This window comes from Paenibacillus xylaniclasticus (assembly GCF_004001065.1).
In the GTDB taxonomy this organism is placed as follows: domain Bacteria; phylum Bacillota; class Bacilli; order Paenibacillales; family Paenibacillaceae; genus Paenibacillus_T; species Paenibacillus_T xylaniclasticus.
This window is the reverse complement of record NZ_BIML01000002.1, coordinates 115344-230264: the sequence shown is the minus strand read 5'-3', so window position 1 is coordinate 230264 and position 114921 is coordinate 115344. Positions and strand designations below refer to the sequence as shown.

General features: G+C 50.1%; 127 protein-coding genes, 1 pseudogene and 1 riboswitch (2 of these 129 running past the window's edge). Of the genes and pseudogenes, 120 read left to right on the top strand and 8 right to left on the bottom strand.

Annotated features, from left to right (window positions below):
- The 8 genes from PXY01_RS02915 to spo0A all read left to right on the top strand — a co-directional run.
- On the top strand, window positions 1–233 hold the final stretch of the coding sequence (locus PXY01_RS02915; protein ID WP_373864273.1) for a polyprenyl synthetase family protein. The gene continues 688 nt to the left of window position 1, outside the view; 233 of the gene's 921 nt are visible here — the last part of the coding sequence; its start codon lies beyond the left edge, outside the window; its stop codon occupies window positions 231–233.
- Between the two features lie 77 nt (window positions 234–310).
- Window positions 311–2203: a 1-deoxy-D-xylulose-5-phosphate synthase gene (gene dxs, locus PXY01_RS02910; RefSeq protein WP_127567103.1), complete on the top strand. Its 1893-nt coding sequence runs from the start codon at window positions 311–313 to the stop codon at window positions 2201–2203.
- A 17-nt stretch (window positions 2204–2220) separates the two neighbouring features.
- The gene (locus PXY01_RS02905; RefSeq protein ID WP_127567101.1) at window positions 2221–3054 is read left to right on the top strand and encodes a TlyA family RNA methyltransferase; all 834 of its coding nucleotides are present in this window, start codon (window positions 2221–2223) and stop codon (window positions 3052–3054) included.
- A 258-nt stretch (window positions 3055–3312) separates the two neighbouring features.
- Window positions 3313–3777: a hypothetical protein gene (locus tag PXY01_RS02900; RefSeq protein WP_127567099.1), complete on the top strand. Its 465-nt coding sequence runs from the start codon at window positions 3313–3315 to the stop codon at window positions 3775–3777.
- 26 nt (window positions 3778–3803) lie between these two features.
- Window positions 3804–4265, top strand: a complete 462-nt coding sequence (ahrC, locus tag PXY01_RS02895; protein WP_127567097.1) for a transcriptional regulator AhrC/ArgR — start codon at window positions 3804–3806, stop codon at window positions 4263–4265.
- Window positions 4266–4333: 68 nt separating this feature from the next.
- Window positions 4334–6040, top strand: coding sequence for a DNA repair protein RecN (recN, locus tag PXY01_RS02890; protein WP_127567095.1), 1707 nt, complete (start codon window positions 4334–4336; stop codon window positions 6038–6040).
- Window positions 6041–6165: 125 nt separating this feature from the next.
- On the top strand, window positions 6166–7497 hold the full coding sequence (gene spoIVB, locus PXY01_RS02885) for a SpoIVB peptidase (RefSeq protein WP_127567093.1): 1332 nt from the start codon (window positions 6166–6168) through the stop codon (window positions 7495–7497).
- Between the two features lie 256 nt (window positions 7498–7753).
- Entirely contained in the window at window positions 7754–8569 is an 816-nt protein-coding gene (gene spo0A / locus PXY01_RS02880) for a sporulation transcription factor Spo0A (RefSeq protein ID WP_127567091.1), read from the top strand.
- Window positions 8570–8820: 251 nt separating this feature from the next.
- On the opposite strand, the gene PXY01_RS02875 is transcribed toward spo0A, so the two are convergent.
- Window positions 8821–9138: a DUF2627 domain-containing protein gene (locus PXY01_RS02875; protein WP_127567089.1), complete on the bottom strand. Its 318-nt coding sequence runs from the start codon at window positions 9136–9138 to the stop codon at window positions 8821–8823.
- A 243-nt stretch (window positions 9139–9381) separates the two neighbouring features.
- Between PXY01_RS02875 and lpdA the strand changes: the two genes are divergently transcribed.
- From lpdA to lipB, 5 genes are all read left to right on the top strand, one after another.
- The gene (gene lpdA / locus PXY01_RS02870) at window positions 9382–10812 is read left to right on the top strand and encodes a dihydrolipoyl dehydrogenase (protein ID WP_127567374.1); all 1431 of its coding nucleotides are present in this window, start codon (window positions 9382–9384) and stop codon (window positions 10810–10812) included.
- A gap of 221 nt (window positions 10813–11033) precedes the next feature.
- On the top strand, window positions 11034–12062 hold the full coding sequence (locus PXY01_RS02865) for a thiamine pyrophosphate-dependent dehydrogenase E1 component subunit alpha (RefSeq protein WP_127567087.1): 1029 nt from the start codon (window positions 11034–11036) through the stop codon (window positions 12060–12062).
- Window positions 12063–12064: 2 nt separating this feature from the next.
- On the top strand, window positions 12065–13051 hold the full coding sequence (locus PXY01_RS02860) for an alpha-ketoacid dehydrogenase subunit beta (protein ID WP_127567085.1): 987 nt from the start codon (window positions 12065–12067) through the stop codon (window positions 13049–13051).
- A gap of 43 nt (window positions 13052–13094) precedes the next feature.
- Window positions 13095–14441, top strand: a complete 1347-nt coding sequence (locus PXY01_RS02855) for a dihydrolipoamide acetyltransferase family protein (protein WP_127567083.1) — start codon at window positions 13095–13097, stop codon at window positions 14439–14441.
- A 35-nt stretch (window positions 14442–14476) separates the two neighbouring features.
- Complete coding sequence (gene lipB, locus PXY01_RS02850; RefSeq protein ID WP_127567081.1) at window positions 14477–15211, top strand: lipoyl(octanoyl) transferase LipB; 735 nt, start codon at window positions 14477–14479, stop codon at window positions 15209–15211.
- Here the strand turns inward: lipB and prli42 are convergent.
- Window positions 15176–15271 (bottom strand): stressosome-associated protein Prli42, encoded by a 96-nt coding sequence (gene prli42 / locus PXY01_RS02845; RefSeq protein WP_127567079.1) that lies wholly within the window; start codon window positions 15269–15271, stop codon window positions 15176–15178. The genes lipB and prli42 overlap by 36 nt on opposite strands.
- Window positions 15272–15429: 158 nt before the next feature.
- On the opposite strand from prli42, the gene PXY01_RS02840 reads away from it, so the two are divergent.
- A complete protein-coding gene (locus tag PXY01_RS02840; RefSeq protein WP_127567077.1) occupies window positions 15430–16560 on the top strand; it encodes a M20/M25/M40 family metallo-hydrolase in 1131 nt (376 codons plus the stop codon).
- A gap of 124 nt (window positions 16561–16684) precedes the next feature.
- Here the strand turns inward: PXY01_RS02840 and mciZ are convergent, their stop codons facing one another.
- Window positions 16685–16828 carry a Z-ring formation inhibitor MciZ gene (mciZ, locus tag PXY01_RS02835; RefSeq protein WP_164744284.1) on the bottom strand — a complete coding sequence of 48 codons (144 nt, stop codon included), beginning with the start codon at window positions 16826–16828 and terminating at the stop codon, window positions 16685–16687.
- A gap of 102 nt (window positions 16829–16930) precedes the next feature.
- Here mciZ and PXY01_RS02830 point away from each other — a divergent pair, with 102 nt between their 5' ends.
- The 3 genes from PXY01_RS02830 (at window position 16931) to fur (ending at window position 18891) form a co-directional block, all read left to right on the top strand.
- On the top strand, window positions 16931–17488 hold the full coding sequence (locus tag PXY01_RS02830) for an NUDIX domain-containing protein (protein ID WP_127567073.1): 558 nt from the start codon (window positions 16931–16933) through the stop codon (window positions 17486–17488).
- A 107-nt stretch (window positions 17489–17595) separates the two neighbouring features.
- Window positions 17596–18228 (top strand): stage II sporulation protein M, encoded by a 633-nt coding sequence (gene spoIIM / locus PXY01_RS02825; protein WP_246027771.1) that lies wholly within the window; start codon window positions 17596–17598, stop codon window positions 18226–18228.
- Between the two features lie 174 nt (window positions 18229–18402).
- The gene (fur, locus tag PXY01_RS02820; RefSeq protein ID WP_127567071.1) at window positions 18403–18891 is read left to right on the top strand and encodes a ferric iron uptake transcriptional regulator; all 489 of its coding nucleotides are present in this window, start codon (window positions 18403–18405) and stop codon (window positions 18889–18891) included.
- A 118-nt stretch (window positions 18892–19009) separates the two neighbouring features.
- Here the strand turns inward: fur and PXY01_RS02815 are convergent, their stop codons facing one another.
- The gene (locus PXY01_RS02815) at window positions 19010–20239 is read right to left on the bottom strand and encodes a S8 family peptidase (protein ID WP_246027782.1); all 1230 of its coding nucleotides are present in this window, start codon (window positions 20237–20239) and stop codon (window positions 19010–19012) included.
- 291 nt (window positions 20240–20530) lie between these two features.
- On the opposite strand from PXY01_RS02815, the gene ald reads away from it, so the two are divergent.
- From ald to PXY01_RS02640, 35 genes and pseudogenes are all read left to right on the top strand, one after another.
- The gene (ald, locus tag PXY01_RS02810; RefSeq protein WP_127567067.1) at window positions 20531–21631 is read left to right on the top strand and encodes an alanine dehydrogenase; all 1101 of its coding nucleotides are present in this window, start codon (window positions 20531–20533) and stop codon (window positions 21629–21631) included.
- A 160-nt stretch (window positions 21632–21791) separates the two neighbouring features.
- Window positions 21792–22025: a DUF4227 family protein gene (locus PXY01_RS02805; RefSeq protein WP_127567065.1), complete on the top strand. Its 234-nt coding sequence runs from the start codon at window positions 21792–21794 to the stop codon at window positions 22023–22025.
- 154 nt (window positions 22026–22179) lie between these two features.
- A complete protein-coding gene (xerD, locus tag PXY01_RS02800) occupies window positions 22180–23070 on the top strand; it encodes a site-specific tyrosine recombinase XerD (RefSeq protein ID WP_127567063.1) in 891 nt (296 codons plus the stop codon).
- 51 nt (window positions 23071–23121) lie between these two features.
- Entirely contained in the window at window positions 23122–24300 is a 1179-nt protein-coding gene (deoB, locus tag PXY01_RS02795) for a phosphopentomutase (protein ID WP_127567061.1), read from the top strand.
- A gap of 40 nt (window positions 24301–24340) precedes the next feature.
- Window positions 24341–25180 carry a purine-nucleoside phosphorylase gene (locus tag PXY01_RS02790; protein ID WP_127567059.1) on the top strand — a complete coding sequence of 280 codons (840 nt, stop codon included), beginning with the start codon at window positions 24341–24343 and terminating at the stop codon, window positions 25178–25180.
- A 110-nt stretch (window positions 25181–25290) separates the two neighbouring features.
- Window positions 25291–25485, top strand: a complete 195-nt coding sequence (locus PXY01_RS02785) for an aspartyl-phosphate phosphatase Spo0E family protein (protein WP_127567057.1) — start codon at window positions 25291–25293, stop codon at window positions 25483–25485.
- Window positions 25486–25491: 6 nt separating this feature from the next.
- Entirely contained in the window at window positions 25492–26823 is a 1332-nt protein-coding gene (locus tag PXY01_RS02780) for a pyrimidine-nucleoside phosphorylase (protein ID WP_127567055.1), read from the top strand.
- Between the two features lie 211 nt (window positions 26824–27034).
- Window positions 27035–28231, top strand: a complete 1197-nt coding sequence (locus PXY01_RS02775; protein WP_373864269.1) for a D-alanyl-D-alanine carboxypeptidase family protein — start codon at window positions 27035–27037, stop codon at window positions 28229–28231.
- Window positions 28232–28425: 194 nt separating this feature from the next.
- Window positions 28426–28779, top strand: coding sequence for an anti-sigma F factor antagonist (spoIIAA, locus tag PXY01_RS02770; protein WP_127567053.1), 354 nt, complete (start codon window positions 28426–28428; stop codon window positions 28777–28779).
- Window positions 28776–29231 (top strand): anti-sigma F factor, encoded by a 456-nt coding sequence (gene spoIIAB, locus PXY01_RS02765; RefSeq protein ID WP_127567051.1) that lies wholly within the window; start codon window positions 28776–28778, stop codon window positions 29229–29231. The genes spoIIAA and spoIIAB overlap by 4 nt, the downstream gene beginning before the upstream one ends.
- 20 nt (window positions 29232–29251) lie before the next feature.
- Window positions 29252–30007 (top strand): RNA polymerase sporulation sigma factor SigF, encoded by a 756-nt coding sequence (sigF, locus tag PXY01_RS02760; RefSeq protein WP_127567049.1) that lies wholly within the window; start codon window positions 29252–29254, stop codon window positions 30005–30007.
- Window positions 30008–30105: 98 nt separating this feature from the next.
- Window positions 30106–30753, top strand: a complete 648-nt coding sequence (locus PXY01_RS02755) for a stage V sporulation protein AA (RefSeq protein ID WP_127567368.1) — start codon at window positions 30106–30108, stop codon at window positions 30751–30753.
- Complete coding sequence (locus tag PXY01_RS02750; protein WP_127567366.1) at window positions 30746–31177, top strand: stage V sporulation protein AB; 432 nt, start codon at window positions 30746–30748, stop codon at window positions 31175–31177. Before PXY01_RS02755 ends, PXY01_RS02750 begins: the two co-directional genes overlap by 8 nt.
- A gap of 50 nt (window positions 31178–31227) precedes the next feature.
- A complete protein-coding gene (locus tag PXY01_RS02745; protein ID WP_127567047.1) occupies window positions 31228–33189 on the top strand; it encodes a spore germination protein in 1962 nt (653 codons plus the stop codon).
- A 208-nt stretch (window positions 33190–33397) separates the two neighbouring features.
- Entirely contained in the window at window positions 33398–34723 is a 1326-nt protein-coding gene (gene lysA / locus PXY01_RS02740; RefSeq protein ID WP_127567045.1) for a diaminopimelate decarboxylase, read from the top strand.
- 51 nt (window positions 34724–34774) lie between these two features.
- A complete protein-coding gene (locus tag PXY01_RS02735; protein WP_127567043.1) occupies window positions 34775–35206 on the top strand; it encodes a peptidylprolyl isomerase in 432 nt (143 codons plus the stop codon).
- Between the two features lie 164 nt (window positions 35207–35370).
- Window positions 35371–35576, top strand: a riboswitch (FMN riboswitch).
- Window positions 35577–35776: 200 nt separating this feature from the next.
- On the top strand, window positions 35777–36883 hold the full coding sequence (gene ribD, locus PXY01_RS02730) for a bifunctional diaminohydroxyphosphoribosylaminopyrimidine deaminase/5-amino-6-(5-phosphoribosylamino)uracil reductase RibD (RefSeq protein WP_127567364.1): 1107 nt from the start codon (window positions 35777–35779) through the stop codon (window positions 36881–36883).
- An 18-nt stretch (window positions 36884–36901) separates the two neighbouring features.
- Window positions 36902–37579 carry a riboflavin synthase gene (ribE, locus tag PXY01_RS02725; RefSeq protein WP_127567041.1) on the top strand — a complete coding sequence of 226 codons (678 nt, stop codon included), beginning with the start codon at window positions 36902–36904 and terminating at the stop codon, window positions 37577–37579.
- Between the two features lie 37 nt (window positions 37580–37616).
- Window positions 37617–38798, top strand: coding sequence for a bifunctional 3,4-dihydroxy-2-butanone-4-phosphate synthase/GTP cyclohydrolase II (locus PXY01_RS02720; protein WP_281277867.1), 1182 nt, complete (start codon window positions 37617–37619; stop codon window positions 38796–38798).
- 70 nt (window positions 38799–38868) lie between these two features.
- A complete protein-coding gene (gene ribH, locus PXY01_RS02715; RefSeq protein WP_127567039.1) occupies window positions 38869–39336 on the top strand; it encodes a 6,7-dimethyl-8-ribityllumazine synthase in 468 nt (155 codons plus the stop codon).
- 73 nt (window positions 39337–39409) lie between these two features.
- On the top strand, window positions 39410–40192 hold the full coding sequence (locus PXY01_RS02710; RefSeq protein WP_127567037.1) for a segregation and condensation protein A: 783 nt from the start codon (window positions 39410–39412) through the stop codon (window positions 40190–40192).
- Window positions 40161–40820 (top strand): SMC-Scp complex subunit ScpB, encoded by a 660-nt coding sequence (gene scpB / locus PXY01_RS02705; protein ID WP_127567035.1) that lies wholly within the window; start codon window positions 40161–40163, stop codon window positions 40818–40820. Before PXY01_RS02710 ends, scpB begins: the two co-directional genes overlap by 32 nt.
- A gap of 98 nt (window positions 40821–40918) precedes the next feature.
- Window positions 40919–41611 carry a DUF2953 domain-containing protein gene (locus PXY01_RS02700; protein WP_127567033.1) on the top strand — a complete coding sequence of 231 codons (693 nt, stop codon included), beginning with the start codon at window positions 40919–40921 and terminating at the stop codon, window positions 41609–41611.
- A 197-nt stretch (window positions 41612–41808) separates the two neighbouring features.
- Window positions 41809–42771: a DNA cytosine methyltransferase gene (locus PXY01_RS02695; RefSeq protein ID WP_218028203.1), complete on the top strand. Its 963-nt coding sequence runs from the start codon at window positions 41809–41811 to the stop codon at window positions 42769–42771.
- Complete coding sequence (locus tag PXY01_RS02690) at window positions 42768–43628, top strand: NgoMIV family type II restriction endonuclease (protein ID WP_127567031.1); 861 nt, start codon at window positions 42768–42770, stop codon at window positions 43626–43628. The genes PXY01_RS02695 and PXY01_RS02690 overlap by 4 nt, the downstream gene beginning before the upstream one ends.
- Before the next feature lie 155 nt (window positions 43629–43783).
- A complete protein-coding gene (gene ytfJ, locus PXY01_RS02685; protein WP_127567029.1) occupies window positions 43784–44233 on the top strand; it encodes a GerW family sporulation protein in 450 nt (149 codons plus the stop codon).
- Between the two features lie 240 nt (window positions 44234–44473).
- Entirely contained in the window at window positions 44474–45685 is a 1212-nt protein-coding gene (locus PXY01_RS02680) for a D-alanyl-D-alanine carboxypeptidase family protein (RefSeq protein WP_127567027.1), read from the top strand.
- 7 nt (window positions 45686–45692) lie between these two features.
- The gene (locus tag PXY01_RS02675; protein ID WP_127567025.1) at window positions 45693–46334 is read left to right on the top strand and encodes a nucleoside recognition domain-containing protein; all 642 of its coding nucleotides are present in this window, start codon (window positions 45693–45695) and stop codon (window positions 46332–46334) included.
- 25 nt (window positions 46335–46359) lie between these two features.
- Window positions 46360–46860 carry a spore maturation protein gene (locus tag PXY01_RS02670; protein ID WP_373864272.1) on the top strand — a complete coding sequence of 167 codons (501 nt, stop codon included), beginning with the start codon at window positions 46360–46362 and terminating at the stop codon, window positions 46858–46860.
- Between the two features lie 98 nt (window positions 46861–46958).
- Window positions 46959–47660 (top strand): annotated as a pseudogene (locus PXY01_RS22695) (pseudouridine synthase); the annotation flags it as partial.
- 617 nt (window positions 47661–48277) lie between these two features.
- Window positions 48278–48808, top strand: coding sequence for a redoxin domain-containing protein (locus PXY01_RS02660; protein WP_127567019.1), 531 nt, complete (start codon window positions 48278–48280; stop codon window positions 48806–48808).
- A 28-nt stretch (window positions 48809–48836) separates the two neighbouring features.
- Window positions 48837–50471, top strand: coding sequence for a cytochrome c biogenesis protein ResB (locus PXY01_RS02655; protein ID WP_127567017.1), 1635 nt, complete (start codon window positions 48837–48839; stop codon window positions 50469–50471).
- Entirely contained in the window at window positions 50468–51727 is a 1260-nt protein-coding gene (gene ccsA / locus PXY01_RS02650; protein ID WP_127567015.1) for a cytochrome c biogenesis protein CcsA, read from the top strand. The genes PXY01_RS02655 and ccsA overlap by 4 nt, the downstream gene beginning before the upstream one ends.
- Before the next feature lie 35 nt (window positions 51728–51762).
- The gene (locus PXY01_RS02645; RefSeq protein WP_127567013.1) at window positions 51763–52479 is read left to right on the top strand and encodes a response regulator transcription factor; all 717 of its coding nucleotides are present in this window, start codon (window positions 51763–51765) and stop codon (window positions 52477–52479) included.
- 3 nt (window positions 52480–52482) lie between these two features.
- Complete coding sequence (locus tag PXY01_RS02640; RefSeq protein WP_127567011.1) at window positions 52483–53949, top strand: ATP-binding protein; 1467 nt, start codon at window positions 52483–52485, stop codon at window positions 53947–53949.
- Between the two features lie 208 nt (window positions 53950–54157).
- Here PXY01_RS02640 and serA read toward each other — a convergent pair whose 3' ends face one another.
- Window positions 54158–55750 carry a phosphoglycerate dehydrogenase gene (gene serA, locus PXY01_RS02635; protein ID WP_127567009.1) on the bottom strand — a complete coding sequence of 531 codons (1593 nt, stop codon included), beginning with the start codon at window positions 55748–55750 and terminating at the stop codon, window positions 54158–54160.
- 297 nt (window positions 55751–56047) lie between these two features.
- On the opposite strand from serA, the gene PXY01_RS02630 reads away from it, so the two are divergent.
- A complete protein-coding gene (locus PXY01_RS02630) occupies window positions 56048–56374 on the top strand; it encodes a rhodanese-like domain-containing protein (RefSeq protein ID WP_127567007.1) in 327 nt (108 codons plus the stop codon).
- 14 nt (window positions 56375–56388) lie between these two features.
- Here the strand turns inward: PXY01_RS02630 and PXY01_RS02625 are convergent, their stop codons facing one another.
- Window positions 56389–57303 carry a hypothetical protein gene (locus PXY01_RS02625; protein WP_127567005.1) on the bottom strand — a complete coding sequence of 305 codons (915 nt, stop codon included), beginning with the start codon at window positions 57301–57303 and terminating at the stop codon, window positions 56389–56391.
- 174 nt (window positions 57304–57477) lie between these two features.
- Between PXY01_RS02625 and PXY01_RS02620 the strand changes: the two genes are divergently transcribed.
- Window positions 57478–58074 (top strand): CPBP family intramembrane glutamic endopeptidase, encoded by a 597-nt coding sequence (locus PXY01_RS02620; RefSeq protein ID WP_127567003.1) that lies wholly within the window; start codon window positions 57478–57480, stop codon window positions 58072–58074.
- A 246-nt stretch (window positions 58075–58320) separates the two neighbouring features.
- On the opposite strand, the gene PXY01_RS02615 is transcribed toward PXY01_RS02620, so the two are convergent.
- Window positions 58321–59256, bottom strand: coding sequence for a polysaccharide deacetylase family protein (locus tag PXY01_RS02615; RefSeq protein ID WP_127567001.1), 936 nt, complete (start codon window positions 59254–59256; stop codon window positions 58321–58323).
- Between the two features lie 235 nt (window positions 59257–59491).
- On the opposite strand from PXY01_RS02615, the gene PXY01_RS02610 reads away from it, so the two are divergent.
- The 60 genes from PXY01_RS02610 to PXY01_RS02325 all read left to right on the top strand — a co-directional run bounded on the left by PXY01_RS02610 (window position 59492) and on the right by PXY01_RS02325 (window position 109913).
- Window positions 59492–59854 (top strand): hypothetical protein, encoded by a 363-nt coding sequence (locus PXY01_RS02610; RefSeq protein WP_127566999.1) that lies wholly within the window; start codon window positions 59492–59494, stop codon window positions 59852–59854.
- A gap of 181 nt (window positions 59855–60035) precedes the next feature.
- Entirely contained in the window at window positions 60036–60650 is a 615-nt protein-coding gene (locus tag PXY01_RS02605; protein ID WP_127566997.1) for a genetic competence negative regulator, read from the top strand.
- Between the two features lie 387 nt (window positions 60651–61037).
- Window positions 61038–61730 (top strand): glutamic-type intramembrane protease PrsW, encoded by a 693-nt coding sequence (prsW, locus tag PXY01_RS02600; protein WP_127566995.1) that lies wholly within the window; start codon window positions 61038–61040, stop codon window positions 61728–61730.
- A 51-nt stretch (window positions 61731–61781) separates the two neighbouring features.
- Window positions 61782–61940 (top strand): hypothetical protein, encoded by a 159-nt coding sequence (locus PXY01_RS22245; RefSeq protein WP_164744283.1) that lies wholly within the window; start codon window positions 61782–61784, stop codon window positions 61938–61940.
- 108 nt (window positions 61941–62048) lie between these two features.
- Window positions 62049–63407 (top strand): germination protein YpeB, encoded by a 1359-nt coding sequence (ypeB, locus tag PXY01_RS02595; RefSeq protein ID WP_127566993.1) that lies wholly within the window; start codon window positions 62049–62051, stop codon window positions 63405–63407.
- A gap of 108 nt (window positions 63408–63515) precedes the next feature.
- Window positions 63516–64175, top strand: coding sequence for a flagellar brake protein (locus tag PXY01_RS02590; RefSeq protein ID WP_127566991.1), 660 nt, complete (start codon window positions 63516–63518; stop codon window positions 64173–64175).
- Window positions 64176–64292: 117 nt separating this feature from the next.
- Complete coding sequence (locus tag PXY01_RS02585) at window positions 64293–64556, top strand: hypothetical protein (RefSeq protein ID WP_127566989.1); 264 nt, start codon at window positions 64293–64295, stop codon at window positions 64554–64556.
- Between the two features lie 117 nt (window positions 64557–64673).
- Window positions 64674–65375, top strand: coding sequence for a (d)CMP kinase (cmk, locus tag PXY01_RS02580; RefSeq protein ID WP_127566987.1), 702 nt, complete (start codon window positions 64674–64676; stop codon window positions 65373–65375).
- Between the two features lie 3 nt (window positions 65376–65378).
- On the top strand, window positions 65379–65948 hold the full coding sequence (locus PXY01_RS02575; RefSeq protein WP_127566985.1) for a lysophospholipid acyltransferase family protein: 570 nt from the start codon (window positions 65379–65381) through the stop codon (window positions 65946–65948).
- 87 nt (window positions 65949–66035) lie between these two features.
- Window positions 66036–67250, top strand: a complete 1215-nt coding sequence (rpsA, locus tag PXY01_RS02570) for a 30S ribosomal protein S1 (RefSeq protein ID WP_127566983.1) — start codon at window positions 66036–66038, stop codon at window positions 67248–67250.
- 154 nt (window positions 67251–67404) lie between these two features.
- Complete coding sequence (locus tag PXY01_RS02565) at window positions 67405–68079, top strand: hypothetical protein (RefSeq protein ID WP_127566981.1); 675 nt, start codon at window positions 67405–67407, stop codon at window positions 68077–68079.
- Window positions 68080–68099: 20 nt separating this feature from the next.
- Window positions 68100–68996, top strand: coding sequence for a YIEGIA family protein (locus tag PXY01_RS02560; protein WP_127567358.1), 897 nt, complete (start codon window positions 68100–68102; stop codon window positions 68994–68996).
- Entirely contained in the window at window positions 68997–69182 is a 186-nt protein-coding gene (locus tag PXY01_RS02555; RefSeq protein ID WP_127566979.1) for a capping complex subunit for YIEGIA, read from the top strand.
- Window positions 69183–69259: 77 nt separating this feature from the next.
- Window positions 69260–70582, top strand: a complete 1323-nt coding sequence (gene der, locus PXY01_RS02550; protein WP_127566977.1) for a ribosome biogenesis GTPase Der — start codon at window positions 69260–69262, stop codon at window positions 70580–70582.
- Between the two features lie 70 nt (window positions 70583–70652).
- Complete coding sequence (plsY, locus tag PXY01_RS02545) at window positions 70653–71255, top strand: glycerol-3-phosphate 1-O-acyltransferase PlsY (protein WP_127566975.1); 603 nt, start codon at window positions 70653–70655, stop codon at window positions 71253–71255.
- A gap of 9 nt (window positions 71256–71264) precedes the next feature.
- Window positions 71265–72323 carry an NAD(P)H-dependent glycerol-3-phosphate dehydrogenase gene (locus PXY01_RS02540; protein ID WP_127567356.1) on the top strand — a complete coding sequence of 353 codons (1059 nt, stop codon included), beginning with the start codon at window positions 71265–71267 and terminating at the stop codon, window positions 72321–72323.
- Window positions 72324–72414: 91 nt separating this feature from the next.
- Window positions 72415–72696, top strand: a complete 282-nt coding sequence (locus PXY01_RS02535; protein WP_127566973.1) for a stage VI sporulation protein F — start codon at window positions 72415–72417, stop codon at window positions 72694–72696.
- 219 nt (window positions 72697–72915) lie between these two features.
- Entirely contained in the window at window positions 72916–73098 is a 183-nt protein-coding gene (locus tag PXY01_RS02530) for a DUF2768 domain-containing protein (protein WP_127566971.1), read from the top strand.
- Between the two features lie 53 nt (window positions 73099–73151).
- A complete protein-coding gene (locus PXY01_RS02525) occupies window positions 73152–73448 on the top strand; it encodes a 2Fe-2S iron-sulfur cluster-binding protein (RefSeq protein ID WP_127566969.1) in 297 nt (98 codons plus the stop codon).
- Between the two features lie 29 nt (window positions 73449–73477).
- Entirely contained in the window at window positions 73478–73837 is a 360-nt protein-coding gene (locus tag PXY01_RS02520; protein ID WP_127566967.1) for a 2Fe-2S iron-sulfur cluster-binding protein, read from the top strand.
- 18 nt (window positions 73838–73855) lie between these two features.
- Window positions 73856–74617 carry a YphF family lipoprotein gene (locus tag PXY01_RS02515; RefSeq protein ID WP_127566965.1) on the top strand — a complete coding sequence of 254 codons (762 nt, stop codon included), beginning with the start codon at window positions 73856–73858 and terminating at the stop codon, window positions 74615–74617.
- A gap of 271 nt (window positions 74618–74888) precedes the next feature.
- Window positions 74889–76367, top strand: a complete 1479-nt coding sequence (spoIVA, locus tag PXY01_RS02510) for a stage IV sporulation protein A (RefSeq protein WP_127566963.1) — start codon at window positions 74889–74891, stop codon at window positions 76365–76367.
- A 228-nt stretch (window positions 76368–76595) separates the two neighbouring features.
- Entirely contained in the window at window positions 76596–77714 is a 1119-nt protein-coding gene (locus PXY01_RS02505) for a sugar ABC transporter substrate-binding protein (RefSeq protein WP_127566961.1), read from the top strand.
- A gap of 73 nt (window positions 77715–77787) precedes the next feature.
- Complete coding sequence (locus PXY01_RS02500; protein ID WP_127566959.1) at window positions 77788–79293, top strand: sugar ABC transporter ATP-binding protein; 1506 nt, start codon at window positions 77788–77790, stop codon at window positions 79291–79293.
- Window positions 79293–80276: an ABC transporter permease gene (locus tag PXY01_RS02495; protein ID WP_127566957.1), complete on the top strand. Its 984-nt coding sequence runs from the start codon at window positions 79293–79295 to the stop codon at window positions 80274–80276. The genes PXY01_RS02500 and PXY01_RS02495 overlap by 1 nt, the downstream gene beginning before the upstream one ends.
- Window positions 80277–80448: 172 nt before the next feature.
- Window positions 80449–80724 (top strand): non-specific DNA-binding protein Hbs, encoded by a 276-nt coding sequence (gene hbs / locus PXY01_RS02490; RefSeq protein ID WP_127566955.1) that lies wholly within the window; start codon window positions 80449–80451, stop codon window positions 80722–80724.
- A 163-nt stretch (window positions 80725–80887) separates the two neighbouring features.
- The gene (gene mtrB, locus PXY01_RS02485) at window positions 80888–81109 is read left to right on the top strand and encodes a trp RNA-binding attenuation protein MtrB (protein WP_127566953.1); all 222 of its coding nucleotides are present in this window, start codon (window positions 80888–80890) and stop codon (window positions 81107–81109) included.
- 149 nt (window positions 81110–81258) lie between these two features.
- The gene (locus PXY01_RS02480) at window positions 81259–81840 is read left to right on the top strand and encodes a hypothetical protein (protein ID WP_127566951.1); all 582 of its coding nucleotides are present in this window, start codon (window positions 81259–81261) and stop codon (window positions 81838–81840) included.
- 187 nt (window positions 81841–82027) lie between these two features.
- The gene (locus PXY01_RS02475) at window positions 82028–82903 is read left to right on the top strand and encodes a heptaprenyl diphosphate synthase component 1 (RefSeq protein ID WP_127566949.1); all 876 of its coding nucleotides are present in this window, start codon (window positions 82028–82030) and stop codon (window positions 82901–82903) included.
- A gap of 5 nt (window positions 82904–82908) precedes the next feature.
- Window positions 82909–83631: a demethylmenaquinone methyltransferase gene (locus tag PXY01_RS02470; RefSeq protein WP_373864268.1), complete on the top strand. Its 723-nt coding sequence runs from the start codon at window positions 82909–82911 to the stop codon at window positions 83629–83631.
- Window positions 83631–84506, top strand: coding sequence for a UbiA-like polyprenyltransferase (locus PXY01_RS02465; protein WP_127566947.1), 876 nt, complete (start codon window positions 83631–83633; stop codon window positions 84504–84506). Before PXY01_RS02470 ends, PXY01_RS02465 begins: the two co-directional genes overlap by 1 nt.
- Entirely contained in the window at window positions 84500–85129 is a 630-nt protein-coding gene (locus tag PXY01_RS02460) for a UbiX family flavin prenyltransferase (protein ID WP_127566945.1), read from the top strand. The genes PXY01_RS02465 and PXY01_RS02460 overlap by 7 nt, the downstream gene beginning before the upstream one ends.
- Entirely contained in the window at window positions 85119–85958 is an 840-nt protein-coding gene (locus PXY01_RS02455; RefSeq protein WP_127566943.1) for a menaquinone biosynthesis protein, read from the top strand. Before PXY01_RS02460 ends, PXY01_RS02455 begins: the two co-directional genes overlap by 11 nt.
- Before the next feature lie 60 nt (window positions 85959–86018).
- Window positions 86019–86993, top strand: coding sequence for a heptaprenyl diphosphate synthase component II (hepT, locus tag PXY01_RS02450; protein WP_127566941.1), 975 nt, complete (start codon window positions 86019–86021; stop codon window positions 86991–86993).
- 38 nt (window positions 86994–87031) lie between these two features.
- Window positions 87032–87475, top strand: a complete 444-nt coding sequence (gene ndk / locus PXY01_RS02445; protein WP_127566939.1) for a nucleoside-diphosphate kinase — start codon at window positions 87032–87034, stop codon at window positions 87473–87475.
- A gap of 44 nt (window positions 87476–87519) precedes the next feature.
- On the top strand, window positions 87520–88302 hold the full coding sequence (locus tag PXY01_RS02440) for a CheR family methyltransferase (protein ID WP_127566937.1): 783 nt from the start codon (window positions 87520–87522) through the stop codon (window positions 88300–88302).
- Between the two features lie 99 nt (window positions 88303–88401).
- Complete coding sequence (locus PXY01_RS22240; RefSeq protein ID WP_164744282.1) at window positions 88402–88569, top strand: hypothetical protein; 168 nt, start codon at window positions 88402–88404, stop codon at window positions 88567–88569.
- A 360-nt stretch (window positions 88570–88929) separates the two neighbouring features.
- The gene (aroC, locus tag PXY01_RS02435; RefSeq protein ID WP_127567352.1) at window positions 88930–90099 is read left to right on the top strand and encodes a chorismate synthase; all 1170 of its coding nucleotides are present in this window, start codon (window positions 88930–88932) and stop codon (window positions 90097–90099) included.
- A 2-nt stretch (window positions 90100–90101) separates the two neighbouring features.
- The gene (gene aroB / locus PXY01_RS02430; protein WP_127566935.1) at window positions 90102–91205 is read left to right on the top strand and encodes a 3-dehydroquinate synthase; all 1104 of its coding nucleotides are present in this window, start codon (window positions 90102–90104) and stop codon (window positions 91203–91205) included.
- On the top strand, window positions 91202–91570 hold the full coding sequence (gene aroH, locus PXY01_RS02425) for a chorismate mutase (RefSeq protein ID WP_127566933.1): 369 nt from the start codon (window positions 91202–91204) through the stop codon (window positions 91568–91570). Before aroB ends, aroH begins: the two co-directional genes overlap by 4 nt.
- A 352-nt stretch (window positions 91571–91922) precedes the next feature.
- Complete coding sequence (trpE, locus tag PXY01_RS02420; protein WP_127566931.1) at window positions 91923–93497, top strand: anthranilate synthase component I; 1575 nt, start codon at window positions 91923–91925, stop codon at window positions 93495–93497.
- A 5-nt stretch (window positions 93498–93502) separates the two neighbouring features.
- Window positions 93503–94558 (top strand): anthranilate phosphoribosyltransferase, encoded by a 1056-nt coding sequence (gene trpD / locus PXY01_RS02415; protein WP_373864271.1) that lies wholly within the window; start codon window positions 93503–93505, stop codon window positions 94556–94558.
- Window positions 94548–95354: an indole-3-glycerol phosphate synthase TrpC gene (trpC, locus tag PXY01_RS02410; protein ID WP_127566927.1), complete on the top strand. Its 807-nt coding sequence runs from the start codon at window positions 94548–94550 to the stop codon at window positions 95352–95354. The genes trpD and trpC overlap by 11 nt, the downstream gene beginning before the upstream one ends.
- Window positions 95351–96082 carry a phosphoribosylanthranilate isomerase gene (locus PXY01_RS02405; protein ID WP_127566925.1) on the top strand — a complete coding sequence of 244 codons (732 nt, stop codon included), beginning with the start codon at window positions 95351–95353 and terminating at the stop codon, window positions 96080–96082. Before trpC ends, PXY01_RS02405 begins: the two co-directional genes overlap by 4 nt.
- Window positions 96079–97284 carry a tryptophan synthase subunit beta gene (trpB, locus tag PXY01_RS02400; RefSeq protein ID WP_127566923.1) on the top strand — a complete coding sequence of 402 codons (1206 nt, stop codon included), beginning with the start codon at window positions 96079–96081 and terminating at the stop codon, window positions 97282–97284. The genes PXY01_RS02405 and trpB overlap by 4 nt, the downstream gene beginning before the upstream one ends.
- Window positions 97271–98083, top strand: coding sequence for a tryptophan synthase subunit alpha (gene trpA, locus PXY01_RS02395; RefSeq protein ID WP_127566921.1), 813 nt, complete (start codon window positions 97271–97273; stop codon window positions 98081–98083). Before trpB ends, trpA begins: the two co-directional genes overlap by 14 nt.
- A 163-nt stretch (window positions 98084–98246) precedes the next feature.
- Window positions 98247–99347, top strand: coding sequence for a histidinol-phosphate transaminase (hisC, locus tag PXY01_RS02390; RefSeq protein ID WP_127566919.1), 1101 nt, complete (start codon window positions 98247–98249; stop codon window positions 99345–99347).
- A gap of 3 nt (window positions 99348–99350) precedes the next feature.
- On the top strand, window positions 99351–100442 hold the full coding sequence (locus PXY01_RS02385) for a prephenate dehydrogenase (protein ID WP_127566917.1): 1092 nt from the start codon (window positions 99351–99353) through the stop codon (window positions 100440–100442).
- Window positions 100443–101229: 787 nt separating this feature from the next.
- A complete protein-coding gene (locus PXY01_RS02380; protein WP_127566915.1) occupies window positions 101230–101829 on the top strand; it encodes an RNA polymerase sigma factor in 600 nt (199 codons plus the stop codon).
- Window positions 101826–102434, top strand: coding sequence for an anti-sigma factor family protein (locus tag PXY01_RS02375; protein WP_127566913.1), 609 nt, complete (start codon window positions 101826–101828; stop codon window positions 102432–102434). Before PXY01_RS02380 ends, PXY01_RS02375 begins: the two co-directional genes overlap by 4 nt.
- Window positions 102435–102474: 40 nt before the next feature.
- Window positions 102475–103050 carry a histidine phosphatase family protein gene (locus tag PXY01_RS02370; RefSeq protein ID WP_246027781.1) on the top strand — a complete coding sequence of 192 codons (576 nt, stop codon included), beginning with the start codon at window positions 102475–102477 and terminating at the stop codon, window positions 103048–103050.
- 141 nt (window positions 103051–103191) lie between these two features.
- Window positions 103192–104406, top strand: coding sequence for a hypothetical protein (locus PXY01_RS02365; RefSeq protein ID WP_127566909.1), 1215 nt, complete (start codon window positions 103192–103194; stop codon window positions 104404–104406).
- A gap of 60 nt (window positions 104407–104466) precedes the next feature.
- A complete protein-coding gene (locus PXY01_RS02360; RefSeq protein ID WP_127566907.1) occupies window positions 104467–104973 on the top strand; it encodes a gamma carbonic anhydrase family protein in 507 nt (168 codons plus the stop codon).
- Window positions 104974–104994: 21 nt separating this feature from the next.
- Window positions 104995–105183 (top strand): IDEAL domain-containing protein, encoded by a 189-nt coding sequence (locus tag PXY01_RS02355; protein WP_127566905.1) that lies wholly within the window; start codon window positions 104995–104997, stop codon window positions 105181–105183.
- Window positions 105184–105326: 143 nt separating this feature from the next.
- Complete coding sequence (locus PXY01_RS02350) at window positions 105327–105743, top strand: DUF2487 family protein (protein WP_127566902.1); 417 nt, start codon at window positions 105327–105329, stop codon at window positions 105741–105743.
- A gap of 258 nt (window positions 105744–106001) precedes the next feature.
- Entirely contained in the window at window positions 106002–106517 is a 516-nt protein-coding gene (locus tag PXY01_RS02345) for a Rieske (2Fe-2S) protein (RefSeq protein WP_127566898.1), read from the top strand.
- 17 nt (window positions 106518–106534) lie between these two features.
- Window positions 106535–107206 (top strand): menaquinol-cytochrome c reductase cytochrome b subunit, encoded by a 672-nt coding sequence (qcrB, locus tag PXY01_RS02340; protein ID WP_127566896.1) that lies wholly within the window; start codon window positions 106535–106537, stop codon window positions 107204–107206.
- 19 nt (window positions 107207–107225) lie between these two features.
- The gene (locus PXY01_RS02335) at window positions 107226–108101 is read left to right on the top strand and encodes a menaquinol-cytochrome c reductase cytochrome b/c subunit (protein WP_127566894.1); all 876 of its coding nucleotides are present in this window, start codon (window positions 107226–107228) and stop codon (window positions 108099–108101) included.
- Between the two features lie 111 nt (window positions 108102–108212).
- Complete coding sequence (locus tag PXY01_RS02330; protein ID WP_127566892.1) at window positions 108213–108863, top strand: DUF1405 domain-containing protein; 651 nt, start codon at window positions 108213–108215, stop codon at window positions 108861–108863.
- Window positions 108864–108983: 120 nt separating this feature from the next.
- The gene (locus PXY01_RS02325) at window positions 108984–109913 is read left to right on the top strand and encodes a sporulation protein YpjB (RefSeq protein ID WP_127566890.1); all 930 of its coding nucleotides are present in this window, start codon (window positions 108984–108986) and stop codon (window positions 109911–109913) included.
- A 44-nt stretch (window positions 109914–109957) separates the two neighbouring features.
- Here the strand turns inward: PXY01_RS02325 and PXY01_RS02320 are convergent, their stop codons facing one another.
- A complete protein-coding gene (locus PXY01_RS02320) occupies window positions 109958–110827 on the bottom strand; it encodes a YitT family protein (RefSeq protein ID WP_127566888.1) in 870 nt (289 codons plus the stop codon).
- Window positions 110828–110970: 143 nt separating this feature from the next.
- On the opposite strand from PXY01_RS02320, the gene PXY01_RS02315 reads away from it, so the two are divergent.
- The 6 genes from PXY01_RS02315 to bshA all read left to right on the top strand — a co-directional run.
- The gene (locus PXY01_RS02315) at window positions 110971–111306 is read left to right on the top strand and encodes a nucleotide pyrophosphohydrolase (RefSeq protein ID WP_127566886.1); all 336 of its coding nucleotides are present in this window, start codon (window positions 110971–110973) and stop codon (window positions 111304–111306) included.
- Between the two features lie 58 nt (window positions 111307–111364).
- Window positions 111365–111907: a tetratricopeptide repeat protein gene (locus PXY01_RS02310; protein WP_127566884.1), complete on the top strand. Its 543-nt coding sequence runs from the start codon at window positions 111365–111367 to the stop codon at window positions 111905–111907.
- Between the two features lie 8 nt (window positions 111908–111915).
- Complete coding sequence (gene dapB, locus PXY01_RS02305) at window positions 111916–112719, top strand: 4-hydroxy-tetrahydrodipicolinate reductase (RefSeq protein WP_127566881.1); 804 nt, start codon at window positions 111916–111918, stop codon at window positions 112717–112719.
- Window positions 112720–112776: 57 nt separating this feature from the next.
- A complete protein-coding gene (mgsA, locus tag PXY01_RS02300; protein ID WP_127566879.1) occupies window positions 112777–113199 on the top strand; it encodes a methylglyoxal synthase in 423 nt (140 codons plus the stop codon).
- Complete coding sequence (gene bshB1, locus PXY01_RS02295) at window positions 113199–113909, top strand: bacillithiol biosynthesis deacetylase BshB1 (protein ID WP_127566877.1); 711 nt, start codon at window positions 113199–113201, stop codon at window positions 113907–113909. The genes mgsA and bshB1 overlap by 1 nt, the downstream gene beginning before the upstream one ends.
- Window positions 113910–114002: 93 nt before the next feature.
- On the top strand, window positions 114003–114921 hold the 5' portion of the coding sequence (gene bshA, locus PXY01_RS02290; protein WP_127566875.1) for an N-acetyl-alpha-D-glucosaminyl L-malate synthase BshA. Its footprint extends 245 nt past the window's final position; the window shows 919 of its 1164 coding nt (coding positions 1–919); the start codon lies at window positions 114003–114005; its stop codon lies beyond the right edge, outside the window.

The following is a 114921-nucleotide window of genomic DNA, read 5'->3' as shown; positions in this document are numbered from 1 at the left end:
TTCAGGATGATATTCTTGACCTAGTCGGTGATGAGACGAAGCTAGGCAAAAAAACGAACAGTGACGTGGAACAGCAAAAGGTAACGTATCCGTATCTGATCGGACTTGATGAGAGCCGCGCGGAAGTGGAAAGGTTAACCGAAGAGGCGAAAAAAGCGCTCGACCAGGCCGGACTTGAGGGGCCTTCCCGATTGTTCGGAATTGCCGATTATTTGATGAAGCGGGACCATTGAATTATAATGATGGAAACGTTGGATGACAATGATTCGACAAAACTATTGGTTGCAGCGAAAGCGAGGAAGTTGCCGTGATGCTCGAAAACATTAACGGTCCGGAAGACTTAAAGCGGTTGTCTATAACGGAGCTTGAAGCGTTGGCGGGCGAAATCCGTCAATTTTTGATCGAGAAGCTGTCGTCTACGGGCGGGCACTTGGCACCAAACCTTGGTGTTGTAGAGCTTACCTTAGTACTGCATTATTTGTTTGACAGCCCGAAAGACAAATTTATTTTTGACGTTGGTCATCAATCCTATGTTCACAAAATATTGACAGGCAGACGCGACCGGTTCGATACGCTGCGTAAATATAAAGGCTTGTGCGGATTTATTAAGCGAGCTGAGAGTGAACATGACGTCTGGGAAGCCGGGCACAGCAGCACGTCTCTGTCTGCAGCCATGGGGATGGCGTTAGCACGTGATCTGAAGGGTGAAGACAATAAAGTCATTGCTATTATTGGTGATGGCGCTTTAACAGGCGGCATGGCGCTAGAAGCGCTTAACCATATCGGCCATGAGAAGAAAAATTTGATGGTCATTCTGAACGATAATGAGATGTCTATCGCTCCGAATGTCGGTGCTCTTCATCATTACTTGGGCAAAATTCGGACGGACCGGCATTACCAGAAGGCCAAGGATGAGGTTCAGAACTTCCTGAACAAAATTCCGGCTATCGGCGGCAAGCTGGCCAAGACGGCTGAGCGGTTCAAAGATAGCTTGAAATATTTGCTCGTCAGCGGTATTTTGTTTGAGCAGTTCGGTTTGACGTATTTTGGTCCGGTAGACGGACATGATATTGAAGCTCTTGCAGAGGTCATTAAACAAGCGTCGCAAGCGGAGGGACCGGTTCTCGTCCACATTGTGACGGTTAAAGGTAAGGGCTACCTGCCGGCTGAGAAGGATTCGCACAAGTGGCATGGGATTACGCCGTATAAGATTGAATCTGGTCAAGTCGTGAAAGCGGTCGGACCGCCGATGTATACGGAAGTGTTCGGGCAAGCGCTGATAGAGCTCGCGGAGAAGGATGAACGGATCGTAGCGATTACACCGGCAATGCCTGGTGGTTCAGGGCTTATGAAGTTTGCGGAGCGGTTCCCGAATCGAATGATTGATGTCGGTATCGCTGAGCAGCATGCTGCTACACTTTCGGCTGCACTTGCGATGGAAGGCATGAAGCCTGTATACGCGGTTTATTCGACTTTCTTGCAACGTGCGTACGATCAGGTTGTCCACGACATTTGCCGTCAAAATCTAAACGTCGTATTCGCAATCGACCGTGCTGGCTTCGTCGGTGCCGATGGTGAAACGCATCATGGCGTTTATGATATTGCATATCTGCGGCACGTACCGAACCTCGTCCTCATGATGCCGAAAGACGAGAATGAGCTTCGCAGAATGATGAAGACTGCGATTGAATATAACGATGGCCCGATCGCGGTGCGTTACCCGCGCACGAACGGCTTAGGTGTGGCAATCGATTCGGAGCTGCTTCCGATTCCGATCGGAACTTGGGAAGTGCTGCGCGGCGGCGATCAAGTCGCAATCGTAGCAATCGGTCCAATGATTGGCGTCGCGGAGGAAGCTGCGGAACAGCTTAAGCGTGAAGGCATTAATCCTCGTATTATTAATGCGCGCTTTATTAAGCCGCTTGACGAAGCTATGCTTCGCTCGCTTGCGGAAGAAGGCATGCAGCTGATCGTACTAGAGGAAGGCTCGGAGCTTGGTGGTCTCGGTAGCGCAGTAATGGAGTTCTATTCATTGAACCAAATTTACGGTGTGAACGTTCGTATTATAGGTGTGCCGGATCGTTTCATTGAGCATGGCTCGGTGAAGGAGCAGCGGGTGGAAACCGGACTGACGGCAGAGCGGGTCGTCACAGAAGTAAAAGCGATGATGCCGCGACGTACTCGCATGGCAACGGGGCAATAGCGGCTTGAAGGAGAAACATGACGAACTTGAAGGAACGTATTGATGTTCTGTTAGTAGAGCAAGGATTTTATGAGAGCCGCGAGAAGGCGAAAGCGGCCGTAATGGCCGGCCTCGTGCTGGTCGACGGTGAACGGATGGAGAAAAGCGGTATGAAAGTGTTGCGAACAGCCTCCATTACAGTAAAGGGAGCGCCTCATCCGTATGTAAGCCGCGGCGGCTTGAAGCTGGAGAAAGCAATAAAGCATTTCGGCATTCAGCTGCAGGATCGGATTATGCTGGACATTGGCGCTTCAACAGGCGGCTTTACCGACTGCGCGCTGCAGAATGGCGCATCGCTTGTCTACGCGATTGATGTCGGCTATAATCAGCTCGATTATTCACTTCGGTCGGATGAACGGGTGCGGGTAATGGAGCGGACGAACTTTCGGCATATGCAGCCAGGTGATTTAGATGGTCCGCAGCCGACTTTTGCTTCCATTGACGTATCCTTTATTTCGTTGAAGCTCATATTGCCTGCACTTTCTGGATTGCTCGCTAACGGCGGAGAAGTGGTTGCGTTAATTAAACCACAGTTCGAAGCGGGCAGAGAAAAAGTTGGCAAATCCGGCGTTGTCCGCGAGCCGTCTGTTCATGAGGAAGTACTCAGTACCGTGCTGCAATTTGCAGGTTCAGAAGGCTATCAATTTAAAGGATTAACGTTCTCTCCGATTACAGGCGGGGAAGGGAATATCGAATTTCTTGCTTATTGGCTGTATACGGGAGAGGCTTCAAGCGAGTCTGTACCAAGCGATGAATGGATATCGACAATCGTAGCTGAGGCGGGCCATACATTTCGGTCTGGTAAAGGTTGATAACGGTTTTTATGAGAATATAAAAAGGCATTTTTCGATACGGCATGCTGCTGCTTCGAAAAATGCCTTTTTTGTGTCTGTTCGTCTTTACAGGGGCATACTTCATTTGATAAACTGAAATCACCAAACAAGCGTTCGTGTTTTTGGCGGAAGGATTCAACGCGGCTCTTCTCGAATGTGTAACGTGCTGTATACAGCCATTACGGCGTAGGCGGTATAGCTGCACATCCAATACGAGAGTAAAGCGGGGAATGACCGTTGGGACAATATGTGGATTGGTTTGTCATGCTCCTTACTGGATCGTTGTTGCTCGTCTGGATTTATCGCGCCTTATATCAATGGCTGCACTCACCGCCTGGAATGAAGCGGCTTCGGCTTGGCAAGGGCGGAGAATGGTCGGCTGACGAGCCTAGTGTTCAGGTGCTTGAGATGAATGGTTATATCGTAACGTCCGGTAAACACCGTGTACCGATCACTGTCGGCTGGAACGGTAATCGGCTTAAGACCCGTCTATATATCGATTATATCGCTGAGCGAGACGGGAAGCTGTACATTGTGAAGTGTGCCAGAGACCGTCAGCCTATGGAATGGACAGGCAGCGGAATTCGTGACCGATTGATTGCTTTCGCTTTAATGCTGCCGGAGAGCAGTGGTGTGCTGTATGTCGATGCATCAGAAGGTACTGTTCATGAAATTACGTTCGAGATCGGCGTGTACGAATGATAACGACAGTTGGAGGATTGAATAGAATGAAAGGTTTGCGTCACTTTAGAATAAGGGAAATCGTTACGAATCAAATTGTGGAGACGCAGGATGAGCTCGTCGAAGCTTTGCGAGAGGCAGGGCTGCAAGTAACGCAAGCAACCGTCTCGCGTGACATGAAGGAGTTACAACTTATTAAGGTGCCGACTGGAGATGGTCGGTACAAGTATTCCCTTCCAGGGGATACTCGCCAGAGCAATCCGATTCATAAGCTAAAGCGGTCTCTGATTGACCATTTCACTCATATTGATTATACAGACAACCTCGTTGTCATGAAGTGCTCTCCTGGTACGGCGAATACGCTAGGAGCGCTTATTGATAACATGGAGTGGACGGAAGTAATGGGAACGATCTGCGGTGATGATACGATATTAATTATTTGTCGTACTCGTGAGCAGAGCGGTGAAGTAACCGAGCGGCTTCTCAGTTTACTCGAGGCTACTTCATAAATGGGGAGCAATGAGATAATAATCTGCAATAGACGATAGGTTGTAGAGAACTTAAGGAGGTCATGGTCGTGCTTCGCGAATTGTCGATCCGAAATTTGGCGGTAATTGAAGACGTAACGGTATCATTCCATGATGGGTTTCATGTGCTTACAGGAGAAACGGGAGCTGGCAAGTCGATTCTGATCGATGCGCTCAGCCTCGTTGTTGGCGGCCGCGGCCATGCGGAGCTTGTCCGTCATGGCTGTGAACGCAGTGAGATTGAAGCCGTGTTTGATATGCCTGTCCATCATCCGGTATGGGATGTGCTGAGCAGAAACGGTTTGTCCGCATCTCCTGAAGAATTTCTTGTCATACGCAGGGAAATGAATGCCCAAGGCAAGAGCGTCAGCCGTATTAACGGTCAAACTGTCAATTTATCGATTCTTCGTGAGGCGGGAGAATGCCTTGTTAACATTCACGGCCAACACGAGCATCAATCGCTGCTTCGTACTGACAAACATCTTGAATGGTTGGATGCTTATGCGGGTGAGCCGCTTGGCGATCGGAAGCGGACATATGCTTCGCTGTACAAGCAGTACGAATCGGCAAGATCAGCGCTGAAGGAGCTGGAGGAGACGTCCCGCAAGCAGATGCAGATGCTCGATCTTTACCGTTTCCAACTCGAAGAGATTTCATCCGCACAGCTCCAAGTAGGAGAAGACGAATCGTTAGCGGAAGAGAAACGCAAGCTAACGTATGCGGAACGATTGCGCAACAATGCTGCTGAAGCTTATGAATTGTTGTACGGTCAACAAGGTTTGGATGCAATCGGTAAAGCTGTATCCAAGCTCGAAGATATATGCTCGTTCGACAAGGGAGCAATCGGACCGCTTCTTGAACAACTGCAGTCTGCTTATTATCAGGCTGAGGACGCTGTTTATTCGCTGCGCGATTATCGCGATAACATTGAATCCGATCCGGAAAGACTCGCTTGGATTGATGATCGTCTTAATCTGATTCACCATCTGAAACGTAAGTATGGTGAGACGACAGCGGACATTATCGCTTATTACGATAAGATAAAGGCAGAGTGTGAATGGCTGGAGAACCGGGACGAGCGGCTGCAGCAGTTAAGAGAAGAAGAGCTTCGTCTTTATAATGACTGTCTTATAATTGCGCAGGAACTGACTGCGCTTCGTAAGCATGCAGCTAGCCGTCTGTCTGAAGCGGTGGAGGGCGAGCTGCAGCAGCTGCAGATGAGCGGTACGACATTCCGCGTCGCATTAGAGCAAGTGACATCGGAGGATGGCAGCTCGCCTAAGCTTGGCATCCACGGTATGGATGAAGCCGTGTTCCTGCTGGCGCCGAATCCAGGGGAGCCGCTCAAGCCGCTTGTGAAAATTGCATCAGGGGGCGAGATGTCCCGCATTATGCTTGCACTCAAGAGCATCTTCGCGGCCATCGATCAGATCCCTGTGCTTATATTCGATGAGGTTGATACAGGGGTTAGTGGACGTGCAGCCCAGTCCATTGCTGAGAAGATGTCATCGCTTTCGAAAGGATGCCAAGTGTTCTCCATTACTCATCTGCCGCAAGTCGCATGTATGGCGGATCATCATTACGAGATTCGCAAAGCCGTTATCGACAGTCGGACTCGCACGACGGTTCAGGAGCTGTCGTTGAACGGGCGGATTGAAGAGCTTGCACGGATGCTGGGCGGGGTTGAAGTGACGGAGAAGACAAGGCACCACGCGCAAGAAATGCTGGACTTGGCGCTTCAGCGCAAGGGCGCGTAAACAACCCAGTCAGGGAAGGATTTGCGGGACATAAAAGAAACGGGGCAAGGTTACCTTATAGGTACGCCAATGGCGAACAAGCCTTCATCACGACAAGCGATGGAACAGCAGGGAGCGTGAATTCATTGAACTCCATCCAGCGGAAGAAATGGTTCGGTCTTGTCCTCGTTTTCTTCGTTTGCATGATCGGGTTATCCACCCCTTTTCAGCATTTGGCCGCCTTCCCTAACGAATTGAGATTGTTTTCTGGCCAGCTTAAACGTCTGGAATACGGTGTGCCTGTCCATGCAAAAATTACGGTCGATCCAACGATACTTCAGGTAAACGGATCGCAGGCTCGATCAACCTCCGTTGATTTGAACAAGCCTTTGTCACTGCAATCCACCAGGGCAGGCACGACGGAGATGTCATTGAAATTATTCGGTAAGATTCCCTTTAAGACTGTGAGAGTGAACGTTGTACCGGATTTACACGTTATACCTGGCGGTCAGACGATAGGGGTAAAAGTCAAGTCGGCAGGGATAATGGTCGTCGGACATCATCAAGTGAAGGGAGATAACGGCCGCAGAACGTCTCCAGGAGAGAACGCTGACATTCACTTAGGTGATCTTATTATGAAGGTTAACGGCGTCCCTATGAATGATGTTCATAAACTTGCAGATGTAGTGGAACAGGCTGGGATGAAGAAGCAAATGCTTCAATTAATGATTAAGCGGTCAGGCAAAATGATTGAACGTCAGCTTGCTCCGGCTTACGATATTGAAGACAAGTCTTGGCGTTTAGGACTATACATTCGCGATTCAGCCGCAGGTGTCGGTACTTTAACCTTCTATGCTCCTGATCAAGGTGTTTATGGCGCATTAGGTCATGTTATTACAGACATGGACACGCAGCTGCCGATTGAAGTGGGTGAAGGTCAAATATTACAATCGCATGTTACATCCATTAATAAGAGTCAGAATGGCGAGCCAGGTGAGAAGCGAGCTCAATTCGTTAAGCAGAGCAAAGTTTTAGGCAATATTAAACGAAATACGCCATTTGGAATATTCGGGGGTATGACGAGCCAGCCTGATCACGGATATGATAATCGGCGTGTACCCGTTGCTTTTGCCGAAGAGGTCAAGGAAGGACCTGCTGAAATTTGGACTGTAATCGATGGTCAAAGAGTCGAGAAGTTCGATATTCAAATTGTTCATGTGGCGAAGCAATCAGTTCCCGCCACCAAAGGTATGGTTATTCGAATTACGGACAAGAAGCTGCTTGAGAAAACAGGCGGAATTGTGCAAGGAATGTCCGGCAGTCCAATTCTCCAGGATGGGAAGCTTGTTGGAGCTGTAACTCATGTATTCGTGAATGACCCATCTAACGGATATGGATGCTTTATTGAATGGATGCTTCAGGATGCAGGGATTTTGTTAAAGCCTGCTCCTACACAAAGAAATCTCGAGGCAGCTTAATGGCCCTCGAGATTTTGTTGTTTTTGACGAAGTATATGCACAATATTTTGAGTATCGTGATGGTTTTTGTCGAAAATTTAGATAGCATGTAGCAAAATATTTATTATAAATGATTGCGATTAAAAAATCTAGAAAAATAATTTTCGACAGAAGGAATTTAAATGAGCTTGTCGAAAACTATAGTATACGAGAAGGGCAGGCGATCTTAGAAAACAAAATACAGGCCATATTTGAAGGATAAAGGGAGGATCACACCTTGACGAAGATTGAAGTATTATTGGCAGACGATAACCGAGAATTTACGAATTTACTTTCGGAATACATTTCGGAACAACCCGATATGATAGTATCCGGTGTCGCTTATAATGGTGAGGAAGTTATTCAATTGTTAGAAGAATCGAGAAAAGCTCCGGATGTGCTGATCCTTGATATTATTATGCCTCATTTGGACGGTCTGGGCGTTCTTGAGCGTCTAAGAGAAATGAATTTAAACCCTGCACCGAAGATTATTATGCTTACAGCGTTCGGTCAAGAGAATATTACGCAAAAAGCGGTACAGCTTGGGGCGTCTTATTATATTTTGAAGCCGTTCGATATGGAAATTTTGGCAAATCGAATTCGTCAACTTGTTGGCAACAATCATGTCGTTATGCCAGGATCGTATACTGGTAATGCTTCAGTAACGGCGAAATCCAACGTCGTTCCGATTGCGAAAGGCAAAAACCTTGACGCTAATATTACGAGTATCATTCACGAGATAGGAGTGCCTGCTCATATTAAGGGGTATCAATATTTGCGTGAAGCAATTACGATGGTGTACAACAATATTGAGATTCTTGGGGCCATTACAAAAACGCTTTATCCAGCTATTGCCGAGAAGTTTAAAACTACGCCTTCCCGCGTGGAACGCGCCATTCGCCATGCGATCGAAGTCGCTTGGACGCGCGGCAACATTGACAGCATCAGCCACCTGTTCGGCTATACGATCAATATAAGCAAGTCGAAGCCGACCAACAGTGAGTTCATCGCGATGGTTGCGGATAAGCTGCGCATTGAGCATAAGGTGAGCTGAAACGGGGAGAACTGAAAGCAAATCAATGACTTCCGGGTTATGGTATTTGATACAGGAAGCATAGTCTCGGCGATCAACTTCTGAATAACGGACGAACTGTTACCACTCATTCACTGGACTGAAAAACCAATGAATGAGTGGTGTTTTCATGACGGACTATCATGTATAAATATTGATCATATTAAAGGGGTTGTCTGTAAGGTTATAATGACCTGCAAGCAACCCTTCTTCCATAACGGATGTGATCTTACCTACTGTTCTGTACGTGCTGTTGGCTTAGGCGGACGAGGCCGCTTCTTACGAAACCGAGGTGCCACATAATTATGCTTGCGGTCACGGAAGAAAATCCACCCGCCAATAAAGGCAACGCCAAGCCCGAATAAGATGAAACCGCCTATAAAGGTGAGCCATGCGAAGGAAGGTGTAGCTTCATCGATGCCAAATGAAATAAAGTATTCAAACAATGCATCTTTCATTAGAAGAAAGCCATAGGTAGCTGCAAGTCCGGGAATGACAAGAATGAGAATGGCAATGAATCGGGCGGTGACGACACCGGGTTGAGCTTTCATGCGGTTCGATTCCCCTCACTATGTAGATGATACGTATGCGACCTTTATGAAAGACATAGCGTACAAACATGAATAGGTCGGATATGTACTATCATACCGTATCCATTTTTGGCTGTCTATTTTATAGGAAGCATGTTTTCTGTGAAAAAAAAAGGTACAATAGATGAAGAAGCTGTTGATCGTTCTGCATCCAGCATGCAGGAACTCCAGCATATCGGGAGACTAGGAGAGGGTGTACAAATAATGGCTATTGAAGTGGATGTCGCCGTTCTAGGTGGCGGGCCGGGCGGATATACGGCAGCAATTCGTGCGGCACAGCTCGGAAAACGCACGGCAATTATCGAAATGGACAAGCTCGGAGGAACTTGTTTACATAAAGGCTGTATACCTAGCAAATCGCTGCTGCGCAGCGCAGAGGTGTACGCTACGTTGTTGAATGCATCTTCATATGGAATTGATGTAGCGAATGATGCGGTTACCGTAAATTTTGATCGAGTCCAGCAGCGCAAAGAGCTTACAGTTGATCATTTATATAAAGGACTTCAATCACTCATGCTGAAGCATGGCATTACGATTATACAAGGGAAAGGACGAATTATCGGACCTTCGATCTTCTCCCCGAGAAGTGGAACGGTGGCGGTAGAGCTCCCGAACGGCGAGATGGAATCGGTCGTATCGAAGCATCTGATTATTGCAACAGGCTCGCGTCCGCGGCAAATTCCGGGCTTGGAGGCAGACGGCAAGCTTATTCTTACTAGTGACGATGCGCTGCAGCTGGAGAAGCTTCCAGCATCAATCCTAATCGTTGGCGGCGGAGTGATCGGCGTAGAATGGGCTTCGCTCCTGAATGATTTCGGCGTGAAGGTTACGATTGTAGAAGCTGCTGACAGACTGCTGCCGACAGAGGATGAGGACATATCTAAAGAGATGACGAGGCTGCTCCGCAAGCGGGGCGTAACGATACATACGAATGCAACGGTGCGACCGGAATCTTACACAGGTGGAAGTGAAGGGGTTGCGATCACAGCAGCGGTGGAGACTGGTGAGCTGCAGTTGAAGGCAGAATGCATGATGGTGAGCGTTGGGCGTGTCGCTAACAGCGAAGGACTCGGGCTTGAGAATACTGATATTCGTACCGAACCGAACGGCTGTATCTCCGTCAATGGCAGCTATCAGACGAATGAGCGCCATATCTATGCGATCGGTGATGTTATCGGCGGCGTTCAGCTTGCTCATGCGGCTGCCCATGAAGGGCTGTCTGCAGTCGAACATTTATCTGGAGGGAAGCCGGAGCCGATCGAGGCGCACCGTATACCAAGATGCGTCTATTCTCGTCCTGAGATTGCATCCGTAGGCTGGACTGAACGTCAAGCGAAGGAACGCGGCATGAATGTTCGAACAGCTAAGCTTCCGTTCCAAGCGATTGGTAAAGCGATTGTCGCAGGGGAAACTGACGGATTCGTGAAGGTTATTGCCGATAAAGAGACGAATGATATTGTCGGTGTTCATATTATCGGTCTTCATGCGACGGATTTGATTGCTGAAGCGTCGCTCGCTCAGTTACTTGATGCGACGCCTTGGGAAATCGGCCAATCGATTCACCCTCATCCAACATTGTCTGAGGCGTTAGGCGAGGCGATGCTTGCACTCGACAACAGGTCTGTTACATTCTAGTTTCGCGCTCGCCTCATTCGGTTAACATGAGAATAAAGCGTCGGGAAGGCGGCGATTTATTAGAGTTATTGTTTTAAATTGCCGCCGTTTCCCTTTTTTCAGCGAAACGGTTATAATATATATGATCAAGTATTAGTACCTGGTTTTAATAACTAATCCTAATGAATATGTGTAATCCAATCATATGTTTGACGCCACGATTGTAAAGGAGGGTTAGCAGCATGAATGAGATGGAATCAAAACCGATTACGGCGCGCCATCATGAGGTCGGTCTGACTGACGAACAGGCGATTAATATGTATCGTACGATGCTGCTCGCTCGTATGTTCGATGAACGGGTTCTGCTGCTGCAGCGGGCTGGCAAAATTAATTTCCACGTTTCTGGAATCGGGCAAGAGCCTGCGCAGGTCGCAGCTGCGTTCGCGCTGGATCGCCAGAACGATTATTTTTTACCTTACTATCGCGATTACGGCTTCGTGCTCAGCGTCGGAATGACGGTTCGCGAGCTGATGCTGTCTGTCTTCGCGAAAGCAGAAGATCCGAACAGCGGCGGCCGGCAAATGCCGGGTCACTTCGGCAGCAAGCGGTTGCGCATTGTGACGGGCTCAAGTCCCGTTACGACACAGGTACCGCATGCCGTTGGGATTGCGCTAGCAGCGAAGATGAAGAAGCTGCCATTCGTCAGCTTCGTCACGTTTGGGGAAGGCTCAAGTAATCAAGGGGATTTTCATGAGGGCTGCAATTTCGCAGGTGTTCATAAGCTGCCGGTTATTATCATGTGCGAGAACAATCAATATGCTATTTCCGTCCCGACGCATAAGCAGCTCGGCGGCCGGATCGTCGATCGGGCTGCAGGCTATGGCTTTCCAGGCTTTCGGGTCGATGGCAACGATCCGCTTGAGGTATACCGCGTTGTGAAAGAAGCACGCGAGCGGGCAATCGCTGGAGAAGGTCCAACGCTTATTGAAGCGATGATGTATAGACTGTCGCCGCATTCTACCTCGGACAACGACTTAGCTTACCGGACGAAGGAAGAGGTTGATGAGAACCGTGCCAAGGATGGCCTGCCTAAATTTAAGCAATATTTGATTGAAGCAGGTATTTGGTCTGACGAGAAAGATGAGAAGCTTCGAGCAGAAATTCGTGCAGCGATTGACGAAGCGACGACTTACGCAGATAAAGCGCCTTTCCCGACGCCGGAGAGCACGCTGCTGCACGTATACGACGGCGATGCGGAAGGGGGCCGATAAGAATGCCAGTTATGGAATATATCGATGCACTCCGTCTTGCGATGAAGGAAGAGATGGAGCGGGATGAGAACGTATTCGTGTTAGGTGAGGACGTCGGGCTTAAGGGCGGCGTCTTCACGACGACGAAGGGACTGCAGCAGCAGTTCGGCGAGTATCGTGTTCTCGATACGCCGCTGTCGGAGTCTGCAATTGCAGGAGTCGCAATCGGTGCTGCCATGTACGGAATGAAGCCGATTGCCGAAATGCAGTATTCGGATTTTATGTTCCCGGCTGCCAATCAAATTATTAGCGAAGCGGCTAAGATCCGTTATCGTTCCAATAATGACTGGAGTTGTCCAGTTGTTATTCGAGCACCGATCGGCGGCGGAGTCTTCGGTGGACTATACCATTCTCAATGTCCGGAATCCGTGTTCTTCGGTACACCGGGGTTGAAAATAGTTGCACCATTTACACCATACGACGCGAAAGGGCTGCTAAAGGCAGCGGTTCGTGATCCTGATCCGGTGCTTTTCTTTGAGAATAAGAAGTGCTACACGCTGATTACGGGCGAAGTGCCGGATACAGACTACGTCGTTGAGATCGGTAAAGCGAACGTTCTTCGTGAAGGCAGCGATATTACAGTAATCTCGTATTCTCTGCCCTTGCACTTTGCGATGGAGGCGGCAGCAGAGCTGCAAGAGGAAGAAGGCATCAGCGCCCATATTCTCGACCTCCGGACGCTTCAGCCTTTGGACAAAGAAGGGATATTGGAGGCGGTTCGCCGTACAGGTAAAGTTATGATCGTTCATGAAGATAACAAGACTGGTGGTATTGGTGCCGAGGTGGCAGCTATTATAAGTGAAGAGCTGCTGTACGAGCTGGATGCGCCGATTATGCGTGTATGCGGACCGGACGTACCTGCCATGCCGATCAACCCTCCTGGCGAAAAGTTTTTTATGCTAAATAAACAAAAAGTGAAAGAAGCCATGCGGCAGTTAGCCTTGTACTAATTATGGCGTACTAGAGCGGCGGGCAGTTGGGAGATGAGAAGCCATGAAATCGTTGACGGAAGTCATTATGCCGAAGCTAGCAGAATCGCTTGTGTCAGCAACGATCGACAGGTGGCTGAAACAGCCGGGCGATTCGATCGGCATGTACGAACCGATCTGTGAAGTAAATACGAACAAAGTAAATGCAGAGATCCCATCAACCGTTAGCGGCAAGCTGGTTCAAATTCTTGTCGGCAACGGAGAGGAAGTACCAGTCGGCACGCCGATCTGTATTATCGAGACAGAAGACGAAGTGGATCAACCGGCAGAGGCGGCCTCGGCTGCTGCCGAGCCAGCCGGAGCAGCTGTGCCGATATACGGTTCCCAGCAGCCGGCTGAAGCTGTAACAGCATCGGCAGAGGGGGCGTCGCAAGAAGGTGATATGCGCCATCGGTACTCGCCGGCAGTTCAGCGAATTGCAGCGGAGCAGGGTGTTGATCTGAATGCTGTCCGTGGCACTGGTCTTGGTGGACGCATTACGCGTAAAGATGTGCTTGCGTATGCAGCCAGCAGACAATCGCAGACGAATTTGACGCCGTCTGTACCCGTGACCACGGTACAACCGGAGCAGCTTCCTGTGCGCACGACGGGACTGCATCTGTCGGAGACGCCTCGCATTCCACAGATCGAGGTGGAGTCGGAAATACCGGGACGCGGTGAATATTTTATTGATATAACACCTATCCGCAATGCAATTGCACGCAATGTGAAGCAAAGCGTGACGGAAATTCCACATGCTTGGATGATGATTGAGGTTGACGTTACGAATCTTGTTCAGCTTCGTAATAAGCTGAAGGATGAGTTTAAGAAGCGTGAAGGCGTCAATCTGACTTATCTTGCATTCGTGCTGAAGGCTGTCGTAAATGCAGTTAAGGATTATCCGATTATTAACTCGACATGGGCGACGGACAAAATTATTGTGAAGCGCGATATTAACATCTCGCTTGCAGTAGGCACGGAAGACTCGGTTGCAACGCCAGTCATTCGAAACGCCGATCAGAAAAATATTGCCGGGCTTGCCCGTGAGATCGACGATTTGGCGCGCCGCGGCCGCGAAGGCAAGCTGACGTTGAACGATATGTCCGGCGGTACGCTTACAGTGAACAATACAGGGTCGTTCGGATCGATCCTGTCCTATCCGACGATCGTATATCCGCAAGCAGTGAACCTGACATTCGAATCGATCGTGAAACGTCCGGTCGTAATTAATGACATGATCGGCGTCCGTTCTATAGCGAATATGTGCTTATCGCTTGATCACCGTATTCTTGATGGTGTCATCTGCGGACGGTTCTTGCAGCGAGTGAAAGAAAACTTAGAAAGCTTCTCAGTTGAGACGAAGCTGTATTAATCCGCTAGGCGGATAACGAAACGAGGCAATGGACGATGGCGAAGACTACACAGACGAATCGGGTGCTTGACGCCCGGTACATCCCGCTAATCGGCTATGCGGAAGCTTGGGAGCTGCAAAAGGAATACGTGAAACAGATCGATAAGGAGGAGCGTTGTGAAACGCTGCTCCTTCTTCAGCATTCCCCCACGTATACGCTGGGCACAGACCGGCATCCGGAGCATTTGCTGTTAGATGAGGAGCAATTAAAAGAACGCGGTATTTCGGTGTTTGAAATCGATCGGGGCGGGGACATTACGTATCATGGGCCTGGCCAGTTAGTCGGTTACCCGCTGCTGTATCTGGAAGCGGCTAACTTGGATTTGCACGGGTACTTACGCGATCTAGAGCAGGTTATTATCGACTGGTTAGCGAAATACGGAATTGTAGGCGGGCGGAAGGAAGAATATACGGGCGTATGGGTCGGGGACCAGAAGATCGCGGCAATCGGCGTTAAATTTAACCGAGCACGCAGCCGCAGAGGCTTCGTCACGAGTCACGGCTTTGCGCTTAACTTGAAGGCAGGTATCGGCTCGGAAGGCTTTCAGGGAATTATTCCATGCGGCATCACGCAATACGGGGTAACGTCGTTCGAGGATTTGACCGGGAGAGAGATGAAGCCGGAACAAGCGGCCGAAGAGCTGCTGCCATATTTCAGCCGCCAGTTCGGGTTCGATCAGATGAGCTATCGATCGCTAGAACATCCAGCTGATGCCGGAGACGATAACTGACAGGAGCATCGCGGCGAGCATAAGCCAGACGACGATTTTGACAATGCGATTGCTGTACATCCGGTAACACTCCTTTACGAATAATGACTGCGGTTGAGCCGCTCTTTCTTTTATCCTATCATAGATTGAAGATGAAGAGCATCTATAGAAATGACTGAAGATGAGAAACTAACGTAACGAAGTACTAGAAGCATGACATCGAAACGGAGGAATTGCATATGGTAGAGCGCAATCGGCTCATTCAAGAATTTATGGAGCTTGTTCAGGTAGACAGTGAGACCGGGAATGAAGCGCGAATTAGTGAAGTGTTGAAGCAAAAGTTTACAGCGCTCGGCCTTACGATCGAAGAAGATGATGCTGCTGTCAAGACGGGGCATGGGGCGAACAACCTGTTCGCTATGCTTGCGGCAACCGACGGCTCGAATGCGCCCGCTCTATTGTTTACCTCCCATATGGATACGGTAAAGCCCGGCAATGGCATTAAGCCGCAGCTTGATGACGATGGTTATATTCGCTCGGACGGGACGACAATTCTAGGTGCGGACGACAAGGCGGGACTTGCGGCCATGTTCGAAGCGATTCGCGTGCTGCAGGAGCAGCAAATTGCGCATGGTCCGATTCAATTCGTTATTACGGTCGGAGAGGAATCTGGGCTCCTCGGCTCGCGTGCGATGGATCGTACTAAGCTGAAAGCAGCGCTTGGTTATGCACTCGACTCCAACGGGGTGATCGGTGATATAGCGGTCGCAGCCCCTACCCAAGCTCGCATCACGATTAAGCTGTACGGAAAATCGGCGCATGCAGGCGTAAATCCTGAGGACGGCATCAGCGCGATTCAAGTTGCATCCAAAGCGGTTGCCAGAATGCCGCTTGGACGAATCGATGAAGAGACGACGGCTAATATTGGCCGTTTCGAAGGCGGAGGCGCGACGAACATTGTATGTGACTTCGTCAAGCTGGAAGCAGAGGCGCGAAGCATCGTTCAGCATAAGCTGGATAAGCAAGTGAATGATATGCGTCAGGCGGTTGAATCGGCCGCGGCCGAGTTCGGCGCGAAGGCGGAGTTCGAAAGTGAAATCATATATCCCGCGTTTAGTTACGGGGATGGCGATGAAGTGGTCGAGCTTGCGAAGTCGGCAATCGAGGCTCTTGGCTTGACGCCGCGCACATTCCACTCGGGCGGCGGCAGTGATGCGAACGTCTTCAACGGTATGGGTGTGCCGACGGTCAATCTGGCTGTCGGGTATGAGCATATCCATACGACGAAGGAACAGATTAAAGCGGACGATTTGGTGAAGACCGCCGAACTCGTCGTTGAAATTATTAAGCAAGCGGCGAATCTACAATAGACAGGTCTACAATGCAAAGCCTGCTGAAAGGAAACCGCGCTGATGGCGCGAGCTCCTCCGGCAGGCTTTTGTTGAACTTCTATGAGCGAGGTTGTTGGTAAGGATAGGGGAGATTCTGTTCGCTTTATCTTTTCGGAGTACGGCGCTTCAAATATTCGGACAGCATGGAACTTCCGGCGTTGCGGCATGTTAACTCTTTCAGCATTCTGCGTACTTCCCAACCTTTGCCGACCATTCTAAGGCTTTCGTGCGAATAATAAGATTTCATCCCGAGCGCTCCTTCCGCGTGAGCCGATTTGGTATAATGATACATATGCGGACAAGGTATGCCTTATGACTCGCCCGCCGAACCGAAGGGAGATCGAAAGAGATGAGTAATCAGTTGGATCAATGGAGGGAGCCTACTCTTCGTACGGAACCAATTTTTCAAGGAAAAATTATAACGCTGCAGGTAGATACGATCGAACTGCCTGACGGTAAGACAGCAACCCGGGAGATTGTTAGACATCCAGGTGCAGCTGCAGTTCTAGCTATAATCGATGACCGTATGCTCGTTGTAGAGCAGTATCGAAAGCCGATGGACAAGTTCCAGATCGAAATTCCGGCAGGAAAGCTGGATGCAGGGGAGGATCCTATCGTCTGCGCGGCACGTGAGCTGGAAGAGGAAACGGGCTATAAAGCGGCCTCGCTCAAGCCGATCAGCGCCTTCTATACGTCACCGGGATTCGCCGATGAGAAGCTGTATTTGTATTTGGCGGAAGGGCTGACCGCAGGTCAAGTCAATCCTGATGAGGATGAATATTTGCAGGTTGATACGATTACGCTGGAGCAAGCACTTGCCTATATTAAGGAAGAACGGATCAGCGATGCGAAGACGATATTGGCTGTGTATGCATGGCGTCATTATAAACTGACAGGAGAGCTGTAGCGGCTCAAAGCGACGCTTTCGTTCTTAGCTTTCGTCCGTTTACGCATATGACGTCTTGTCCGATCATAAAGTAGCTATGAAACGGTACAGGACAAGAGGTGACACTCGTGAACGCGACATTATTGAAACGGCAGACGGCAGATTCTATGATGCTGTACGTGTTCGTTGGCGTGCTGTTTGCTGTCGGGGTCGTATTCGGCGCACTTGCCGTACATGCGCTGACGCTTGAGCAGCAGCAGGATTTGTCTGGCGATTTGAATCGATTTATCCGTTCGATGGAGGCGGGGATATACCCGGACGAGGCAGCAACGTTCTGGGCTCGGTTTTTCTTCTATGCCAAATGGATATTGCTGATCGGCGTGCTTGGGATGACGGTAGTCGGACTGCCATTCGTATTGGCACTCGATTTCTTGAAAGGGGCACTCGTCGGCTTTGCTATCGGCACTGTCGTTAGCGAGCATGGCTGGAAGGGTATCGTGTTCTCGCTCGCATCCGTCGTTCCGCCAAACCTAATCGTCGTTCCTGCTTTTATGATTGCAAGCGTAGCTGCTGTTACATTTGCTCTGTATGTGATACGTTATCGGCTGCTGCAGAACAAGGGGAGATTAATGCCAGCTTTTGTGTCCTTATGTATGATGCTGACGCTTATGCTCTTGGCCGTCACTGCTGCATCGCTTCTGGAAGCCTATATATCGCCGGTTCTCATGCGTTGGGCGGCACCGATGATTAGTGGCTCATAGCTAAAAATTTGCTCTTTCGGGAACAGGAGGTCCACACTTCTCGATAGGAGCATTTTTTATAGTCGGTTGACTATGCAAACGGTGCAAACCGTTTGACTTTATTTGTGTTTAACCCCTATAATGAAGTCAAATGTTCCGGCAATGGACGCAATAAGGTGTGCGAGGGGGGAAACCATGGAAGCCCGGATCGAGAAGATTAAACAGCAGCTGCAATCGCAGGGCTACAAGTTAACCCCGCAGCGCGAGGCGACCGTACGGGTGCTGCTGGAGAACGAGGAAGACCATCTTAGTGCAGAAGATGTATTTATGTTGGTTAAAGAGAAGGCTCCAGAGATTGGCTTGGCCACCGTATATCGGACGCTGGAGCTGCTAAGCGAGATGCACGTTGTTGAGAAGATGAATTTCGGAGACGGTGTTGCCCGCTATGATCTGCGAACGGACAGCAACAAACATCATCATCACCATTTGATCTGCGTACAATGCGGTACGATGGATGAGATTATGGATGATTGGCTGGGTCCGCTCGAGGAGCGTCTCGAACAGGAGTTCGGTTTTATAGTCGTCGATCATCGACTTGACTTTCAAGGCGTCTGCCGCCGCTGTCAGGAGAAGAATGAGGCAGCAGGCATCGAAACGGCTCAATCCGGCAAATCGTCATCATAATAAATTAAACAAAAGCAAGGCTGTCCTCATGCCGATCGGCGTGGACAGCCTTTTTTTATTTGCTCTGGTTGGAATGATTGAGAGCTGCATGAAGCGTTCGAATTATGCGTGCATCGGGTTATGCTTTCGCTTTCCGTTTCTTAACCGTCCGGCGCGGCCGGCGCTTCATAGAGCCTGGACGGTTGACGACAGCGGCAGCATTGTCTGCCCCGATCTCGGAAAGCTGCAGCAGTCCTGCTCCTTGCTCTAGCTCGCTGTAACCGGGCAAGCTTGTTGACCATGCTTTCAGCTTCTCCGCTACTTCAGCCGGCGTAAGATTCCCTTCGGCAGCGAGAAGAAGCGCTGCTCCGGCTGCGACATGAGGGCATGCCATACTTGTGCCGGACATATACTGATATCCATTATGCAGAACGGTAGATCGGATGAGTGAGCCTGGTGCGGTGATGTCGACACCTTTACCTCTGCTGCTGAAAGATGCGATTTCATCGTTGCGGGTCGACGCAGCGACCGCTATCGCTTCGGGGAAGCTGGCTGGCTCATCGATTCTACTGTTGTTAGGACCGCTGTTGCCGGCAGACGCTACGATGACAATGCCTTTCTTATACGCCTTCTGAATCGCTTCCTGCAGCGCAGCACTTTGCTCGCCCGGCATTAATCCGAAGCTCATATTGATGACCTGGATATTATTGTCGATACACCAGTTAATGCCTTGAATGATATCAGAGATGTAGCCGAGTCCCTCTTTGTCCAGCGCCTTGACGGAGTATAGGCTTACTTTGGGAGCAACGCCGATTTGCATACCGTTAGCTCCAGAGGCAGCAATTATGCCGGCTACATGGGTGCCATGTCCGTTATCGTCGTAATAAGAGCCACCGGTTGCCGTGTTGATGCCGCCCGAGATCGCCAGGTTGTTATGCTTCGCAATTCCGGTATCAATTACAGCGACCCGTACTCCACTGCCGTCCGTACGTTGCCATGCGGCAGGCGCAAGTATTCGGCAGACGTTCCAAGGTGCATTATCCGGACAATCGGCAGTGCTCCGAACCCGTCCCATTCGATTTTTGCCAGATGTCAAAGCATGTGCACGTACACGCGCGTCCTTCTCAATGAATTTAACGCCAGCGACGGCTGCTGCTGTACGAACCTTGCTTTTCAGCCGTTTCGCATCGACATAACAGCAAATGACGCGGCTCGAACGCAGCGTTTTGACCGGCTTGATGCCTTTGCGCTGCAATAATCGGATAAGACGTGTATATGATTTTTGACCACGAAAACCGATGAGGTGCCTGGTAGTATGTTTGGCGGCGGAAGTGCGGACGCAATGTCCGAACAGCTTTTCCAAGCGCATTTTGGCCAAGTTGACGTCTCTCCTTCGGTCGTTGCATAGAGTAAACGATAAGCTTGCGATTACATCTATAGTATGGTAGGCGATCGGATACGTATGGACGGCTGCCGCTTAGAGTACATATTTTTACAAACCGGAGAGAAACGTACCATCGAGGACTGACGAGGGCGTTTGCAGCGACATACAATATGTGTATAGGTTTTGGTGAAATGCCTCGCATCCGATTATTAGTAACCACTTGCTCGAGGACGGCTGGGGGCGAATGCTCGAAGTCTATATCAAAGGAGTGGGAGCATGCGTATAGGAGTACCTAAGGAGATTAAGAACAGTGAGCTGCGCGTTGCATTGACCCCTGCCGGAGCCAGCCTGCTGAAGTCCGGGGGCCATCATGTTATTGTGGAGCGGGGAGCGGGGCAAGGCAGCGGCTTTCTCGATGAGGAGTATGAATCCGCTGGTGCGGAATTGGCAGGCAAGGCACGAGATGTATGGAACAATTCGGACATGATTATAAAGGTTAAAGAGCCGCTTCCGGTCGAATATGATTATTTTCGACCGGGGCTGCTGTTGTTTACTTACTTGCATTTAGCGGCAGCTCCGCTGCTGACGAAGGCGTTAGTAGCTGCCAATGTTACCGCCATCGCTTATGAAACGATCCAGCTTGCAGGGGGCGGTCTGCCGCTTCTGACTCCGATGAGTGAGGTTGCAGGGCGGATGTCCGTTCAGCTTGGGGCGCAGTATTTGGAATCGTTCTACGGAGGCAGAGGGGTGCTGCTCGGAGGTGTGCCTGGCGTGCCGCCTGCTGATGTCGTTATTATCGGGGGCGGGATTGTCGGTACGAATGCGGCCAAAATTGCATTAGGCATGGGGGCAAGCGTTGTTGTGTTGGAAAAAAGCGCAGAGAGGATGCGTTATCTGGACGATGTGTTCGGGGGAAGGGTTCGTACGCTTGCTTCTAATCCGCAAAATATTGCAGCCGCTGTCCGCAAGGCTGATCTGCTTATCGGAGCAGTGCTCATACCTGGTGCGAGAGCCCCGCAGCTGGTGACGGAGGAGATGGTGAGGTCGATGAAGAAAGGGACCGTCATTATTGATGTCGCTGTCGACCAAGGCGGCTCGATTGCGACGGTTGATCGACCGACTACGCATGAAAATCCGGTCTACGTGAAGCATGGCGTCATTCATTACGCGGTAGCTAATATTCCCGGCGCCGTTCCACGCACCTCAACGCTTGCGCTGACGAATGTGACGCTGCCATATGCTCGGATGCTGGCGGACCAAGGCTTGGCTGCAGCAATGAAGGATTCGTCGCTGCGCAAAGGCGTGAACACGCATAACGGCTCGGTTACGAACGAAGCGGTCGCCGAGGCTGTCGGATTGCCGTTTACTGCTTTCTAACTGCTCTGTTGTCTTTATGAACTTGAATGAACACTCTCTACGCTGCATATGGTGAACCAATAGGATGATTGCTAATGGTTAATGAAGCATTAACTTGCCGTTAATCTATAGCGGCGATTAGCAGATCTATCGCATTTTGGTTAGAGAGCGAGGGTGAACTATGGTATTGTCGTTGCGTATATGGCTTGGAAGACTGTTATTCATCGTTCTATTCGTCATGCTTACGCTCGCAGCTTCCGGAGGTTATCGTTGGTTGATGAGCGTCGTTGCCCCGCTCGATCCTTACCGCGAACCGCAGGGGAGTGCAGTGAAAGTGAACGGTCCGATTTATTCACCGCCGGAGGGCGGTTCGATGGGAGACCGTCTTCGCTGGTTCTATTGGTACGGAGAATAGGATCAAGGGGGACTGTAGACATCGTTAACGGCGTTGATCATTCGTGCAAATCCGCAGCTGTATGACGAGAAGCGCCAATGAGAGGCAGGAAATCGCACGTAGATTGTGGAATAAGTAAGAGCACGTCATTCGACTGCAGAAAGGAAAGCTGGTCATGGAAACGGAATTACAATCGTTTCTGCAGGAAATGTCAGTGGAGCGGTCGCTATCCGACAACACGCTTGCTTCTTACGAACGGGATTTGCGGCATTTTATCCGGTTTGCGGCAGAGCTTGGGTTAGATCGGCCGAATCAGGTCATGAAGCATCATATGGCGCGCTACTGGCTGGTCCTTAGGCAGGATGGCCGTAAGAATGCGTCCTTGTCCCGCTACCGGGTGTCGCTTCGCGCCTTTTTCCGTTACTTGCTGGACAAGCATGTAGTAGATCATGATCCAACAACAGACATGGATGCTCCTAAGTCGATAAGCCCGCCTCCGAGTATTCTGTCGACTGAGCAAGTCGAACGGCTGCTTGCCGCTCCGAATAAGACGGAAGCTGCCGGCACTCGCGATGCAGCGATTCTAGAGACGATGTATGCATGCGGCATTCGGGTATCGGAAGTGATCGCGCTGAATGTAGAGGATGTCCATGCGGGGCTCGGCTTCATCCGGCTGCAAGCCGGCAGCAAAGAGCGGATCGTACCGTTCGGCCGTTCGGCAGCTGAAGCCATTGCGGCTTATTTGTCGTCAGGACGGAAGACGATGCTGCGAGGCAAGCAGGAGGAGCAGGCTTTGTTCGTGAATCGCAGAGGAGAGCGAATGACGCGGCAGGGCGTGTGGAAAATCGTCAAAAAATATGCGTCTTCTGCCGGCTTCGACGGCGAATTGACGCCGCATTCGCTTAGGCACTCGTTCGCCGCTCATCTGCTGGAGAATGGCGCTGATGTCCGATCCGTACAGGAAATGATGGGACATGCCGGTCTGGCAGCTACACAAAAATACGTTCAATTAACGAAATCTCGCATAAAAGAAGTGTATGAGCGGACACATCCAAGAGCGAGGTAATACGCTCAGCTCCTGCCGATTACCGGTCAGGGAAGAAGGAGGGAATGCCGCATGCGGTTTCAACGCATTGCGCTTATTGTGCTAGATAGTGTCGGTATAGGAGAGCTTCCGGACGCCGCATCGTTCGGTGATACTGGTTCCCACACGCTGGGTCATATTATTCGGGAAGTGCCCGATATGAAGCTGTCGCAGCTGAGACGGTGGGGGCTCGATCGAATCGCCGAGCTGCCAGGATGGCAGCCAAGTAAAGATCAACCGGCAGCCTATTACGGCAAAATGTCAGAAGCATCCGTCGGCAAAGATACGATGACGGGGCATTGGGAAATCGCGGGACTTCGGGTGACGATTCCTTTCCAGACGTTCCCCAGCGGATTTCCGGATGAGCTGATCACGGCTTTCGAGGAGCGGACGGGTCGCCGGGTGCTCGGCAATAAGCCAGCGAGCGGGACTGAGATTCTTGACGAGCTTGGCGAGGAACAGATGCGTACAGGTGCTTGGATTGTGTATACGTCGGCAGACAGTGTATTTCAAATTGCAGCGCACGAAGACATAATCCCTCTTGAAGAGCTGTACCGTGCATGTGAGATTGCACGTAGGCTGACGATGGATGAGCGATATGCGGTCGGCCGTGTTATTGCCAGACCTTACGTCGGTTCGCCAGGAGCATTCGTCCGTACGCCGAATCGTCACGATTATGCGCTTAAACCGCCGGCTCCAACTGTGCTCAATGCGCTGAAGGATAACGGTTACGATGTTATCAGCGTCGGTAAAATTAACGACATTTTTGACGGCGAGGGCATTACGGAATCGATGCCGACGAAGAGCAACGAGGATGGTATCCGCAAGACGCTCGACCGGCTGGAGACGAGCTTTGAAGGGCTGCTGTTTACGAATTTGGTTGACTTTGACTCGCTGTATGGTCATCGCCGGGACCCGGTTGGCTATGCGAAAGCACTTGAAGCGTTCGACCGAGCGGTTCCGGAGCTGGAGAAGAGGCTTGGACCGCGTGATCTGCTAATCGTAACTGCCGATCACGGCAACGATCCGACTCATCCTGGCACCGATCATACTCGCGAGTATGTCCCGTTGTTTTTATATAGCCCGGCGTTCGTCACGCCAGGCTCGGTCGGTGTTCGCCCGACTTTCGCAGATGTCGCTGCGACGATTGCGGATAACTTCGGTGTAACGATGCCGCCCAACGGCGAGAGCCTGCTAGATCGATTAAATTGACATTGCATAATTGAAATCCATATAGATGAGGAGTGGCAATATGTCGAATCAATCATGGAATGTAACACAAGGTAAAGCATACGAGGAGGCAGCAGCTTATATTACAGCGCGGACCTCGCTTAAACCGGAAATCGGCCTAATTCTCGGTTCCGGACTTGGTGTTCTGGGCGATCATCTGACGGATGTCACGACGATTGCCTATGAACAAATTCCACATTTTCCGGTATCGACAGTTGAAGGACATGCCGGTGAGCTGCTGATCGGCCGCTTAAGCGGTCGTCCGGTCGTCATGATGAAGGGCCGGTTTCACATGTATGAAGGCTATGGTCCGGAGCTGACAAGCTTCCCGGTTCGCGTCATGCGCGAGCTGGGCGTTACGAAGCTCGTGGTGACGAATGCGGCGGGAGGCATTAACACCAGCTACGAGCCGGGAGATTTGATGCTTATCTCCGATCATATTAATCTGACGGGACGCAATCCGCTGATCGGTCCGAACGAGCAGCGCTTCGGCGATCGATTCCCCGACATGTCGGAGGCGTACAGCCGCAGGCTTCGCACACTGGCGCATGAAACAGCCCGGGAGAATGGGTTCGAGCTGCGAGAAGGAGTCTACATCGGCGTGTTGGGACCGTCGTATGAGACGCCGGCAGAAATTCGGATGATGAGAATTCTCGGAGCGGATGCGGTTGGCATGTCGACTGTGGCTGAAGTCATAGCTGCACGGCATTGCAAGATCGAAGTGCTCGGTATTTCGTGCATTAGTAACATGGCATCCGGCATTTTGGACCAGCCATTGTCCCATACGGAAGTCATCGAGACGACAGAACGAGTCAAATCTCGGTTCCTGAGGCTCGTGTCGGAGGTTGTGCCGAAGCTCTAGCCGTCACTATTTGTCGGTTAAAAAATTTTACTTCACCGACTCAATTTGACAGACTTTACGTTTGTACAAGACGTACAATAGTCCATGATTATATGAGTGGAGTGGAGAAGATGAATAATTCATTGAATACACGAGTAGAGGAATTGCGCGGCATTATGGTTGATGCTGTGATTAATCGTCAAACTTTTCAACATCGTGAAGTATTATTTTTGAGTCAAATGCTCGATACCTTAATCGTAAAGGCGCAGACAGAGCAGCACAATCGCTGTCGAAGCCAAATAAAATCATCGACCGAGGAGGAATAAAAGCTTTTGCGTGCGGTTGATCTCATACAGAAGAAGCGAAATGGCAGTACGTTGTCCTATGACGAAATCGTTTTTCTCATAAACGGATATTGCAAGGGCGAAATTCCCGATTATCAAATGTCAGCTTGGGCGATGGCCGTATACTTTCAAGGAATGACGAAGAAAGAAACAGCGGATTTGACGATGGCGATGGCCTATTCGGGTGATACGGTTGATCTAAGCCCGATTCGCGGCATGAAAGCGGACAAGCATAGTACCGGGGGCGTAGGAGATAAGACGACGCTAATTGTCGCTCCGCTTGTCGCAGCCATTGGGGTACCTGTCGCGAAGATGTCGGGAAAAGGGCTTGGTCACACGGGAGGAACAATCGATAAGCTGGAATCGATTCCGGGGCTGCGTACGGAGCTTGCGCGCGAAGCCTTCTTCGATCAAGTGAACGAGATTGGCATTGCAGTCGTCGGTCAGAGCGGCAATTTAACGCCAGCAGACAAGAAGCTGTATGCGCTCCGCGACGTTACGGCGACTGTAGAGTCGATTCCGCTGATTGCCAGCTCTGTCATGTCTAAGAAGATTGCGGCGGGAGCAGATGCGATTGTGCTCGACGTCAAGACGGGCAGCGGTGCCTTTATGAAATCGCTTGAGGACTCGGAGCAGCTGGCCCAAGCAATGGTTGACATCGGAACGGAGGTCGGCCGGAAGACGGCTGCCATTATTAGCGATATGGATCAGCCGCTAGGGTTTGCGATTGGAAATGCATTGGAAGTGAAGGAAGCGGTCTTGACGCTGCGCGGAGAGGGGCCGAAAGATTTGGAGCAGCTGTGCTTGACGCTTGCTGCTCATATGGCCGTATTGACGGGACGAACTGCGACGATCAAGGAAGCGAACGTTCTGCTCGAGGAAGCGCTTCGGTCTGGCGCCGCATTAGCGAAATTTCGAGCATTCGTCGCCGCACAGGGCGGCGATCCGTCCGTGATCGACGATCCGGAACGGTTGCCGCAGGCTGAAGCGGAGATTGCAGTTACAGCGGCGGAGGACGGATGGGTAACGGCGATTCAAGCGGAGCAGCTCGGTGTTGCGGCAATGAAGCTTGGAGCAGGTCGAGCGGCCAAGGACGATCCGATCGACTATGCGGTAGGGATTACGCTGAAGAAGAAGGTTGGCGACCCTGTACGGGCAGGTGAGACGCTGGCTGAGCTGCATGTTCGCCGTGGAGCAGTCGACATCGATGCAATCGCGAACGAAACGCGTGAAGCTTATAAGATAGGGCGAGAGCAGCCGAAGCTAAGGCCGCTATTGCTGTCGGTCGTGACGGCAGAGGGCAGCGTTCGGCTTGGGTAATATTGACGGGCGATACTTGATTTGATCCAGTATCGTCTTTTTTTATGGCTTGTTGCTTTCTGGAATAATTTGCTTCGGTGCTGTCCATAATGTAAAGGAAAAAGATGGCCGCCGTCTGTTTCGTGCTGAACAACAACGGCTAGAAACGTATCGTTATTTCGTTTCGGCTGAGGCAGAACGAGGCCGTATCAAGCTTTAGGAGGGAACGTTCTTGTTCAAGTCCATCTGTACCAAATTTATCGTATGCTCCATGGCGCTCATGCTAATGGTACCGGCCGTCACCGCTACAGCGGCAGAGCCGGAAGCGGCTAAGCAGAAAGCAGCCTCGCCGGCTGTGAACTTGGCACCGTCTGCTCGTTCGGCCATTCTGATGGATGCGGATAGCGGAACGGTAATATTCGATAAAAACAGTCACGATAAGCTGCCTCCGGCAAGCATTACGAAAATCATGACGCTGCTGCTCATTATGGAAGCACTTGACGACGGACGTCTGAAGCTGACCGACAAAGTGGTAGCAAGCGAATATGCGGCGTCGATGGGAGGCTCGCAAATTTTTCTTGAGCCAGGCGAGGAAATGACTGTTGATGAGATGATTAAAGGCATTGCGCTCGCTTCAGGCAACGATGCTTCTGTTGCGATGGCAGAGAAGATTGCAGGCTCAGAGGCACAGTTCGTGACGATGATGAATGAGAAGGCGAAGCAGATCGGCATGAACGATACGCATTTCGCTAATTGCAATGGACTTCCGGCACCCGACCATTACACTTCGGCTCATGACATCGCCGTGATGTCGAAGGAACTTCTCAAGCATACAGAAATTACGAAGTATACAGGGCTGTATCAGGATTACTTGCGCAAAACAAGCGACAAGCCGTTCTGGCTCGTGAATACGAATAAGCTTGTACGGTTTTACAGCGGTGCTGACGGTTTGAAAACGGGCTTTACGAATGAGGCCAAGTTCTGTTTGTCCGCAACAGCGCGCCGCGATGGACTGCGCGTAATTGCAGTTGTAATGGGCGAGCCGAATACGAAGACACGCAACGCGGAAGTGGCTTCGATGCTCGATTATTCGTTCGCTTCCTATACGAATTATTCGATATTCAAGCAGGGCGACCCGATCGGCACCGTTCCGGTTGAGAAGGGGCAAGTGGCTAAGCTGGAGCTGAAGGCGACGCACCCATACAGCGTGCTCATGCGCAAAGGTGCCTCGAAGGGCGATATTCGGCACGAGCTGCAGCTGAACAAGCCAATCAAAGCTCCAGTCAAGATCGGGGATACAATCGGCCGAATTGTCGTTTATCAAGGGGATCAGCAATTAGCGGAGTTCGAAGTGCAATCCCCGATTACAGTGAAGAAGGCAAGCTGGTGGACGCTGATGAAACGGACGGGCAGAGGTCTGTTCAGCTGACGGTGTAATGTGCTTTAACCGAATAATTTGTGCCGTATGATGCTGAATTGGCGGGAGAGGAGCAGCATCGTGCAGCGCGCGTCATCAGGCATTTTGTCGGCTCATAGCGCTAGGCTTCTAGTTTTGTCGGGAGGCAGGAATGGCAAGGGCTGGCGGAGAAACTTGTGTTCATTACGGGGAGGAGTGAACAGGCTATGAGTCTTCACGTGGAGTTAGAGCATCAACGCAATGTGTTGATTGTCCGTCTGAAAGGAGAGCTCGATCATCATACGGCTGACATCGTCCGGTACCGGATGGAGGAAGCGATTATGAAAGGGACCGTCGATCACGTCGTGCTCAGCATGCGGGATTTAAACTTTATGGACAGCTCCGGGCTCGGCGTCATTCTCGGCCGTTATAAGCAGCTTAAAGCAAAGGGCGGAAAAATGGCGGTCTGCGATGTGAACAAAAACGTATACCGTCTGCTGGAGCTATCGGGATTGTTCAAAATTTTGGCTGTTCACGATAACGAGCGAAGCGCGCTCACCAGTTTGGAGGTCGTATCATGAGCGAGACGAACACTGCCAATTCGATGAGTATGACGTTCTCCGCCCGCAGTGAGAATGAAGCCTTTGCCCGTATCGCCGTGGCCGCTTTCATTTCGCAGCTAGACCCTACGCTGGACGAGCTGAACGACCTGAAGACGGTCATATCGGAAGCCGTCACGAATGCGATTATTCACGGCTATGACAGCAACCCCGAGAAGCTGGTGACGATCGAAGCAAAGATTCAGAATGAGACGGTCCATCTGGTCGTAAGTGACGAGGGCAATGGTATTGAGGATTTGGAGCTGGCACGCCAGCCGTTGTACACATCCAAGCCCGAAATGGAGCGTTCTGGCATGGGCTTTACGATTATGGAGAACTTTATGGATCGGTTTGAAGTAACGAGCGAGCCCGGCAGAGGAACGCGTGTCGAGATGACCAAGCGGATCGAATCGAAAAAAGCGCTGTTTAATTAAGCGCATAGGGGTTGGACCTCATGGATGTCGATTTGAAGCAAACGGCGCAGCCGTATTTGGACGATGCGGAAGTAAAGCGCCTTATCGCGTTGAGCCAGTCCGGAGACAGTGTGTCAAGAGATAGACTTGTACATTGCAATATTCGGCTTGTGTGGTCGGTAGTGCAGCGGTTCATGAACCGCGGCTACGAGCCGGACGATCTGTTCCAGATCGGCTGCATCGGACTGTTGAAGTCGGTCGATAAATTCGATTTGTCTTACGACGTTAAATTTTCGACTTATGCGGTGCCGATGATCATCGGTGAAATTCAGCGCTTTCTCCGTGATGACGGGACGCTGAAGGTTAGCCGATCCTTGAAGGAGACGGCGAACAAGGTGCGCAAAATGAAGGACGAGCTGTCGAAGACGCTCGGACGGCTGCCGACCGTTAAGGAGGTAGCGGACGGGCTTGGAATCTCGCCGGAGGACGTCGTCTTCGCTCAGGAAGCGAACAAGCCGCCGACCTCCATTCACGAGACGGTGTTCGAGAACGACGGCGATCCGATTACGCTTATGGATCAAATTGCTGACGATACTCAGGAGCGCTGGTTCGACAAACTAGCGCTTGCCGAAGCGATTGAAGGATTGTCGGAGCGGGAGCGGCTGATCGTCTATCTAAGATATTTCCGGGATCAGACACAGTCGGAGGTGGCCAGCCGGCTGGGCATTTCTCAGGTTCAGGTATCGAGGCTGGAGAAAAAAATATTACAGTTGATCAAAAACCAAATCGCCCAGTAAAGGGTGGTTTGGTTTTTTTGCTGCCTTCACAGCCATACTAAGCTAGAAAATGTATCCCGCTTGTGCAGATATGGAGGTGAGACGGATTGGGGAGCGATATGCCGGCACAATCGGTGCTCTATATGCGGCTCAAAAAACGCGTTCATATTAAAGCAGGCGATACGGTGACGTTGGGGATGACGGCAAGACTGCTGGCCAATGAGGAGATTGAGGAGGAGATGGCCGCACTTGAGCTGTACCGCCACCATACAGCTGATGGAAACCGCGTCGTCATCGATCTGCTCCAAATCATTCGCATCATCCGGTCTCGGTATCCGGATATAGCGATCGAGACGTATGGTGATCCGCAAGTGCTGCTAATGGTGGGGGAAAAGGAAGAACGCGCTCGTTTGCCGGTGCTGGTCGGGGCATGGCTTCTGCTTTTTTTCGGTGCAGGCCTTGCAATTATGAATTTTCATACGGATGTCAGCATGAAGGAAGTGCATATCCGTATCGCAGAGCTCGTCACAGGACGCCGGAACGAGCATCCGCTTTGGTTCCAAATTCCGTATTCTATCGGTATTGGGCTTGGTATGCTGCTGTTTTTTAACCATCTGTTCAAGAAACGGTTCAATGAGGAGCCTAATCCGCTTGAGGTAGAGCTGTACTTGTATCAAGAAAATGTGAATGCTTATGTCGTCGCGGACGAGATGCGCAAAAAGCAAGGACAGCATAGAAGCACTCTGACAGGTGATGGTGATGATTGAGGATGCGCTCCGCGGGTTATTCATCGCATCGCTTGGCCTTGGTGGAGGCTTGGCAGTTGGTTCAGGGCTTGTCTCGCTGCTCATCATACTCGATTTGATTCCTAGGCTTGCTCAGCTCGGCAGCGCTTATCATAAGGCGATTTGGTTCGAGACGGCGGTCATTACCGGTTCGTTGTTCTGGACGTTCGCCGATTTCATGAATTGGCAATTGAGTGTTGCTGGTTCTGTCATCATGCCGATCGCCGGCCTGTTCGATGGCTTGTTCGTCGGGATGCTGGCTGCGGCGCTGACCGAAGTGATGAATGTGCTGCCGATTCTCGCGAAGCGGATTTCACTTTCCCGTCAGATCGCAGCGCTTGTATGGGCGATGGTGCTTGGCAAAACGGCAGGCTCGTTGTTTGATTGGCTCTTTTATCAATGGTAACAGAAGAATGCAGGGGCGGCATAAAGGCAGGCAATACGAAGGAGGGCGCTATGAGAAATCGGGATAAACATTCGAATCCGCATGACGAACAGTCTTTTATAATTCCAGAGGTTCTCAGCATGCTTGATTCGATAAAAGCAGAGGACATCGGCAAGAAGGCAGTCAAGCCGGTGTCTCGTCGAATTGAGACCAGCAAAGCCGAAGATGAAAATCAATGGGCAGAGGAGCTGCTGGAGAGTGTGGACGATGAATCTTCTAGCAGTCATCAGGACGATATAAAGCTGAAGCAGAGGCGGGAGCCGGAGCAGATTCCGGAGCCGGAGCAGCCTATGGAAGAACACAAGCTGGATGCGGAGCATATCGAAATGCTGTCCATTCTGAAGGATAAAGAACGGCTGAGGCAGTTTCTGTCCGCCGAGCTCGTGTCCAAGGAGCCGTCTGCGCATGAGAATCACCAGCAGAACGGACATGAACAAGGCAGCGATCAGCCGTCAAGCGGGACTAAGCAGCAAGACGGACAAGCGTTAGCGGAAACGAGAAAAGAGCAGCATAAAGAGCCGATTCCGAATCGCGTGGAGCAATTTCTGAAGAAGCTTGAGATCGAGGCCGGCTACAAAACGAGCTTTGATATTACCATACGTGAAATGACGTTCGGTGAGACGAGAACCGTCATGTTCTTCATGAACGGACTAGTGAAGGACTCCGTCTTAACGGAAGTGCTTTCCCGCCTTACTTATCTTCAGCCCGATAATATATCGTCTGATGCGCTGCATGCTTTTCTGCATCATTATGTTCCAGCCGTTCAAGTGAAGCCGGTTGACGATTGGAATGAGATGCTGCTTGAGGTGATGGCCGGTGCAACGGCTTTGTTCCTTGAAGGTGAACGTAACGCGCTTATTATTGACGCGAAAAGCTTCCCGTCCCGCGGTCCCGAAGAGCCGTCGCTTGAGCGCGTCGTACGCGGTGCGAGGGACGGCTTCGTCGAGACGATGCTCGTTAACGTCTCGCTTGTCCGCCGCCGTCTCCGTGATCCGCAGCTTCGTTACGAAGTACTGCGGATTGGCGAACGAACGAAGACGGATGTATGCATCGCGTATATTGACGACATAGCGGATACGGAGTTGGTGGAATCGATACGGGACAAAATTCAGCAGGTGAAGCTCGACGGCTTGCCGCTGGCGGACAAGCAGCTCGAGGAAGCGACGGTGAAGAGAGGCTGGAATCCGTATCCACTCGTCCGCTATTCGGAACGGCCTGACGTTGTAGCTGCTCATTTGCTCGAGGGCAGCGTGGCGGTCTTCGTGGATACATCCCCGAGCGTTATGATCCTGCCAACAACGTTCTTCGATCTTGTGCAGCATGCTGAGGAGAACCGACAGACGCCGTTCATGGGCACATATTTACGCTGGGTACGGTTCATCGGCATTATGGCCTCGCTGTTTTTGCTGCCGATCTGGTTTCTGTTCGTCATTCAGCCGGAATTGAAGCCGACGGGACTGGAGTTTCTCGGCCCGACGAAGACCGGTAAAATTCCGATGGTCGCTCAGTTTTTACTTGCCGAGCTCGGAGTTGATCTGCTAAGGATGGCAGCCGTTCATACGCCGACACCGCTGGCGACGGCGATGTCGCTCATTGCGGCTATTTTGATCGGAGATATCGCGGTATCAACCGGCTTGTTCATTAACGAGGTTGTGCTGTATATGGCGGTCGCGGCAATTGGCATGTTCGCTACGCCTAGCTACGAGCTTGGACTAGCCAATCGGATCGTCCGACTGCTGCTGATCGTCTCGGTATGGGCGTTCAAGGTGCCGGGTTTTGTTGTCGCGACGACGGCGGTCATCATGATGCTCGTCACCTCTCGTTCGTTCAACCGTCCGTATATGTGGCCGCTTTTTCCATTCGATGTGAAAGCTATGCTCAATATTATCATTCGGCCGCCGGTGCTTCATAACCGGACCAGACCAAACCTTCAGCGGCCGAAGCAGCGAGACAAAATGCCGCAAAGCAACTAAATAAGGTGAAGGAGTTGCAGCCGTCCGTAAAGTGCAGTGTAGAACGCACTTTACGGACGGCTGTGCTGCGTTGTGCCAAAAAAAGTGCAAACGAAATGTTCAAAAATACATTTCTCCGTTACAAGGTTTACGGTATACTGTTGCCATTGGGTACAAATGCACTTGTTTAACCTATAATTTTTGTCTTTTAATCGGAGGGGTATTGTTCATGTTTTTGCACGGAACGAGCAAGATTAATGATAAAGGTCATCTAGAGATCGGAGGCTGCGACGTAACGGATCTAGCACAAGAGTTCGGTACGCCGCTGTATATTGTCGACGAAGCGCTTGTCCGCCAACGCGCACGCGAATTTGTAGAAGCTTTCAAAGCGACAGGATTGAAATTCCAGGTTGCTTATGCAAGTAAAGCATTTAGTGTTATGGCGATGTGTGCTATTGCGGAACAGGAAGGACTGTCGCTAGACGTTGTGTCGGACGGCGAGCTTTACACGGCGCTGCAAGCAGGCTTCCCTGTAGAACGTATTCATTTCCATGGTAATAACAAGACGCCGGAAGAAATTAACATGGCGCTCGACGCAGGCATCGGATGCTTTGTTGTTGACAACTTCACAGAGATGGCTCTGCTGAACGCGCTTGCTGCGGACAAGGGCAAGACGGCTAACGTACTGCTTCGCATCACGCCAGGCGTTGAGGCGCATACGCACGATTACATTTCGACAGGCCAGCAAGATTCTAAGTTCGGCTTCGATCTCGGTAACGGAACGGCAATGCGTGCTGTTGAAGAGATACTGAAGCTGGCGAACCTTAATCTGTTAGGCGTTCATTCGCACATTGGTTCGCAAATTTTCGAGGTTGAAGGCTTCGGGATGGCGGTTGACAAGGTTGCGAAGTTCGCCGTACAAGTACGCGACGAGCTCGGCAAGACATTCTCGGTTATTAACGTGGGCGGCGGCTTCGGTATCCGTTATGTTGAAGGCGACAAGCCGCTTCCGCTGTCGACTTACGTTAATGCGATCGCAGACGCAATTATTTCGAACTTCTCGGCAGCGAACTATGCAACGCCGGAAATTTGGATCGAGCCGGGCCGCAGTATGGTCGGCGATGCTGGTACGACGTTGTATACAATCGGCACGCATAAAGAAATTCCTGGCGTTCGCAAATATATTGCCGTTGACGGCGGCATGACGGATAACCCGCGCCCTGCGCTGTACGGCTCGAAATACGAAGCTGTTCTGGCGAACCGTGCGAATGAAGCGAATGAGGAGACGGTATCCGTTGCGGGCAAATGCTGCGAGAGCGGTGACATGCTCATCTGGGATCTGGAGCTTCCGAAGTCCCAAAGCGGTGATTTGCTTGCTGTATTCTGCACGGGAGCGTATAATTACGCAATGGCGAGCAATTACAACCGGATTCGTCGTCCGGCTGTCGTATTCGTCAAAGACGGTGAAGCATCTTTGGCCGTTAAACGCGAATCGTTGGAAGACATCGTCGCTAACGATGTCATTCCACAACGTCTGCGCAAGACGACGGTATAACGGTTTGTTAATAGCCATCGCTGCATACGCGTATAAGGGAGTTGGACGATAATGGCTAAACAAGCACACATCACGCTAGCGAACGGAGCAGTCGTTAAGATTGATCTATTCGAGAAAGACGCTCCGAACACGGTAGCGAACTTCGAGAAGCTTGCGAATGAAGGCTTCTATAATGGTCTCGTATTCCACCGTGTCATTCCAGGCTTTGTTGCACAAGGCGGCTGCCCTCATGGCACCGGCACGGGCGGACCAGGCTACACGATCAACTGTGAGATTAACCCGAATAAGCATGAGCGCGGAACGCTTGCAATGGCTCACGCTGGACGTAACACAGGCGGCAGCCAGTTCTACATCTGCTACAAGCCACAGCCGCATTTGGACGGTGTTCATACGGTCTTCGGCAAAGTGGTTGAAGGCATGGAACATGTAGATGCATTCCAGGGCCGCGACAAGATGGAGAAAGTCGAAGTTGTAGAAGTATAATGCAGGAAGGAAGCCGCGGGCGGTTCCGACGATACGTCGGAGATCCGTCCGCGGCTTTCGCGCTTGCAACATGCGAAAACCGTCAGTCGGCCTTGCAAAATGCTGGGCATGGTGGTATAGTTCGAAGCATGATGTTATTGATTTTATGGATTCGAATATAGGCGACTTTCCTTCGGGGTACGGTGAAATTCCGAACCGGCGGTGATCGCTCGGAAGTGTTCAATGCTACCGTTCGTGCGGAGCTAGCTTCCGAACGTCAGTCCGTGACCCGAAGCCTCGCAGTCCTTTCGCGGCATAAGCGTAGGGAGGCTTCGGTGGACCTGGTGTAATTCCAGGACCGACAGTATAGTCTGGATGGGAGAAGGGGAACGCATTCAACGAGTACGAATTCGTTGCGGGGTCCGTTGCTGCGCTTAATTGAAGGCGCGGTTTTCAATCGACCCTCTATATGCGTATACGTATGATTGAATGGCTTTCACATTTTTCATGAGCGGATGCGCGACAAGCGCACGTGACCCATCCCCCCGTCGGCAGTCAGCCGGTTGGGGGGTTTTTGCTGTGAGCGTCATTATGAACGATGAATTTTATATGCGACTTGCTCTTCAGATGGCTGAAAGCGCAAGCGGACAGACGAGCATTAATCCGGTAGTCGGCTGCGTCTTAGTGAAGGACGGACGGATTGTCGGACTCGGCGCCCATTTGAAGCGCGGCGAAGGACATGCGGAAGCGAATGCGCTTCGTATGGCCGGTGAGGAGGCAGAAGGGGCGACGGCCTATGTGACGCTCGAGCCATGCAGCCATTACCGCAAATTGACGCCGCCATGCAGCGACCGGCTGATCGATGCGAAGGTAGCGCGTGTTGTGATCGCGGCATTGGACCCGAATCCGCAAGTTTCTGGCAGCGGGGCTGCCAAGCTGCGCGAAGCAGGCATCGAGGTGACGGTCGGCTTACTGGAGCAGCAGTCCCGTTTGATGAACGAAGCATTTAACAAATATATTGTGACGCGGCAGCCGTATGTAACGCTCAAATCCGCATCGACGCTCGACGGCAAAGTAGCAGCTCGAACTGGCGACAGCCGCTGGATATCTGGACCGTCTTCTCGAGAAGCGGTTCATACGATGCGCCATCGGCACGACGGCATTATGGTTGGTATTGGAACGCTGCTGGCAGACAATCCGGAGTTGACGACGCGGCTGTCTGTACCGGCGCTTCATCCGATTCGTATTATAGTCGATTCCAACCTGCGCATTCCTTTGGATGCGCGTGTGGTGACGGATAAAATCTCGCCGACGATTGTTCTAACGACAGCTGGAGCCAGCCTCGGTAAGCGCGATGCACTCCTTAAGGCAGGCATCGAAGTGATTGAATGCGGCGAGGGACCGCATGTTGATTTGGCTGTTGCGATGCGTCTACTCGGCGAGCGTGAGATCGCATCCATTCTGCTTGAAGGCGGCGGTCGGCTCAATGGCGCGATGCTGGAGTCAGGGCTAGTCGACAAGATTACGCTATTCATTGCTCCCAAGCTGATTGGAGGCGGGGCGGCAGCGCCTTCTGCGTTCGAATTCGCAGGGTTCGATAAAATGGCGGACGCGATTGTGCTAGAGGACGTCTCATATGAGCAGCACGGCGACGATATCGCAATTGTCGGTTATCCATCGAACCGGTTCAAGCCGTAAGGAAAGGAGCGGGTCGTATTGTTCACAGGATTGATTGAAGAAGTAGGCAGATTGAAGAGTGTATCCCGAGCAGGGGAAGCGATGGTGCTGACGATTGAAGCGAGCCGCGTGCTGGAGGGAGCAGCCGTCGGCGACAGCATCGCGGTGAACGGCGTTTGTTTGACGGTTACTTCATTTACACGGGGAACGTTTCTAGCAGATGTCATGCCGCAGACGTTTCGCCACTCTAACTTGAAAGATTTGAAGCCGGGCTCGAAGGTGAATTTGGAACGGGCAATGGCGGCGGGCGGCCGCTTTGGAGGTCATATCGTACAAGGCCATATTGACGGTGTAGGCGTCATCGAATCCCGGACTGTCGATGCAAATGCCGTTGTTTTCGCGATTCGAACGGAGGACGTGGAGGCATTCGCTAAATATATCATTCCTAAAGGCTCTATTACGATCGACGGCATTAGCTTAACCGTCATTCGTGCAGAGGTCGGCTCGTTCGCGGTTTCGATTATTCCACATACATTGGCGCAGACGGCGCTTAACGATAAGCAGCCGGGCGATACCGTGAATTTGGAAGCGGATATTATTGGCAAGTACGTTGATCATCTGTTGAATTATCGCACATCGTCGGCTTCGCCAAACTATACGAAGCATAAGAGCAGCGGGGTTACGGCTTCGTTTTTGGCTGATAACGGATTTATGTAATTTCTAAGTTATAGACAGATGGGTAGGAGGAATAGCGATGATGGAGCATGCTAAGACGGTTTCTCAGACCGCAGGCGATGATGAGGTCATTTTTGACTCAATCGAAGAAGCAATCGCCGATTTGATTCTCGGCAAGCCGATTATCGTCGTTGACGATGAAGACCGCGAGAATGAAGGCGATCTGATTGTGCTGACAGAGAAAGCGACGCCGGAAGTCATTAACTTCATGATTTCGGAAGCTCGGGGTTTAGTCTGTGTGCCTTTGACTGCTGAGCGGGCTGCAGAACTTAATTTGCCGCCAATGGTTAATCACAATACCGACTATCATGGCACAGCATTTACAGTATCCGTCGATCATATTTCGACCTCGACCGGCATCTCGGCCTATGAGCGATCGCAGACGGTGAAAGCTTTGATCGATCCGGAGGCGAAGCCGGAGCATTTTCGTCGGCCAGGGCATATTTTCCCGTTGATCGCCAAGGATGGCGGTGTGCTGCGGCGCGCTGGTCACACCGAGGCAGCGATCGATCTTGCCCGCATGTGCGGAGCGAAGCCTTCCTCGGTCATTTGCGAAATTATTAAAGAGGACGGTACGATGGCTCGGTTGTCCGATCTTGTCGAGTTTAAGCGCAAGCATGGATTGAAGCTGATCTCGATCGAGAATATGATTAAGTATCGGAATGAGAAGGAGCGTCTGATCGAGCGGGCGGTCGAGGTGAGCATGCCGACCGAATACGGTGACTTTACGGTGTTCGGCTATGTGAGCCAGATCGACGGGAAGGAGCATCTTGCCTTCGTGAAGGGCTCGATAACGCCGGATGAACCGACGCTGGTGCGCGTTCATTCGGAATGCTTGACCGGCGATGTGTTCCATTCCAAGCGCTGTAACTGCAGTGCTCATCTCGAAGCGGCTTTGCGTCAGATTGAGAAAGCCGGCCGCGGCGTGCTGTTATATATGCGCCAAGATGGCCGAGGAGCAGGTATTCTAAGCAAACTGAAATCTTATCAGCTTCAGGAGCAGGGATTCGACACTGCTGAGGCGAATAAGAAGGTTGGATTTTATCCGGATTTGCGGGAATATGGAATCGGGGCTCAAATTTTGAAGGATCTTGGCATCCGCCAAATGAAGCTGCTGACGAACAATCCGCGTAAAATTAAAGGGCTTGAAGGCTACGGACTGGAAGTCGTGGAGAGGGTTCCGCTTAACAAGCTTACTTAAGCCGATGGCTTCGGCGCTAAGGCGTCGTTCATGAACCACTACTATTGGATAGATGGAAGGAAGAGTGACCATGAAACATTACGAAGGACATTTAGTATCGCAAGGATTAAAATATGGTATTGTCGTCGGGCGTTTTAACGAGTTTATTACGACTAAGCTGCTATCCGGCGCACTCGATGCACTGAAACGTCACGGCGCGGAAGATTCCGAGATTGAAGTGGCATGGGTGCCGGGTGCATTCGAAATTCCGTTCGCGGCGCAGAAGATGGCCGAGAGCGGCAAATATGATGCTGTAATTACACTTGGTGCTGTTATTCGCGGTTCAACGCCTCACTTTGATTACGTCTGCAACGAAGCAGCTAAAGGCGTTGCGGCAACGGCGCTTAAGACAGGCGTACCGACTATTTTCGGTGTGCTGACGACCGATTCGATCGAGCAGGCGATCGAGCGCGCAGGCACCAAGGCAGGCAACAAAGGCTATGAGGCGGCGGCTTCGGCGATCGAGATGGCGAATTTGACGCGTCAACTGCGGGGCTAATGGCGTAGCTTTCGGAGAGCCTTCTCGTTCTCCGGATGGACGATAACCGACTAATAGCCGGGAGGACAACGCCGTGACGATGACGTATAAGCTGGAATCGTTCGAAGGACCGCTCGATCTGCTGCTGCACTTGATTGACAAGGCTGAGATCGACATCCACGAAGTATCCATCAGCGAGATAACCGATCAATATATGGACTATTTGCATGCGATGCAGGAGCTGGAGCTTGAGGTGACGAGCGAGTTTCTAGTCATGGCTGCAACTTTGCTGTCGATCAAGAGCAAGCAGCTGCTTCCGAAGCCGCCTGTCATTGAGCTGGACGAATTCGATGAGTGGCAGGACGACGGGCCGGACCCACACGAGGAGCTTATCCAACGGCTGTTGGAGTACCGGAAGTACAAGCTGATTGCGGCCGAGCTTCGCGATAAGGAGTTCGCCCGCAGCCTAGTTTTCGCGAAAGAGCCGGAGGATTTAACTCCGTATATGAAGGAGCAGCCGTCCAATCCGGTTGAAGGGCTGCATGTCTCGGATTTGGTGCGGGCCTTCCAGAAGGCGCTGCGCAAAGCGGCGCGCCGCAACGTCGTTGCAACCGTTCGTCGGGACGAAATTTCGGTGAAGGACCGAATCCGCGACATTGTTGAGGTGCTCAGGCAGTATGAAACCGTTCGATTCTCGAAGCTCATCCGGCAAAATATGGATCGACACGAAATCGTCGTCACGTTTCTTGCGATATTGGAGCTGATGAAGATGAAGCATATAAGGTGCCATCAGCATCAATCGTTCGACGACATCGTCATTCATTGGAGAGGAGAATCGACGTTCAATGGACTATCAGAGCTACAAATCGATTATTGAAGGCTTGCTATTCATGGCGGGAGAGGACGGCTTGAACGCCAAGCAACTGGCTGAGGTTTTGCAGGTCGACACTGATCTTGCCGGTGAGCTTGTCTACGAGCTTAAATGCGATCTGAAACGGGAAGCAAGAGGTGTTCAGATTACCGAGGTTGCGGGCGCCTATAGGATGACGACGCATCCTGAGCATGCGCCGTATTTTGAACGGATGGCGTATTCACCGTCTCGCTCCAGCCTGTCGCAGGCGGCGCTTGAGACGCTGTCGATTATCGCTTATAAGCAGCCCATTACACGCGTCGAGATTGAAGAAATTCGCGGCGTGAAGAGCGATCGAGCAATTCAATCGCTCGTGTCTAAGGATCTGATCGAGGAGGTTGGTCGTGCTGAAGCGATCGGACGGCCGATTCTGTACGGTACGACGAAGGCTTTCCTTGATTATTTTGGACTTTCTTCATTAAGCGCGTTGCCGGAGCCTGCGAACGTTTCGGCGGAAGATTTGGATGAAGGAACGAACATGCTGTTCGAGAAATACGACGGGCGTCAAATGACGTTCGACGAGCTGCCTCCAATCCCGCCCATTCCATCGTTCCCTGAGGAATCAGCTGGGACGGAAGAGAGCGACGACGATTAGAAGGCTTAGAAGGCAGTCGAATGAGAATGCCCTGCCGGGTCATACTATAACCAACTAAGTGTAAGCTTCCCAGTGAAGGAACGGAGGAGGAACCGCGAATGGCGGATGTTCCGCACAGTTGGATATGGATGACCGCGGCAGGCTTTTTTTTTATTGTGCTCGGAGTGCTGCTGTGGAGATCGCGAATCGTTGCAACAGTAGAGATGAAAAAAATAAATTTGAACGACGACTTAGAGATTCATATTAAAGCGTTGTATGGGCTGGTCCGTCTCAAATGGCGGATGCCAGTGATGGAATGGACGAGCCGCGGCATCAAGCTTCGAAGCGAGTCGGATAACCAGAGTGGACACGAGGAGAAAGAGGAGCAGCTGAACGCAGAAAGAGTCGTTGGGATCATCAATCGATTTAATCGAATCATTAAGCAAATCGAAGGCGCTGCTGGTTTGGCGAAGCAAGTGTTGAAAAAAGTGTATGTTCATGAATTGAAATGGGCGACAGTAGTTGGAACGGACGATGCGATGTGGACAGCGATGGTAACCGGTATGTTCTGGTCGATCAAAACGACAGCTGCAGGCGTTGCCTCGCAAATCGTTCATCTGTGCACCCAGCCCATGCTGGAGGTCACGCCTGCTTATAATCAAATGTGTATAGAATCCCGTTTCAGACTCGTTGCGCATATTCGTCTGGGAGCTGCGGGCATGGCTGGTGTAAGGCTCGTGCTTGGCATACGCAAGCTGCGTGCGGGGACTGGCAGTGCAGGGCGATTGGCGGCGAAGGTCATCAATGAATAGAGCGGAGTGAAAACCTATAAGTTTGATGAGGTGATGTGCTGGTATCCCAGCGCTTTTTTATATTTTTTGATTTTTACCAAACATATTCCTACACAAATACAGGAACATACGTTTCTATATTTGTGTAGGAATATGTTGTGGAACGGCTAGTATTCCTTTATACTATTAACTACATGATGATGGTAAGGAGAGTTAGTATGCATTCTGTAGAAATTTGTGCAGGAGCTGGGGGACAAGCTCTAGGGCTTGAATTAGCGGGGTTTGAACACACAGCGCTTGTAGAAATAGAACCTCCAGCATGTGCAACTCTTAGATTAAACCGACCCGAGTGGAACGTCATAGAAGGTGATCTTCGTCAATTCTCGGGAATCCCATATAAGGGAGTTGATTTATTAGCTGGGGGAGTACCATGCCCTCCTTTTTCAATAGCAGGTAAACAACTTGGTGCGAATGATGAACGTGACTTATTCCCTGAAGCATTTCGATTGGTCGATGAAATCAGACCCAAGGCCGTTATGTTAGAAAATGTAAGAGGTATGCTTGATAAAGTCTTTGATGATTATAGAAATAATGTTATAGAAAGTCTAAGAAAGCTAGGCTACACTGCCGAATGGAAGCTGATTCATGCTTCAGACTTCGGAGTACCCCAGCTTCGACCAAGAGTTATTTTTGTAGCCGTTAGAAGTGACTTAGCTCATAATTTTACTTGGCCTAAAGCGTTTAATAAGCGTCCTCTTACTGTTGGAGAGACCCTTTATGATTTAATGGGGGCAAACGGCTGGCTGCTCGCTGAGCGTTGGAAAGAATGGGCAAATAGTATTGCGCCAACAATCGTTGGCGGTTCAAAAAAACACGGTGGTCCTGATTTAGGACCAACACGCGCAAAGCGTGCTTGGGCGTCTTTGGCAGTGGATGGTGCAGGCATTGCAAACGAAGCTCCTGAGCCTAACTTCATTGGATTTCCAAGACTAACAAATAGAATGGTAGCCCGCATACAAGGTTTTCCTGATTATTGGGAGTTTACTGGTAAGAAGACAGCAGAATACAGACAAATTGGCAATGCTTTTCCTCCTCCAGTCGCTAGTGCAGTCGGCGCTGAGATTAAGAAGTGCATAGAGGCAAGTATAATAGCAAATTTTAAAAGGATACAGGGACTATGACCGTAAATTCACTGATTGCTGAAGCTCGAAGGGACTATCATGCCTCTTTGTTAAGAACAATATTAACTGTTAATGCCAGTGGTGTTCCTTCGAATGCTGATAAAGATAGTAAATTATCGGTACGTATAGCTAAAGGTATTGCTGATATATTGCAATCGGAAACTGGAGAGCGGCTTGCTGGACAAACAAGCGGAAGTGAATTTGAAGCAATTAATGCTGAATTTCTTCGAAAAACCTTTATGTCGTTAGAGCATATTCGTCCTGGTAATTGGGAAATTAAGAAAATCGGCAATCGCAATAGAAGTGCAATTGCTGAATTTGAGCAATATGCTCATCTAACCGCACTAAATAATGCGGCAAAATTGAACCCTGATTTAGCGGCGGCTATGGGGAATGACTACACCATAACACCTGATGTAATCATTTTTCAAAAACTACTAAGTGATGAAATAATAAATTTCGAAAAAGCGATTGTAGATGATACTATTGGAAGGCGCGCATCAATACGCGAACGTAACGGAGGAAAGCCGTTATTACATGCCAGTATATCCTCCAAATGGACTATTCGTTCAGACAGAAGTCAAAACAGTCGAGCAGAGGCTCTTAACTTAATTCGTAATCGTAAAGGTCACCTTCCACATATTGTGGTAGTAACAGCTGAACCATTGCCAAGCAGACTTGCGTCAATTTCTTTAGGCACTGGTGATATCGATTGCGTCTATCATTTTGCTCTCGAGGAGCTAAAGACAGCTGTTGAGAACTGTGGGGAAGAAGATGCACTTGCGATGTTAAACATAATGATCGATGGGAAAAGATTGAAGGATATTTCAGACCTACCACTTGATTTGGCTACATAGAGGAACCATTCAAGGAAACATCGTTTTCTAGATGGTTCCTTTTTGTTGATCTCAGAACATGACAAATGATCATATACATACTCTGTCCTTAAGTGCGCACAATACAAAAAGCATACGGTAGTTCTTATCTATATCGCACTTAAGGAGGAGCAGTTATGACGAATCACCCGATTGAAGGTCTTATGCAGACCGCAATGGAAAATATTAAAGAAATGGTAGATGTTAACACTATTGTCGGAGACCCTGTACAGACCCCTGACGGCAGCGTGATTATGCCTATATCAAAAGTCGGCTTCGGTTTTGTTGCCGGCGGGAGCGATATCAAGTTCGATGGTTCAAGCAACAGCTCACAATCGTCTACGCCGCATGAAGGTCAGACAGCATCGGTGCAAAGTCCGTTCGGCGGCGGCAGCGGCGGCGGTGTCTCGATTACGCCTATTGCATTTCTTGTCGTTGGCTCGCATGGAGTAAAGGTTGTACCGCTTGATAATAACACGCATCTGATTGAGCGGGTCATTGATTCCGCACCTCACGTCATTGATCGAATTCAAGGGATGCTGAAGAAGGAGCAATCGAACGAAGCTGTTAGCGACCCAATTATTTAATAGATAACTACTATTCTGAATCCCTTTTGTTTGATTACATCATACAAGGGAAAGCGGCGGTCTTGGTCCAATAATTCGTTGGACTTAAAGGCCGCTTCTTTATGCAATAAATCGGTCATAATCGAAGTGGCTTTAAACAATTGCAAGCTGAGGAGTGGCTTAAGCATAAAGAACGGTCAATGGGCATAAGCTGTACAAGCAGGCAAATTACACCTAAGCGTTGTGGGAGGGTATATGAGCATGAGCTTGTTATCGCTGCGCCGTCTGCGCATTAGGCGGCTATCGTTGGCCGTTACTGCGCTTATGCTGCTATCCGGTGCTTTCGCTGTTCGCCCAGCGGCTGCAACGTCTGCTGTGAAGCTTGCATCGATTAGTACGCATGCGAAGGGCGCGGCATTGATCGATGTAGCGTCGGGTCGGATTTTGTATACGAAAAATGGGGACGAGCCGATGCGCATTGCCAGTCTGACCAAAATTATGACCGCGATCGTCGCAATCGAACATGGTGATCTTAACGATAAAGTGAAGGTGAGCGTTCGCGCTGCCGGCAAAGAAGGCTCTTCTATCTACTTACGCGCAGGAGAAGTTATGAAGCTGGAAGATATGCTGTATGGCTTAATGCTTCGCTCGGGCAATGATGCGGCGACGGCGATCGCTGAGCATGTCGGCGGCACAGTCGAAGGGTTCGTCAAGCTGATGAATGAGAAGGCCGAATGGATTGGACTTACAAATACGCAGTTTATGAATCCGTCCGGTCTCGATGAGGACGGGCATTATTCGACGGCCAATGACTTGGCGAAATTGACCGCTTATGCGCTGCACAATCCGACGTTCGCTCAAATTGTGAAGACGAGGGTGAAAAAAGCACCGAACCCGAATGATCCATGGGATTATGAATGGACGAATAAGAATAAAATGCTTTCGTTGTATGATGGTGCAGACGGCGTCAAAACCGGTTATACGAAGACAGCGCTTCGCTGTCTGGTCAGCTCCGCCACACGTGGCGGCCAGCAGCTTGCAGCCGTTACGATTAACGACCGGAACGACTGGGTCGACCATCACAATATGCTGGATTGGGGCTTTAAGCATTATTCATTGAAGATCATCGCCAAACAGGGTCAGCCCATTAGCGGCTATCCGCTTGCTGCAGGAGGGACGTTCCGTTATGCGCTTGCTGACGGTGAGGCCGCACAGTTAAGGTCCAAGCTAACATTATTAGAGCCTGGCAGTACGCGTTATCTGCTAGGAGAACGTGGAATATTAGAATGGGAGCTAAATGGTAAGACAATTGGCTCTGTTCCGGTCTATGAATCCGGGAGCGAGCGGCTGCAGTGGAAGGAGAAGCGTCCCTATCCTGCTGCAGATCGACCAATCAGCGCGCGAGCACCAAGCTTCTCGTTCCGGCACTCGCTTCAGTCCGTCGTCAAAGCGCTATTCGGGGGAGGAGCGTGAGGCTTGAATGGTCAACTGGATATGGTTGTTTATGATTGTTGTCAGCGTCGTTTCGGCCGCGGTGACAGGCCGCCTGGAAATCGTGACAGAGGCGGCGTTCGACGGAGCGAAGACGGGTGTAACCGTTAGCTTCGGATTAATTAGCATTCTCGTCTTTTGGCTCGGATTAATGCGCATCGGAGAAGATGCAGGTTTATTGCAAGTCCTGTCGAGAATGTTGGGGCCCGCTGTCCGATTCTTGTTTCCTGACGTTCCGCGCCAGCATCCGGCACTCGGTTATATTATGAGTAATATGGCGGCGAATTTGTTCGGGCTTGGCAATGCAGCGACTCCGATGGGGATTAAGGCGATGCAGGAGCTGCAGAAGTTAAATCCGGACCCCAGTACAGCTACGCCAGCTATGTGTACGCTGCTGGCGTTGAATACGTCCAGCATTACGCTCGTCCCGACGACCTTAATCGCGATCAGGCTTCAGTATGAATCTGCGAACGCTGCGGAAATCGTCGGCTCGACGATTGCGGCGACTGCGGTTGCCACTGCCGCTGCCATTGCAGCAGACAGATGGTACCGCAGCAGAGCGGTAAAGCGGCCGCCGGCGCCACCATATGCATCACCGCCGCGAATCGGAAAGGGTGAGGCCGTTGGTTAATTGGCTGTCGACATTGTCGGTTTGGATGATTCCAGCTCTCATCGTATTTATTCCTCTATATGCCGCATTTAAGAAAGTGCCGGTATATGAAACGTTCGTCGAAGGGGCGAAGGAAGGCTTCGGCACCGCGATTGGCATCATTCCGCATATTGTCGGCATGATGGTTGCGATCAGCATGTTTCGTGCATCTGGTGCGATGGATATGATGCTAGCTGCGTTCAAGCCGCTTCTAAATCTGCTGCATGTTCCGGCTGAGGTGCTGCCGCTTGGGCTGCTTCGTCCGCTGACAGGTGCAGGCTCGCTCGCTTATACGACGGATTTGATTCGGACCTATGGCCCGGATTCGTTAATTGGTCGTATCGCGTCAACGATTCAGGGCAGCACGGACACGACACTGTATGTCATTACGGTTTATTTCGGAGCTGTCGGCATCCGACGCTCCCGATATGCACTAAAGGTCGGATTGTTCTCTGATCTGGTCGGCTTTGCCGCATCTATCGCGGTTTGCTTAATTATGTTTGGTTAATGAATAGCACAAGTTCGTCGCAACGGGTCGATTAGACTCGATTGCTGAACTTGTGCTTTTGTCTGCTTAAAGTTAATATGGAGGTTGAGGTGAAAAAGTTGGAACGTTTACAAAAAATTTTGGCGCAGGCGGGCATTGCCTCCAGGCGCAAATGTGAAGAGCTGATTCTAGCCGGAAAAGTAGAAGTGAACGGGGTTCCGGTGACGACGCTCGGGGCGAAAGCCGATCCGCAGGAGGATGTCATTACGGTGGACGGCAAGCCGATTCAATCTGAAGTTAAGCTTTATATTATGCTGAACAAGCCGAAGGGCGTTATTACAAGCGCATCGGACCCGCAAGGACGCAAGATCGTGTCTGACTTTTTGAGTGGTATCGAGCAGCGGGTATATCCAATCGGTCGACTTGATTACGATACGGAAGGGCTGCTGCTGCTGACGAATGATGGCGAATTCGCCAATCTGCTGACACATCCGAAGCATCACGTTCCGAAGACGTATTTAGCAACCGTTAATGGTGTACCGCACGGCGATAAGCTGGAGCAGCTGAGACAAGGCATTGAGCTTGAGGATGGAATGACGTCGCCGGCAGAAGTGGAGTATCAGGATGTAGAGCCGGACAATAAGGAATCGACGATTCGCATTACGATCTATGAGGGTCGCAACCGGCAGGTACGCCGTATGTTTGAAGCGATTGGACACCCGGTTACTCGGCTGAAGCGGGTCAAGTTCGGCGAGCTTGGCTTGCAAAATCTGAAGCGTGGTGGCTGGCGTCCGTTAACACCTAAAGAGGTAGAGGAGCTTCGCGCCGAAGCTGCTAAGGCAGAAGGTAGAAGCAGCTACGTCGCGGCGGATAAACCGGCGAAGAAGCCGGAGTGGAAGCCAAAGCCGAAGCCGAAGCATCTATCGGAGGATAAGGTAAGAGCGGAAGTGTCCGGCCGTAAGTCTTCGCGCAGGAAGCTGTCACCGGCAGCGAAGCCGGCAGGAAGCCGTTCGCGCGCATCCTATGCAAAGTCTGTGCTGGCACCCATTATTGCTGAGAGTGAGAAGCGTAGTTCCGCTGCAGCCCGGCAGCAGGGAAGCTCGCCTCAGAATGGCCAAGCACGCGGCAGCAAGCCGCAAGGACGTGCAGCGTCAGCTACGCCCAACGCAGCGCGTAACAAGCCGCGTATAGAGCAGCAAACGCAAGCCGGCAGGAGCAGAGTTTCGCCATCTAGACAGCCGTCTGCAGAGCGGGAAGAAACGGCGGCAAGCAAGTGGAATGGACTTCCTCGAAGCCGGGGCGCAGCGGTGGTCCACAAGGCGGCAGAAGGTCACATAATGTTCACAAATGAAGGTCGACGGCATTTATAAATGCCGTCGAATTTTCGTTATAATAAGGAAGAATTCGACGGATTTGCAATAGACTTGAGGTGATAGGATTGGGTAAGTATCGGAAGCCGATACAAATCGTAATCATGCTCGGCGTCTTGCTGCTCGGCGGCTATGCGATCGGTAAGGCGTTATTTGCGTCGTCTGATAATGATCGTCCGAAGGTCGGCGGCGCTGCACCTGATTTTACGCTGCTTGATCTGCAAGGTGAGCAGCATCAGCTTTCGGGTTATAAGGGAAAAGCAGTTGTCCTTAACTTCTGGGGCTCATTCTGCCCACCCTGCGTGAAAGAAATGCCGGAGTTCGAGCGTCAATATGAGAAATGGAAGGGCGAGCCATTCGAAATATTGGCTGTAAACTTAAGCGAAGGCGATCTGACCGTAAACAATTTCGTTAAAGATTTTGACTTGTCGTATCCGATACTTCGGGATTCGAATCGTATGATTGAACGGCGGTATGGGCTGGAGCAGTACCCGTCAACGTTCTTCATTAAGCCTGATGGAACGATTATGGACATATTCGTTGGGGGGATGACAGAGCAGGATATTGACGAACGAATTGAGAGGCTGCTGCAAGCCTAGCTCTTATGTCTAGTGAGGAGGCTGTACGTTGATTCAGAATACGAAGTGCGAATGCGGCCATCAGAATCCGCCGGACACACTCCTGTGTGAATCGTGCGGCAAGCCGCAGACCGAGATTCCTGAAAATGCGCCACTAGAGATGCGATATGATGGTATGGCGCGCCGTTCGCAGAAGAGAAATCCGAATCCGCTCGATATGGTCTGGAATTTCTTCTCGTCAGTAAAGATCGCGATCATCATTATTATTATTACCCTGATTGGAGCTGCCATCGGTACGATCTATCCACAGGGGAATACGGCAGAATATTATAAGCAGACCTATGGCTGGGGAGGCGAGCTTTACTACAAGCTAGGCTTATCTACGATGTATGACTCCTGGTGGTTCGTTGGACTGCTTGTCATGATCGGAACCTCGCTTGTCATTTGCAGCTTGGACCGTGTGCTACCGCTGTATCGGGCGCTTAGCAAACAGCAAATCCGCAAGCATCCCATGTTTATTACCCGCCAGAAGACGGTTTATACCGGTCCAATTGAAGGAAATGCCGAGCAATGGGTGCAGGAGCTCGCAGGCCACTTGAGGCGTCGGCGTTATCGCGTACATACGGATGGCACTGCACTGTTGGCCGAGAAGAATCGGTTCAGCCGCTGGGGGCCATATATTAACCATATCGGACTCATCGTTCTGCTGCTCGCACTGCTTGCACGTACGATTCCGGATTGGAAGCTGGAAGAAACGATTGCTGTGCGAGACGGAGAGACGGTTCAAGTACCGAACACGAATTACTATGTGAAGAATGAGCAATTCACCGTCGAATATTACGATCAGGACGAGCTGCCAGATCGTCTTAAAAATCAAGAGAGACCGAAGCTGTACAAAACGGAAGCTGTGCTCTATGAGTGTGTGGAATCATGCGGTGAACCGGGAATTGAACCCGTACTGGAGCCGGTGATAGATTATGATATTACCGTCAATCACCCGCTTGCGTATAAGGGCGTCAAGCTATACCAAATCGGCTATGACGACCAGCCTATGCTGAAAGCGGTTAAGCCGGTCATCGAGGATAAACAAAGCGGACAAGTATATGGTCCCTTCGAGCTTCCGATGAAAAATCCACAGACAGAGTTTACAGTCGGTCCGTACAGTCTTTCGTTGAAGGCACAGTATATGGAGTTCGCTCTGAATGATGAAGGCGATCCGGTTACGCTTTCGCGCGATCCGAAAGCGCCTGCATTCATTTTTATAGTGAAAGGTCCGGGCATTGATGCTTCAGGTGAGCCGTATATGTACTTTCCGCTGCAGAAGGACAAAGAACGGTTTAGTCAAGACCAGATCAACCGAACGCTTGCATCCAAGATTGAAATTCGGGTTGACGGTATGGAGAACGTATCGTACAGCGCCTATACGAGCTACTTACTCATTCGAGTCGACCGGGCGCTGACTTATGTGTGGATTGGACTTGGCATTTGTATGCTCGGATTGCTCATGGGAGCCTATTGGCATCACCGTCGCATATGGCTTCGAGTGGACGACGGTGTGCTGTCGCTAGGTGCGCATACGAACAAAAATCATTTTGGCATGCGTTCTGATGTCGCTTGGGCACTTGCGCAGATGAAGATAGATGTTGAGAAGGAAAAGCTCGATAACGGGGGTTATAATTCGTGAGTTGGGTCGATTTCAGTGGTCATGCATACTTAGTTGCTTTCATTTTATATTGTGTGGCGTTCATCTTCTACGTCATCACGATCGCTGGACAGAAATGGAGCAATCGTAATTCAAAGCATCACGTCGCACGTTGGGGGAGAATGTCCTTCATCGTCTCATCGGCTGGACTAGCCGCTCATCTGACGTTCTTCTTCACACGATGGTACGGCAGTGGGCAGATTCCGACAAGCAATATGTATGAATTTATGTCATTCCTGGCCATGGCGGTCATGCTTGCTTTCACGATTATTTATGTGATTTACCGTAAGCCGCTGCTAGGCATGTTCGCAACGCCGCTTGCAGTCCTCATCGTCGCTTATGCATCCGTATTTCCTAAAGATGTACAGCCGCTTATACCGTCGCTTGATTCATACTGGCTCAAGATTCATGTGACGACGGCTGCGCTCGGTGAAGCATTCTTCGCGGTCGGCTTCGCTGCAGGACTGATGTATTTGCTGCGAATTGTCGATTATACTCGTAAAGACAATCAAGCACGTAAGCAGCAGCGCTGGATCGAATATACTCTCTATGTTATCGTCGTTGTCGTCGGTTTTATCAGCATTGTGTTCTCTTTCCGCGGTGCAGGATATGAGGCTCATTTTACGCAGGAGAACATCAGCATCGATACGCAAGGGCAGACGATCATCCGGACGGAACAGGTCGAATATAACTTGCCTCCGATATTCAAGCCGTATAACAGCCATGCCGATTCTGTAGATTCGTTCCTCGGCTTGGAGAAGCTGCAAATCGAGACGCCTTCTTGGATGAAGGGTGTGAATGCTGGCCGCAAGCTCAATACGGTCGTGTGGTCCATTGTTGCCGGTTCATTGCTGTATGCGATTCTTCGCCTAATCGTCCGCAAGCCGCTCGGCGCTGTCATTCGCCCGCATATGGAGGGTGTCAATCCGAACGACTTGGATGAAATTAGTTATCGTGCGATTGCGATCGGGTTCCCGGTCTTTACGCTTGGTGCGCTTATTTTCGCCATGATATGGGCGAATGAGGCGTGGGGGCGTTTCTGGGGATGGGATCCGAAAGAAGTATGGGCACTTATTACTTGGCTATTCTATAGCGTATACTTACATTTCCGGCTGTCTCGCGGATGGCAGGGACTTCGGTCGGCATGGCTGTCCGTGATCGGCTTCGTTATCGTGTGGTTCACGCTGATCGGTGTTAACCTTATTATTGCCGGTATGCATTCATATGCTGGCGTGTAGCTGCACAATCATTTATGTAAAGGGGCTGTGACCAAATGTCAGAAGCAGCACATCGCATATTGGTCGTAGACGACGAGGAACGGATTCGCCGTCTGCTGAAAATGTATTTGGAAAAGGAAGGCTATCAGATTGAGGAGGCGGAGGACGGCGAAACGGCACTTCGGATGGCAGCGGGTAAGGATTATGATTTAATTATGCTCGACGTCATGCTCCCAGGCATCGATGGCATTGAGGTATGCTCACGGCTTCGTCAGGTTAAAGCGACGCCGGTCATCATGCTGACGGCCAAAGGCGAAGAAATGAACCGAGTACAAGGGTTTGAAGCGGGCGCTGACGACTATGTCGTCAAGCCGTTCAGTCCGCGTGAGGTCATTTATCGGGTTAAAGCGATTCTTCGCCGATCTTCGGCTACCGCATTCTTAACGAAAGAATCGAATTCAAGCAACAATATCGTTCTTCCACATCTAATTATCGAGCACGACGCACATCGGGTTACGGCTGGCGGACATGAGGTAAGCTTGACGCCGAAGGAATATGAGCTGCTTCATTATTTGGCCGTATCGCCTGATAAAGTGTTCTCGCGTGAGGAGCTGTTGAAGGATGTATGGAATTACGAGTTTTTCGGAGACTTACGCACGGTTGATACGCATGTAAAGCGTTTGCGTGAGAAGCTAAACAAAGTATCACCAGAAGCGGCATCTATGATTACGACGGTTTGGGGCGTTGGATACAAGCTAGAGGTGTCGAAGTAGCCGATGAAATTTTGGTTATGGCGAAGTGTCGTAGGCAAGCTGTGGATGACAATCATTATGCTCGTGGCGGTCGTGCTGCTCATTCTCGGCATGTTCCTGCTGCAGTATATCGACATCAACTTCCAAGACAATACCTCCCATAAGGTGAAGGTGCTGTTCGTGTTTACCGGCGTGATTGGCTTCTTATTGTCAACGTTTTTCGCGTTCTTCCTCTCGTCTAAAATTACGCAGCCGCTTATTGAGTTGAAGAAGGCGGCTTCGTCTATTTCAATGGGGAACTATCAGACGCGTGTTCCGATTCGATCGACTGACGAGCTCGGCGACCTGGCTCTTGCGTTTAACCGAATGGCAGGCGATCTCGATTCGCTGATTAAAGATTTGAGTCACGAGAAAGAGCATTTGTCCAGCGTGCTTCGAAGCATGTCCGACGCCGTCGTCACTTTTGATGCTGAAGGTCGGATTACGATGTTTAATCCGCCAGGCGGACAACTCATGACGCGATGGAACGCGCTTGAATGGACGGATGTTGACGAGGAGACGGAATCGAAGAAGGACCGTGTACCGGTCCCGCTGCGGGAGCTGTATCAACGTGTAACGGTGGATGGAGTGGACAGCAGCGACAAGATACATGTGAAGAATGGGGTCTGGTCCGTCGTAATGGCTCCGCTCAAGTCGAACAATTCGGTGCGAGGCGCAGTTGCCGTGATGCGTGACGTTACAGAGGAATTTATGCTGGAGAAGCTGCGCCGCGATTTTGTTGCGAACGTCTCTCATGAAATTCGTACACCGCTCTCAATGATTCAAGGTTATAGCGAGGCATTGCTCGATGGCCTGGCGGATTCGAAGGAGGAACGGGATGAGCTGGTGCAGGTTATTCATGATGAATCTGTACGTATGAGTAGGCTTGTCAAGGATTTGCTTGACCTTGCTCGAATGGAAGCCGGACATAGCGAGCTTAAGCTCGTGCCGTGCGACATTGATTCGCTAGTCAGACGGGTTCATCGTAAATTCCAAACGTTCGCGAAGGAGCGAGATATACGGCTTGTCGTTGAGCTTCCGGAATCTCCGCCGTTATCCGTTCAGGCAGCGGACGAGGACCGGTTAGAGCAGGTGCTTACGAATCTGATGGACAATGCAATGCGCCATACACCTTCTGGAGCCATTATTAAGCTGTCCGGACAGTGGGCGGAGACGAACTCCGATAGGAAGCAGCCTAGCCATATTGAGCTGCGTATTTCAGATGAAGGGGAAGGCATTCCGGAAGAAGATCTGCCCTATATATTTGAACGCTTCTACAAGGCAGACAAGTCTCGCAAACGCGGCACTTCGGGAGGTACAGGACTCGGGCTTGCAATTGTTAAAAATATTGTCGACGGTCATCATGGCCGGATTTTGGTTGACAGTAAGATCGGGAAAGGGACGACATTTACGCTGCTGCTGCCTGTCGATTTAGATCATCCTCTGTCATAGCGCTCATTACGATGAGCGCTTTTTTTGTTGAAAAAAAAGGACAAATCTTGTTCAACGTGAAACATTCTATAAAATTTTCGGTGCTTATGAAGGATGAGTGAAAGAAAACCTGCACAAAATGCAGAAATGTTGCGCATGAAGCTCAAAAAGGGGCAGTCAGACAGTCAGTTTCCACTGACTGTCAAGACTGCCCCTCTCATTGCTATGATTAAGTGAGGTGAATTTCTTTCGCGCTGTTCAAATCTGCAAGCTTCGCAACTTCTTCGAGCACCGACTTCGGAGCAACCTTGTCGACTGTCAGCACCATAATAGCAGCTCCGCCGATCAGCTTACGGCCTACTTGCATCGCTGCAATGTTGACGTCGTTGCTGCCAAGTAATGTGCCAACTCGGCCGATGATGCCAGGCTTGTCCGTATGCGATACGAGGATCAGATTGCCTTCCGGCGCTACGTCCACCGGATAGCCATCGATTTGAACGATACGAGGACCGTAGCCCGTCAGAAGCGTTCCAGATACTGTACGTTCTTCCTTGGATGTACGGAGAGTTACCGTAACAAGGTTCGTAAAGTCCTTCGACGTATGCGACTTGTTAATGACGATATTAACGCTGCGTTCCTTCGCCAAGTGCATCGAGTTAACGACGTTAACTTGTTCTGCACCGAGGTGGTGGGCCAGAACGCCGCGAGTAATATAACGGGTGAGGGGCTGCGTATCGACATCTGCAAGCTCGCCCGAGTAACTTACGACGATTTCATTCACAGCGCCGTCAGCAAGCTGAGCGATGAAGCTGCCGAGCTTCTCACCGAGTGTGAAGTAAGGCTCTAGAACCGCACGAACGTTAGCTGGGATTGGAGGCATGTTAACCGCATTGATAAACGGCTCGTCGCGCAGAATGTGAAGCACTTGCTCCGATACATCGATTGCAACGTTCTCTTGTGCTTCGACCGTCGATGCACCAAGATGTGGCGTAACGATAATCTTAGGATGCTTCAGGAACGGATGATCGGCTGCAGGAGGCTCAACCTCGAAAACGTCGAATGCAGCGCCAGCAACGATGCCTTGGTCGATTGCTTCAACGAGTGCTTGCTCGTCGATAATACCGCCGCGTGCGCAGTTCACGATGCGCATGCCTGGCTTCATCACTTCGAATTGCTTGCTCGAAATCATGTGACGTGTTTCAGGGGTGAGCGGTGTATGAACCGTCATAAAATCAGCGTTACGGACGATCTCGTCGACCGTTGCAAGCTTAATGCCCATCTTCTCAGCGCGCTCTTCCGTCAGGAACGGATCGTAGCCGAGAATTTCCATGCCGAATGCTTTAGCACGTTTCGCAACTTCGCTACCGATGCGACCCATTCCTAATACGCCCAGCACTTTGTTACGCAGCTCAACGCCGACGAACGATTTACGATCCCATACGCCGCCGACCGTCTTCAGGTATGCTTGCGGAATGTGACGCGCTACTGCCATCATCATTGCAAATGTGTGCTCGCAAGTCGTGATCGTATTGCCGTCCGGAGCATTGATGACGATAATACCGCGCTGCGTCGCTGCTTCCAGATCGATGTTGTCAACGCCGACACCAGCGCGTCCGACAACTTTAAGCTTCTTGCCAGCGTCCATAATGCGTGCTGTTACACGAGTCTGACTGCGAACGAGAAGTGCGTCGTACTCGCCGATAATAGCTACGAGCTCATCCTCGCTAAGGCCTGGCTTCTTGTCGATAGAGATATCTGCGGCATCGACTAGTTTCTGAATGCCAAGATCGCTGATTGGGTCCGATACTAACACTTTAAACATGCGTTAATTGCCTCCTGTCTAATCGTTGCAACATAATGCAAATCAATGAATATGTAGGAAAAACTCCAGTTAAGGAGTCATTCGACGAGATTAACAGCTAACTGACGATTGCAAAAAACATCGTCCCGATACCGAGCTTCAGCAACGGGACGAATGGTTGTCCAATTCCAGCTATTCGTCAGCAAGATATAACGTCTACTATTTTATAGCAACGTACAGGTGGAATGCAATGCCGAAACTTGCCGATATGTGAATTTTTCGTTATGATTCATTGCATGCAGGAAAGGGGGAATCGACGTGAAGCTTTGGGAGAATGTTGGTGCCGAAGAGCTTCTGCGTTTATTGGCTGAAGGCCGCTTGAAGGCGGAACAGATTGTTGATGTTCGGGAACTTCACGAATGGGAATATTATCATCTCGAGGGGACTCGACATATGCCGATGAGTGTGTTCCCGGAGTTAATGGAAGGTCTAGGACGCAATGAAACATTATATATTATGTGCGCACATGGTGTGAGAAGCCAAGCGGTATGCCGGTATATGCAGGACAACGGCTACGAATCGCTCCTGAATGTAGAAGGAGGCATCGCAGCCGTCGCTGCCTGTCAAGGCTTTCAATATGATTGATGCGCTAGAGGCATTTATTCTCCGGGCAAGAAGAACGGAAGCTGAGGAAGCACTTGATTCGAATAGAACTGGCTCATATTGCTCTTATAGTCGCCATTGCGTACTGCTTTCGTATCGGTCAGAAGTTCGGAGATTGGACGGACCAGTACAAGCTTCAGCTTACCAGCTTGGCCAGACTCGATAAACTCATCGATTCGACTGGACAAATCTTGCGGATAGTAGTTGACGAGCTTACCGTTTGCTGCGATCAGATCGGCGCTCAGCTTGTTCTTGGCTACGAGCGGGAGCTTGCTCCAAGCAGTCGTCTTCATGTCTTGGGACATAACGATTTCGCTTGGAATATCAGAGTCCATTCCGGCAGCCCATTTCAGCATGGCGTCGTAATACGATTGCTGGCTGTTAAGGGAATGACCGACAGCCTGCTTGTAGAGCGTATCTTTGCGCATTGCAGTAAGCAGTTGAGCGACTGATTTGCCGCTGCTGCTGTTTATCAGCTTTTTCGATTCGTTCTGAAATTCGGTCAAGCTCTTTAATATTTGCTGCTGAGATTGAGCGAGCTTAGTCGATGCAGGTAATTTTATGGCGGATATTTCATTGTACTGTTGTTGAGCCAATGAAGCCATGCGCTTCAAATCAGCTGGAAAATCGGTCGTTGATTTCGCATTAGCCTGCTCGATCACTTTGATCCATTCCGATTGGAATTCACGGTAAGGCATAAATACCGTATGATAAAATGACACCAGGTCCTGCTGCTGTAAAGTAGTCGCTGTTTCGGATTTGCTGTTCAGCTCTTTCTGAACCTCGTAATTGGCCGTCGCCCGGTCGGAGCCGACGCGGACGCCAAAGAAAAAAGCGCCAACCGTGCATACGAGCATAAACAGAAATCCTAAGCTAACCAGCATTTCTGTTCGGGATAAACGTTTGTCCATAATAATGAGACTCCTTCATGACAGTAATAGTATATATGTTAAGGATAAAGTGAGTATCAGCGTTTAAATGTTTTGTCGATTGTTTATCGAATAATGGCGAATTATGTATTATGTAATAGTATAGGCGATCAAAGTGAAAAAGGAAATAATACGTTTTCAGACAGGCGGTAAAACATGAAAAAATTCGATATCAAAAAAATTCGGATCCGTCAAGTATCCGTCGACCAGCTGGATGACCGGCTCTTATTAATGAATTTGTACGCTACGCAAGCGCTTACTCTAATTATCGGAATCATATGGGTTTTATTTCAGCATCGAAATCCGCTCCGACTGCTTCAGCTGCCGGAGAACGACCGGTTCTGGATATTCGGTCTTGGCTTAGCCGCTGCCGTGATCATTCTCGATTTGCTCATAACTCGGCTTGTACCGGACGATATATCTGATGACGGGGGCATTAACGAGCGTCTGTTCCAGGCGCGTCCGGTCTGGCACATTATCGTCATGTCTTTCATCGTAGCTGTCTGTGAAGAGCTCCTGTTCCGGGGCGCGGTGCAGCATTCGTTCGGACCTTATTGGACGAGCATTTTGTTTGCTGCCATTCATGTCCGTTATTTGCGCCACTGGATACCAACGGGGCTCGTATTTTCGATTAGTTATGGTCTTGGTTGGATTTATATCGAAAGCGGTACATTGTGGGCGCCGATTATGACGCATTTTCTGGTGGATGCCACAATGGGTCTAATTATTCGGTTTCGAAGGAATGATGAATGATGAGTCGAATGGCGAAGTTTGGAACGAGAAACGCAGCAAAAGTCAGCAATACGGAGCCAGTCGAAGAGTTAGAATATAATGATGAAAAAGGTCTGCCGCCTCGGAGGGTGAAGCACCCATCCAATAAGCAGCAGACCGCGCAGTGGTTTTATAACAGTTTGTTTTTATTATTTCTCTTCCTTATCGTTATTCTGTTCTTATTCGGAAAAAATTCAATCACAGCCTCCTGACAAGGACGGCTGTTTTTTATTGCTCCTCTGTTACGTCGGTAACGGTCTCGATCGTAGCAGGATCGATAAAGCCGTACCCTTTCTCCTCCAGCTTCGTCAGCAGTTCATCCAGCGCATCTTTCGTCCATGGGAGCTCATGCATGAGAATATTCGCTCCCGGATGAAGCTGCTCCAGCACATTGGCAATAACGGCTTCCGGCTTGTTCTTGCTGCTTGAATCCCAGTCCAGCGATCCGTTTGACCAGGTCATGTACAGCATGCCGCTGTCTTTCACATATTTCTTCACTGTATCATTGCCAGAACCAAAAGGAGGTCGGAAAAATTTAGGAGTTTCACCAATCGTTTCTTTGACGAGCTTACCGACATCACCGACTTGCTTCTCCATCGATGCCTGGGTCTCTTTCTTAAGATCGATATGATCCCACGAATGGTTGCCGATTGTCTGACCCCGCTCGTGAATAAGCTTCAGCAAATCAGGGTTGGCTTTAACCCGATAGCCATTGACGAAAAAAATCGCCTTAGCTTTATGTTTGTCGAGAGTATCAAGCATGCTTGTAAGCTGCTCTAATTCTTTAGGGCCGTCATCGAAGGTGAGCAGCACCACTTTGTCCGTCGTCGATTCCTTGTCGATGGGTTCAAAGCGGTATACTTTATTCATTCGGTACAGCTTTACGGGCTTCTCGTCAGCTTGGGCCGATGGTGCTGTTTGCTCCTGGGAGCCTGTGGGCTGCCCACTGTTAGCTGTACCATTCGAGGTGCCACTTACTGCTTCGGCTGTTGGAGAAATCTCGGTCTGTTCAGCGGCAGTTTCGGCCGGCTGATCGGTTCCTTCAGGTAAGTCCGTGGAGACTGTCTCAGCAGGGGGGGCGCTTTCGCCTTTGTTAGTCGAGCCGCAAGCAGTTAGTGCGGCGGCCAGCGCTAGCAGAACGGATGCTTTGAGCAAGCGATTCATGGGAAGACCTCCGTTACTTAAGTATTGTCTTTATATCTGCGTGGCCATTACGGGATGAACACGACATCATTGTATCATATTTGGGTTATGACTTTGTATTCGTCTTTTCCTGTTTTTCACAAGGATGCTCGCGTGGTGTAAGAGCAAACTAAAGATCGGAACGCTGTATTCAGATAGCGGCGCTCCGGCTGGCAATGATGGAGGCGTATAACGAAGAAAGGAGTCGGACATCGAGATGAGAATGAGCGGTTTTATTATCGGTGGTATACTCGGCATGGCAGCTGCGCTGTACGCATCTCGCAAACGGCCCGGTATGACAGCTTGGGCAGTCGATGCAGCGGGTGATATCATGTCCTCTACGAAAAAACGGCTGTTTGGCAAAGTCATGGAACGGAAGCTGAATCAGTGGAGTAAGGAGGCTGGACAAGCCGTCCCAAAGCGACAAGACGCTTCCGCTGGCAATTCAGCAGAAGCATGGCAGCAAATTGGCGCGCTCGTTGAGAGCGATCCTGAATTGAAACGGGAAACGGAAGCGATTCTCCATTCGGCGACAGACGGCAGCAGCCTCCCGACGAATGCGAGTGTGAAGCATCATTGATGAGTAAATAGGAGCGGGAGTGTCGCAAAAAATAATTTGCGACGCTGCCGCTCCTATTTTTTTGACTGATAGTGCATTCGCCGGGCGGACATGGTAACATAGGTATATGGCATGAGGGAATCACATATCATTGTTGTTCTCATACCTTGTTATATCAGATGCTGCATAGGAGGATCCTGTCATGAAAATCGAACGGCTGAGCCAAGATAAAATACGAATATTTCTGACGTTCGACGACCTGCTGGAGCGGGGGATACAGAAAGAGGATATGTGGCGGGAAATTCCGAAGGTGAATGAGCTGTTCAGCGAGATGATGGATCAAGCACATTCCGAACTCGGTTTCGAGGCCAGTGGTCCACTTGCTGTGGAAGTGTTCGCACTCCCGGCTCAAGGTATGGTAGTGATCGTCACACGCGGCAAAGTTAATTTGCATGCCGATGATTTGTCTCATGAGGATGATGAGACGGATGAGGACGTTTACGAATTAGAAGTTACGCTGGAGCAAAGCGATATTGTCATGTACGCATTCCGTGATTTTGAAGACGTTATATCGGTTAGCCGCCAACTGAAGCAGTCGGCGTTGACTGAGGATGGACGGTTATTCGCGTATAATGGCAAATATATACTGGCTATTGACCCGTCCTTTATCGATCCGGCCAGACATAATGCTCTAATAGCGCTGCTGGCTGAATTCGGCGAAGCGACGTCTGTGACAGAAGCGGTGCTGGAAGAGTACGGCAAGACGATAATGAACGAGGGCGCGATACGCCAATTATGTCAGCATTTCTCATACTGATGCGGCAGTGGATTGAAGAGCATCTTGCGCGAATTTCGAAAGCGCAGATGCTCTTTTTGTTCATATGGTGTCCACGGCTGCATTCATCAAGTTAGAGGCGCTCCGCCAGGACACGATTTAAGTTCCAATCTCCTGCGAGTATGTTCGCTGTCGTAATCAGTATTTCCGATGTCCATGAAGCGTTGTATAATAAAGATGGGCTCGATAAGAGGCGGAGTGATTGTGTTTTACTTCGAGTGGGTACAAAGTAATTAGGGCTGCTGCACATAATTTTCCGATTTGACGACGTCGATATACGGCTGGCTGTTTATATGGCAGGCGTAATGAAGCTTGCCGGTTAAGAGGCTGGTTCTAGCAGCGAAACGAACAGGGGGGTGAGAGGACAACATGCTGTTTTCTGTCATAACAGCGGCCATTGCGCCAGGCGTTTTCCTGCTCACCTATTTATATTTGAAGGACAAGTATGAAGCGGAGCCGATCCATATGGTCGTTCGCATGTTTTTGATCGGCGTGCTTATTCTGTTCCCGATTATGATTATTCAGCGCGGGCTCGAGCTGTGGCTAGGCACTCATCCGCTGCTGGACGCATTCGGATTATCCGGCGCTGTTGAGGAATGTGTGAAATGGTTCGTTCTATATCACATTATTTATAACCACACTGAGTTCGACGAGCCTTATGACGGTATCGTATATGCCGCATCCATATCCCTTGGCTTTGCGACGCTGGAGAATGTGCTGTATGCCATTTCGCAGCCATCCGATTTCGGGTCGCTTCTATTTCGCGCTTTACTTCCTGTATCAGGGCATGCCTTGTTCGGCATTACGATGGGCTATTACATGGGGAAAGCGAAGTTCGCCTCCCCGGTGCGAAGCCGCCATTTTCTGTTCATATCGATTATCGTTCCTTTACTGATGCACGGGCTGTACGATTGGATTCTTATCACATTCGTACGGGGTTGGATTTGGATCATTCCGCCGTTCATGGCTGTCTTGTGGGTATGGGCGCTTAGGAATATGCAAAGGGCAAGCAGCCGTTCGCCATTTCGTTTTTTACCGCGTGAGGATGAGGTTAAACTGTAGAATTTCGGTCCATAATGGATATCATTGAGTAATCCAGGAGGGACATGCAGTATGTTCGAAGAGCGGGTTAAAGTTCGAATAAGGTGCAGGGTGTGCGGAGAGAAATTCGTCCTGCGCGGCAAGCGAGACAAGGGAAGGATCGATACAGGCTTCAAGCAGTGCATCTGCAACAACAGTGACGATTTTGATATTGAAGAGCATTCGGTCTAAGTTTATTCTGTTAGATCGAGCAGGGAAATAAAGGCGGATGCGGTGAATAAAGCTTCTTTCGGTAAACCAAACTAACGACAGGTTTGGGACCAGAAAGGAGCTTTTGTTATGTATAAACGGCTTAGTGCGGTAATGTTCCCGGTCGTGACATTGTTGTGCATCGGTTCGATTATTTGGGGATATCAAGAGCATCAAGAGAAAAACTCGATTCTAATTAAAGCGGAAAACCAATATCAGCGAGCTTTCCACGATCTGAGCTATCACGTTGAGCAGGTGCATAAGCAACTTGGTAACACGCTCGCTGTTAATTCCAAGTCGCAAGCTTATCACCGTAAAGGGCTCATTAACGTTTGGAGATTGACGAGTGAAGCGCAGAATGAAGTGAATCAGCTGCCGCTTACGCTTCTGCCGTTCAATACAACGGAAGAATTTTTGTCTCGCATCTCTAACTTTGCATATAAAACCGCAGTACGTGACTTATCGAAAAACCCACTTACGGATGAAGAGTTCAAAACGATGAAGACGCTGTATGAACGGTCTGACGAGATCGCCAAAAATTTGCGAAGTGTACAGCAGAAGGTGCTGCAGAACAATTTGCGTTGGATGGATGTCGAGGCTGCTCTGGCATCAGAAAAAACAGTGCGTGACAATTCGATTATCGATGGCTTCAAGACGGTCGATAACAAGGTCGGAGAGTATCCGGAAATTAACTGGGGACCTTCTGTTGCTAGCATGTATCAAAAACGAACGGTTAAAATGCTCAGCGGCAAATTGATGACGCCCGAGGAGATCAAGCGTAAGACGGCAAAATTTCTAGATCTGAAGTCAGAGGAAGGCATTCGTGTCGTCGAGAACGGCAAAGGAACGGAATATGCTTCGTTCACAGCCACAGTCGAGCGGACGAAAGGCGAGAAGATTCAGCTCGATTTTACCCAGAAAGGCGGCCAGCTCATTTGGTATATGAATCCGCGTGACGTTGGAGCGAAGCAGGTCGGCTTGAACGAGGCAAGGAAGGCGGCGGATAAGTTTCTGAATGCGCATGGCTATCAAGGGATGAAGCCGAGCAGCTACGATGAATATGGCAATGAAGGCGTATTTACATACGTAGCGACGCAGAATGGGGTACTGATTTATCCGGAGAAAATAACGGTGAAGGTCGCGCTCGACAACGCTCAGGTCATCGCAGTCCAAGCTTCGGACTACGTGTATGAGCATCATACGCGCAAGCTGAAGAAGCCGCGGATTACGAAAGCGGAAGCCCGGCAAGCGCTTAACCCAGATATGAAGGTTACAAGCGAGACGATGGCGTTAATCTTGAACGATATGGGGGAGGAGACGCTCTGCTATGAATTTGTAGGCCGAATCAATGGCCATGCTTATAAAATGTACATCAATGCTGATACAGGGGTGGAGGAAACAATCGAGGAAACGGCAGACGAGCAGGAAACGGCTCAAGCGTCATCGTAATCAGCTGAACGGTCAATCTGTACAGCCAATGTCACAGCCATTCGCTCTGTTTCGTTATAGCTCCCCATCATTCGACGTGATATAATCACCGTATGGGAGGGGAGCCTTTTGCTGCCGAAAATAAATCAGATCTTATATTACGATGTCGTTTCTAATTCCGATGAAGAAGCAGAAGGTAAGTTCGAATGCAAATCTCGCATCGCCGACGATCGCGGCGAAGAGCTGTACATGGAATGGCCGTATCACGAAGGGACGGGAAGAGTAAGGCGGCTCTCATTTGGAGATGAAATATCGGCATACTACATAACCGAAGACGGGGTTAAACATTTCTTTAACTCCTATGTAACTGGCTTCATAGAGGATAACATTCGACTCGTTCGAATACAGAAGCCGGACCCGCAGTCGATTACGAGGACGCAGCGCCGTCATTTCTTGCGTGTCAATACAATGCTGGAAGCTGCTGTCTTGACACCGCTCGGTGATCGGTTTAATGCGTTGACAGAGGATGTAGGCGGCGGTGGTATTTCCTTTACAAGCGACGTCTCCATCTCATTAGCCATCGGACAGACGCTCGAATGCTGGCTGCTGGTTCCGTACAAGAATGGATCGCTTGAGCATGCTTTCTTTAAAGGAGAAATTGTGCGAATCGTTGAGCACTCGACGAGCCGAAACCATGTGATGCTCAAGTTTGTTGACATTAGCGACTATGAACGTCAGAAAATTATACGCTATTGCTTCGAGCGGCAGCTTGAATTCCGAAACCGATAGCTATGGCATGAGAGGCGCATATAGTGCAAACGCGTTCATATACTTCGTACGAATAATTTATCGTACACTCGGAAAAGCTACGTCCATCCGCCAAATATAGGGAGAGGATGGACGTATATGGATAACGAATGCAGACAAGGAAGCACAAGGGGGCAGCTGCCGACAAGGAAGGAGCAGATTACTTCATTGCCGGAGAAGGAAAGGTATGACAGGCTATTAGAAATGGTAAGCCGCGTACTGCGAAACATTGTGCTTACGCTGTTCGTATTAGTTATTTTGTCGCAATGGCTGCTCCGATTCGATACGATCCGGCATCACCTGACATATGCCGATAAGCTTGAAGGGAGGCCGCTTCAGCAGGGCAGTCGAGCTTTGCATTGAAGGTTTCGGTGTGGTATAATTTTCACGTTCGCAGGCTGAGCCTGCTTTTTTCTTGACAGGTAAACGAAGAGCAGTGATTCATATCGTTAGGCTGATCTTACGTAGGGGGGTTCGCTGTTGGCATCGCATCTAGACGGCGGTCGGGACCGGATCAACATCGCGATTGACGGACCCGCGGGAGCCGGCAAGAGTACGGTTGCCCGCAAAGTCGCCGAGATCTTGCATTATATTTATATCGACACGGGTGCTATGTACCGCGCGGTAACGTACAGTGCGCTACGCGCCGGCATCTCGCCAGGCGATTCCGAGCAGCTTTCGCAGCATGTGGAAAGCATCAATATTACACTGAACCCTGGACCCAATGGGCAGATTGTTCTACTGAACGGCGTCGACATTACTGGGGATATTCGTTCTCGTGAAGTGACGCTGCATGTATCGCAGGTTGCTGCCGTTGAACAAGTAAGACTGCGGCTTGTCAACATGCAGCGTGCGCTGGCGAAGAACAAAGGCGTTGTGATGGATGGCCGCGATATCGGATCGCATGTACTGCCGGACGCGGAATTGAAGATCTTCCTTACCGCATCCGTCCAAGAACGGGCATTGAGAAGATTCAAGGAGCTGAATGGTCAGGACGGCATAACGCTGTCGCAGCTGGAGAAAGAAATAGCCGAGCGTGACCGGAAGGACCAAGAGCGGGACATTTCGCCGCTTATATGCGCTAATGATGCCATCGTTCTGGACAGCACTTCGATGACGATTGATGAAGTGGCGGACAGCATCGTCAATTTAAGCAGAACCAAATTGGCGGAGGCGAAGTAAACTATGTTATATGTCTTCTGTCGTACTGTGCTTCGTCTTGTGTATCGTTTTTTGTTCCGGTTGGAGGCGGAGGGCGTGCATCATGTTCCAGCGTCGGGACCTGTTATTTTATGTTCGAACCATCTAAGTAACTTCGATCCGCCGACGATTGGCATTCAGCTCGAACGCAAGATTCAGTTTATGGCGAAGAAGGAATTGTTCGATATTCCATTGTTCGGCCGTCTCATTACTGCGCTTGGTGCTTTTCCGGTCAAGCGTGGAGGCGTCAGCAAGGAAGCGATTCGATCCTCGATTGAGCTGTTGTCAGCAGGAGGCATGATGGGCATTTTCCCGGAGGGTACGCGTCACAGCAATGGAGAAGCGGCCAAGAAGGGTGCGGCAATGATCGCTCTGCGCAGCGGAGCCGTTATTATACCTGTTTATATAGACGGGAATTATAAACTTTTTCGTAAAACAGTTGTCCGTTATGGACCGCCGGTCGATCTGTCGGATATTATTGCCGAGCCGTCGACTGACTCATTAGAACGCGTGACGCAGCGGATTATGGAACATATCCGCGCGCTTCGCAAATAAAGTTTTAAACGCTGCAGCGAACCTGTTTCAATGGGGGCGGGCAGGTTTAAATAAATGTTGGGGTATGAATTGAGGAGGTAATTTTCGATGTCAGAAGAAACGAAGATTGAAGAAACAAACCAAGAGGCAATGGACAATTTCGTGTCCTTGAAGAAAGGCGACACGGTTAAGGGAACGATTGTCAAAATCGAAGACAACCAAGCTACGGTTAGCCTTGGATATAAATATGACGGCGTGATTCCGCTTCGCGAGCTGTCGTCTGTACAACTCGACAATGCGTCCACGGCAGTTCAGCTTGGCCAAGAGGTTGAACTGAAAGTTGTCAGCATCGACGACGAGAAAGAAAAGCTTGTTCTTTCCAAGCGTGCAATTGACAGCGAGAAAGCTTGGGACGAACTGCAAAAGAAATTCGACGCTGGCGAAGCGTTCGAGGTCACGATTGCTGATGTTGTGAAAGGCGGCCTTGTCGCTGACGTAGGCGTACGCGGCTTTATTCCTGCGTCGATGGTTGAGCGCCATTTTGTAGAGGATTTCACAGACTACAAAGGACGCACCCTTCGCGTTAAAGTGAAAGAAATCGACCGCGAGAATAACAAAGTTATCCTCTCGGCGAAAGAAGTGCTCGAGGAGGAGTTCGAAGCGAACAAGCAACGCATCATGGCGTCTCTCGAAGTCGGCCAAGAGATCGAAGGTACGGTTCAGCGTCTGACTCCGTTCGGTGCTTTCGTAGATATCGGCGGTATCGACGGACTGGTACACGTATCTGAAATTTCGTGGCAGCACGTTGCGCATCCGAAGGATGCTGTATCCGAAGGTCAATCGGTACGCGTGAAAGTGCTGAAGGTTGATCCTGCTGCAGGTAAAATCAGCCTCAGCATGAAAGCTGCTCAGCCAGGTCCATGGGAAACGGCACAAAACAGCTTCAACACGGGTGACATCGTGACGGGTACGGTTCGCCGTATCGTTGATTTCGGCGCATTCGTCGAAATCGCTCCTGGCGTTGAAGGTCTTGTACACATTTCGCAGATCGCTCATCGTCATATCGCAACGCCGCACGAGGTGCTGAAGGAAGGTCAAGAAGTGAAAGCGAAAATTCTTGATTTCAACCCTGCACAGAAACGTGTATCCTTGAGCATTAAGGAAACGGAAGAAGCTCCAGAGCCGGCTCCACGTGCTGAGCGTGCTGACCGTCCTGCACGCGCTCCGAAAGAAGATCACAGCGCAGCGATTGCTGCTAACAACCAAAGCTTGAGCTTTACGCTCGGCGAGCGTTTCGGCGATAAATTAAGCAAATTCAAATGATAACATACCGGCGACAGTCGGTTGATACTGAACTTTCAAGCCCGGAAGCAGCAGCTGCTGTTTCCGGGCTTGTTTGTATTTTTTACGTCATTATAACGGTTACCTTACTTACCATCGGAGCATAATACAGTCATGTGAGGTGAACGGTTGAATTATGAATGCGGGATATATAGCTGTATGGCTTATAACAATCTTGTTCATTCTGCTCGCAACAGGCTGGAAAGAGCTAGTCGCAGATCAAATAAAACTAAAACGTATCGTTGTGCTAATGATAGGCTGTGCTGTTCTGGGGCCGTTTGCGTTAACGCTGAATCGAGCTTGGCTGCCGCCAGCCGGTGGAATCGTTCATCTGAGTGCATGCTGGCTCATTGTGTGGTCGATTGCAGCGATGACGCTGCAGCGTCCTAACCGAGGGCTGCACAGCTTTTATATGATTGTGGCGGTGCTTCTGTCTTCCTTGATGGGAGGCTGGCTTCGTCTGCTCTATATGAATGATCCTGTCCTCATCATGGGACATATCTTTATGGATGCCGCCATATTGACTGGAGCAGCTGCTGCGTTAAGCGGCCCGATTCAGTCTGCAGCATTATTCGCGGTTGTGACCATTGCATCAGTCATGCAGCCGATATTAATGAGCTGGTTCGCGCCAAGCTTATTTTCACAGCCGATTGAGATCGGTTCATTGGCATGGTGGGACAGCTATATGGTTGCGTTGTTGTCGGCAAGATTGATGGGATTATTAATCCGAGGTATGAAGCTGGCAGCATCAAAATGGCTGTATTCAACTGAAGGCGAAAAAGGAGAGCGGGAAGGAGACGTGCGGCCGTGATCGATTGGCTAACGATCTATATGAAGGAGCATCGATATTTGATCGGCGTCGTAATCGGCGTTCTTTTTGGTTTATTGTCGAGATTGCTCATGCTCCGTACCGATTATAGACAGTATCCGACTTACCCGCATGGACGAATCATTCATATCTCGCTTGGCATTATTGCTGCTGCATTAGGTGCAATCGCGATTCCGTCTTTATATAAGAAGGATTATACAGCGATTACGTTCCTTACGTTAGCTGCACAACAATTTCGAGACGTTCGGAAGATGGAGCGGGATACGTTGACGAATATCGACAGCATGGAGCTTGTATCTCGCGGAGCTACATATATAGAAGGAATTGCAATGGTATTCGAAGGACGAAACTATTTGGTTATTTTTACGTCTATGTTAACCAGCTTGTTCGCCATAGCCGTAAATGGCTGGGTCGGTGCTGCGGTTGGCGTCGTATTACTGGGTGTCGTTCAATTATTAAAATCCGGTAAATCGATCTCGCATATTGCGGACGTGCAGGAGGCACCAGTACGGGTTGAAGGGGCCGATTTATATGTTGGCGATATTTATATCATGAATGTAGGCTTGCAAGAGGATCAGCGGATTATCGCTGTAAGAGGACTTGGACTCATTGTGAGACCATATAATCCGAATGGCAAAGCGACGCTGTCGAATCTAGGTCAGCGTCAGGCGATTTTGTATGATTTATCGACGATACTTGGTGTAATTCGTGACAGCGGTGAGCCAGCCCTAATTCCAATGGCTAAGCTTGATATTCGAGACGGCAGGCTGGCGGTATTTCTACTCCCGCAGGAACGCAACGTAGAGAAGGCAATTGAGGTCACGAAGCGTGTGCCTATTCTGGAATCCGCCGTCCGGATGCCGACTGAAGCGTCTGTTAATAAGGAAGGGGGAGCTTGAATGACACGGATATTAGCAGTCGTATCGGTAAAGCCCCAGCAAGTAGCAGGAGGAGCGCCAATTTTTATTGAGAAGGATGCGAACTCGGTACAGCAGACTGCGTTTTTACTCGAGAAAATATTAGATGCGAATGCGCACGATTTGAAGAACGGGAGTATTATTCTCGTCGATCATCGTTCCTCATAAAAACATGAAATGTTAGCCAAGCCGTTTGTTTTTTGTTATAGTGGTTATCGTGAGTATTTTCGAAGGAGTGGAATGTTATGGCAAGACCCGTTATCGCGATAGTTGGACGGCCGAATGTGGGGAAGTCGACCATCTTTAACCGGGTCATCGGCGACCGGCTGGCCATCGTGGAAGACAAGCCGGGTGTAACCCGCGACCGGATCTATGGTACCGGTGAATGGAATGGCAGAGCTTTCAGTATTGTGGATACAGGCGGTATCGAAATCGACGGAGAAGACGAAATCATGAAGTCGGTTCGAATGCAGGCCGAGCTTGCAATCGAAGAAGCCGACGTTATTATATTCATGGTAGATGCAAAAGCCGGAATGACTCATGCTGACGATGAGGTAGCGCAGATGTTGTTTCGTTCGCGTAAGCCGATCGTTGTAGCGGTTAATAAAGTGGACAACTTTAACCGTATGGATGACATTTATGAATTTTATGGGCTTGGCTTCGGCACGCCGGTTGCGATCTCAGGTGCGCATGGCACTGGCATCGGCGACTTGCTTGATGCTGCAGTAGAGAAGCTGCCGGAGCAGGTGGACGAACAATACGACGAAGATGTTATTCGCGTTGCCTTAATCGGACGGCCGAATGTGGGGAAGTCATCGCTCGTTAATGCGCTGCTAGGAGAAGAGCGTGTTATCGTCAGCGATGTTGCAGGCACTACGCGGGATGCGATCGATACGCCTTTCGAGCGTGACGGACAACGATACGTTCTGATTGATACGGCAGGTATGCGCAAGCGCGGCAAAGTGTATGAGACGACAGAGAAGTACAGTGTTATGCGCTCGCTTAAAGCAATAGAACGCGCGGACGTGGTCCTTATTCTGATCAATGGGGAAGAAGGCATTATTGAGCAGGATAAGCATATTGCCGGCTATGCACATGAGGCGGGCAAAGCGAGTATTTTCGTCGTTAACAAATGGGATGTCGTCGAGAAGGACGAGAAGACGATGCAAGTATTTACCCAAAATATTCGCGACCACTTCTTATTTATGCATTATGCGCCGATTGTCTTTCTGTCGGCGAAGACGAAGCAGCGCCTGCATAAGCTGCTGCCGATCGTAAATCATGTGTCCGAGCAGCATGCACTGCGAATCCAGACGCATGTGCTCAATGACGTTATTGCGGATGCGGTTGCGATTAATCCGCCACCGACGGATAAAGGCAAGCGTCTGCGTATTAACTATGCGACCCAAGTGGCCACGAAGCCGCCGACGATTGTCATTTTCGTTAACGATCCTGAAATTATGCACTTCTCGTATGAGCGATACTTGGAGAACAAAATCCGAGCGGCGTTCAATTTCGAGGGGACACCGGTTCGTTTGTTCACAAGACGTAAATCCGATTCGGACTAATGTCTGTTACGAGCCGGTGCACGTATAACATCGACTAGTCGATTGGCTAGACAAGTAGGGGAGAACAAGCTTGTTAAACGCAGTCATAGCTGTGATTATTAGTTATTTGTTAGGATCCGTTTCATTCAGTATCGTCATTGCCCGTCTAGTTAAGGGGATTGACATCCGTCAGCACGGCAGCGGCAATGCCGGCGCTACGAACACGCTCCGCGTGTTAGGTAAAGGGCCGGGCATTGCGGTATTCGTGCTTGATATCGCCAAAGGAGTGGCGGCCGTGCTGATTGGCCATGCGCTGGACGGTGGACATGAGGCTTGGACGCCTGTTATTTGCGGACTTGCTGCAATTGTCGGTCACAATTGGCCGATCTGGTTTCATTTCAAGGGCGGCAAAGGGATTGCGACAACAGTTGGTGTCCTGGCAACGCTGGCATTCGTGCCTGCACTTATCGCAGGTATTATTGCCATAATCGTCATCGCAATTACACGTTATGTATCAGTTGGTTCGCTTATTTTCGCTGCTATGCTGCCTTGTGGCATTGCAGTGACGAGCGGCGCAGGTCCATTGTTGTGGACGAGCCTACTTATTTGTGTATTTGCTTTTGTACGGCATCGTTCTAATCTTGTGAAGCTTATGCAAGGGAAAGAGAACAAGATTGGTGCGAAGAGAGGATAGATGGAAAGAATGACGAATGAGAACGTAACCGTTCGGCGTAAGGCGGCTGTGCTTGTCGCAGGCAGCTGGGGAACGGCGCTTGCTATGGTATTATGTGATAATGGCTTTGACGTATCCGTATGGACTCGCACGGAGTCGCAAGCCTCTGAGATCAATACTAGACATACGAACAGCAAATATTTGCCGAATTGTACGCTGCCGGAGTCGCTTACAGCGACGACGTCGATGAGTGAGGCGTTGGCTGGTGCGGAGCTCGTGTTATTCTCGTCGCCTTCCTCTGCGATGCGGGATGTTGCACGGCAAGCGGCTGGGCATTTAATGCCGGATGCACTCATCGTGCACGCAACGAAAGGCTTCGAGGCTGACAGCTTGAAACGAATGACGACTGTTCTGTCTGAAGAGCTAGGAAGACCGGAGGATTCGCTTGTTGTTCTGTCTGGTCCAAGTCATGCGGAAGAAGTAGCTAAGCGTCAGCCGACGACGGTCGTCGTCGCCTCCTCCAATCATCAGAAGGCGAAGCAAGCACAGGACGCATTCATTAACACTTACTTCCGGGTTTATACGAATCCTGATTTAATCGGGGTTGAAGTTGGCGGCGCAATTAAAAATATTATCGCCCTCGGTGCAGGTATGTCTGATGGGCTTGGATTTGGCGACAATGCAAAGGCGGCCTTGCTGACACGTGGTCTGGCAGAAATTAGCCGTCTTGGAACCGCAATGGGCGGCAATCCGCTTACATTCGCTGGTCTAGCTGGAGTAGGTGATCTCGTCGTAACGTGCACAAGTACTCACAGTCGGAATTGGCGTGCCGGTCATAAGCTGGCGCAAGGAATTCCACTTGATGAAGTGTTGTCTCAGATGGGAATGGTTGTCGAAGGCGTGCGGACGACAAAGGCAGCTTGCAAGCTGTCAGAGGCATATGGAGTCGAGATGCCTATAGCAGAACAGCTGTACCAAGTTTTGTTCGAAGGCTGTGATCCGTTAACAGCTGTATCCCGGCTCATGGGTCGGGGACGAACGCATGAGAGTGAGCAAATCGCCCGGGACTGGGGCCTACACCAAAGCTGAGCCTTTCTCATATGATGCAAGCAGCGTACGATTTCTTAGAATTTACATTGGAATCGTAAGTTGCTGCGCATAGAGAGGAGGCGGCTGATCGATGAGCAAAGATAAAAATTTGTCCAAGGATGTATTGAATGCCGTCAACAAGAAAACGGGCAAAAGCATTACGGAATCCGAAGTGAAGAAGCTGGCCAGCAGCGTGACGAATGAGACGATGCAGAACGAAGCTGAATTGACAAAATTGATTAAACAGGTTTCTGCCATGGCCAAAGTACCTGTGTCCGACAAGACGATTAACGACATTGTTAAAGCGGTCAAAGCGAGCGGCATGAACATGAGCAATATGGAAGCTATTATGAAAATGATGATCAAAAAATGACGGCGGACAGCCGCCATTTTATCTGGTCATGACCTTCAAGAGAACGGCGCCGTCATTCCCGATGACGGGACGCCGTTTCTTTTTGTCGACTTATTGACGAACTTTATGAACAGTAGGACAAATGTGGATGATTTGGTATAATAAACGACAAGATGATTTTATGATGGAGAAGTACAATCGCAAGTTGTCGATTAGTGCAGCGGAGAGGGAGACGCATTCATGGATCCGATGATGAAGATGTGGGTCTCGTTTGTTGGACTCGGATTAATGGCGTTATCTGCCATATTAGTAACCTTTGCTAGATATAAGACGAAAGGTGCATTGCGAGGTTTATTATCGTTCGTCGCATTTGTGATGCTCTTTTTTGGTTTCATCGTTGGAGCATTTGTCGTGCTTACATAATATGCAATGCTGTTGAAGCATTACGACCAGGACTTGAGGAGGAACGAAGACGAATGCTTGAGCTTACGGGCAGAACGAGATCAGCGCAGGTCGAACCTGTCATAGGCCAATCCTTGCTTGATATGGCTTTAAAGGCAGATGTCGATTGGCAGTTTTCTTGCTCGCGCGGCACTTGCGCACGATGCAGATGCCTGATTGTTGAAGGCGGAGACTTGCTTGGAGAAATAACGGATGAAGAATGGGACCGAATGGAGCCCGAAGAATTCGATGAAGGCTTCCGACTTGGCTGTCAAGCTGTCATACGATCAGCGGAAGGGCGTATCGTGGCAGTGAACAAGCCATATTTTTAATTGACACTTTAGGAAGGCTGGAGCTTGTCATGAACGGCAGCTATGAGGTAACGTTTCTGCCGAGCGGTAAACGAGTAAGAATTAGACGGGGGACGACAGTACTCGATGCCTCTCGAAGAGCTGGGCTTACGATCGCAACGCGTTGCGGAGGTAAATCGGCTTGTCTCATGTGCAAAGTTCGGGATGCAAGTGCCAGTCAAGGAGGCTTGTCCGCCGTTGCTGATAATGAACGATATAAGCTGGGCGGGATGCACGAGCAAGGCTACCGTCTCGCATGCCAGGCCAAAGTGCTCGGGGATGCTCAGATCGAGGTGCCAGAGGATCCGCTTCGCGCTGCGGTTCGCAAGCAGCTGGAGCGGCAGCGTGAGGAAGAAGATTCGTTATGGTAGAAAGGGAGATATCATTCAATGCAACGATGGACGGTTAGGTGTGCAGGCGGCGTATTGATTCGCACGAGTGCGACTGTACTTACGCTGCTTTGTTTGATGGCTGCGCTCAGCGGCTGTTTGTATCCGAAGGACCAGCTTGTACAGAATCAAATGCCAGCCAAAGATGCGATTCTTAATATACAGACGGTCGTAAATCAATATTTTGCCGATACCGGTATGCTGCCGATCGTTACGCCGGATGCAGATACACCGAAGTACGAGAAATATCGGATTGATTTCGCGAAGCTGAAGGGAAAGAATTACATATCGGCCCCGCCGTCTTATGCTTTCGAAGGCGGCGGTCATTATTACTATCTCATCATCAATGAAGAGTCAAGCCGTCAGGTCAAGCTGATGGATATTGCTATATTCCAGAAGGTGAGTGACATTCAGCGGGAGGTTAATGAATACTATAAGCGCGACAGTAAGATGGTTTCGCTGAACGGTGATCAAGTTTATCCGGGTTTCTATCGAATTAACTTCGACCTCCTAGGAATGAAAGAGCCGGAGATCAAATCGGTCTATTCGGGCCGAACGATTTCACCGATGATCGATGAGCGAGGATACGTCTATCTAGACTATGCTTTCGATATGATGCAGGCTGTTCAGAAGAGCGGTATGGAGCCGAAGGAGGATGACGATTTGCGAGAGTTGCTTGCGCAATCATCGGATTTGGTTCCGGTTAAGTCGCCGCTTTACCGATTTGTTAACGGTGAGCCGCAAGCACAGCAAGAGAACTGAAGATAATAGGAATAGAGCTTTGCCTTCTTCGCCGCCGATTGCGCCGAAGCGGGTAAAGTTCTTTTTTTATGGCCTGCAGCATATATCTCATTCTTGGAAGGCCGGGCGCGAAGAAGACAGGAGAAATGTTCGCATTCTCTGTGCATATTTGTCCTCGTCTCGCAATATGATGGTACTAGTCCAAAACGTTGTACGAGTAGAGTCGCTAGCCTGCCCCTCTTGTCCGGTGGAGATGGCGGCGTACCGGAATATCAATTGGGAGGGATATTGAGTGGAAAAAGTGGACATTTTTAAAGACATTGCCGAGCGAACCGGCGGAGACATTTACCTCGGTGTCGTCGGCGCTGTCCGCACCGGCAAATCGACTTTTATTAAGCGGTTCATGGAGACGGTCGTGCTTCCCAATATTACGAATGATGCCGACCGTGTCCGTGCCATCGATGAACTGCCGCAAAGTGCGGCCGGCAAGACGATCATGACGACGGAGCCAAAATTCGTCCCGAATCAAGCTGTTAAGCTGAGAGTGGCGGAAGGACTTGAGGTTAACGTTCGTCTAGTCGATTGTGTCGGCTACGCCGTTCAAGGGGCGAAGGGCTACGAGGACGAGAATGGTCCGCGTATGATTACGACGCCGTGGTTCGAGGAGCCAATACCGTTCCAAGAAGCGGCGGAGATCGGAACGCGTAAAGTCATTCAAGAGCATTCGACGCTAGGCGTCGTCGTAACGACGGATGGCAGCATTGCCGAAATTCCACGCAGCTCTTATATTGAGGCAGAGGAACGTGTCGTAAGCGAGCTGAAGGAAGTCGGTAAGCCATTCGTGCTTATCATTAACTCCACTCGTCCGCGCAGTGAAGAAACGCAGCAGCTGCGCAGCGAGCTGCAAACCAAATATGATATTCCAGTTATGGCTTTAAGTGTGGCTTCGATGGGTGAGGATGAGGTCGTATCGGTACTGCGTGAGGTGCTTTACGAGTTCCCGGTACATGAAGTAAACGTTAATCTGCCGAGCTGGGTCATGGTGCTTAGCGATAACCATTGGTTGCGGGTCAATTACGAAAATTCTGTTCGTGATACGGTGAAGGATATTCGCAGACTACGTGATGTTGACCGAGTGGTCGCTCAATTTATGGATTACGATTTTATCGCGAGAGCCGGACTTAGCGGTATGAATATGGGGCAGGGCGTCGCTGAGATCGATTTGTATGCGCCGGACGAATTATATGATCAAATATTGATGGAAGTCGTCGGCGTTGAAATTAGAGGAAAAGATCATTTGCTCCAGCTTATGCAGGAATTTGCCCACGCGAAGCGGGAGTATGACAGATTCGCTGAAGCGCTTGAGATGGTCAAGACGACAGGCTACGGAATTGCAGCACCATCGCTTGCCGAGATGGCGCTCGACGAGCCGGAGCTTATTCGTCAGGGCTCACGATTCGGTGTTAGGCTGAAAGCGACAGCGCCTTCGATTCATATGATCCGCGTCGACGTCGAGTCGGAATTCGCTCCGATTATCGGAACCGAGAAGCAGAGCGAGGAGCTTGTCCGGTACTTAATGCAGGATTTCGAGAACGATCCGATCAAAATTTGGGAATCCGATATTTTCGGCAGGTCGCTTCATTCTATCGTTCGTGAAGGCATCCAAGGCAAAATTGCGATGATGCCGGACAATGCCCGCTACAAGCTTCAAGAGACGCTGGGTCGAATAATTAATGAGGGATCAGGAGGATTGATTGCCATCATATTGTAGTTCATACTAATAAATACCGCCTCCAGAGGCTGCCAGTCGGCCTCAGAGGCGGTTTTTTGTGTAAAACAGTTGTCAAAGCGCGAGATGGAGCATATAATCATTTTTTGTCCGGGAAATATCTCGATAATGTTCGACATACTGCGACAATTATTTTGTTTATTCCGATTGACATACTAGGATAAGTGCTATAAAATATCCATAAAATCGAATACGAAGGGGACAAGCAGTATGAAAAAAGTGGGAAAATCCGCTTTGTTCGCACTTATTGCAGTTATTTTGCTGATTACGGCGGCTTGCGGCAACAGCGGCAAAGAATCCAGCGCGGAAGAGAGTAATGGCAGCGAATCGACGCAAACCGAGACGGTAGCTCAATCGGAAGGCAGTGCAGACGTTGCTTCGCTTAGAGGCAAAAAAATCGCGCTTGTTATGCAATTTAATACCGGAACGTTCTCTGCTCAATACATAGAGGGCGTTAAAGAACAAGTAGAGAAGTTTGGCGGTAAAGTGCAAGTGTTCGCGGCAGATAACGATTTGGCTAAAATGTCGGCCAATCTGGATGCAGCAATTAACCAAGGCTTCGACGGTATTCTGATCGACCACGGACAAGCATCCGCACTGAAGCAAGGCGTAAACCGTGCACTGGAGCAAAAAATTCCGGTTGTTGCGTTCGACGCAGATCTGAATATTCCTGGCGTGACGGTACTGTCGCAGGACGATCAAATGATGGCAACGAAAACGCTTGAACTGCTGAAAGAGGACGCTGGCGGTAAAGGCAACATCGTTAAAATCTGGGTCGCTGGTTTTGCACCAATGGAACGTCGTAACCAAGCTTACAAGGCGTTCATGGATAGCAACCCTGACATTAAGGAAATTACGACATTCGGTACTGCTAACAATCCAGCGCTCGACGCGCAATCCCAAATGGAAGCCATTCTGAAGCAATATCCGAACAAAGGCGACATTACGGCAGTATGGGCAGCATGGGATGAATTCGCTAAAGGCGCAGCGCGTGCGATTCAACAAGCTGGACGTACGGAAATTAAACTGTACGGTATAGATATGAGTGACGAAGACTTGCAAATGATTCAAGATCCTACAGGTCCGTGGGTTGCATCCGCAGCTGTCGATCCGAAAGATATCGGCCGTGTTCAAGTACGCTACCTGTACCAGAAGCTGCATGGCGACACGACGGATGAGTCGGTCGTGCTTGACGCAGTCGTCGTTAAACGTGACGAACTGCCTACGGAAGCGGTTAACACGACACAGCTTGGCGAATATGTCCAAGGCTGGAGCGGCAGAACGTTAGGGATCACGGATTGGATGACGGAGCTAGAGCAAGCGCAATAACATCGTGCAAGCCGGCCGCTTACGAAAGCGGCCGGTTTTTGACGCAAATGGACCATTGAAGGAAGGTGAGAGCATGAAGCAGCTTACGATGAGCGGGATCGTTAAATCGTTTTCTGGTGTTCCCGCCCTTAAGAGCGTTGACTTTGACTTACGCGGCGGAGAGGTTCATGCGCTTCTTGGCGCGAACGGAGCGGGTAAGAGCACATTGATTAAAATATTGTCCGGTGCATACAGCAGCGACGGTGGAGTGATTGCCATCGACGATAAGCCGGTAGTCATCCGGACGCCGTCCGACGCGAAGGCAAACGGCATCCATTGTGTGTATCAGGAAGTAGACACCGTCATCGTTCCGCATATGACAGTAGCGGAGAATGTGATGCTGGACCGGATTGCCTCTTCCGGCGGATCACCATGGGTACGCTGGAGGCAGATCGAGGAGGAGGCGGCTTCGATTCTTCGACGGCTTGATGCGGACATTCCAGTGCGTAAGCCTGCCGGCTTGCTGTCGCTTGCTGAGAAGCAGTTAGTTGTAATTGCACGTCTGCTTGCGGAGAATGCCAAGTTCGTTATACTCGATGAGCCAACGGCTCCGCTTAGTCTTGAAGAGGCGGAGCGTCTGTTCCGAGTTGTCGATCAGCTTAAGAAGGATGGCATCGGGCTTGTATTCATCTCTCACCGTCTGCCTGAAGTGTTCCGGATCAGCGACCGGATAACAGTAATGAGAGACGGCGAGAAAGTAACCACCTCTGTCGCATCCGATACATCTGCTGATGAGGTGGTCACCTCGATGCTCGGGCGGTCGTTCGAGGAAGAATTTCCGAAGATCGAAGCGCCAATCGGTGAAGTGGTGCTTCGGGTAGACGGTGTCAGCCAAGGACAGCGTGTACGTAACGTCAGTCTTGAGGCAAGGAGCGGTGAGATCGTAGCTATCGTCGGTCTCGTCGGAGCGGGAAAGACAGAGCTGTCTCGCGCACTGTTCGGTGCAGACAGCCGCAGCGGCGGCACAGTAAGAGTAAACGAAGCGGAAGTACCTTCTGGTGATCCGGCCGCGGCGATAGCTGCGGGGTTAGTGCTTGTACCAGAAGAACGCCGTAAGCAGGGCATTCTGGTCGGGGAGACGGTCATGCGCAACTTAAGCCTTCCGTTTCTGCAATCGATTTCTAAGCTGGGCTTTATATCAGGTGCCCAAGAAGCGAAGACGGCTGACTCTCTTATCGCACGACTTGGCGTTAAGACAGCTTCACGTCATGAGCTTACGGCGCACTTAAGCGGCGGTAACCAGCAGAAAGTATCGATCGGGAAGTGGCTTCCGACCAAAGCTGACGTATTTTTGTTCGATGAGCCGACCAAAGGCGTCGATATCGGCGCGAAGAGCGATATTTTTCGGATTATTGGCGAGCTTGCAAAAAGCGGAAAAGCAGTGGTTTATTTAACTTGTGAATTTAGCGAAGCGCTTGGTATTGCTGATCGGATTCTTGTCATGTACGATGGACAGATCGTCAAGTCGTTCAATCGGGGCGAAGCCTCGCAAGAGGAGCTGCTGCTGCATGCCAGCGGCGGAAGAGGAGAGAAGGCGTAATGGAACGTACGATGAATTTTATTTATAAATATGGCGCACTGCTCGTCATTGGATTCGTCATCATCTTTTTCTCAATGTGGGATGAGCATTTTTTTACTTATAGTAATATTAGTGACATTCTTCGATCGATCTCGATTGTAACCTTCATTGCAATTGGTGTTACATTCTCGCTTACAGTTGATGGCTTCGATCTGTCGGTAGGCTCGACCGTGTCGCTGTCGACAGTTGCGGCGGCTACTATTATGGTTTGGTTTGAAATGCCTTTGATCGTTGTGCTCGTCGTCCCGCTGTTGATCGGCGCATTAATCGGTTTACTGAACGCGTTTCTGATCGTTAAAGTTCGTATACCCGATTTGCTTGCTACGTTGGCCGTTATGTATATCATTTCAGGTATCCAGCGCACTTATACGAAAGGGTACTCGATATACGATAATATGCAAATGTCAGACGGTTCAACCGCACCGGGCGTATTTACGGACTCGTTCCTGCAGATTGGGCAAGGCAAATGGCTTGGTATTCCGATTCCAGTCATTTTGATGATTATTGCAGTTATACTCGTACATCTTTTCTTCAAGTACACCCGTTACGGCCGTCAAATGCAAATGACCGGCGGTAATGAGGAAGCTGCTCGACTATCCGGTGTGCGTGTAAAACGTATTCGTACGGTTGCATATATTATGTCAGGGGTATTCGCATCTATTGGCGGTATACTATTCGCAGCACGGACCGGGACCGGCCAGATTGACGCAGGAGCACCGATGATGATGGAAGCTGTCGCGGCCGTCTTCGTTGGCTACTCCGTGTTAGGCGCAGGCCGTCCGAATGTGATCGGGACGTTCTTTGGCTCCGTGCTAATCGGTGTCCTGCTGAACGGTATGACGATGATGCATGTTCCTTATTATACGAACGATATTATCAAGGGCAGCGTGCTCGTTCTGGCGCTTGCCGTTACGTTCATTCATATGGCAAGACGTAAGGCGTAGCGTCGGTTATTTGCAAACTTTTGAAAATCGAACACCTACTTGTAATTAGGAAACGGCTGTATTACTATAAGTTTGTTCGCTTGCAGGTTCGTCTGCAGGTATATTTTTGAAACAATCGGCAAAACAGAAGATAACGAACCGTCTCACGCTGCCATCAGGGGAGGTGAAACCATTGAACAAAACGGAACTGATTGCTAAAGTAGCCGAAATGACGGATCTGTCCAAGAAAGATGCGACTAAAGCAGTCGACGCTGTATTCGACGCAATATCCGATGCGCTTCAATCGGGCGATAAAGTCCAGTTGGTTGGGTTCGGCAATTTCGAAGTGCGCGAACGCCAAGCGCGCAAGGGACGCAACCCGCAAACGGGCGACGAAATCGATATCCCGGCAAGCAAGATGCCTGCCTTTAAACCGGGCAAGTCGCTTAAAGAGCTTTGCTCCAATTAATATCGGCGTATAGTGCCGCGAACGTCCGGATGGTTGACTGTCCGGACGTTTTTCATTAGGAAGGTTTATTCGAGAATAACTGTCGTCTCTTGACAGCAGGAGTCAAGTTCTGATAGAGTCTATGCACGTTATTATAGAGGTTAAAGAAGGGAGGCTCCCGATCGTGGAATCGAATCAAGGCGAATATATCGTCGTGAAGGCTAAAGACCAAGGTGTAGTTGTCATCGGACTGACGAGAGGCACAGATACGAAATTTCATCATACGGAGAAGCTCGACCGCGGCGAAGTGCTTATCGCCCAATTTACCGAACATACATCCGCGATCAAAATTCGCGGCAAGGCAACAATTATAACGAAATACGGAACGGTTGAAACGGATACATAAGCGTCTTAACGATTGCAGCAGGCCCCGCCTGCTTTTTTTGTTGCCTGCCTGTAATGGAATGACATTCGCCTTTGCTTCGTACAATAAGAGGAAGGTGAACTAGCGCCAAAGGCATATGGATTGCAGGCTTAATGAAAGCGGGGGCGAATATGCGATTCACACAATCGTTCTTGACCGTATCCGTATTAACGGCTGCACTGACGGTCATCCTCTTCATCATACATCCTCACCATACTGAGCCGGTTATGCGCAATATAACAGGTGAGATAACCAATCATACGAAACGGTTGAACAATTCCAATCTGGTGGACTGGCTGGTCGGGCTTTCTCTTGAGACGAGGCTGATGCGCGTCGATTGGCACTCACCGACATTATCGCTCGATATGGTTATTTCATCGGATACGCCGCTTGACGCTGAGAATGTACAATCGTTTCTGCGTGATGCAGAACAAATATGGCGGATGTGCTTTCTACGTACTGATAACGTCGATCGAGTGCTTATCCGCTTCGGTGAATCACCCAATGCGAAGCCGTACTCCGGTTTGTTCGCACGATCAGATAGAGCACCTGTATTTCGGTTGCTGCTTGCGGCAGACGTGCGGCGATCGGACCGCTGGATTGAAGCCGGAGAGTCAGCTTGGAGTGGCATTGAGTACGCGGATACCGATCCAATATGGCGCCAAAGACTCCGCTTGTCCTTTACGCCGTTGTGGGAATCCAAACGCAATTAGAAGTATAGGGCCAGTAAGTCACTGTTTGATTAGGATACAATTGGATAATGACAGGAATAGGTTGCGTGGGCCTCTGTAGCAATATCGTGAACAACAAGCACATGCGTAGGCGATCTTCGCTGATTGTGCTATAATAGTTTAGATAATTGGACAGCAAGCATTGCTGCCTGTTCGGAGGCTTTCTAAGATGATACATGACCGAATTGCACTCATAATAAGCAAATATACCGAGCATGACATGATTTCGAGGCATACCGGACTGCCTGCGTTTCCTGAATTGCGGATTCGATTGCTTGACGCTTGCTTGGATGACAGCGGTCATCCGGACTCGATTCGAGATCTGTATGCTTCTGTCGTTGCGCTTATTCAGATCGGACTCGATACACATGATCAAATTGATACCGATCCTAGTCCGCCCTCCGAACGCCAGATGCGTTCGCGTCAGCTGAACGTACTCGGCGGGGACTATTTCAGCAGCCGTTTTTACCATTTGCTTGCTCAGGCAGGCGAGATTGAGATGATCCGCCAGCTTAGCGAAGCGGTATGCGAGGCGAACCGGCTGAAGATGGATTTGTACAGCCGGATGCAGGCGCACCGTCTTACTGCTGAAGAATATATTGCATACCGAGCCTCGATTAAGGCCGAGCTGTTTCGTGGGTTCGCTGTATATATGGTTGAACCGATCGCTGAGATTTGGGAAGGTTTGCTGGAAAGTCTAGCGACGTGTGAGACTATTGCTGAAGAGTCTAGACGCTGCTTAAGCGAAGAGACGATTCGCTGCAGCTGGGCCTACTGGCATATCCAACAATCAGGAACTGAAGAGGATCGCCGGCTGCTCGATGAGCATACGGGCGTTAACGGCAGCAGTCCATCTGCTGCTTCTATTTTGGAGAAATACAGCATTCATCAGCAGCTCACTGATATGTTGGAGCGGCACATCGGACAATTGGCAGCGTTGTTCAAGCAGCTTAAAGGCATGAAGCGGGCGGATGAGCTGAACGGGATTGCGGCAGCTCTGCTGCAAGCAACATCCGAACCTGCCCTGCATAGCGAGATGAGGTGATAGAATTGAATAATGTTCAACAATCCAAAGAGACGAAGGTTCATTCCGTATTCCAGAAGATTGCTCCTGTCTACGATGTGATGAATACGGTAATTAGCTTTGGCAGACACAAGTCGTGGCGCCGAGCAACAATGAAGAAAATGAATGTTCAGCCGGGCGATACCGCGATTGACTTATGCTGCGGCACTTGCGACTGGACGATAGCTATTGCCAGAGCCAGCGAAACTGGCCGCGTCGTCGGACTCGATTTCAGTCCAAATATGCTGGATGTCGGCAGAGAGAAGGTAATGAAGGCCGCTCTGGATCGGCAGATCGATCTTGTACAAGGTAATGCGATGAATCTTCCGTTTCCCGATAACACGTTCGATTTTGCTACGATCGGCTTCGGTCTGCGTAATGTTCCGGATTATACACGTGTACTGCAGGAAATGCAGCGTGTTGTAAAGCCTGGCGGACAAGTCGTCTGCTTAGAAATGTCCAAGCCGACATGGCAGCCGTTCAAATCGATTTTTTATTTCTACTTCGAGCGTGTGCTTCCGTTAGTGGGGAGGATTGCTGCGAAGAGCTATGAACAGTACAAGTGGCTTCCGGAATCACTCAAAGCGTTTCCGGGCCGAGACGAACTCGCTCAGATGTACAGAGATATCGGCTTGCAGAACGTACAGGCGATCCCCTTTGCGGGCGGCGTTGCTGCTCTGCACATCGGCACGAAGGGGAAGACGGAGTAATGATACGCAAAGCTCGTATTTTTCTAGAAATGATTAAATTTGAACACTCGATATTCGCGCTTCCATTCGCATTTATGGGGGCAATCTTAGGCGGGATTGTCGAGAACAACGAGCTGCCCACCTGGGCGCAAATCGGTTGGATCGTCTTGGCGATGGTCGGTGCGCGTAGTGCGGCCATGGGGCTTAACCGGCTGATTGACCGTTCGATCGATGCCTTGAATCCAAGAACTGAGAAGCGTGCAATTCCTGCCGGCTTGTTAAAAGTCGGTGAGGTAGTGCTGTTTATTGCGATTTCCTTCGCATTGCTTATCTTTGCTTCTACGCAGTTGAATCCTCTCTGTGTAAAGCTGATGCCTATCGCAGTATTTATGCTCGTTATTTATTCCTATACGAAACGTTTCACGTGGCTGTGTCATGTCGTACTCGGTTTAACTATCGGGTTAGGTCCGCTTGGCGCTTGGGTAGCAGTGACGGGGAAATTCGATCCGGCCGCTTGGGTTCTGTATGCTGCCGTTGCCTTGTGGCTTGCTGGCTTTGATACGGTCTATGCGACTCAGGATTTCGAATTTGACCGGAATAACAACGTCCATTCTATCCCGGCTCGATTCGGACTTAGCGGTGCGCTGTGGATTGCGCGCGGTTTCCATGTCCTTACCGCGGTCAGCTTCATTATGCTGTTTGCGATGACGGATTTGAGCTGGGCTTATCTGGCTGGTACGATCATTGCAATTGCAATTTTGTTCTATCAGCATTGGCTCGTGCGTCCGAATGATTTAAGCCGTGTTTTGTTTGCCTTCTTCCCAATGAACGGCACGCTTAGCGTTGTACTATTCGCGTTTACGCTGATCGATGTATTGGTGATCCACCAATGGTAACGGAAAGTAATAGACGGCCCCGTTGGGTAGTCGGCATAACGGGCGCCAGCGGCTCTTGTTATGGCATTCGGCTTATCGAGGTGCTGCTTGAAGCAGGAATCGATGTTCACGTTGTCGTAACCGACGCCGGCTGGCGAGTGTTGAAAGAAGAGCTGGGCTGGGAAACAACCCGCCGGCAGGCCGCAATTGAGGAGCGGTTTGGCGGCATTGCGAATGGCACTCGTGTGACGTATCATCCGAATGCGGATATTGGAGCTTCGATCGCAAGCGGGTCTTTCCGAGCAGATGGCATGATTATTATGCCATGCTCAATGGGGACGCTTGCATCGTTGGCGCATGGCATCTCGGATGATCTAATGACAAGAGCTGCGGATGTTATGCTGAAGGAAGGACGTAAGCTGATTGTTGTTCCGCGCGAGACGCCGCTTCATGCTATACATTTAGAAAATATGCTCGCCCTGGCTAGATTGGGCGTGAAGCTTGTTCCGGCAATGCCGGCTTTTTATTATGGACCGCAGACGATCGACGACCTCGTCGATTTCTTGGTTGGCAAAGTACTGGACATCATGCCGTTAGACCACAGCCTATTCAAGAGATGGGGAGGTGAATCGTATGCCGACTGACAACACGATTGCCATCGGACGTATTGATTATGCGAATGCATGGCCGTTATTTCACTACGTAGATCAAGAGAAATTGTCGACATACGGCGTAGAGATCGTTGCGCGCAAGCCTGCCGAGTTAAATCGGGCGCTATTGACCGGCGAACTGGCGATGTCCACTATTTCTTCGTTTGCTTATGCGCGGAATTTCGAGCAATATGTGCTGCTTCCCGATCTGTCGACGCCAAGCACTGAAGGAGCGGTTTATTCGATCTTATTATTTCTGAAGAAACCGCTGGATCAAGTCCGCAATGGTGTTATTGCACTAACGAATACTTCTGCAACATCTGTCAATTTGCTTAAAGTACTTATGTCTGTCTATCTGGAAGGGAATCCTTCCTATATCACGATGGAACCGGATCTTGATGCAATGATGGAGCAAGCGGACGCCGCACTATTAATTGGCGACACAGCCATTCAAGAATCTTGGCGAGACACTGGATTGCAGGTCATTGATTTAGGCGAAATGTGGCACAGGTTTACTGGTTTCGGGATGACTTATGGAGTCGTGGCTGTTCGGAAGGAAGCAGCGCAGCGCAATCGTGAGGCGATTGCATTCGTTCATCGGGCAATGGTGGACAGTAGAAACAGAAGTCTTGCCGATTTGGAGCCGCTAGTCGTACAGGCTTGCCGGACGATTGGCGGAAAGTCCGCGTACTGGTACCGCTATTTTCAAACCTTGCAATACGATTTCGGGCCTCGCAGGCAGCAGGGGCTTCAGCTATACTTTCGATATGCTGCTAAGCTTGGGCTGCTGGAGCATGAGCCTGAGCTCGCTTTTTTCGAATAGTTCCGTTTATGTTTATGATGCCGGTTTTTGCAAGTGCAAAAGCCTTGGGGTGAATAACCGATGAAATTAATTGACCTATATGCCAAAATGAAACACGATTTGAATGAGATTGAGAAGGAGCTGGAACAGGCTGTTACGTCGGAGCATCCATTGATGACCGAAGCTTCTGTTCACCTTCTCAAAGCTGGCGGAAAGCGGATTCGGCCGGTATTTACGCTTCTCTCCGGCAAATTCGGCAGCTACAGCCTTGATAAGCTTAAGGCGGTAGCCGTTCCACTTGAGCTTATTCATATGGCATCACTCGTGCATGATGACGTTATTGACGATGCGAAGACGAGGCGAGGACAGCTTACGGTAAAGGCTAAGTGGGATAACCGAATTGCGATGTATACGGGTGATTATATTCATGGCAAAGCTCTGACGGTTGCGACAAGGCTCCATAACCCACGTATCCATCAAATTTTATCGAAAGCTATGGTCGAAATGTGTCTGGGCGAAATGGAGCAAATTCGCGACTTTTTTAATACGAACCAAACGATTCGCAATTACTTGCTGCGTATTCGTCGCAAGACTGCGTTGTTGATCGCAATTAGCTGCCAACTCGGCGCTCTTGCAGCAGAGGCACTTGAGGAGAATGCCGCCGCATTGTACCGTTTCGGATACAATGTCGGCATGACGTTCCAGATTCGTGACGATTTGCTTGATCTGTGCGGGACGGAGAAGCAGATTGGTAAACCTCCGGGCTCTGATATTCGTCAAGGCAATATTACGCTGCCGGTTCTGCTTGCACTGCAAGAAGATCATTTGCGTGAACCGCTGCTGCGGGAGATTACGATGATTCGTAGGACGAACGGTGAAGGCGACACGTCAGAAGCAATTCGAATTATTCGTGGAAGCCGGGGAATTAAGCAGGCAGAGTCGCTTGCCGACCGTTATATTCAGAAAGCACTCATCGCTCTAGAAGGACTTCCGGATATTTCGGCGAAGAAGAGCTTGAAAGAAATCGCGCACTTCGTGAACAAACGTAATTATTAAGTAGTGCAGCACGAATGCTGCGGAAAGGGTTGAGCAAGGTGGAGAGAACATTTCTAATGATTAAACCGGATGGTGTGCAGCGTGGATTAATCGGTGAAATAATCGGTCGCTTCGAACGTAAGGGTCTTCAACTCGTAGCGGGCAAATTTATGCAGATTACTCCAGAACTAGCGGAACGCCATTATGCTCAGCATAAAGGCCAATATTACTACGATGCCCTTATTGAATTTACGACGTCTGGCCCAGTGTTTGCCATGGTATGGCAGGGCGATAACGTTGTTGCACTTACAAGAGCGCTTATCGGCAAGACAGATGCGGTAGAAGCGCTGCCTGGCACGATTCGTTCCGATTTTGCAGTACATACGAGGTTTAACCTGATTCATGGCTCTGATTCGCCGGAAAGCGCGGAGCGGGAGATCGCGCTGTTCTTCGAGCCAGATCAATTAATCGATTACGAGCACACGATTCAGAAATGGATTTAACGAATTTGACATATTTGGTTGGCATGACGGGGGGCATCTATTGAATGGCTGATGCAGATTACGAACGCTTTATCGAGCAGATCAAAAAAAGAACAGCGATCGATCTTGCCCAGTATAAAGAAACGCAAATGAAGCGTCGGCTAACGACGTTGCGTCAGAAGCACGGCTATAACAGCTTCACCGAATATATGGATGCGCTTGTACGTATTCCTGCGTTGATGGACGAGTTTCTGGACCGGATGACGATCAACGTATCAGAGTTTTGGCGGAATCCGAATCGGTGGGAAATTCTTGAGAAACGTTTTTTACCTGAAATGACGGCAGGAGGCGGTCGGATATCGATCTGGAGCGCCGCCTGCTCGACGGGTGACGAGCCTTATACAACCGCGATGATTTTGGACCGTTTGGGCATGCTCGGACGAGCAGAGATTACAGCAACGGATCTCGATCATAATGTGTTGGCTAAGGCGCAAGGCGGCCTATATCAAGAAAGATCGGTACGGGATGTGCCGAAGTCATATTTGAAAGACTATTTCACAGTTGACGGAGACGTTTACGCTGTGGATGAGCGCATTAAACGTTCGATTCGGTTCAAACAGCACAATCTGCTATACGACCCGTTCGGCGGTCCGTATGATTTGATTATTTGCCGTAACGTGATGATTTATTTCACGGAAGAAGCTAAGCATGGGCTGTATCAGCGGTTCGCCAATTCGCTCAAGCCGGGAGGTATACTGTTCGTTGGCAGTACAGAACAAATTTTCTCGCCACAGCAGTATGGGCTGGAGACGGCTGAAACGTTCTTCTATCGAAAAAAAATGTCCTAATTCTTTATCATCATTCCATTTCGTTCGCTTGGATGCGTATTTCTCATATCACTTGTTGTAATACTATGGTAATGGAATTAATGCCATGGAGGGACAAAAGTGGACAAGCGAAAGGCGATTGCCGCGTACCGGCGCGGATGGCTTACGCTGCATGAGTGCGCGCAAATTTTAGGCATTCACAGCGAACAGCTGCGAATGATCGCAGACAGCAATCCGGTATTTGGGTCATCGCCAGCCCGGACAGAGAAAGTCACATCGTATCGTTAATGTTCGAAAGTGATGTAAGGGGCTGTTCAGATTGTCAGTTTATCACTGACTGACGAATCTGGACAGCCCCTTTTTTAGACCGAAAGTGCACTGGCAGCATACGCGAACAAGTCTGCATGTTGTGCAGCTATCTATGAGTCATCCATCCATTATTGGATAGTCTCTATTGATTAGAGATGAAATATTATTTTATGCAGGTGCTTATAAGGTTTGAAACCATTGGTGAGTTGTATAGAAACCGCTTGCTGCGGCCTCTGACGTTTCTTGTCAAACCGACAGGGCTGTACTATAATGAGCAAAGATGTTTCGGGTATTTACATAGCCGGACTCTATTTGGCCGGTGAAGGGAGCGTTATTAGCTTGAGTTTACGTTATTTAACTGCAGGAGAGACACACGGTCCACAGTTGACCGCTATTATTGAAGGCTTGCCGAGCAACCTTCAGCTTAACTTTGACGAATTGAATTTCCAATTGCTTCGCCGTCAGAAGGGGCATGGCCGCGGACGCCGGATGCAAATTGAGAAGGATACGGCGAATATTGTAGGCGGTGTTAGACATGGCCGTACTACCGGTGCACCAGTAGCGTTGGTTGTTGAGAACAACGACTGGAAGCATTGGACTAAAGTTATGAATATCGAGCCAATCGAAGGAAGCGACGAAGAGAAGCGCCGCGTTCATCGTCCGCGTCCAGGTCATGCTGATCTGAACGGCGGCCTGAAATACAATCTGAAGGATCTCCGTAACGTACTGGAGCGGTCAAGCGCACGCGAGACGGCTGCTCGCGTAGCGGTTGGTGCTGTAGCGCGTCAGCTTCTTTCGGCTTTCGGTATTAAGGTTGCGGGGCAAGTGATTCGGATCGGTGAGATTGAAGCACCGAAGAATAATTTGCCGATCGATGAGCTGATTCGTCTGACAGAAGAGTCACCGGTGCGTGTCGTTGATAAGGAAACAGAAGAGAAAATGACCGCATATATCGACCAGATCAAAGCAGAAGGTGACTCGATCGGCGGCATTGTCGAGTGCATCATTGAAGGTGTTCCAGTCGGCCTTGGCAGTCATGTTCAATATGACCGCAAGCTGGACGGTCGTATTGCGCAGGCGGTGATGTCAATTAACGCGTTCAAGGGCGTTGAGATCGGTATTGGATTTGAAGCAGGCAAAATTCGCGGCTCGCAAGTGCATGACGAGATATTGTATAGCGAAGAGAGAGGGTATCACCGTAGAACGAACCGTCTCGGCGGCTTCGAGGGCGGAATGACGAACGGAGAACAGATCGTTGTTCGCGGCGTCATGAAACCGATTCCGACGCTGTACAAGCCTCTGCAAAGCGTAGACATCGATACGAAAGAGCCGTTCACAGCTCAGGTCGAGCGTTCTGATGCGTGCGCTGTTCCTGCAGCAAGTGTTGTTATGGAGCATGTCGTCGCTTGGGAAGTAGCTAAGGCGTTTCTAGAAAAGTTCGGCGGCGATTCGATGGAAGAAGTGCGCCGTAATTATGAATCTTACCTTGAGCAGATTGGCAGGTATTAAGAATGAGAGAGCTCAAGGTCGAGCTAGGTGAACGGTCGTATCCAATTTATATTGGGGAGGGCCTCCTGAAGGAGGCTGCTTCTTATTTCGATAAACATGGCGTCAGCAAAAAATCTCCGTTGTTGATCGTTACGGACGATCATATCGGACCGCTATATTTGGAAGCGCTCGAAAGTGTATTGACAGAGAACGGTTACCGTGTCATTAGTGCAGTAGTTCCTGCAGGAGAGAGCTCCAAGTCGTTAAGCGTATTTGAGCATCTTGTCACGAAAGCGCTTGAAGGTGGACTCGACCGCAAATCGACAGTCGTTGCACTTGGCGGCGGCGTAGTGGGCGATCTCGCAGGTTATGTTGCAGCTGCATATATGCGCGGAGTCCGTTTCGTCCAAATTCCGACGACGATTCTAGCGCATGACAGCAGCGTTGGCGGTAAGGTCGCGGTCAATCATCCGCTGGCGAAGAACATTATAGGAGCGTTCCACCAACCGGCGTTCGTACTATACGATCTGCTAACGCTTCAATCGCTGCCGCTGCGTCAAGTCCAATGCGGATTGGCAGAAGTGATTAAGCATGGCTTGATCTGGGACGAAGCATTCGTCGATTGGTGCGATACGAATATGGAGAAGCTGCTCGCTCTTGATTCCGAAGCGCTTGGATACGCGCTGCATAAAGGCTGCAGCGTGAAAGCGGCTGTCGTATCGGAAGATGAGACAGAGAACGGATTACGGGCCATTCTTAACCTAGGCCACACGATTGGCCATGCCTTGGAAGCTGTTGCTGGTTACGGTGAATTGACGCATGGTGAGGCGATTTCGATTGGCATGATCGGCTCCGCGCTCGTAGGCGTTAAGCTTGGCGCGCCTAACGAAGTATATGAGACAACTAGGCGTGTGCTAGGCAAGTCTGGGCTGCCGGTAAGACTGCCGTCGCATATGGACACGGATGCGATTATGAACGCTATGATGCACGATAAGAAGTTTACGGAAGGCAGCATCGTATACGTCGTCCCAACGGCGATCGGCCGTGTGGAAATTCGTTCCGACGTTCCGGTGTCGCTCGTCCGCGACACGGTAGAACTATTGAAACAGGAGGCTGACTGGCGATGAGTGTACGCGGAATTCGTGGCGCAATAACGGTGGATCAGAACGATGAGAAGCAAATTCTTGACGCGACGGTCGAACTGCTCAATACGATCGTAGCGAAGAATGCGATTGTACCTGACGATATTTGCAGCATGATGATCACGGTAACTGCTGACCTGGATGCGACATTCCCTGCTAAAGCGATTCGCGTAATGACTGGTTGGGAGCTTGTTCCGCTTATGTGCGCTCTAGAAGTGCCGGTGAAGGGGAGCCTGGAGCGCTGCATCCGGTTCATGCTGCATGTCAATACATCAAAGACGCAAGCGGAAATTCATCACGTCTATTTACGCGGAGCACAGGTGCTTCGCCCGGATTTGACGAAAGCGTAATTCGAACATTGACGTACGGAATATGAAGGGTGTATAGTTATACCAAGTTAAGAATGAGAGAGCAGTACAGACGAGGCAAGTAGCTAGAATCGCCGCGAGCAGCAGGCAAGCGGCAGAGATGAGAAGAGCTTAGACGAGAAGAGCAGAGCTTTAGCTGGGGAATTAATTTAGAGCAGACATCGTGATATGTGGATTGACGCAGGCTCATCGTGGGCTTATGCACCTTCTTTTCATTTTATCGTCTGTTTCCTCATGAACTCTCCTTTAAGCAAGCAGCACTCATCTTGCATTTATAGCTCCTGCCATCGGCAGGAGCTTATTTATTTCAGCGAGATAAAGGGGATGGACCACGATGAATAACGAACTTCAACAAGTCATCCGAATGGCAGGCACTTATAATTTGATTCCGATCGTTCGCCATATTATGGCCGATACGGAGACACCGATTCGGGTATTCCAGCATTTCTATAAGGAACGCAACGCTTTTCTGCTAGAGAGTGTGGAGGGCGGCGTCCAATGGGCTCGTTATTCCTTCATCGGCACGGACCCATTCCTGCTTCTGTATGGTAAGAATGGGAAGATGGTATTGGAGCAGAAGGGTGAAAAAATCGAGCTTCACGAGAAACCGCTGGAGCTTCTGAAAGCGAAGCTGCGCACGTATCGCAGTCCGCAGCTGCAGGATTTGCCGCCATTCACAGGAGGGGCGATCGGATTTTTTGGATATGATCTGCTGCAGTATTATGAGAAGCTGCCGGCACACCGCGTCGACGATTTGCAAATGAACGATTTGCAATTCATGTTCTGTGATCAGGTTATCGTATTCGATCATATGAAGCAGCAAATTCAAGTCATCGGTAACGTTCACATTCCGGAGGGTGCAACCGATCAACAGATTGAAGCAGAATACAATGCGACGTGCGCTCGCATTGATTCAGTCATTGAGCGGCTGCAGCAGCCGCTGCCGCTGCAAGTAACCGCCGGTGGACGAGTGCCGTCCGATCCGGAGCTTGGAGAAGTTAAATCGAACGTGACCAAGGAGCAGTTTCTTGCGAACGTTGAAACAGCCAAAGAATATATCAGGTCGGGTGATATTTTCCAGGTTGTGTTGACGCAGCGGTTCAGCATTGAGACAGAAGTTAATCCGCTCCACGTTTACCGTGTACTCCGTACGATGAATCCGTCGCCTTATATGTACTATTTGAAGCTGGACGATGAAATTATTGTCGGTACGTCGCCTGAAGCGCTTGTGAAGGTAGACGGCGATAAAGTGGAGACCCGTCCGATCGCTGGTACTCGCCCGCGCGGACAAACGCCTGAGCAGGATGCGGCATTAGAAGTTGAGCTGCTTGCAGACGAGAAGGAGCGTGCGGAGCATGTGATGCTCGTCGATCTTGGCCGTAACGATATCGGCCGCGTATCCGAATTCGGCTCTGTAAAGTGTGATGCTTATATGGAGATCGAGCGGTACTCTCATGTCATGCACATCGTCTCGAATGTCAGTGGTAAACTGCGTAAGGACAAAGACTTTTTCGACGCCTTTATTTCCTGCTTACCGGCAGGTACAGTATCCGGTGCACCGAAGCTTCGCGCGATGGAGATTATTGCAGAGCTGGAGAATGAAGCACGCGGTGCTTATGCCGGAGCAATCGGTTATCTCGGTTTTGGCGGAAGCCTTAATACCTGCATCACGATTCGCACAATCATCTTCAAGAATGGCAAAGCATACGTCCAGGCAGGAGCCGGCATCGTATGGGACTCTGTTCCAGAGAATGAGTATCAGGAGACGGTCAATAAAGCGAAGGCGGGTCTGAAAGCGATCCGCACAGCAGAATTGCTATTTGAATCCGATAAGCGGACTTCGGTGCAAGCGGGAACAACCATCAATACCGATTATGAAATAATCGTGAAGCGGGAGGCGAACGTATAATGTCGATGATTCCGGTTACGAATGATACGATTACACTGCAAGGCGCACTCAATAAACTGGTTGCGGGTGAGCATTTGACTCAAGCTGAAGCTCAAGAGGTAATGGGTTATATAATGAGAGGCGAGGCGACTGGCGCACAAATTGGGGGGATCGCAACGGCACTTCGCATGAAGGGTGAGACCCGAGATGAGATTGCAGGCTTCGCGCTTGCGATGCGTGCATACTCGAACCATGTCGTTACCGAGCAATCTAATTTGCTTGATACTTGCGGAACCGGCGGTTCCGGTATTCATAAATTTAACATCTCGACGGCTTCTTCGATGATCGCTGCTGCTTCAGGCGTACGGGTGGCAAAGCACGGTAACCGTGCGATGTCGGGTAAGGCCGGCAGCGCAGATGTGCTCGAAGCGTTAGGCGTTAACATTACGTTGTCACCGGAGCAAGCGGCACAATGTCTTGATCGCATCGGCATCGTCTTCATGTTCGCACAGCTGTACCATCCGTCACTTCGGCATGCCGCGGGTCCGCGCCGCGAGCTTGGCTTCCGGACGATCTTCAATATGCTCGGTCCGCTTACGAATCCAGCAGGGGCGGATCGCCAACTGCTCGGCTTGTACGACCGCACGCGTACGGAGACGATTGCGGAAGTGATGCGCGACCTCGGCTTGAAGCGGGCGATGGTCGTAAGTAGCCATGACGGTTTAGATGAGATAAGCATTTCGGCTCCAACACAAATTTCGGAGCTGAAGGACGGTGCGATCCGTACGTACGATTTGACGCCAGAAGAACTCGGTCTGCGCCGTCATACGCTCGATGAGATTATTGGCGGCGATCCTTCGGTTAACGCCTCGATCATCCATTCGATCTTCGACGGAGAAGAACGGGGTGCATACCGGGATATCGTGCTTGCGAACGCAGGCGCATGTATATATGTTGGAGGCGGAGCCGATACGCTCGTTGAAGGCGTGCAACGCGCAGCGGATATGATTGATTCCGGCGCGGCCAAAGCAAAGCTGGAGCAGCTTATTCAAACGACAGGAGAATTGAGCCATGTTTCTTGATAAAATTGTAGAGACCAAGAAGCAGGAGGTAGCGGAGCTGTCCGCACGCTTCTCGCTGAACGCATATGAACGTCGTATTGCGGAGATGCCAAGCACGCTTGGGTTCGAGCGTTCTGTATCCGCAGCTGGGCGCAAACGTCCGATGGGATTAATTGCGGAAGTGAAGAAGGCCTCCCCGTCCAAAGGACTTATTCGGGACGATTTCCATCCCGTACAGCTGGCGAAAGCATATGAGGCGGCAGGTACAGACTGCATCTCGGTATTAACGGACCGAGAATATTTCCAAGGTGCGAATGAATATTTGCAAGCGGTCCGCGAGTCGGTGAACGTACCACTACTGCGCAAAGATTTTACGATTGATTATCGTCAGATCTATGAAGCGCGAGATATTGGCGCAGATGCTATCCTTCTTATCGCTGCAATCTTATCAAAGTCGCAGCTTTCGGAATTTCATGACATTGCGAAGTCAATTGGACTTGACGCGCTTGTAGAGGTCCACGATCGTCGCGAGCTGGAAATGGTACTGGAGCTGGACAAAGCGACGTTGATCGGCATTAACAACCGCGATCTGCGGACGTTCGTAACCGATTTGAAGACGACGGAAGAGTTGATCGGAATTATCCCGCAAGGGAAAGGTATTACGATTATTAGCGAGAGTGGTATTGCAGGTCCGGACGATATGGCGTTTCTGCAAGCCGCTGGCGCTCACGGTGTACTGATCGGTGAGCACTTTATGCGCAAGCCGCATGTGGGAGAAGCGATTGAGCAGCTTATGGGGCCGGTGGTCGTGCGATGAGCGAGCATAAGGCTGTGGAGCAGCAAGCATCTTTACAGCATACAGGCCGAGCGCACCCGCGAATCAAAATATGCGGACTTCGCGACCGTGCCACTATCCGTGCTATGCACGGTCTCGATCTTGAAGCCGTCGGCTTTGTTTTCGCGCCAAGCAAGCGGCAGGTTTCGCCTGAGCAGGCTGCGGATCTAATCGAGGAGGTGCGTGCATGGCCGACTGGCGCCATGTCCCGCGGTGCAGCACCGCTGGCTGTCGGCGTTTTCGTGAATGCAGACTTGGACGAGCTTATGCATACAGTCCGAACGGCATCGCTAGATGTCGTTCAATTACATGGCAGCGAATCGCCGGAGCAGTGTGCTGAAGCGAAATTACAGCTTGGCGTACAAGTATGGAAATCTCTCTCGATTGGACGTGGAACAGAGAGTGAGGCGCTAGGAGCGAAAGAGCGGCTTACTCCGTATGCAGGCTCTGTCGATGCGTTCTTGATTGATGCGCCTGGCGGAGGGTCGGGGCATGCGTTTGACTGGTCTGTCATTCATCAGTATAAGGAAGCCGCAGCTATTGTTGGCGTGCCGCTGTATGTAGCGGGTGGTCTTTCCATTGACAACGTGCAAGCCTTGATTCAAAATTACAGCCCGGATGGCGTTGACGTATCAAGCGGCGTAGAGACGGACGGGGTTAAAGATATCGATAAAATTACGACTTTTGTGAGAAGGGTGTTGGAAGCATGACCCGGTTACCGGACGAGAGAGGACGGTTCGGCCAATTCGGCGGGCGTTATGTGCCTGAGACGCTGATGAACGCGCTCACCGAACTAGAGGAAGCATACAAGATATATTCGCAGGACGAACAGTTTCAAGCTGAGCTCCGTCACTTGCTCGACAAATATTCTGGACGTCCAACGTCGCTTTATTATGCGGAGCGGCTGTCGAAGCATCTTGGCGGAGCCAAAATTTATTTGAAGCGGGAAGATTTGAACCATACCGGCGCGCACAAGATTAACAATACGCTCGGTCAGGGGCTGCTTGCGAAACGGATGGGCAAGACGAAAATTATTGCTGAGACTGGTGCTGGTCAGCACGGCGTTGCCTCTGCGACGGTTGCGGCTTTGCTCGGCCTGGAATGCAAGGTGTTCATGGGCGAGGAAGATACGAAGCGACAGCAGCTGAACGTATTTAGAATGCAGTTGTTAGGTGCGGAGGTCGTGCCGGTAATGTCGGGGACGCGCACGCTGAAGGATGCCTGCAACGAAACGCTTCGTTACTGGGTCAGCAACGTGGATGACACTTATTATATTCTTGGATCGGTTACCGGTCCTCACCCGTACCCGATGATTGTCCGTGATTTCCAGCGCATTATCGGTGACGAGGCGCGTGAACAAATGCTGACGGAAGAAGGACGCCTGCCTGATTATGTCGTGGCAGCTGTCGGCGGCGGAAGTAATGCGATCGGTATTTTCTACCCGTTCGTGGAGGATGAGTCCGTTAAGCTGATCGGTGTCGAAGCAGCTGGTAAAGGTATCGATACAGAAGAGCATGCAGCAACGATGACGAAAGGCCGTCACGGAGTATTCCAAGGCTCGTTAAGCTACGTTCTGCAGGATGAGTACGGACAAGTACAGCCGGCGCATTCGATCTCGGCGGGACTTGATTATCCGGGCATTGGACCGGAGCATGCCTATTTGAAGGATACGGGACGCGCACAATACGTTCCGATTACAGATGCGGAAGCTCTCGAAGCGCTGCAGCTGCTGTCGCGCACGGAAGGCATTATACCTGCACTGGAATCAGCGCATGCGATTGCGCAGACGATTAAATTGGCGCCGACGCTTAGCAAGGACGAGATCATCGTTGTCAGCCTCTCGGGCCGAGGCGATAAAGACGTCGAAGCGATCATGGGCTATCTAGGAGGGAACTTCAATGAATCTCATTGATGCAGCTTTTGCTAGACTCAAGGAGCAGGGCGGAACAGCGCTCATTCCTTACTTAACGATTGGAGATCCCGATCTTGCAACCTCGGTGCAAATCATTCGCAAGCTGGAGCAAGCTGGGGCAGACATCATCGAGCTTGGCGTGCCATACAGTGATCCTCTCGCAGATGGCCCAGTTATTCAGCGCGCATCGGAACGGGCGCTCGCTGCCAAGCAAGTATCGATTGTCAGCGTCATGGAAGTGGCGGAGGAAGCACGCGCACAAGGCGTTAAGCTGCCGTTTATTTTGTTCACCTACTTTAATCCGGTTTTGCAGCTTGGATTGGAGCGTTTTTTCGAGCTGTGTATGGACAAAGGCATTAGTGGCCTGATCATTCCTGACCTGCCGATTGAAGAGGATGCAGAATTGCGTGAAATGGCTGAAGAGGCGAATATTCACCTAATTCCGCTAGTTGCTCCAACCTCGAAGGAGCGTGTTGCCCGAATCGCCGCGAAAGCGAGAGGGTTCGTTTACTGCGTTTCATCGCTTGGCGTAACGGGCGTAAGAAGTAACTTCCATGCCGGAATCGATGAGTTTTTGGACGATGTGCGTCGTGCCGCAACCGTACCGATTGCGGTTGGCTTTGGGATCTCAAGCCGCGAGCAGGTCGAGCGCTTTAGTAAGCAGGCTGACGGCGTGATCGTCGGCAGCGCAATCGTTCGCAAGATCGAAGAGGTGCTCCCTCAGCTGAGCAGCGACGCCGAGCGTGAAGCTGCGCTCGATGAGATCGGACAGTTCGTTGCGAACCTGAAGATCGGATAATGTCTTCTATGAACCCGAACGTACTGGCAGGTGCCGGTATGTTCGGTTTATTTTTTGCACCGAATAGAGTTGTCACATTTATTAATACTTTGCAACCTGCCGGATATGTGAGACAATGATTGATATGATGGAATACAAGAATGTCGATGAGGTGAATGGATTCATGCAACCAAAAAGCAATATCGTCCATCTTCCTGTTTACCAACCGGGCAAACCAGTAGAAGACGTCAAGCGGGAGCTTGGCCTGACCGAAGTTATCAAGCTTGCTTCCAATGAGAATCCGTTCGGCTGCTCCGAGCGCGCTAAGGAAGCGGTTATCCACGAGATTACGAATAACGCAAGCATTTATCCAGACGGCGCTAGCGTCGAGCTGACGAAAGCGCTCGCTACGAAGCTTGGTGTTAGTACGGACAGCATCATTTTTGGCTGTGGTTCGGACGAGGTTATTCTAATGCTCGCGCGTGCGTTTCTCGTCCCAGGCGACGAGACGATTATGGCGGATCAGACGTTCAGCGTATATAAGCATAATGCTGAGGTCGAGAATGCACGCGTAATCGAAGTGCCGCTCAAGGATGGCAAGCATGATCTTCCTGCGATGCTGTCCCGTGTTACAGATCGTACGAAAATTGTCTGGGTCTGCAATCCGAACAATCCGACAGGTACAATTGTCACGAAGGATGAATTCGAGTCGTTCATGTCGAAAGTGCCAAGCAGCGTCCTTGTTGTTCTTGACGAGGCGTATGTAGAGTATGTAACGGAAGAATCGTTCCCAGACGGTATCAAGCTGCTGTCGACCTATAAAAACTTGATCGTTCTGCGTACGTTCTCCAAAATTTATGGCCTTGCGTCACTTCGGATCGGCTACGGTGTCGGACATCCGGACGTTATCCGCTTCATTAATCAAGTCCGCGAGCCGTTCAATACGTCGCGTGTCGCACAAGCGGCTGCCCTAGCTGCGCTTGAGGATGCAGCGTTCCTGGACGAGTGCCGTAACCGTAATTCGGAAGGTCTGGCATATTTGCGTGAACAGTTCGATCGTATGGGCCTTCACTACTTCGATGCTCATGGCAACTTTATTATGTTCGACGCGAAGCTGCCTTCCCGTGACATATTCGACGCTTTGCTGCGCAAGGGCATTATTTCTCGCGCCGGCTGGCAGTACTACCCGACATATATTCGAATTACGGTAGGCAGCCGCGAGGAGAACGAGAAGTTTATCGCCGCACTGGAACAGGTACTGCAAGAAGCGGCGGTGCTTGGATAACGTATGGTCAAAATTGCGATAATCGGCGTCGGGCTGATGGGAGGATCACTTGCTCTATGCTTTAAAGGCAAGCCGGATCTCTACGTAGTCGGTCACTCGACTCGTCAATCGTCCGTCGATAAATATCTCGAGCGAGGTGTCGTGGATCATGCCACGACATCTTTGCACGAGGCGGCGGAGGACGCTGATTTTATTTTTTTGTGCGTACCGGTCGGCAGTCTCGAATCCTACTTAGAGCAGCTTTCACAGATGAGGTTAAAGCCGGGCTGCATTATTACGGACGTTGGCAGCACCAAGTCTTCGGTCAACGCTTGTGCGCGCAGACTTGATCTTGGTGGGGCGTTATTCATCGGTGGACATCCGATGGCCGGCTCCGAGCGTTCCGGAGTGGAGGCGGCTTCCCTCTACTTATATGAGAATGCATTCTATGTTCTGACACCGGAACGATCGACGCCTCCGGAAGCGCTGAACCGTCTCAAACAACTGCTTATGCATACGAAGGCGAATATCGTCATCGTCGATGCGGACGAGCATGACGATATCGTAGGCGCGATCAGTCATTTGCCTCATATGATCGCAGTTGTGCTGACGAACCAAGTAAGAAAGTATAATGAAGAGAATGAACTCTACTCCCTCTTAGCAGCAGGGGGATTCCGTGACATTACGAGAATAGCATCGAGCGATCCGAACGTGTGGCGAGACATTCTGGTGAACAACCGTGACGTTATGCTGAGACTAATCGAGGATTGGAATCAAGAGATCGAAGCATTCGCGCAAATGCTCCGTGAGAGAGATATTGAAGGCATCGGTGAAGCGTTCCGGAAGTCCGGCCAGTTTCGTAACAGTTTGCCTGAGCGCCGTAAAGGTATTATCCATTCCCTTTATGAATGTTATGTTGATGTACCTGACCATCCGGGTATCATTGGCCGTATTACGACTGAACTGGGTAATCGGCGCATTAATCTTAGTAATATTCAAATTATTGAAAGCCGAGAAGATGTCCCAGGCGTGTTACGCTTATCATTTCGTACACAGGACGATCTTGATCAAGCGGTCACAGCGCTTGGCGAGCTTCAATATTCCGTTCACTTCTAGTAATAAATCATCCCGCTTCGACCGTCATATGCAGGCGGTGAGCGGGATTTTTTTTGCTGGCCTAGGTATTAAGCGCGTTCATCGAATGGAGCAGCACCAATTTATTGATGAAACTTGAAAGAAGAGTAAATTGTGATTGACAAAATGAAAACGTATACATATAATAAAAGTACAGTATGGTTTCTCTCCACTCCTATCCAAATCATTCGCACGATGTGCGGACCACCTCATGTTGAGGTGGTTTTTTTTTGTCTTTCCGGGGTGACTGGTATTAATTTCAAGGCGAAGCCGGCCGTCTATTAGTTGCATGAGAGCTAGGAATGGGTGGGAATTGACGAGAGGCGGGCATATGAGCTGGCGCAGCTAGAAGGTACGAAAGAAAGCTTTGTCACGGAGTGACAAGGCGAGGGGGAAGAACGGAGTAACTAGGACAGTCCTTTAGGAGTCCAGAGGACGAAGTCCTTTGGGGCCCTCCCTGGCAGGGAGGGTTTGGGAGGGATGAGACAGTCTATATTTTGACAAATCTTTAACCACATTCCAAACGGGGTGTGTTACAATACAGGAGCATTTGGGTAAATGGCTTTGTTATACAAAAATTAGAATCCTATAATATCGAGTCGAAAGAGCAGGAATTTAGACGCATGAACCGAAATGGTAATCGAGCAGTCCAAAGTCCTATTCATATTTTCTCCTTTTTTATGAGGTACACCGCAACTTTTTGCTTCCGGTTCGGTACAATAAGTAGGCCGAACCGAGAAGACTCCGCAGGTGAGGAGGTTCGCCTGTCGTGACCGACACCCAATTAATACGAGAAATTAAGGACGGAAATGTCCAAATGTATTCGGAATTGATGCGGCGGTACCAGCGTAAGATCCTCGCCTTTATTTATCACATGCTTAAGAGCGCGAAGCTCGAGCTTATGGCGGAGGATCTTTGCTCGGAAACGTTCTACAAGGCTTACCGAAGTCTGCATTCGTTCCGTGAACTGGACGCTTCGTTCTCAACGTGGTTATATACAATCGCCCGTAATACGGTGCTTAGTGAGCTTCGTAAACAGAAAGCAGGCAGTGTGCCGCTCGAAGAATCGGGTGTTGTACCACTTGCCCCTCCCGATGCGGTGCCGGAATTACGGCTTTTACAGAACGAAAGAATGTCAATGGTTCGGGATGCGATTAACAACTTGCCGGAGAAACAGCGTTCCGCTCTAATCCTGAGGGAATACGAGCAGCTGGAGTATCAGGAAATCGCCAATATACTGGGGCAGACGGTCAGCTCTGTTAAATCATTGCTATTTCGTGCACGATCGAGTATCAAGACGCAGCTAGAGCCTTATTTTGACGAAGCAGCAACTTCCATGGAACCATATGAAGGGATGAGAACGCGATGAGATGTGACGAATGTCAGGAGAAACTCGGCCTGTATTGGGAACTGCCTGATCAGGATGCCGATAAGGTAGCTATTGACCTGCATCTCTTGGACTGTCCGTCATGCGCGGAGCAATTTCGTTTATGGGAAGAAAGCGATTGGATGATCCGATCCTTGTCCGAGCTGGAAGATAAAGAGTTTGATGACCGTTCTGTTGCTCGGATGAATCAAAGTGTAATGGACCGAATCTATGCGGACAACGAATATCTTCGCCCGGTTCATGATCGAACTTATCGATTTACAACGTCATTCCGATTCCGGAGCGGATTATTAATAGCAGGTTGTTTGGCTATATTTTTTAGCGGACTCCTCTATGCTGTAATAGGCGATGGAGGTTCGACCGCTCGAACAGAGCCGATGACCGGTTTGCTCGAAACTGCAAATGCGGGCGGCGATGGGGTCATTATTGGCGGACAATTTTATGCTGAAGTGCCGGTAGCTAGTATAAGTGATCCTTTCGTTTTGAAAGTCGTTCCGACCGTACCGCAGTATTGGATCGTGTTCTCATTGTTCGGTGTAATTACGACCTTGTTGCTGTCGAACTGGTTCGCCCGCACGAGAAGATAAAGGACGATCGATTTGTATTTGGAGTTGATAGCGTGTGATAATGGGCCTAATTAGACATGGGCAGACTTCTTGGAATGCACTTGGCAAGATTCAAGGTCAGACGGATATTCCGTTGAATGAGGAAGGCATACGACAAGCGCAGACGCTGGCGAATCGTATAGCATCGGAGGACAGAAGATGGGACGCCGTTGTCTCCAGTGACCTTCGACGTGCGGAAGAGACGGCTCGCATTATAGCGGAGACAGTAGGGATTTCGCAGCTTGCGAGTGATCCTCGGCTTCGCGAACGATATTTTGGCGAGATCGAAGGGACGACTGCTGCCGACCGATTATTGCGTTGGGGAGACGAATGGCCAATAGAGGCAGCAGGTGTTGAGAATGAAGAGTCGGTTATCGCGCGAGCGTCATCTTTTATAGAACAATGGAAATCAGAGCATCAAGACATCTCTTTGCTCGTTGTATCACACGGCAACTTCATGGCTTCAATGCTTCCGCTCATGTGCAGCAGCGCTCCCGATGAGCATATTGGCAATTTGTCATACTCCATACTGCAGCTGAATGATGAGGGATGGACGCCATTGTTGTATAACTGTACGGCGCACATTCAGAAGGATTAACGACAGAACTATTTATAGAAGAAGGAACGCATGTACCGGATCGGTTCGGTCATGCGTTCTTTTTTTATCCAGAATGTTTTAAATGTCCATCTTCTTCCCATAATGATAGTACATTCAGCAGGAGCATGGGGAGGGAATGCGATGAATCTGGCCGAAATGCTCGGGTACGCAGATATTCAGCAGCTGAGTCGAATTGCAAATGAATACCGATGCGAATGCAATGGGAATTCCAAAAATGAATTGATTCAGACAATTCTCTCCGCCGTAAGCCGCAAAGAAATGATCGATGAACAGATCGGGCGAATGGGCTTGGAGGATTTACGTTTTTTGAATTCTCTGCTATTCGATTCGAGATCTTCATTCAGCATGGAGGATTTGACAGCCCGGATTCAGCAAAGCAAATTCGGAGAGGAGCAGCCGCAAAGTGCTGCAGCAGCACCGCAAGGTCAAGGACAAGCCTCGAAAGCGAAAGCTAAGGACAAGGCGACTTCAGGCAGCCGGAAACAGAATAAAGCTTCGAAGCCTAAAGAACTGACGCCTCGAGACATTATCGTCAAATTTAAGCATCAGGGGTGGCTGTTCAATGGTCTGGCCGGTCCGAGCCGTTACATGTTCCATGTGCCCAGCGACTTGAAAGCAAGGCTGAAGGAAACGCTTGAACGAAGGTTGTCTACTACAATCATATCTGCCGACGAGCCTCATGCCTATCGCGATGAACAAGGTCTGCTGACGGAAGATCTATATCATCTACTTCGTTACGTCGAACGCTATGAAGTGCCGACGGCAGCAGATGGATCGATGTACAAACGGAACTTGCAGCAAATTATGGAGCATCTCGGTGTACGTGAGGCATTGCCGACGAAGGGAGAGTGGCGGTTTGGTTATGGGCGTAAATTTCATGTCTATCCGAATCGGTTATCTCTGCTCTATGATTACTCTATCGACAGCAAGCTGCTTAAGGAAGAGGGAGAACGGCTCCTATTAACTGCTGCAGGAGCAGATAAGCTGTCGAATGAGCAGACCGATGATACAGCGAAGCTGTATAAATTTTGGTTGAAGCTGTATAGAACGCCGATTCCAAACCTGATTTCGATCGTTCATTGGGTCAACAGGTTCGCGAAGCAATGGGTCACGGCGGAATCACTTCAGCGGACTTTGCTTCCGTACATTAAACCCTTCTATTATGATACGGCAGAATCAATATTCGCTCAGCGAATCATCGCGATGATGCTCCATCTTGGCTTCGTGCGCGTCGGCGAGCATGAACAGTATGGTACTTTAATCCGGATGACGAAGCAGGGAACCGCCGTTATTGAAGAATCGATGAAAGAAAGCAGCGAGCGTAACCCTCGTTGACACTCGCAAATCCTCTTGATAGACTAGCACCACATTACAGTTCGAGAGGAGCTGCTAGCAATGTGGATTCCATATCAAGGGATCATGCCGATATTCGGCAAAGACGTGTATGTGGCGGAAGGCGCAAAAATTATTGGCGATGTGAAGCTCGGAGACGAAGCGACCGTCTGGTTTAATGCCGTATTGCGCGGAGATCTTGCTCCTATTCGGATTGGAGCAAGGACGAACATTCAAGATGGCGTTATCGGTCATGTAAATTCGAATCAGCCGCTCATTCTGGAAGAAGAAGTATCAGTCGGCCACGGCGCCATTATACATGGCTGTCGGATAGGCAAAGGTACATTAATCGGAATGGGGGCCATCGTACTTAACGGCGCCGATATCGGTGAATATGCTTTAGTAGGAGCCGGTTCAATCGTAACCGAGAATAAACAGATTCCACCCTATACTCTTTCTCTCGGATCACCCGCCAAAGTCGTCAGAGAATTAACGGAGGACGATTTGCAGCGTATGAGAAAGACGATGGAAAGCTACGTGGTGAAAGGAAAAGAATATAGGATCTCTTAACCCCGGTTGGAGGTGTATCCTATGGACAAAATGAGAGCAACTTACGAGACGATGCTAGGATTGGCAGCAGAGATGGTGCTGGACGATGCGGTCTTGAAGTTTCGTACGGAACGGATTTATCGGGACATTGATCTTGCGCTTGCAAGCGGTGACGAGGATACGTTCCATCGGTTGGCGGAACAATTGAACGCACTCCGTCCTTCTCATTAACTAGCTGCGAATCGTAACGCGTGTATTTAATAGCCTGACTGCCGGCGAACGTCGGGGCAGGCTATTTTTGTGCTGGGTAAGCTTGGCAAAGGGTGGCTGGTCGCGATAAGATGAGGGGAACGACGCAGAGGAGTGAAAGATGAATGAAATTTAGCGAAATTGAAAGTAACCAATGGGATGAGCTGAAGCCTTACTTGGACACTTGCCTGCTGCCTGTTACCGGATTGACCGGGTTAGAGCAGCCTGACGAGGCTACCCAAGCGCTGGAGCAGCTGCGTGATGTTATGGACGCCATAGAAATACCGTTCAAAGGAAGAGTCGTTACTTATCCAGCATGTCATTATATTGGGGAAAGCGGTGATGAACTAGTCGAGTCGGTATGTCAATCGCTAAAGCAGGCGGGCTTTCGTTTCGTTATTATCGTCAGTGCGAAGCTTGGAAGGCTTAAGCCTGCTTCTGCCGATCTGATTATCGTTCCCGACCCGGATGGCGGCATAGCGAATCGTGACGAGATCGGACGAGCTGTACGTGCCATGTGGACGGCGGATTTTGCTTCCTAATCTGTACTATCATGCATAATAAATTCCTGTTATGGGGAAAACAAAGCCGATACGATGAAACAACATTCCCGTTTTAGGGTAAATGTGACAATTTCGTAACAAAAAATAAAACGCTTTTTGCATAGTACAATTTAGATCTTCCATATTCTTGACGCTCTAATACAGCTAGGATATTATAGGAATGTCTTAGTTCGTCCATGGATTTGTCACAATGGGACAAGACGGGAGATATGGTTGACAAAGGGGGTAGAACAGAAGATGAGCAACCACGAGGGTCAGAAACCGGTGCGTAAAGAGATGTCCCGGCGTCAATTTTTGTCGTATACGCTAGGCGGAACGACCGCTTTCATGGCTGGCGGTGTCGTGCTTCCGATGGTTCGGTTTGCGGTAGATCCGCTCTTACAGAAGAAAGAGAAGAGCGCGTTCGTCAAAATCGTAGAAGAATCGGCGATTACGAATGATCCGGTGGAATACAAATTCAAAGTCCATCAAGTCGACGGCTGGTACGAGAGCGAAGCGGAGCTTGTCGCATGGGTTTCGAGAGGTCCCGACGGTAAAATTTTTGCACTATCGCCTGTGTGTAAGCACTTGGGCTGCACAATCACCTGGAACAACGAACAGAATGATCAATACGTTTGCCCATGTCACGGCGCACACTACACCAGAGATGGTAAAAACTTGAGCGTTGCACCTAGTCCACTAGATGAATACGAAGTACAGCTGAAAGACGGCTTCGTATATCTCGGACCAATTGTGCCGAATACACGTGTATAAGGAGGGCGTAAAGTCAGATGTTTAAAGCTGTATATAACTGGATCGATGAACGTCTGGACGTTGCGCCGTTGTGGAGGGACGTTGCGGACCACGAAGTTCCAGAGCACGTTAACCCTGCTCACCACTTCTCCGCATTTGTGTACTGCTTCGGCGGCCTGACGTTTTTTATTACCGTTATCCAAATTTTGTCCGGTATGTTCCTGACGATGTATTTCGTTCCGGACATTAATAATGCGTATGCAAGTGTCGATTACTTGCAGCATAAGGTTGCATTCGGCGGTATCGTCCGCGGTATGCACCACTGGGGCGCTAGCCTCGTAATCGTAATGATGTTCTTACATACCCTGCGGGTGTTCTTCACCGGCTCATACAAAGCGCCGCGTGAGATGAACTGGGTCGTCGGGATGCTTATCTTCTTTGTAATGCTTGGTCTTGGTTTCACAGGATATCTGCTGCCTTGGGACAACAAAGCTTACTTCGCTACGAAAGTCGGTATGCAAATCGCCGAATCCGTTCCTTACATCGGGGTTTATTTGAAAGAACTGATGCAAGGCGGTACGATCGTAGGTGCGCAGACGCTGACCCGGTTCTTCGCGATTCACGTCTTCTTCCTGCCAGGCGCATTGCTAGCCCTTATGGCAGCGCACTTCTTCATGATTCGTAAACAAGGCATTTCGGGACCGCTATAAGCGAAGGGAGGTTAATTCAATGGCGCATGGACACAAAACTGATGAGAAAATTGTGTACGTTGGAGACTCCCGCGTTCGTAAACGGAGCAACAAAACGCTCGTGCCGCCGGACTATACCGCTTTCCCGGGCAAATCGGAAGCCTTTATTCCGAACTTCCTGCTGAAGGAATGGCTGGTTGGCTGCGTCGTTCTTGTTGGTTTCCTTGTGTTGACGATTGCAGAGGCACCTCCGCTCGGTTATCCGGCGGACCCGACGAATACATCTTTTATTCCGATGCCGGACTGGTACTTCCTGTTCCTGTATCAATTCCTGAAATATCCATATGCATCCGGTGACTACGTCGTGCTCGGTACGATTGGGGTACCTGGCGTTGCGTTCGGCGCTTTGCTGCTCGCACCATTCTTGGATACGGGCAAAGAACGTCGCTTCTACCGTCGTCCGATAGCATCTTCCTTGATGCTGCTTTCGCTTATTGCTGTTGTATACTTGACGAAAGTATCATGGGATCACTATCAACATGAGCTGAAAGTAAACAACACGATACCAGAGCATATCGAGCGTGAAGAGAAAGCGCGCGAAGCTCGGGAGAAGGGTCAAAGCTACAGTGCGGTTAAGAAAGAAGAATCTGTTGCCATCGTTGATGCAGACGATCCGGCAATGGAGCTTGTGAAAGCGAATTGTATCGGCTGCCACGCGAACGACCTTAAAGGTCAAAGCAGCTTGAAAGTACCTGCTTTGCGCGGTGTCGGTGACATTTTGACGAAAGAAGAGCTCGTGGATACGATAACGAACGGCAGAGCTAACGGAGCTATGCCGGCGTTTAAGGACACGCTGTCCGCTGAGCAGATCGATCAGATTGCAACTTGGCTCTCTAAGCAGAAGAAAGCCCAATAGTTTGTATAAGCCAACCTGACCGTATCGTTATGCGGTCAGGTTTTTTCTTGAATGATGCTGTATCGGATGCGGTCCGTCTCAGCGATTTTACGAACGAGAGGAGTGCTAAGGTTGCCGTTTCAATGGTTCTGGAGCCGTGAGCTGCTTACATCGCGAAGCATGCTGTGGGCGTTAATAATGGTTAATGGGTTAGGGACAATATACGGTTATATGTGGTATGGACAGCAATTGACTGAGACGGCAGCGAATAAGCCGATCTGGATGCTTCCGTTCGTGCCGGACAGCCCGACTGCGAGTCTGTTCTTCACCTTGTCGCTCATCTATATGTTGATTCCTTACGAGCCTGCAACGGCAGTTGGCCGGGCAGTTCGTTCTATTATTGAAGCGTTAGGTGTTGTGACGTCCATCAAATACGGCATCTGGGCTGTTGCAATGATTGTCGCGGGCGATTCATTAGGCTCAGCTACAGATTGGCAGGATTGGATGTTAATTGTTTCACATGCTGGCATGGCGGTCGAAGCGCTGTTATATGTCCGATTCATGTCAGTTGGCTCGGTTGCAATTGGTGCTGCTGCTGCGTGGCTGCTGCTCAATGATACAGTGGATTACAGGTTCGACGTATTTCCATGGCTGCCGGGACCGTTATACGATTATTTGACGATTGTATGCGTATGTACATTTACACTAACCATATTAAGCTGGCTTGTCTCACGGGCTGCTATTGCGTTAAGGGACTATAGAAGACACAATCAAAAATATTAATATTTTTGAAGATTAGCGAAAACAGGTAGTCTAATGGGACATCCTTTCTCATATGCTAGAATGAATGAGCTCACAGTCTGTAGGAGCGGGCACGATTCATATCGATGAGGAGGGGTGTCCTTGAGGACAAGATGGCTGATTGCTTGTATCCTATGTATCGCACTGACCATCGCACTAGTAGGTGCGGCAGCGGCGGCCTCTTCGGGTGGGGCGAGCCATTCCAAGGCTGATAACGCTAATCGAACTCGGCTGCACCATGCTGTACAAGCCTTATATGAGGCAGCGGTGGATGGCAACCGACAGCTTGCTTATCGTGCGGTACAGCAAGTATCGCTGCTGCTCCAATCGTCGTTAGGACGGATAGGCGGAACGGCGCAAGGCTGGCAGCTGGTCGAGCAATATACCGCTTCAATGCTAGACAAGCTAAAGGCTGGCGCTACAGCTGTAAAATGGAGGCCTGATGCAGTACGGATTAAGCTAGCTGTCGATGCGGCGGAAGCAGATGAAAGCGGTATGCCGCAGACAGCCATGTGGCTGCAATATAAGCCGGTTATTTCCGAAGATATTGCGCGGGTCAAGCTCGCACTTGATCAGCAGAGTAAGGAAGCGTTCGCTTCGGCACGTGCATCGCTTAACATATTAAGCGAACGCACCGAACGCATCGCCGGAGCGGCTGTGATGGCCAATAAGCAGACGCATATTCAATCTCTGAATGACGGAATAGCCTACGCGGCTAGACTGCTTGACGCCGGACAGCGCGGTGAACTGACTAGGCGGCTGTCGAATCAATTGCTGAATCCTGCTGAGGCGGCAGCTGCCCGGTTGTTCGATACAGAATGGCAGGCCGCAGATCAGCAAGCTCCAGCGATGGCTCCGATCGGGGGCGGTGTCCCACATCGCTGGATATTGGGGCTCTCATCGTTCATATCCGGATTGCTGGCGTATGTCTCATGGCGAAAGTACAAATCTTCGCCCTATCATGTCATACCGAGCAATAAATTAAGCAACAACGGCAGCGGAAGTCCAATTATTATGAAAAGAAAATTATAAACGAAGCGGTACGAGATCTATTGATCTAGTACCGCTTCTGCTGCTTAAGCGTCCTCCTTAAAGCCTTCGCCAAGTACGTCATGGACGTCGCTTATGACGATGAAGGCACGGGGATCTATTGATTTGACTACGGCTCGAAGCTGCCGCACCTCCTGCCGGTTTACGACACAATAGACAATATGCTTATGAGAGCCCGAATAAGCTCCGATCGCAGGAATGAGTGTAACGCCGCGATCCAATTGCTTCGTTACCTGTGATGCAATCCGATGTCCTTCGTTCGTAATAACGGACACGGCTTTGGCTGCGTAGGCGCCCTCTTGAATAAAGTCGATCATTTTAGAGGCAATAAATACGGTAACCAGCGTATATAGCACCTTTTCTTTCGGAATGTATAATAGTGCCAGACCAATGATGACAACATCGAGAGCCAGAATGATTTGTCCCATACTCCAGCCCTTCAGCTTACTAATGATACGGGCAACGATGTCGACGCCGCCAGTCGTTCCGCCGAATCGAAAGGTGGTTCCGAGTCCTAATCCAAGCGTTACGCCTGCATACAGTGCTGCCAATATGTAATCTTGAGAGGTTTGGAACGGAATAAGCCACCCTTTGGCTATAGCTGCTTCAATTAATGCAAGAAAGATAGAGAGCGACACGGTTCCGATAATGGTATAAGCCATTTGATGCTTTCCAAGCATACGAAGCCCGAGTATAAAAAGCGGAATGTTCAAGACGAGTGTCGATATGGACAGTGGAAATCCAAAAATGTAATTGAGCAGCACGCCGATTCCGGTTAAGCCGCCTTCCATTAATTGGTTTGGAATGACAAAATAGCTCAGTCCGAATGCATAAATGGCAGTGCCAGCCATAATCGGAATAAGTGATTTAGCTGTATGCCATAATCGATTGTTCATGCAGCATGCCTCCTTGTCTTGAGTGAACGTTATCCTGTATCGGTTAGTATGCTGCTATCCTCCACGGGAAAACCATTGTTTTCAATGACGCTTTAGGCTAACATAAAGATTAATCCTACAATGGCGTGATGAGAGGGAGAACGATGACGAATAAGACGTTAGCTGACATCCAGCAAGAAGTGGATGACTACATATCACAGTTCAAAGAAGGCTATTTCAGTCCTTTAGCTCTTGTAGCCAGAATGACCGAAGAGGTAGGTGAACTGGCGCGGGAAATTAACCATCATTACGGGGAGAAGCCGAAGAAGCCGGATGAAGCGGACAATTCGATCGAGATGGAACTGGGTGATTGTTTGTTCATTTTATGCTGCTTCGCGAATTCGCTTGGGATTGATTTGACGCAGGCGCATGACGCCGTGATGCACAAATTTAATACGCGAGACGCGAATCGGTGGACTCGTAAGGAGGATCAACCGTAACGCCGATGATTTCCTTAACATATGCTGTACTATTCCTGTGTACAAGGGGGGTAGGCATATGGAAGGGGACGATTGCCTTAGACAGGCATATGGATGCATCTTGCAGAGCGATTTTGAGGGAGCCATCCTATGGTTTGAACGGGCGATTGCCGCCGAACCGAACAACTCTTCATATTATTATAAGTGCTCGATATCATACGGGAGAAGCGGCAAATGGGACCGAGCTCTCTATTATGCGGTGAAAGCAGTTGAGCTGGACCCGGAGCAACAGGCGCACACCTATCAGCTGAGAACGGTACAGGCGAACCTGCTAATTATAAAGGCTAGACAAGCACTAGGACATCAGCCCCCTCAGACAGCAGATGCGGTCCAGTCACTGCAAGAAGCAGTTGAGCTGGACCCGCTGAGCTTCGAGGCGTATGTACTGTTGGCTGAAGCCTATGCCAAGCTCAATAAACTCGATGATGCGGCACGATGCTCATTGGAAGCCATTCGGCTTAATCCGGCTGACGAGTCCGCCCGAACGTTGTTCGCGGATATTAACCGCAAGCGGCGAGCGCTCCGATACCGTCAGCAAAGATCACAAAGAAGGAATAGGTGAACGATTCGATGACAAGACCAATTCATGTAGCAGTAGCTGGTGCAAGCGGACGAATGGGCCGCGAAGTTGTAAAGATGGTACTAGATGAAGCAGATTTTGTGTTAGCTGGGGCGTCTGCCAGAACAGCAGGTCCGGTAGACGCCGGTACATTCGTCGGCAAGCCTGCATGCGGTGTTCTGTTCAGCTCATCGCTGGAAGAAGCGTTAAACGGCGGTCAAGTCGATGTTCTGGTCGATTTTACAGTTCCACAAGCGGTGTACGATAACGCGAAGCTGGCCATTTCACGCGGCGTGCGCCCGGTAATTGGGGCAACTGGGTTGTCACCGGAGCAAATTGAAGAATTGGACAAGCTGTGTAAGGAACGCGGAATCGGAGGACTGATCGCTCCAAACTTCTCGATCGGCGCGATCCTTATGATGCAGTTCGCAGCGCAGGCGTCCAAATATTTTCCACATCTCGAAATTATTGAATACCATGGCGATCAAAAGCTGGATGCTCCTTCCGGTACCTCGATTAAGACAGCGGAACTGATCTCGAAAGTGCGTGAAGAAATTCGGCAGGGTAACCCGAATGAAGAGGAGACGATTGAAGGCTCCCGCGGCGGTTACTACAATGGATTTCGTATACATAGCGTTAGGCTGCCAGGCGTATTTGCCCAGCAGGAAGTTATCTTTGGCGCATTCGGCCAATCGCTCAAAATCCGACATGATTCCTACGATCGTGCTGGATACATGCCAGGCGTTGCTGTCGCGATTCGCAAAGTAATGGATTATGAAGGTATGATATACGGCTTCGAACACTTGATGGACTAACGGGAAGGCCATATTAAATAGTACTTATTACAACTGGCAGAGAGGGGAACGACATCTATGTTACATATCGCATTTATTGCTCATGATCGTAAGAAAGAGGAAATGGTTAACTTTGTAACGGCTTACGAGAACGTATTCAAGCCATACCAGCTTTATTCAACAGGCACGACAGGACAGCGCATTATGGAAAAAACGGAGCTGCAAATTCACCGCTTTATGTCCGGTCCGCTTGGCGGCGACCAGCAAATCGGGGCGCTTGTGGCGGAGAATACGATGGATCTGATTATTTTCCTCCGTGATCCGCTAATGGCGCAGCCGCATGAGCCGGATATCATTGCACTTCTACGTCTATGTGACGTACAGGGTATTCCGGTCGCTACGAATATTGCAACGGCAGAGCTTCTAGTAAGGGCACTTGAACGTGGCGATTTTGCATGGCGTGAGCTTGTACACAAATATAAACCGGAGTCGACTCTGTAATGATACGCGAGCAGAATAATGAGAAGCTGGACATTCTTGTGTTCGGGGCGCATCCTGACGATGCGGAGATTGGGATGGGCGGTACGATCGCGAAGCATGTGGCGGCAGGGCTTCGTGTCGGCATGTGTGATTTGACCGAAGCGGAAATGTCGTCGAACGGTACGGTCGAGTCTCGCCGCCGAGAGGCGGCGGAAGCTTCTTCCGTGCTGGGACTCGCTGTGAGGACGAATTTAGGTTTACCTGACCGGGGACTTGGTGCAGATGGACATATCGAAGCGATTACAGCCGAAATCCGCCGCTGGCGTCCACGTCTCGTGTTCGCGCCGTATTGGAATGACCGCCATCCGGATCATAATCGGTGCAGCGCACTCGTGGAGGAAGCGGTATTCAATGCTAAGCTCCGCCGCTATATGCCGGAGCTGCAGGCAATAGCAGTCGAGCAGCTTTATTTTTATTATATTAATGATGTGGAAGATGTACGGCTCGCTGTTGATGTATCGGATGTTTACGATCGCAAGCTGGCTTCGCTTCGTGCATACCGCTCTCAATTTGAGTCGGTGAAGGGTGGCGAAGATCGTGTCGCAACGCCGCTTACCGGCCGTTATGTCGATAACGTGGAAGCGAGAGACCGGCTGCTGGGTACAGCGCGAGGATGGACGTATGCAGAGGGCTTTACGATGAAGAAGCCGCATACGGTCGAGCTTTTCTAATCGGCTGCTGATTCGGTAAGCATGTCGTCGGATCGATCTACATCGATTAGAATCACTTCAATACCTATTATGCGTTGCTAGGAGTTGCTTTTCGTGACGAGAAAATTAAAAATCGGGATTACCTGTTACCCGTCTCTAGGCGGTTCGGGCGTCGTCGCGACCGAGCTCGGGAAGCTGTTGGCGGAGAAAGGGCATGAAATTCATTTTATTACGCATAGTATTCCGTTCCGACTGGGACAATTCCATAAAAATATTTTTTATCATGAGGTTGAGGTTAACGATTATTATGTCTTTCGTTATCCTCCTTATGACCTGTCGCTCGCGAGTAAAATGGCACAGGTCGTTCAAATGCAGGAGCTTGACCTGCTGCACGTTCATTATGCGGTGCCGCATGCCATCTGCGCGCATTTAGCTAAGCAAATGGTCGGGAGCCATCTGAAGACAGTTACAACGCTGCATGGCACCGATATTACGGTGCTGGCGCAGGACGAATCGCTCAAAGATTTGATCCGGCTGGCGATTAATACAAGCGATGCAGTGACGGCGGTATCCGCTGATTTGATTAAAGAAACGCGTGAACTGCTGGATATTACGAAGCCGATTGAACTGACCTATAATTTTGTCGACAAACGGATTTATTATCCGAGGGAATGCCAATCGCTTAAACGCGATTATGCGCCGAACGGTGAGAAGCTGCTTATGCATATTTCGAATTTCCGGCCAGTTAAGCGGATTATCGACGTTATTGATACGTTCGCGAAAGTGGCGGACGCTATGCCAGCGAAGCTTATGCTTGTCGGCGAAGGTCCGGACTTAACGAAGGCGCAGAGTCGTATCCATGAGCTTGGATTAGATGATAAGGTTCATTTTCTTGGAAAGCAGGATGACGTTGCTCAGTTAATATCTGTAGCGGACATTATGCTGCTGCCTTCGGAGAAGGAGAGCTTTGGTCTCGTTGCCCTTGAAGCAATGGCATGCGGTGTACCGACAATCGGCTCAATGGCAGGCGGAA

What these genes read in the sequence shown, in the direction of transcription:
- deoB (WP_127567061.1), top strand. Translation starts at nt 23,122, where the DNA reads ATGCGGTTTCAACGCATTGCGCTTATTGTGCTAGATAGTGTCGGTATA.
- PXY01_RS02475 (WP_127566949.1), top strand. Translation starts at nt 82,028, where the DNA reads ATGATACATGACCGAATTGCACTCATAATAAGCAAATATACCGAGCAT.
- PXY01_RS02440 (WP_127566937.1), top strand. Translation starts at nt 87,520, where the DNA reads ATGGCTGATGCAGATTACGAACGCTTTATCGAGCAGATCAAAAAAAGA.
- mciZ (WP_164744284.1), bottom strand. Translation starts at nt 16,828, where the DNA reads ATGAAATCTTATTATTCGCACGAAAGCCTTAGAATGGTCGGCAAAGGT.
- aroB (WP_127566935.1), top strand. Translation starts at nt 90,102, where the DNA reads ATGAGAGAGCTCAAGGTCGAGCTAGGTGAACGGTCGTATCCAATTTAT.
- spoIIAA (WP_127567053.1), top strand. Translation starts at nt 28,426, where the DNA reads ATGAGTCTTCACGTGGAGTTAGAGCATCAACGCAATGTGTTGATTGTC.
- PXY01_RS02755 (WP_127567368.1), top strand. Translation starts at nt 30,106, where the DNA reads ATGCCGGCACAATCGGTGCTCTATATGCGGCTCAAAAAACGCGTTCAT.
- PXY01_RS02455 (WP_127566943.1), top strand. Translation starts at nt 85,119, where the DNA reads ATGCCGACTGACAACACGATTGCCATCGGACGTATTGATTATGCGAAT.
- PXY01_RS02670 (WP_373864272.1), top strand. Translation starts at nt 46,360, where the DNA reads ATGATTCCAGCTCTCATCGTATTTATTCCTCTATATGCCGCATTTAAG.
- PXY01_RS02520 (WP_127566967.1), top strand. Translation starts at nt 73,478, where the DNA reads ATGAACGGCAGCTATGAGGTAACGTTTCTGCCGAGCGGTAAACGAGTA.
- trpA (WP_127566921.1), top strand. Translation starts at nt 97,271, where the DNA reads ATGAATCTCATTGATGCAGCTTTTGCTAGACTCAAGGAGCAGGGCGGA.
- PXY01_RS02855 (WP_127567083.1), top strand. Translation starts at nt 13,095, where the DNA reads ATGAAATCGTTGACGGAAGTCATTATGCCGAAGCTAGCAGAATCGCTT.
- serA (WP_127567009.1), bottom strand. Translation starts at nt 55,750, where the DNA reads ATGTTTAAAGTGTTAGTATCGGACCCAATCAGCGATCTTGGCATTCAG.
- PXY01_RS02615 (WP_127567001.1), bottom strand. Translation starts at nt 59,256, where the DNA reads ATGAATCGCTTGCTCAAAGCATCCGTTCTGCTAGCGCTGGCCGCCGCA.
- PXY01_RS02860 (WP_127567085.1), top strand. Translation starts at nt 12,065, where the DNA reads ATGCCAGTTATGGAATATATCGATGCACTCCGTCTTGCGATGAAGGAA.
- PXY01_RS02345 (WP_127566898.1), top strand. Translation starts at nt 106,002, where the DNA reads ATGAGCAACCACGAGGGTCAGAAACCGGTGCGTAAAGAGATGTCCCGG.
- prli42 (WP_127567079.1), bottom strand. Translation starts at nt 15,271, where the DNA reads ATGTACAGCAATCGCATTGTCAAAATCGTCGTCTGGCTTATGCTCGCC.
- PXY01_RS02365 (WP_127566909.1), top strand. Translation starts at nt 103,192, where the DNA reads ATGAATCTGGCCGAAATGCTCGGGTACGCAGATATTCAGCAGCTGAGT.
- trpE (WP_127566931.1), top strand. Translation starts at nt 91,923, where the DNA reads ATGAATAACGAACTTCAACAAGTCATCCGAATGGCAGGCACTTATAAT.
- PXY01_RS02370 (WP_246027781.1), top strand. Translation starts at nt 102,475, where the DNA reads ATGGGCCTAATTAGACATGGGCAGACTTCTTGGAATGCACTTGGCAAG.
- PXY01_RS02785 (WP_127567057.1), top strand. Translation starts at nt 25,291, where the DNA reads ATGAATAATTCATTGAATACACGAGTAGAGGAATTGCGCGGCATTATG.
- PXY01_RS02585 (WP_127566989.1), top strand. Translation starts at nt 64,293, where the DNA reads ATGGATAACGAATGCAGACAAGGAAGCACAAGGGGGCAGCTGCCGACA.
- PXY01_RS02815 (WP_246027782.1), bottom strand. Translation starts at nt 20,239, where the DNA reads ATGCGCTTGGAAAAGCTGTTCGGACATTGCGTCCGCACTTCCGCCGCC.
- PXY01_RS02695 (WP_218028203.1), top strand. Translation starts at nt 41,809, where the DNA reads ATGCATTCTGTAGAAATTTGTGCAGGAGCTGGGGGACAAGCTCTAGGG.
- PXY01_RS02535 (WP_127566973.1), top strand. Translation starts at nt 72,415, where the DNA reads ATGAGCAAAGATAAAAATTTGTCCAAGGATGTATTGAATGCCGTCAAC.
- PXY01_RS02540 (WP_127567356.1), top strand. Translation starts at nt 71,265, where the DNA reads ATGACGAATGAGAACGTAACCGTTCGGCGTAAGGCGGCTGTGCTTGTC.
- fur (WP_127567071.1), top strand. Translation starts at nt 18,403, where the DNA reads ATGGAAGCCCGGATCGAGAAGATTAAACAGCAGCTGCAATCGCAGGGC.
- PXY01_RS02565 (WP_127566981.1), top strand. Translation starts at nt 67,405, where the DNA reads ATGAATGCGGGATATATAGCTGTATGGCTTATAACAATCTTGTTCATT.
- trpB (WP_127566923.1), top strand. Translation starts at nt 96,079, where the DNA reads ATGACCCGGTTACCGGACGAGAGAGGACGGTTCGGCCAATTCGGCGGG.
- PXY01_RS02720 (WP_281277867.1), top strand. Translation starts at nt 37,617, where the DNA reads ATGATGGAGCATGCTAAGACGGTTTCTCAGACCGCAGGCGATGATGAG.
- PXY01_RS02645 (WP_127567013.1), top strand. Translation starts at nt 51,763, where the DNA reads ATGTCAGAAGCAGCACATCGCATATTGGTCGTAGACGACGAGGAACGG.
- xerD (WP_127567063.1), top strand. Translation starts at nt 22,180, where the DNA reads ATGGAAACGGAATTACAATCGTTTCTGCAGGAAATGTCAGTGGAGCGG.
- mgsA (WP_127566879.1), top strand. Translation starts at nt 112,777, where the DNA reads ATGTTACATATCGCATTTATTGCTCATGATCGTAAGAAAGAGGAAATG.
- PXY01_RS02480 (WP_127566951.1), top strand. Translation starts at nt 81,259, where the DNA reads ATGCGATTCACACAATCGTTCTTGACCGTATCCGTATTAACGGCTGCA.
- PXY01_RS02700 (WP_127567033.1), top strand. Translation starts at nt 40,919, where the DNA reads ATGGCGGATGTTCCGCACAGTTGGATATGGATGACCGCGGCAGGCTTT.
- PXY01_RS02830 (WP_127567073.1), top strand. Translation starts at nt 16,931, where the DNA reads ATGAGTAATCAGTTGGATCAATGGAGGGAGCCTACTCTTCGTACGGAA.
- PXY01_RS02350 (WP_127566902.1), top strand. Translation starts at nt 105,327, where the DNA reads ATGAAATTTAGCGAAATTGAAAGTAACCAATGGGATGAGCTGAAGCCT.
- ahrC (WP_127567097.1), top strand. Translation starts at nt 3,804, where the DNA reads ATGAAAGGTTTGCGTCACTTTAGAATAAGGGAAATCGTTACGAATCAA.
- ytfJ (WP_127567029.1), top strand. Translation starts at nt 43,784, where the DNA reads ATGACGAATCACCCGATTGAAGGTCTTATGCAGACCGCAATGGAAAAT.
- lysA (WP_127567045.1), top strand. Translation starts at nt 33,398, where the DNA reads ATGTTTTTGCACGGAACGAGCAAGATTAATGATAAAGGTCATCTAGAG.
- PXY01_RS02505 (WP_127566961.1), top strand. Translation starts at nt 76,596, where the DNA reads ATGAAAAAAGTGGGAAAATCCGCTTTGTTCGCACTTATTGCAGTTATT.
- PXY01_RS02360 (WP_127566907.1), top strand. Translation starts at nt 104,467, where the DNA reads ATGTGGATTCCATATCAAGGGATCATGCCGATATTCGGCAAAGACGTG.
- aroH (WP_127566933.1), top strand. Translation starts at nt 91,202, where the DNA reads ATGAGTGTACGCGGAATTCGTGGCGCAATAACGGTGGATCAGAACGAT.
- PXY01_RS02405 (WP_127566925.1), top strand. Translation starts at nt 95,351, where the DNA reads ATGAGCGAGCATAAGGCTGTGGAGCAGCAAGCATCTTTACAGCATACA.
- PXY01_RS02840 (WP_127567077.1), top strand. Translation starts at nt 15,430, where the DNA reads ATGGTAGAGCGCAATCGGCTCATTCAAGAATTTATGGAGCTTGTTCAG.
- ribD (WP_127567364.1), top strand. Translation starts at nt 35,777, where the DNA reads ATGAACGATGAATTTTATATGCGACTTGCTCTTCAGATGGCTGAAAGC.
- prsW (WP_127566995.1), top strand. Translation starts at nt 61,038, where the DNA reads ATGCTGTTTTCTGTCATAACAGCGGCCATTGCGCCAGGCGTTTTCCTG.
- ribH (WP_127567039.1), top strand. Translation starts at nt 38,869, where the DNA reads ATGAAACATTACGAAGGACATTTAGTATCGCAAGGATTAAAATATGGT.
- PXY01_RS02515 (WP_127566965.1), top strand. Translation starts at nt 73,856, where the DNA reads ATGCAACGATGGACGGTTAGGTGTGCAGGCGGCGTATTGATTCGCACG.
- PXY01_RS02335 (WP_127566894.1), top strand. Translation starts at nt 107,226, where the DNA reads ATGGCGCATGGACACAAAACTGATGAGAAAATTGTGTACGTTGGAGAC.
- PXY01_RS02355 (WP_127566905.1), top strand. Translation starts at nt 104,995, where the DNA reads ATGGACAAAATGAGAGCAACTTACGAGACGATGCTAGGATTGGCAGCA.
- bshB1 (WP_127566877.1), top strand. Translation starts at nt 113,199, where the DNA reads ATGATACGCGAGCAGAATAATGAGAAGCTGGACATTCTTGTGTTCGGG.
- PXY01_RS02675 (WP_127567025.1), top strand. Translation starts at nt 45,693, where the DNA reads ATGGTCAACTGGATATGGTTGTTTATGATTGTTGTCAGCGTCGTTTCG.
- PXY01_RS02555 (WP_127566979.1), top strand. Translation starts at nt 68,997, where the DNA reads ATGACACGGATATTAGCAGTCGTATCGGTAAAGCCCCAGCAAGTAGCA.
- trpD (WP_373864271.1), top strand. Translation starts at nt 93,503, where the DNA reads ATGATTCCGGTTACGAATGATACGATTACACTGCAAGGCGCACTCAAT.
- scpB (WP_127567035.1), top strand. Translation starts at nt 40,161, where the DNA reads ATGGACTATCAGAGCTACAAATCGATTATTGAAGGCTTGCTATTCATG.
- PXY01_RS02905 (WP_127567101.1), top strand. Translation starts at nt 2,221, where the DNA reads ATGACGAACTTGAAGGAACGTATTGATGTTCTGTTAGTAGAGCAAGGA.
- dapB (WP_127566881.1), top strand. Translation starts at nt 111,916, where the DNA reads ATGACAAGACCAATTCATGTAGCAGTAGCTGGTGCAAGCGGACGAATG.
- der (WP_127566977.1), top strand. Translation starts at nt 69,260, where the DNA reads ATGGCAAGACCCGTTATCGCGATAGTTGGACGGCCGAATGTGGGGAAG.
- PXY01_RS02465 (WP_127566947.1), top strand. Translation starts at nt 83,631, where the DNA reads ATGATACGCAAAGCTCGTATTTTTCTAGAAATGATTAAATTTGAACAC.
- PXY01_RS02460 (WP_127566945.1), top strand. Translation starts at nt 84,500, where the DNA reads ATGGTAACGGAAAGTAATAGACGGCCCCGTTGGGTAGTCGGCATAACG.
- PXY01_RS02865 (WP_127567087.1), top strand. Translation starts at nt 11,034, where the DNA reads ATGAATGAGATGGAATCAAAACCGATTACGGCGCGCCATCATGAGGTC.
- PXY01_RS02790 (WP_127567059.1), top strand. Translation starts at nt 24,341, where the DNA reads ATGTCGAATCAATCATGGAATGTAACACAAGGTAAAGCATACGAGGAG.
- PXY01_RS02680 (WP_127567027.1), top strand. Translation starts at nt 44,474, where the DNA reads ATGAGCTTGTTATCGCTGCGCCGTCTGCGCATTAGGCGGCTATCGTTG.
- PXY01_RS02745 (WP_127567047.1), top strand. Translation starts at nt 31,228, where the DNA reads ATGAGAAATCGGGATAAACATTCGAATCCGCATGACGAACAGTCTTTT.
- ald (WP_127567067.1), top strand. Translation starts at nt 20,531, where the DNA reads ATGCGTATAGGAGTACCTAAGGAGATTAAGAACAGTGAGCTGCGCGTT.
- PXY01_RS02525 (WP_127566969.1), top strand. Translation starts at nt 73,152, where the DNA reads ATGCTTGAGCTTACGGGCAGAACGAGATCAGCGCAGGTCGAACCTGTC.
- PXY01_RS02310 (WP_127566884.1), top strand. Translation starts at nt 111,365, where the DNA reads ATGGAAGGGGACGATTGCCTTAGACAGGCATATGGATGCATCTTGCAG.
- PXY01_RS02620 (WP_127567003.1), top strand. Translation starts at nt 57,478, where the DNA reads ATGAAAAAATTCGATATCAAAAAAATTCGGATCCGTCAAGTATCCGTC.
- PXY01_RS02690 (WP_127567031.1), top strand. Translation starts at nt 42,768, where the DNA reads ATGACCGTAAATTCACTGATTGCTGAAGCTCGAAGGGACTATCATGCC.
- PXY01_RS02610 (WP_127566999.1), top strand. Translation starts at nt 59,492, where the DNA reads ATGAGAATGAGCGGTTTTATTATCGGTGGTATACTCGGCATGGCAGCT.
- trpC (WP_127566927.1), top strand. Translation starts at nt 94,548, where the DNA reads ATGTTTCTTGATAAAATTGTAGAGACCAAGAAGCAGGAGGTAGCGGAG.
- PXY01_RS02320 (WP_127566888.1), bottom strand. Translation starts at nt 110,827, where the DNA reads ATGAACAATCGATTATGGCATACAGCTAAATCACTTATTCCGATTATG.
- PXY01_RS02625 (WP_127567005.1), bottom strand. Translation starts at nt 57,303, where the DNA reads ATGGACAAACGTTTATCCCGAACAGAAATGCTGGTTAGCTTAGGATTT.
- sigF (WP_127567049.1), top strand. Translation starts at nt 29,252, where the DNA reads ATGGATGTCGATTTGAAGCAAACGGCGCAGCCGTATTTGGACGATGCG.
- qcrB (WP_127566896.1), top strand. Translation starts at nt 106,535, where the DNA reads ATGTTTAAAGCTGTATATAACTGGATCGATGAACGTCTGGACGTTGCG.
- PXY01_RS02575 (WP_127566985.1), top strand. Translation starts at nt 65,379, where the DNA reads ATGTTATATGTCTTCTGTCGTACTGTGCTTCGTCTTGTGTATCGTTTT.
- PXY01_RS02640 (WP_127567011.1), top strand. Translation starts at nt 52,483, where the DNA reads ATGAAATTTTGGTTATGGCGAAGTGTCGTAGGCAAGCTGTGGATGACA.
- PXY01_RS22245 (WP_164744283.1), top strand. Translation starts at nt 61,782, where the DNA reads ATGTTCGAAGAGCGGGTTAAAGTTCGAATAAGGTGCAGGGTGTGCGGA.
- lipB (WP_127567081.1), top strand. Translation starts at nt 14,477, where the DNA reads ATGGCGAAGACTACACAGACGAATCGGGTGCTTGACGCCCGGTACATC.
- PXY01_RS02875 (WP_127567089.1), bottom strand. Translation starts at nt 9,138, where the DNA reads ATGAAAGCTCAACCCGGTGTCGTCACCGCCCGATTCATTGCCATTCTC.
- PXY01_RS02385 (WP_127566917.1), top strand. Translation starts at nt 99,351, where the DNA reads ATGGTCAAAATTGCGATAATCGGCGTCGGGCTGATGGGAGGATCACTT.
- ypeB (WP_127566993.1), top strand. Translation starts at nt 62,049, where the DNA reads ATGTATAAACGGCTTAGTGCGGTAATGTTCCCGGTCGTGACATTGTTG.
- PXY01_RS02375 (WP_127566913.1), top strand. Translation starts at nt 101,826, where the DNA reads ATGAGATGTGACGAATGTCAGGAGAAACTCGGCCTGTATTGGGAACTG.
- lpdA (WP_127567374.1), top strand. Translation starts at nt 9,382, where the DNA reads ATGGCTATTGAAGTGGATGTCGCCGTTCTAGGTGGCGGGCCGGGCGGA.
- PXY01_RS02605 (WP_127566997.1), top strand. Translation starts at nt 60,036, where the DNA reads ATGAAAATCGAACGGCTGAGCCAAGATAAAATACGAATATTTCTGACG.
- spoIIAB (WP_127567051.1), top strand. Translation starts at nt 28,776, where the DNA reads ATGAGCGAGACGAACACTGCCAATTCGATGAGTATGACGTTCTCCGCC.
- hisC (WP_127566919.1), top strand. Translation starts at nt 98,247, where the DNA reads ATGCAACCAAAAAGCAATATCGTCCATCTTCCTGTTTACCAACCGGGC.
- PXY01_RS02805 (WP_127567065.1), top strand. Translation starts at nt 21,792, where the DNA reads ATGGTATTGTCGTTGCGTATATGGCTTGGAAGACTGTTATTCATCGTT.
- PXY01_RS02495 (WP_127566957.1), top strand. Translation starts at nt 79,293, where the DNA reads ATGGAACGTACGATGAATTTTATTTATAAATATGGCGCACTGCTCGTC.
- dxs (WP_127567103.1), top strand. Translation starts at nt 311, where the DNA reads ATGCTCGAAAACATTAACGGTCCGGAAGACTTAAAGCGGTTGTCTATA.
- PXY01_RS02735 (WP_127567043.1), top strand. Translation starts at nt 34,775, where the DNA reads ATGGCTAAACAAGCACACATCACGCTAGCGAACGGAGCAGTCGTTAAG.
- PXY01_RS02530 (WP_127566971.1), top strand. Translation starts at nt 72,916, where the DNA reads ATGGATCCGATGATGAAGATGTGGGTCTCGTTTGTTGGACTCGGATTA.
- PXY01_RS02500 (WP_127566959.1), top strand. Translation starts at nt 77,788, where the DNA reads ATGAAGCAGCTTACGATGAGCGGGATCGTTAAATCGTTTTCTGGTGTT.
- PXY01_RS02750 (WP_127567366.1), top strand. Translation starts at nt 30,746, where the DNA reads ATGATTGAGGATGCGCTCCGCGGGTTATTCATCGCATCGCTTGGCCTT.
- hepT (WP_127566941.1), top strand. Translation starts at nt 86,019, where the DNA reads ATGAAATTAATTGACCTATATGCCAAAATGAAACACGATTTGAATGAG.
- PXY01_RS02315 (WP_127566886.1), top strand. Translation starts at nt 110,971, where the DNA reads ATGACGAATAAGACGTTAGCTGACATCCAGCAAGAAGTGGATGACTAC.
- PXY01_RS02560 (WP_127567358.1), top strand. Translation starts at nt 68,100, where the DNA reads ATGAAGGAGCATCGATATTTGATCGGCGTCGTAATCGGCGTTCTTTTT.
- rpsA (WP_127566983.1), top strand. Translation starts at nt 66,036, where the DNA reads ATGTCAGAAGAAACGAAGATTGAAGAAACAAACCAAGAGGCAATGGAC.